Annotated in this window: 105 protein-coding genes, 4 tRNA genes and 1 pseudogene (2 of these 110 cut by a window edge); 40 read left to right on the forward strand and 70 right to left on the reverse strand. The window is 49.0% G+C overall.

Features of this window, described 5'->3' with window-relative positions:
- Positions 1–1,062, forward strand: the 3' portion of a protein-coding gene (locus J3369_RS14025; protein ID WP_349587959.1) for a hypothetical protein. It extends 57 nt beyond the left edge of the window; the window shows 1,062 of its 1,119 coding nt (coding positions 58–1,119); its start codon lies off the left edge, out of view; it ends in the stop codon at positions 1,060–1,062.
- A 14-nt stretch (positions 1,063–1,076) separates the two neighbouring features.
- Positions 1,077–1,595 carry a hypothetical protein gene (locus J3369_RS14030; protein WP_349587962.1) on the forward strand — a complete coding sequence of 173 codons (519 nt, stop codon included), beginning with the start codon at positions 1,077–1,079 and terminating at the stop codon, positions 1,593–1,595.
- Between the two features lie 6 nt (positions 1,596–1,601).
- Here J3369_RS14030 and J3369_RS14035 read toward each other — a convergent pair whose 3' ends face one another.
- The 11 genes from J3369_RS14035 to murJ all read right to left on the reverse strand — a co-directional run bounded on the left by J3369_RS14035 (position 1,602) and on the right by murJ (position 15,727).
- Entirely contained in the window at positions 1,602–2,072 is a 471-nt protein-coding gene (locus J3369_RS14035; protein ID WP_119501960.1) for a type IV pilin protein, read from the reverse strand.
- Positions 2,072–6,139 carry a PilC/PilY family type IV pilus protein gene (locus tag J3369_RS14040; protein WP_349587965.1) on the reverse strand — a complete coding sequence of 1,356 codons (4,068 nt, stop codon included), beginning with the start codon at positions 6,137–6,139 and terminating at the stop codon, positions 2,072–2,074. The genes J3369_RS14035 and J3369_RS14040 overlap by 1 nt, the downstream gene beginning before the upstream one ends.
- An 11-nt stretch (positions 6,140–6,150) precedes the next feature.
- Complete coding sequence (locus J3369_RS14045; protein ID WP_303573084.1) at positions 6,151–6,723, reverse strand: PilX N-terminal domain-containing pilus assembly protein; 573 nt, start codon at positions 6,721–6,723, stop codon at positions 6,151–6,153.
- Positions 6,723–7,562, reverse strand: a complete 840-nt coding sequence (locus J3369_RS14050; protein ID WP_303573083.1) for a PilW family protein — start codon at positions 7,560–7,562, stop codon at positions 6,723–6,725. Before J3369_RS14050 ends, J3369_RS14045 begins: the two co-directional genes overlap by 1 nt.
- Positions 7,559–8,179, reverse strand: a complete 621-nt coding sequence (locus J3369_RS14055; RefSeq protein ID WP_303573082.1) for a type IV pilus modification PilV family protein — start codon at positions 8,177–8,179, stop codon at positions 7,559–7,561. The genes J3369_RS14050 and J3369_RS14055 overlap by 4 nt, the downstream gene beginning before the upstream one ends.
- 156 nt (positions 8,180–8,335) lie before the next feature.
- Complete coding sequence (gene ispH / locus J3369_RS14060) at positions 8,336–9,280, reverse strand: 4-hydroxy-3-methylbut-2-enyl diphosphate reductase (protein ID WP_119501964.1); 945 nt, start codon at positions 9,278–9,280, stop codon at positions 8,336–8,338.
- Positions 9,281–9,298: 18 nt separating this feature from the next.
- The gene (gene fkpB / locus J3369_RS14065; protein ID WP_349587971.1) at positions 9,299–9,745 is read right to left on the reverse strand and encodes an FKBP-type peptidyl-prolyl cis-trans isomerase; all 447 of its coding nucleotides are present in this window, start codon (positions 9,743–9,745) and stop codon (positions 9,299–9,301) included.
- Between the two features lie 14 nt (positions 9,746–9,759).
- The gene (lspA, locus tag J3369_RS14070; protein WP_303573080.1) at positions 9,760–10,278 is read right to left on the reverse strand and encodes a signal peptidase II; all 519 of its coding nucleotides are present in this window, start codon (positions 10,276–10,278) and stop codon (positions 9,760–9,762) included.
- Positions 10,271–13,090 (reverse strand): isoleucine--tRNA ligase, encoded by a 2,820-nt coding sequence (ileS, locus tag J3369_RS14075; protein ID WP_349587973.1) that lies wholly within the window; start codon positions 13,088–13,090, stop codon positions 10,271–10,273. Before ileS ends, lspA begins: the two co-directional genes overlap by 8 nt.
- Positions 13,091–13,144: 54 nt before the next feature.
- Positions 13,145–14,077 (reverse strand): bifunctional riboflavin kinase/FAD synthetase, encoded by a 933-nt coding sequence (gene ribF, locus J3369_RS14080; protein ID WP_349587976.1) that lies wholly within the window; start codon positions 14,075–14,077, stop codon positions 13,145–13,147.
- A 90-nt stretch (positions 14,078–14,167) separates the two neighbouring features.
- Positions 14,168–15,727 carry a murein biosynthesis integral membrane protein MurJ gene (murJ, locus tag J3369_RS14085; RefSeq protein ID WP_349587978.1) on the reverse strand — a complete coding sequence of 520 codons (1,560 nt, stop codon included), beginning with the start codon at positions 15,725–15,727 and terminating at the stop codon, positions 14,168–14,170.
- Between the two features lie 308 nt (positions 15,728–16,035).
- On the opposite strand from murJ, the gene rpsT reads away from it, so the two are divergent.
- On the forward strand, positions 16,036–16,296 hold the full coding sequence (gene rpsT / locus J3369_RS14090; protein ID WP_349587981.1) for a 30S ribosomal protein S20: 261 nt from the start codon (positions 16,036–16,038) through the stop codon (positions 16,294–16,296).
- Positions 16,297–16,387: 91 nt separating this feature from the next.
- Here rpsT and J3369_RS14095 read toward each other — a convergent pair.
- From J3369_RS14095 to J3369_RS14105, 3 genes and pseudogenes are all read right to left on the reverse strand, one after another.
- Positions 16,388–16,603: pseudogene (locus J3369_RS14095) on the reverse strand (antitoxin Xre/MbcA/ParS toxin-binding domain-containing protein); the annotation flags it as partial.
- 18 nt (positions 16,604–16,621) lie between these two features.
- On the reverse strand, positions 16,622–16,813 hold the full coding sequence (locus J3369_RS14100) for a hypothetical protein (protein WP_349587984.1): 192 nt from the start codon (positions 16,811–16,813) through the stop codon (positions 16,622–16,624).
- Positions 16,814–16,948: 135 nt separating this feature from the next.
- Entirely contained in the window at positions 16,949–17,392 is a 444-nt protein-coding gene (locus tag J3369_RS14105; protein WP_349587986.1) for a CPBP family glutamic-type intramembrane protease, read from the reverse strand.
- Positions 17,393–17,801: 409 nt separating this feature from the next.
- Here J3369_RS14105 and J3369_RS14110 point away from each other — a divergent pair, with 409 nt between their 5' ends.
- The 3 genes from J3369_RS14110 (at position 17,802) to olsF (ending at position 20,808) form a co-directional block, all read left to right on the forward strand.
- Positions 17,802–17,993 (forward strand): hypothetical protein, encoded by a 192-nt coding sequence (locus tag J3369_RS14110; protein ID WP_303573075.1) that lies wholly within the window; start codon positions 17,802–17,804, stop codon positions 17,991–17,993.
- A gap of 168 nt (positions 17,994–18,161) precedes the next feature.
- The gene (locus J3369_RS14115; RefSeq protein ID WP_349587990.1) at positions 18,162–18,962 is read left to right on the forward strand and encodes a UDP-2,3-diacylglucosamine diphosphatase; all 801 of its coding nucleotides are present in this window, start codon (positions 18,162–18,164) and stop codon (positions 18,960–18,962) included.
- 127 nt (positions 18,963–19,089) lie between these two features.
- A complete protein-coding gene (gene olsF, locus J3369_RS14120; RefSeq protein ID WP_349587993.1) occupies positions 19,090–20,808 on the forward strand; it encodes a bifunctional ornithine lipid synthase OlsF in 1,719 nt (572 codons plus the stop codon).
- Here the strand turns inward: olsF and J3369_RS14125 are convergent.
- On the reverse strand, positions 20,800–21,804 hold the full coding sequence (locus J3369_RS14125) for a helix-turn-helix domain-containing protein (protein ID WP_349587996.1): 1,005 nt from the start codon (positions 21,802–21,804) through the stop codon (positions 20,800–20,802). The genes olsF and J3369_RS14125 overlap by 9 nt on opposite strands.
- Positions 21,805–21,909: 105 nt before the next feature.
- Here J3369_RS14125 and J3369_RS14130 point away from each other — a divergent pair, with 105 nt between their 5' ends.
- From J3369_RS14130 to J3369_RS14145, 4 genes are read left to right on the forward strand one after another with little or no spacing between them, the layout of a single operon-like run.
- A complete protein-coding gene (locus J3369_RS14130; RefSeq protein WP_349587999.1) occupies positions 21,910–22,308 on the forward strand; it encodes a rhodanese-like domain-containing protein in 399 nt (132 codons plus the stop codon).
- Entirely contained in the window at positions 22,286–22,780 is a 495-nt protein-coding gene (locus J3369_RS14135; protein ID WP_349588002.1) for a GNAT family N-acetyltransferase, read from the forward strand. Before J3369_RS14130 ends, J3369_RS14135 begins: the two co-directional genes overlap by 23 nt.
- 57 nt (positions 22,781–22,837) lie before the next feature.
- Positions 22,838–23,230 (forward strand): BlaI/MecI/CopY family transcriptional regulator, encoded by a 393-nt coding sequence (locus tag J3369_RS14140; protein WP_349588005.1) that lies wholly within the window; start codon positions 22,838–22,840, stop codon positions 23,228–23,230.
- The gene (locus J3369_RS14145) at positions 23,223–24,431 is read left to right on the forward strand and encodes a M56 family metallopeptidase (protein WP_349588008.1); all 1,209 of its coding nucleotides are present in this window, start codon (positions 23,223–23,225) and stop codon (positions 24,429–24,431) included. The genes J3369_RS14140 and J3369_RS14145 overlap by 8 nt, the downstream gene beginning before the upstream one ends.
- 65 nt (positions 24,432–24,496) lie before the next feature.
- On the opposite strand, the gene J3369_RS14150 is transcribed toward J3369_RS14145, so the two are convergent.
- From J3369_RS14150 to J3369_RS14165, 4 genes are all read right to left on the reverse strand, one after another.
- Complete coding sequence (locus J3369_RS14150) at positions 24,497–26,017, reverse strand: DHA2 family efflux MFS transporter permease subunit (protein ID WP_349588011.1); 1,521 nt, start codon at positions 26,015–26,017, stop codon at positions 24,497–24,499.
- Positions 26,018–27,070, reverse strand: coding sequence for an HlyD family secretion protein (locus J3369_RS14155; RefSeq protein WP_349588014.1), 1,053 nt, complete (start codon positions 27,068–27,070; stop codon positions 26,018–26,020).
- A gap of 13 nt (positions 27,071–27,083) precedes the next feature.
- Positions 27,084–27,557 (reverse strand): MarR family winged helix-turn-helix transcriptional regulator, encoded by a 474-nt coding sequence (locus J3369_RS14160; protein WP_349588016.1) that lies wholly within the window; start codon positions 27,555–27,557, stop codon positions 27,084–27,086.
- Positions 27,558–27,676: 119 nt separating this feature from the next.
- The gene (locus J3369_RS14165) at positions 27,677–27,991 is read right to left on the reverse strand and encodes a hypothetical protein (RefSeq protein ID WP_303573067.1); all 315 of its coding nucleotides are present in this window, start codon (positions 27,989–27,991) and stop codon (positions 27,677–27,679) included.
- A 219-nt stretch (positions 27,992–28,210) separates the two neighbouring features.
- Here J3369_RS14165 and J3369_RS14170 point away from each other — a divergent pair, with 219 nt between their 5' ends.
- Positions 28,211–28,387, forward strand: coding sequence for a hypothetical protein (locus tag J3369_RS14170; RefSeq protein WP_181013630.1), 177 nt, complete (start codon positions 28,211–28,213; stop codon positions 28,385–28,387).
- Positions 28,388–28,461: 74 nt separating this feature from the next.
- On the opposite strand, the gene J3369_RS14175 is transcribed toward J3369_RS14170, so the two are convergent.
- From J3369_RS14175 to lon, 4 genes are all read right to left on the reverse strand, one after another.
- Positions 28,462–29,448: a glycosyltransferase family 4 protein gene (locus J3369_RS14175; RefSeq protein ID WP_349588018.1), complete on the reverse strand. Its 987-nt coding sequence runs from the start codon at positions 29,446–29,448 to the stop codon at positions 28,462–28,464.
- An 81-nt stretch (positions 29,449–29,529) separates the two neighbouring features.
- A complete protein-coding gene (gene ppiD / locus J3369_RS14180) occupies positions 29,530–31,422 on the reverse strand; it encodes a peptidylprolyl isomerase (protein WP_349588020.1) in 1,893 nt (630 codons plus the stop codon).
- 235 nt (positions 31,423–31,657) lie between these two features.
- Positions 31,658–31,930: a nucleoid-associated protein HU-beta gene (gene hupB / locus J3369_RS14185; protein ID WP_119501982.1), complete on the reverse strand. Its 273-nt coding sequence runs from the start codon at positions 31,928–31,930 to the stop codon at positions 31,658–31,660.
- A 313-nt stretch (positions 31,931–32,243) separates the two neighbouring features.
- A complete protein-coding gene (lon, locus tag J3369_RS14190) occupies positions 32,244–34,598 on the reverse strand; it encodes an endopeptidase La (RefSeq protein WP_349588022.1) in 2,355 nt (784 codons plus the stop codon).
- 301 nt (positions 34,599–34,899) lie between these two features.
- Between lon and J3369_RS14195 the strand changes: the two genes are divergently transcribed.
- Positions 34,900–35,415, forward strand: a complete 516-nt coding sequence (locus J3369_RS14195; protein WP_349588024.1) for a prepilin-type N-terminal cleavage/methylation domain-containing protein — start codon at positions 34,900–34,902, stop codon at positions 35,413–35,415.
- Positions 35,416–35,520: 105 nt separating this feature from the next.
- On the opposite strand, the gene clpX is transcribed toward J3369_RS14195, so the two are convergent.
- The 7 genes from clpX to J3369_RS14230 form a co-directional block, all read right to left on the reverse strand.
- Entirely contained in the window at positions 35,521–36,795 is a 1,275-nt protein-coding gene (gene clpX / locus J3369_RS14200; RefSeq protein WP_303573064.1) for an ATP-dependent protease ATP-binding subunit ClpX, read from the reverse strand.
- Between the two features lie 74 nt (positions 36,796–36,869).
- Positions 36,870–37,496 carry an ATP-dependent Clp endopeptidase proteolytic subunit ClpP gene (clpP, locus tag J3369_RS14205; RefSeq protein WP_119501986.1) on the reverse strand — a complete coding sequence of 209 codons (627 nt, stop codon included), beginning with the start codon at positions 37,494–37,496 and terminating at the stop codon, positions 36,870–36,872.
- 98 nt (positions 37,497–37,594) lie between these two features.
- Complete coding sequence (tig, locus tag J3369_RS14210) at positions 37,595–38,899, reverse strand: trigger factor (protein WP_303573062.1); 1,305 nt, start codon at positions 38,897–38,899, stop codon at positions 37,595–37,597.
- Positions 38,900–39,175: 276 nt separating this feature from the next.
- Positions 39,176–39,252: transfer RNA gene (locus J3369_RS14215), tRNA-Pro, on the reverse strand.
- Between the two features lie 92 nt (positions 39,253–39,344).
- Positions 39,345–39,420: transfer RNA gene (locus J3369_RS14220), tRNA-His, on the reverse strand.
- A gap of 78 nt (positions 39,421–39,498) precedes the next feature.
- Positions 39,499–39,575, reverse strand: a tRNA-Arg gene (locus J3369_RS14225).
- Positions 39,576–39,599: 24 nt separating this feature from the next.
- A tRNA-Pro gene (locus J3369_RS14230) sits at positions 39,600–39,676 on the reverse strand.
- A 232-nt stretch (positions 39,677–39,908) separates the two neighbouring features.
- On the opposite strand from J3369_RS14230, the gene folD reads away from it, so the two are divergent.
- Together folD and J3369_RS14240 are read left to right on the forward strand one after the other, a co-directional pair.
- On the forward strand, positions 39,909–40,763 hold the full coding sequence (folD, locus tag J3369_RS14235; protein WP_119501988.1) for a bifunctional methylenetetrahydrofolate dehydrogenase/methenyltetrahydrofolate cyclohydrolase FolD: 855 nt from the start codon (positions 39,909–39,911) through the stop codon (positions 40,761–40,763).
- On the forward strand, positions 40,760–41,314 hold the full coding sequence (locus J3369_RS14240) for a DUF1415 domain-containing protein (protein WP_349588029.1): 555 nt from the start codon (positions 40,760–40,762) through the stop codon (positions 41,312–41,314). Before folD ends, J3369_RS14240 begins: the two co-directional genes overlap by 4 nt.
- Before the next feature lie 13 nt (positions 41,315–41,327).
- Here J3369_RS14240 and J3369_RS14245 read toward each other — a convergent pair whose 3' ends face one another.
- The 4 genes from J3369_RS14245 to J3369_RS14260 are packed head-to-tail and all read right to left on the reverse strand — an operon-like array spanning position 41,328 to position 45,836.
- Positions 41,328–42,320: a DUF4340 domain-containing protein gene (locus J3369_RS14245; RefSeq protein WP_349588032.1), complete on the reverse strand. Its 993-nt coding sequence runs from the start codon at positions 42,318–42,320 to the stop codon at positions 41,328–41,330.
- Entirely contained in the window at positions 42,317–44,176 is a 1,860-nt protein-coding gene (locus tag J3369_RS14250) for a GldG family protein (protein ID WP_349588035.1), read from the reverse strand. Before J3369_RS14250 ends, J3369_RS14245 begins: the two co-directional genes overlap by 4 nt.
- Positions 44,177–44,178: 2 nt before the next feature.
- Positions 44,179–44,910: an ABC transporter permease subunit gene (locus J3369_RS14255; protein WP_119501991.1), complete on the reverse strand. Its 732-nt coding sequence runs from the start codon at positions 44,908–44,910 to the stop codon at positions 44,179–44,181.
- Positions 44,910–45,836 carry an ABC transporter ATP-binding protein gene (locus tag J3369_RS14260; RefSeq protein ID WP_349588038.1) on the reverse strand — a complete coding sequence of 309 codons (927 nt, stop codon included), beginning with the start codon at positions 45,834–45,836 and terminating at the stop codon, positions 44,910–44,912. Before J3369_RS14260 ends, J3369_RS14255 begins: the two co-directional genes overlap by 1 nt.
- A gap of 328 nt (positions 45,837–46,164) precedes the next feature.
- On the opposite strand from J3369_RS14260, the gene tsaA reads away from it, so the two are divergent.
- From tsaA to J3369_RS14280, 4 genes are all read left to right on the forward strand, one after another.
- Positions 46,165–46,902, forward strand: a complete 738-nt coding sequence (tsaA, locus tag J3369_RS14265; protein WP_349588041.1) for a tRNA (N6-threonylcarbamoyladenosine(37)-N6)-methyltransferase TrmO — start codon at positions 46,165–46,167, stop codon at positions 46,900–46,902.
- Between the two features lie 82 nt (positions 46,903–46,984).
- Positions 46,985–48,679 carry a proline--tRNA ligase gene (locus tag J3369_RS14270; protein WP_349588044.1) on the forward strand — a complete coding sequence of 565 codons (1,695 nt, stop codon included), beginning with the start codon at positions 46,985–46,987 and terminating at the stop codon, positions 48,677–48,679.
- A 69-nt stretch (positions 48,680–48,748) separates the two neighbouring features.
- Positions 48,749–49,588, forward strand: a complete 840-nt coding sequence (locus J3369_RS14275; protein ID WP_303573055.1) for an MBL fold metallo-hydrolase — start codon at positions 48,749–48,751, stop codon at positions 49,586–49,588.
- Between the two features lie 11 nt (positions 49,589–49,599).
- Positions 49,600–50,523 (forward strand): phospholipase A, encoded by a 924-nt coding sequence (locus J3369_RS14280; protein ID WP_349588047.1) that lies wholly within the window; start codon positions 49,600–49,602, stop codon positions 50,521–50,523.
- A gap of 6 nt (positions 50,524–50,529) precedes the next feature.
- Here the strand turns inward: J3369_RS14280 and J3369_RS14285 are convergent, their stop codons facing one another.
- The 3 genes from J3369_RS14285 to J3369_RS14295 all read right to left on the reverse strand — a co-directional run bounded on the left by J3369_RS14285 (position 50,530) and on the right by J3369_RS14295 (position 54,355).
- On the reverse strand, positions 50,530–51,441 hold the full coding sequence (locus J3369_RS14285; protein ID WP_349588050.1) for a histone deacetylase family protein: 912 nt from the start codon (positions 51,439–51,441) through the stop codon (positions 50,530–50,532).
- A 60-nt stretch (positions 51,442–51,501) separates the two neighbouring features.
- Positions 51,502–53,124 (reverse strand): methyl-accepting chemotaxis protein, encoded by a 1,623-nt coding sequence (locus J3369_RS14290; protein ID WP_349588053.1) that lies wholly within the window; start codon positions 53,122–53,124, stop codon positions 51,502–51,504.
- 208 nt (positions 53,125–53,332) lie between these two features.
- Entirely contained in the window at positions 53,333–54,355 is a 1,023-nt protein-coding gene (locus J3369_RS14295; RefSeq protein ID WP_349588056.1) for a zinc-binding alcohol dehydrogenase family protein, read from the reverse strand.
- Between the two features lie 336 nt (positions 54,356–54,691).
- Here J3369_RS14295 and katG point away from each other — a divergent pair, with 336 nt between their 5' ends.
- Both katG and J3369_RS14305 read left to right on the forward strand, forming a co-directional pair.
- The gene (gene katG, locus J3369_RS14300; protein ID WP_502877470.1) at positions 54,692–56,860 is read left to right on the forward strand and encodes a catalase/peroxidase HPI; all 2,169 of its coding nucleotides are present in this window, start codon (positions 54,692–54,694) and stop codon (positions 56,858–56,860) included.
- Between the two features lie 227 nt (positions 56,861–57,087).
- Positions 57,088–58,134, forward strand: a complete 1,047-nt coding sequence (locus J3369_RS14305; protein WP_303573049.1) for an NAD(P)-dependent alcohol dehydrogenase — start codon at positions 57,088–57,090, stop codon at positions 58,132–58,134.
- 164 nt (positions 58,135–58,298) lie between these two features.
- On the opposite strand, the gene J3369_RS14310 is transcribed toward J3369_RS14305, so the two are convergent.
- The 3 genes from J3369_RS14310 to guaB form a co-directional block, all read right to left on the reverse strand.
- Entirely contained in the window at positions 58,299–58,862 is a 564-nt protein-coding gene (locus J3369_RS14310) for a DVUA0089 family protein (RefSeq protein ID WP_349588062.1), read from the reverse strand.
- A 272-nt stretch (positions 58,863–59,134) separates the two neighbouring features.
- Entirely contained in the window at positions 59,135–60,712 is a 1,578-nt protein-coding gene (gene guaA, locus J3369_RS14315; protein ID WP_349588064.1) for a glutamine-hydrolyzing GMP synthase, read from the reverse strand.
- A gap of 73 nt (positions 60,713–60,785) precedes the next feature.
- Positions 60,786–62,255, reverse strand: coding sequence for an IMP dehydrogenase (gene guaB / locus J3369_RS14320; RefSeq protein WP_349588067.1), 1,470 nt, complete (start codon positions 62,253–62,255; stop codon positions 60,786–60,788).
- A gap of 103 nt (positions 62,256–62,358) precedes the next feature.
- Here guaB and xseA point away from each other — a divergent pair, with 103 nt between their 5' ends.
- A complete protein-coding gene (gene xseA / locus J3369_RS14325) occupies positions 62,359–63,714 on the forward strand; it encodes an exodeoxyribonuclease VII large subunit (RefSeq protein WP_349588069.1) in 1,356 nt (451 codons plus the stop codon).
- Positions 63,715–63,788: 74 nt separating this feature from the next.
- Entirely contained in the window at positions 63,789–64,895 is a 1,107-nt protein-coding gene (locus J3369_RS14330) for a hypothetical protein (protein WP_349588072.1), read from the forward strand.
- A 9-nt stretch (positions 64,896–64,904) separates the two neighbouring features.
- On the opposite strand, the gene der is transcribed toward J3369_RS14330, so the two are convergent.
- The 8 genes from der to rlmN all read right to left on the reverse strand — a co-directional run bounded on the left by der (position 64,905) and on the right by rlmN (position 74,231).
- Complete coding sequence (gene der / locus J3369_RS14335) at positions 64,905–66,350, reverse strand: ribosome biogenesis GTPase Der (protein WP_119502006.1); 1,446 nt, start codon at positions 66,348–66,350, stop codon at positions 64,905–64,907.
- A 147-nt stretch (positions 66,351–66,497) separates the two neighbouring features.
- Positions 66,498–67,754: an outer membrane protein assembly factor BamB gene (gene bamB / locus J3369_RS14340; RefSeq protein WP_119502007.1), complete on the reverse strand. Its 1,257-nt coding sequence runs from the start codon at positions 67,752–67,754 to the stop codon at positions 66,498–66,500.
- Positions 67,755–67,774: 20 nt separating this feature from the next.
- The gene (locus J3369_RS14345; protein ID WP_349588074.1) at positions 67,775–68,395 is read right to left on the reverse strand and encodes a YfgM family protein; all 621 of its coding nucleotides are present in this window, start codon (positions 68,393–68,395) and stop codon (positions 67,775–67,777) included.
- A gap of 51 nt (positions 68,396–68,446) precedes the next feature.
- Complete coding sequence (gene hisS, locus J3369_RS14350; protein ID WP_349588076.1) at positions 68,447–69,718, reverse strand: histidine--tRNA ligase; 1,272 nt, start codon at positions 69,716–69,718, stop codon at positions 68,447–68,449.
- A 133-nt stretch (positions 69,719–69,851) separates the two neighbouring features.
- On the reverse strand, positions 69,852–70,973 hold the full coding sequence (gene ispG, locus J3369_RS14355) for a flavodoxin-dependent (E)-4-hydroxy-3-methylbut-2-enyl-diphosphate synthase (RefSeq protein WP_119502009.1): 1,122 nt from the start codon (positions 70,971–70,973) through the stop codon (positions 69,852–69,854).
- 2 nt (positions 70,974–70,975) lie between these two features.
- Positions 70,976–71,977: a RodZ domain-containing protein gene (locus J3369_RS14360; protein ID WP_349588080.1), complete on the reverse strand. Its 1,002-nt coding sequence runs from the start codon at positions 71,975–71,977 to the stop codon at positions 70,976–70,978.
- A 17-nt stretch (positions 71,978–71,994) separates the two neighbouring features.
- The gene (gene pilW / locus J3369_RS14365) at positions 71,995–73,086 is read right to left on the reverse strand and encodes a type IV pilus biogenesis/stability protein PilW (RefSeq protein WP_349588083.1); all 1,092 of its coding nucleotides are present in this window, start codon (positions 73,084–73,086) and stop codon (positions 71,995–71,997) included.
- A 26-nt stretch (positions 73,087–73,112) separates the two neighbouring features.
- Positions 73,113–74,231 (reverse strand): dual-specificity RNA methyltransferase RlmN, encoded by a 1,119-nt coding sequence (gene rlmN / locus J3369_RS14370; RefSeq protein WP_303573037.1) that lies wholly within the window; start codon positions 74,229–74,231, stop codon positions 73,113–73,115.
- A 443-nt stretch (positions 74,232–74,674) separates the two neighbouring features.
- On the opposite strand from rlmN, the gene J3369_RS14375 reads away from it, so the two are divergent.
- A complete protein-coding gene (locus tag J3369_RS14375; protein WP_349588085.1) occupies positions 74,675–76,810 on the forward strand; it encodes a M3 family metallopeptidase in 2,136 nt (711 codons plus the stop codon).
- 118 nt (positions 76,811–76,928) lie between these two features.
- Here J3369_RS14375 and ndk read toward each other — a convergent pair whose 3' ends face one another.
- The 12 genes from ndk to trmJ all read right to left on the reverse strand — a co-directional run bounded on the left by ndk (position 76,929) and on the right by trmJ (position 87,133).
- Positions 76,929–77,360 carry a nucleoside-diphosphate kinase gene (gene ndk / locus J3369_RS14380; RefSeq protein ID WP_070125710.1) on the reverse strand — a complete coding sequence of 144 codons (432 nt, stop codon included), beginning with the start codon at positions 77,358–77,360 and terminating at the stop codon, positions 76,929–76,931.
- Positions 77,361–77,520: 160 nt separating this feature from the next.
- A complete protein-coding gene (locus J3369_RS14385) occupies positions 77,521–77,934 on the reverse strand; it encodes a SufE family protein (protein WP_119503435.1) in 414 nt (137 codons plus the stop codon).
- A gap of 21 nt (positions 77,935–77,955) precedes the next feature.
- A complete protein-coding gene (gene sufT, locus J3369_RS14390; protein WP_303573035.1) occupies positions 77,956–78,477 on the reverse strand; it encodes a putative Fe-S cluster assembly protein SufT in 522 nt (173 codons plus the stop codon).
- 24 nt (positions 78,478–78,501) lie between these two features.
- The gene (locus J3369_RS14395; RefSeq protein ID WP_303573034.1) at positions 78,502–78,858 is read right to left on the reverse strand and encodes a HesB/IscA family protein; all 357 of its coding nucleotides are present in this window, start codon (positions 78,856–78,858) and stop codon (positions 78,502–78,504) included.
- A gap of 12 nt (positions 78,859–78,870) precedes the next feature.
- The gene (locus tag J3369_RS14400; RefSeq protein WP_349588088.1) at positions 78,871–80,088 is read right to left on the reverse strand and encodes an aminotransferase class V-fold PLP-dependent enzyme; all 1,218 of its coding nucleotides are present in this window, start codon (positions 80,086–80,088) and stop codon (positions 78,871–78,873) included.
- On the reverse strand, positions 80,085–81,344 hold the full coding sequence (gene sufD / locus J3369_RS14405) for a Fe-S cluster assembly protein SufD (protein ID WP_349588091.1): 1,260 nt from the start codon (positions 81,342–81,344) through the stop codon (positions 80,085–80,087). The genes J3369_RS14400 and sufD overlap by 4 nt, the downstream gene beginning before the upstream one ends.
- Positions 81,341–82,102: a Fe-S cluster assembly ATPase SufC gene (gene sufC, locus J3369_RS14410; RefSeq protein WP_070125705.1), complete on the reverse strand. Its 762-nt coding sequence runs from the start codon at positions 82,100–82,102 to the stop codon at positions 81,341–81,343. Before sufC ends, sufD begins: the two co-directional genes overlap by 4 nt.
- Before the next feature lie 2 nt (positions 82,103–82,104).
- Entirely contained in the window at positions 82,105–83,541 is a 1,437-nt protein-coding gene (gene sufB / locus J3369_RS14415) for a Fe-S cluster assembly protein SufB (protein WP_349588093.1), read from the reverse strand.
- Between the two features lie 291 nt (positions 83,542–83,832).
- Entirely contained in the window at positions 83,833–84,999 is a 1,167-nt protein-coding gene (locus tag J3369_RS14420) for an IscS subfamily cysteine desulfurase (RefSeq protein WP_349588096.1), read from the reverse strand.
- A complete protein-coding gene (gene iscR, locus J3369_RS14425) occupies positions 84,996–85,484 on the reverse strand; it encodes a Fe-S cluster assembly transcriptional regulator IscR (protein WP_349588098.1) in 489 nt (162 codons plus the stop codon). The genes J3369_RS14420 and iscR overlap by 4 nt, the downstream gene beginning before the upstream one ends.
- Positions 85,485–85,587: 103 nt before the next feature.
- Positions 85,588–86,409, reverse strand: a complete 822-nt coding sequence (gene cysE / locus J3369_RS14430) for a serine O-acetyltransferase (RefSeq protein ID WP_303573028.1) — start codon at positions 86,407–86,409, stop codon at positions 85,588–85,590.
- Between the two features lie 10 nt (positions 86,410–86,419).
- On the reverse strand, positions 86,420–87,133 hold the full coding sequence (gene trmJ / locus J3369_RS14435) for a tRNA (cytosine(32)/uridine(32)-2'-O)-methyltransferase TrmJ (RefSeq protein ID WP_119502024.1): 714 nt from the start codon (positions 87,131–87,133) through the stop codon (positions 86,420–86,422).
- A gap of 206 nt (positions 87,134–87,339) precedes the next feature.
- Between trmJ and suhB the strand changes: the two genes are divergently transcribed.
- Positions 87,340–88,116: an inositol-1-monophosphatase gene (gene suhB / locus J3369_RS14440; RefSeq protein WP_119502025.1), complete on the forward strand. Its 777-nt coding sequence runs from the start codon at positions 87,340–87,342 to the stop codon at positions 88,114–88,116.
- 224 nt (positions 88,117–88,340) lie between these two features.
- Here suhB and secF read toward each other — a convergent pair whose 3' ends face one another.
- From secF to J3369_RS14470, 6 genes are all read right to left on the reverse strand, one after another.
- Entirely contained in the window at positions 88,341–89,282 is a 942-nt protein-coding gene (gene secF / locus J3369_RS14445) for a protein translocase subunit SecF (protein ID WP_303573026.1), read from the reverse strand.
- 12 nt (positions 89,283–89,294) lie between these two features.
- Positions 89,295–91,139, reverse strand: a complete 1,845-nt coding sequence (gene secD, locus J3369_RS14450) for a protein translocase subunit SecD (protein ID WP_119502027.1) — start codon at positions 91,137–91,139, stop codon at positions 89,295–89,297.
- A 53-nt stretch (positions 91,140–91,192) separates the two neighbouring features.
- On the reverse strand, positions 91,193–91,531 hold the full coding sequence (gene yajC, locus J3369_RS14455) for a preprotein translocase subunit YajC (RefSeq protein ID WP_119502028.1): 339 nt from the start codon (positions 91,529–91,531) through the stop codon (positions 91,193–91,195).
- Between the two features lie 27 nt (positions 91,532–91,558).
- Positions 91,559–92,671, reverse strand: coding sequence for a tRNA guanosine(34) transglycosylase Tgt (gene tgt / locus J3369_RS14460; RefSeq protein ID WP_119502029.1), 1,113 nt, complete (start codon positions 92,669–92,671; stop codon positions 91,559–91,561).
- A 139-nt stretch (positions 92,672–92,810) separates the two neighbouring features.
- Positions 92,811–93,860: a tRNA preQ1(34) S-adenosylmethionine ribosyltransferase-isomerase QueA gene (queA, locus tag J3369_RS14465; RefSeq protein ID WP_349588105.1), complete on the reverse strand. Its 1,050-nt coding sequence runs from the start codon at positions 93,858–93,860 to the stop codon at positions 92,811–92,813.
- A 239-nt stretch (positions 93,861–94,099) separates the two neighbouring features.
- Positions 94,100–94,357, reverse strand: a complete 258-nt coding sequence (locus J3369_RS14470) for a DUF6471 domain-containing protein (protein WP_119502031.1) — start codon at positions 94,355–94,357, stop codon at positions 94,100–94,102.
- A gap of 185 nt (positions 94,358–94,542) precedes the next feature.
- Here J3369_RS14470 and J3369_RS14475 point away from each other — a divergent pair, with 185 nt between their 5' ends.
- From J3369_RS14475 to J3369_RS14515, 9 genes are all read left to right on the forward strand, one after another.
- The gene (locus J3369_RS14475; protein ID WP_119502032.1) at positions 94,543–94,932 is read left to right on the forward strand and encodes a DUF2170 family protein; all 390 of its coding nucleotides are present in this window, start codon (positions 94,543–94,545) and stop codon (positions 94,930–94,932) included.
- A gap of 17 nt (positions 94,933–94,949) precedes the next feature.
- Complete coding sequence (locus J3369_RS14480) at positions 94,950–95,630, forward strand: PspA/IM30 family protein (protein WP_303573023.1); 681 nt, start codon at positions 94,950–94,952, stop codon at positions 95,628–95,630.
- 113 nt (positions 95,631–95,743) lie between these two features.
- Positions 95,744–96,796, forward strand: a complete 1,053-nt coding sequence (locus tag J3369_RS14485) for a potassium channel family protein (protein ID WP_181013631.1) — start codon at positions 95,744–95,746, stop codon at positions 96,794–96,796.
- A 3-nt stretch (positions 96,797–96,799) separates the two neighbouring features.
- The gene (locus J3369_RS14490) at positions 96,800–97,456 is read left to right on the forward strand and encodes a YjfK family protein (RefSeq protein WP_349588108.1); all 657 of its coding nucleotides are present in this window, start codon (positions 96,800–96,802) and stop codon (positions 97,454–97,456) included.
- An 18-nt stretch (positions 97,457–97,474) separates the two neighbouring features.
- The gene (locus J3369_RS14495; RefSeq protein WP_303573020.1) at positions 97,475–97,891 is read left to right on the forward strand and encodes a DUF350 domain-containing protein; all 417 of its coding nucleotides are present in this window, start codon (positions 97,475–97,477) and stop codon (positions 97,889–97,891) included.
- A gap of 13 nt (positions 97,892–97,904) precedes the next feature.
- Positions 97,905–98,516 carry a DUF1190 family protein gene (locus J3369_RS14500; RefSeq protein WP_349588110.1) on the forward strand — a complete coding sequence of 204 codons (612 nt, stop codon included), beginning with the start codon at positions 97,905–97,907 and terminating at the stop codon, positions 98,514–98,516.
- A gap of 4 nt (positions 98,517–98,520) precedes the next feature.
- Complete coding sequence (locus J3369_RS14505; RefSeq protein WP_349588112.1) at positions 98,521–99,684, forward strand: glutathionylspermidine synthase family protein; 1,164 nt, start codon at positions 98,521–98,523, stop codon at positions 99,682–99,684.
- A 4-nt stretch (positions 99,685–99,688) separates the two neighbouring features.
- Entirely contained in the window at positions 99,689–100,228 is a 540-nt protein-coding gene (locus tag J3369_RS14510; RefSeq protein WP_349588115.1) for a rhomboid family intramembrane serine protease, read from the forward strand.
- Between the two features lie 47 nt (positions 100,229–100,275).
- Positions 100,276–100,980, forward strand: coding sequence for a VC0807 family protein (locus tag J3369_RS14515; RefSeq protein WP_119502038.1), 705 nt, complete (start codon positions 100,276–100,278; stop codon positions 100,978–100,980).
- A 137-nt stretch (positions 100,981–101,117) separates the two neighbouring features.
- Here J3369_RS14515 and J3369_RS14520 read toward each other — a convergent pair whose 3' ends face one another.
- Positions 101,118–102,461 carry an alkaline phosphatase gene (locus tag J3369_RS14520; RefSeq protein ID WP_349588117.1) on the reverse strand — a complete coding sequence of 448 codons (1,344 nt, stop codon included), beginning with the start codon at positions 102,459–102,461 and terminating at the stop codon, positions 101,118–101,120.
- A 118-nt stretch (positions 102,462–102,579) separates the two neighbouring features.
- Positions 102,580–103,539, reverse strand: a complete 960-nt coding sequence (locus J3369_RS14525) for a chemotaxis protein CheV (RefSeq protein WP_349588119.1) — start codon at positions 103,537–103,539, stop codon at positions 102,580–102,582.
- A gap of 263 nt (positions 103,540–103,802) precedes the next feature.
- On the opposite strand from J3369_RS14525, the gene J3369_RS14530 reads away from it, so the two are divergent.
- From J3369_RS14530 to J3369_RS14545, 4 genes are all read left to right on the forward strand, one after another.
- Complete coding sequence (locus J3369_RS14530; RefSeq protein WP_349588121.1) at positions 103,803–105,398, forward strand: isocitrate lyase; 1,596 nt, start codon at positions 103,803–103,805, stop codon at positions 105,396–105,398.
- A gap of 252 nt (positions 105,399–105,650) precedes the next feature.
- Positions 105,651–106,598 carry a LysR family transcriptional regulator gene (locus tag J3369_RS14535; RefSeq protein WP_119502042.1) on the forward strand — a complete coding sequence of 316 codons (948 nt, stop codon included), beginning with the start codon at positions 105,651–105,653 and terminating at the stop codon, positions 106,596–106,598.
- A 111-nt stretch (positions 106,599–106,709) separates the two neighbouring features.
- Positions 106,710–108,884, forward strand: coding sequence for a malate synthase G (locus tag J3369_RS14540; RefSeq protein WP_349588123.1), 2,175 nt, complete (start codon positions 106,710–106,712; stop codon positions 108,882–108,884).
- Positions 108,885–109,232: 348 nt separating this feature from the next.
- Positions 109,233–110,099, forward strand: a complete 867-nt coding sequence (locus J3369_RS14545; protein WP_349588125.1) for a PEP-CTERM/exosortase system-associated acyltransferase — start codon at positions 109,233–109,235, stop codon at positions 110,097–110,099.
- A 24-nt stretch (positions 110,100–110,123) separates the two neighbouring features.
- On the opposite strand, the gene J3369_RS14550 is transcribed toward J3369_RS14545, so the two are convergent.
- Together J3369_RS14550 and J3369_RS14555 are read right to left on the reverse strand one after the other, a co-directional pair.
- Positions 110,124–111,140 (reverse strand): NAD-dependent epimerase, encoded by a 1,017-nt coding sequence (locus J3369_RS14550; RefSeq protein WP_349588127.1) that lies wholly within the window; start codon positions 111,138–111,140, stop codon positions 110,124–110,126.
- Positions 111,141–111,274: 134 nt separating this feature from the next.
- Positions 111,275–112,060, reverse strand: a complete 786-nt coding sequence (locus tag J3369_RS14555) for a S1 family peptidase (protein WP_349588129.1) — start codon at positions 112,058–112,060, stop codon at positions 111,275–111,277.
- A 121-nt stretch (positions 112,061–112,181) separates the two neighbouring features.
- On the opposite strand from J3369_RS14555, the gene J3369_RS14560 reads away from it, so the two are divergent.
- The 3 genes from J3369_RS14560 to J3369_RS14570 all read left to right on the forward strand — a co-directional run.
- Positions 112,182–113,042, forward strand: coding sequence for a ThiF family adenylyltransferase (locus J3369_RS14560; RefSeq protein WP_349588132.1), 861 nt, complete (start codon positions 112,182–112,184; stop codon positions 113,040–113,042).
- A 154-nt stretch (positions 113,043–113,196) separates the two neighbouring features.
- Positions 113,197–113,949, forward strand: coding sequence for a flocculation-associated PEP-CTERM protein PepA (gene pepA / locus J3369_RS14565; RefSeq protein WP_349588135.1), 753 nt, complete (start codon positions 113,197–113,199; stop codon positions 113,947–113,949).
- A gap of 151 nt (positions 113,950–114,100) precedes the next feature.
- A protein-coding gene (locus J3369_RS14570; protein ID WP_349588137.1) for a tetratricopeptide repeat protein crosses the window boundary here: on the forward strand, positions 114,101–115,343 show its 5' end (the start). It continues 1,367 nt past the right edge of the window; only the first 1,243 of its 2,610 coding nucleotides appear in the window; the start codon lies at positions 114,101–114,103; its stop codon lies off the right edge, out of view.

A 115,343-nucleotide genomic window follows, 5' to 3' on the forward strand; every position in this document is an offset into this window, starting at 1 on the left:
CGCGGAGCAATATGGACAGGTACAGTGCTGCTGCTATTGCTGATTGTTGTACCGGCAGGTGCCACACTGACTGTTATGCTGTCCGGCTCTGCTACGCGGTTTCTGTTACGAAAAAATGCAGTTGTTACCCGTGCAGATCTTGCCGGTGATGTTATTCAGGCTCAGGCCGAAATAAATTATGCAGCCAGCTGGCCACCTGCCCTGCTTTCCGGCGCGAATATGGTATTAAGTCAGCCGGGCGTTCAGACTGTCCGCCATGCAACAGTTCGCAACATCATCCTGGATGTCAGCCGCGCTGTGGACAATGGTATGCTCAGCTCCCGCGTGGAACTGACAAAGTTTCCTTTTTTGCTCTCCATTCCGGCCGCACCTGTGGTGTACAACGGTTCAACGCCGTTACTGGGCACATTTGCGCTGTATCTCCCGCCGGCAGGGTCTCATCCGGATTTTGTTTATTCATTGTGGTCCGCAGCTTCTGTTGATATGTCAGTCAATGGCAGGATGACCTGTGCAGATTCATTTACCGGTCAGGACTTATGTCCGGTATCACCGCTGAGTAATACGCCGTTTAAAAGTGCTGATATCAAAGATGCAGATAATAAAATCGCTATACCACCGGGAGATTATCTCTTCGGACTGGATTTGGACAACGCTGACTTAACCACCATCGCTCTTCTGAGCCGTAACATTTACACGGACTGTCAGGCTCTGCCCGCCACAGATGTCATCGTATATGTAAAAGGTGACTGTACGCTTTCAGGTAACAAAACCCTGGGCAACAGTGCGTCGCCTGTGTTGCTCATTATAGAAAATGGTCATATCAAAATGGAAGATAATGCGGTGGTGAACGGCGTTGTTGTCAGTTACCGAAGCAACAGCAGTTTTAGCCGGAAAATCCAGATTTCAGACAGCGCCATTATTAATGGCAGTTTGCTACTTAATCATCCCGCCACGACAGACAGTCACCTTCGTGTGGCCTATCACTACACTATTCTGCAGCACCTGCAACACCACCCTTTATTACAACAAACCGGCATAGTGCCCGGGGCAGCACATCCATGACGGAGCAGTTAACGATGAAAGGATTTGTACAGACTGAACTGCTGGTGGCATTTATTCTTTTAACCGGCTCTCTCACTGCCTGCCTGATGACCATGCAATCAAGCATTTCAGCAGCGCTGGCACTTCATGACGCAAGTCAGGGGTTACTGCTCGCGCAGACACTGGGCAAACAATTGTCAGATACCGGAAGAAACGGTACAGGTGAAATGGCTGACTTTTTCAATCAGGGTAATAACCTGTCAGCCAACGTGGTCAGTGGTACGCATACAGTAAACAGCGGACCGGTTGCGCCGGCAATGCAGTTCACAGTCAGTTGGCAAATCCAGCCCCGCTATGTCCATTCAGGAAATGTAACAGGCACTGCGGCAACAGCAGATGTTCCCTGGCCGGTACTGAAATCCGGTACGCTGTCGGTGAATTGGACAAGTCATGACGGCATCCAGGCCAGTAGTCCGGTCACAGTGAGCAGCCCTCACCCGCTCATTTCTGCAGATGTGCGTAAAATCAGCCGGCTGAATGCTTTAACACCATGAGAGGGATCAGCAGGACCAGCAATACTCTGAGCTGTCGATACTGCCGCTGTTATTTTCATCCCAGGCTTTACGCCCGTCGCTGTAATACAAAATGATACCATCCGATGCCTGACTGGTACCGGACACCGGCGTAGCTTTTATCTCGTAGTCAGTTGCAGAGGCAGCCTGAATGGTCAGGGTATAGCGCTTATCTGAGGCACTTTCAGAGGCCGGTGACCAGTTATTAAAAATAGTTGGTGTACCGGTATCACTGCCACCCGATGCAGCGCCCTCATAAGTAAAACCACCGGTATGATGACGCTCCATTGCTGCTGCGAACGCCATCAAATCAGACTGTGCCGTCTTACGGTAGCTTTCCTGAATAACACCCTGATAAGCGGGATATCCTACCGCTACCAGGATGCCCGCAATAGCCACCGCAATCATCAGTTCAATCAGAGTAAAACCACGCATTTCTTTCATTTTATCCTTTTTCATTATTGGCGCTCTTTCTCTGTGGTCCAGCTGTTTTGCTGTACCCGTTCGAAGCGGCCGAAGATATTTTGTGCCAGACAGGCAAAGGCCGATGTGCACTGCTCTTCGTTACCATCCTGGTCGACGCTGATCACCGCAGACACACACTCTGTGCCCAGACAAACTACCGGTTCCACGATTTCCTCAATGAGGATTTTCGTTTCAGGCGCAATACCGGTCTGTTTCAGCTCAGCGTAGCGATCCTTTTCATCAATATCTCCGTCATTATTCAGATCATCCACTGCATTACCCGTCAACATATCTACCAGATACGCACGGCTGTTACCGGTAGGTGGTGCACAGTCACTTTCTGAGCTCGCAGCCGGTACATACGTGGTGAAGAAAATTTTATAATCAATGATCAGAGGTGAAGACAACACTTTTTCCCCTCCGGTAGTCAGTTTTATAAACCAGCCATCTTTGCCTGCAAGCTGGGTTGCCGCCACACTTTGTGTGTTGGCGTCTGAACTGCTCAGTAACGAATTAGTGGCATCGTACAAAGTGGATTCAGTTACGCCTGTGTTGAACACATATTCGCCGTTGCTGTCGTGTTCAAAAACACCTTTGTCTTTAATGAAATAGAAACGGTCATCCACATCTACATCCAGCGGCGATGCGCGCCAGCCAGAGCCGATAGCGACGCCATAGAATAACTCATCGCCCAGCGCGATTTCAGAGACATCTGCACCGTAATAGAAACGGCGGTTATCTGTATTGGTTGCCCCGCCTAAATCAGCGATACGGGCACCTTTAACAAAGTCGCTGCCAGTTTTGCCGTTGTAGATATCCATACGGAACAATTGCCCCCCCATGTCTGACACATACATATGGTCTGCATAACCATCGTTATCACGGTCAATCACTGAAATCCGGCTTGGTATACTGTACTGCATCTCAGCAATATTGAGGTTGGCATCACTGTTACTGGCGTGCCAGAGTAACGCACCGGTATCTGCATCAAACATGTACACAGCATTACCAATACCATCAGGATCACGGGTCAGCTTAGTATCGTGACCGTCTGCGTAACCACCACCCACAATCATGACATTCTTTTCGGTACTGCCCATTTTCACTTTGGTAATGGTAGGACGGGACCAGGTTTGTCCCATTTTCTCAAGTCCGGTTGTGCCGCCACGGATTGCAAATACCAGTTTGGGAGATGTTTTGCTGGTTACATCGAATACATAATAATTACTGCCACCACGACGCATGCCAAGATACAGGTAGGTTTTACTGCCGACTGTGCGCAGAACCATATCACCGTCAAGGCCATAGATGTGTGTATACGAAGAGGCATTCTGGTAAAAGTCGTGCAGATTGGCCATCAGCTCTTTCGGAATAATCGCGAAGTTTTCTTTACCGGTGGCGGCATCAAAGGAATGCAGGAACCCCTGATTGGTTGCAACAAAAATGGCTGAATCATTGGTACCGTAGTTAACAATGACCGGCTGAGAGTGAATAGGATCGCCCATTTGCAGTCGCACATCTGAGGAGTCGCCGTCACCGTCAGAATCTTTAACGTCGACACCCCGTGACCATTTCAGCAACTCACTTCTCAAGGTTACCGGATTAGATGACGTGGTAATTGCCAGATCTGCGGTGGTGATGAGCGCATTGTTCTCATGCACGGCATTCAGACTGGATGCAATAGAACCCGGTGAGTCAAAGAAATACACATTACGGTTGATATTCATCTGGCTGGCCGTTCCGCCTTCCCTCACATCGTTGCCATCGGCCAGCGTGGACCAGTAGCTGTGAGATGAATCTGAGAAGAATCCTGTTACAGAGTCCACTGCTCCTGCGCCATTTTTATCCAGAATCGTGTCACCGCTAATTTTGTATTTTTTCACGTTACCGGGCCAGATAGTGCCCTCTGATGGCTTAAATAAAGCAAAATACAGCTCGTCTTTGTGGGTCAGACGGTTCATCTGGTTAACTGCCACACCCGGTGACACAAAGGTAGCATTTACGTCTTTTACTGAACGCAGGATAGTCTGGAAAGCCGTAAGCAAATCATCACTGTTATCCACCTGATAGAAACCACCGCCGCTTTGCAGCGCTATCTGGTTAAGGAAATTGTTGGCATTGCTGTTGGCAGCAAAACCGATAGTGTGGGTGATAACACGACGGTCTATCACAGACGTTTCCGTTTTACTGATGTTCTTCACCAGGTCCAGACCGCACTTTTCACCACCGGAACCGGTACAGGACTTGCCCAGCATTGACTGAATTTTACTGACACTGTGGTTACTGTTCGCTTCACCGTCAGACAGTAACACGATGTGGTTATTGGTCTGACACTGCAAATCTGTGACCGGAGAAATATAGGTTGCACCGGATGGAATGTATTCGTTAATACAATCCGCATCACTCAAATTGTCATCACTGCATCCGTAAGGACGGACCGGATCTGAGCCGCTGTAAGAATCACGGTGACTGACCCGGGTACTCTTACGCACATCCCCTGATACATTGTTGTTACCGCGGGTCAGGCCATAGTCCACAGACAAGCCGCCATAATAGCGGGTTGCCTCGTACAGGGTATCCACAATGGGGGTGTAACCACTGGCTTTAAGTTCGTCCACTTTGCCGATCAGGTGTTCACGTACGGTGGAAGAAACGCCCGGCGTTGCATTGCCGTTAAACTGAATGTAAAGCTGTGGTGCACGTGACGCACTGCCATTCACCGAATAAGCTCCACGGTCTCCGTAGAAATCACTTAATATCAGCATTAAATCATTACCGGCGCTCCAGCCACCACGATTGACCACTTCCTGAACCACACTGGAAATATCCGGAGAGACATGCTGCCATTTACGATAAAAGGTGGGCAAGTTCCAGGTAATACCACTGGTCTTCGACTTATTTCTGAGCAGGTAGCGGCTATAGTTATCAAAATCAGCCGCATCATTTTCTGCCGATGCAGAAATTTTCATAGATGCACTGCCGCCGTGATAATCATAACCGGTAAAGACCAGATAAGCCTTATTGATGGTAGCGTCCTTTGGCACGTTAATATTGGTAAAACGCATGCCGATGTACGCGTTGTAGTTTGAATTCATGGTCAGCTCAGTACCGGTGGACTGATAGCCGTTGTTCTTTTCCTCTGCATTATCCCTCGTGGAAGACACCTGAAACAGGCTTTCGCCGGAAATACAGCCTGTGGCAGTCGATTCATCATAGGTGACCACCAGCTGCGGAGAGCCTGTGGTGCCGTAATCTGCTGATCTGGCTTTGCGCTCACTGCTGCTGTCAGTACTGCTACCTTCAAGAATAAGACTCAGGTTCTGACCACCACACCAGCCTGCCTGGTCAACGATTTCCTGTATAACCGGTGAAAAATCCGGTGTTGAGATGACGTCATCAGTGACGGGAAATTCATTATCAGTGGTCCAGTCAACCTGACTTGCGGTTGTGGCTCTTGATGAGATGTCAGATGAAGCTGTGGAAAACGGCTGACTGTCGGCCGCCAGTTCACCGCGAATAGTGATCACAGAAGCCGCTGAGTTTAACTGTGAAGACGTCAGACGCATATAAGCGCCGGTAATTGTGGCGCCCTGAGGAATATTTAAACCTGTAAAACGCAAACCGCTTGTTACCGTTGCCGTACCGTAGGTGAAATAAACCGCATTGGTGTTCACATACACTGAACCGTTAATCTCGGAGGCATCGTCAGTACTGCCGCCGGTTGACGTGATCAGCTCAGGATTTATGGCTTCATCAATTCCCTGTAACGGAAAGAGTACCGGACCGCCATAATCAGAGAAACGCATCAGGCCGGCATTAATATTGGTTGCCTGGTCCAGCGCCGCTTTCAGCGCATTTTGTACTCTGAGCATCCTTGTCTGACTGGTGTTGTCATAAGCCGCCATACTGCCCGATGTATCCATAATGAACAGTACATTCGGCAAATAGGTTTTCGATGAGTCTGCTGTCCCAAGATAAATATCCAGATCGTCACCCCATGCCGCGAAGCCGATACACGACCACATAAGAAATGAAATAAACCAGCGTGATACTTTTTTCATTTTCATAATTCCTACTGCGAAGCGGGCGCGATAACAGCGGCAGTCACGGTATTTGCCACCACTGTTGAACGCTCGGCTACCTTGCCACACCCTCTGACAACAAACACGTGACAGTTAACGTTACTGCCACCAATTACATTACTTGAGCCTCTGCAGGCCTGCTCACGTACGAAAGCGGTTTTCGACCAGCTTTCAGTACGCATATCATTCTGATAATTACCGCTGCCGTTGTGTTCAGAGCCGGTATTCAGTACTGAGGTAGTTACCCGACGGTCAGTCCAGTTCTGATCAGAACAACTCAATGTATCGGTGTCGGGATCAAACTGAGTTCCCTGACGGGCTTCTGACAAGGGATCGGTTTTACTGGAATCGGTCAGTAAAATTTCGTCCTCAGCTTCAAAAAACACCCCGGCCAGTGCCGCTTCCGCAGCATCGAAAGCCTGACCGGAACGCTGCATCGACACAGCCATTTTACTCTGCCCAAGACTTGACGACACAGCACTGACACCAAGGATAGTCAGTGATAATAAAATAAGCAGCGCCAGAATAAGCACCATACCTTGCTGAGGCTTTAATCCTTGCATCACAGGCTCCTCACAAAATTCTTCATATTGCGTAACGCCAGTGTTTGCGTGAACACCTGGAAATAGTGCCCGCTGTCAGTAGCTACCGCGCTCTCATTCAGTACGGCAATATTACGGCTGGCGATATTCGATACCTGAGAGGCATCACTTTTTAACAACACCCCGATGCGTACCGATACAACCTGACGGTTAACCGCCCGCAATGCTGACAACTGACTGGCGGTGACATACTGAACAGCTTGTCCCTGAGAACCGGTGGCGGTGGCGGTGACGCCGTACTGCACCTGAAAACTCACGACATTATCCATCAGAACCACCGACTTGCTGGTACCTGTTGCCGTTTTTACACCACGCAATGCCCGGCCATCGTATCCTGAACAATAGAGCTTTTCTCCGGACACGTAGTAACGGTTCACCACGTGAAATTCGTCATTGCCTGTGTAGCCATAACGGTTTCCGGTGCAATCCTCCCGCCCCAGAAAATTCACAACCAGTTCATCAGCAGCGCCGCTTCCGCCCTGGCTTGAGCCGAGGGATGCGCTGGACAGATAATCCCCCGGCAAGCCGACAGGACGGTTCTGAATAAATGCCGCTTCAACAAGGGGGTCTACCGTGGTATCCACTCTGGCTACTACCTGGTCGTAGCGCCCGGCCTCAATAACTTCGCGGTTCAGCCTTGCCATAACAAAACGTCCTGACTCCTGCACCTGGCTGACCGCCTGATTCAGGGAATTTGTCACTCTGGAACTGACCATTGTCTGGATCACTGCACCGCTGATCACCAGACCCAGCACCAGCGCGATCATCATTTCGATTAAGGTAAAGCCCCGCTGATTCATAGTGTGATGTCCTTAACCACGCAGGCATTACTGTCACCGGAGTCAGGGTTACACCGGGTATTTAACGTGTACTGTTGCCTGGAGGAAGACGAAACCGGCCACGTCAGCATAATATGAATGCGGGAGCCTGCTGAGCAGGTGTCCGCATCTCCGCTGTTACTGTCAGTGCAAGACACATCTAATGTAATGGCTTTATTAGTTTGTACTGCTGCACAGGACAATGACCACGCATCGTACTGCGCTATCTGTGCTTCGCTGCATGTGCCGCTTTCACAGTCAGGAATGGAAGAAGGCAGGCTCAGACAGTGACACGCATACGTATCACCGGAACCACAGGACAGTGTGGCAAAATTATAATTGTTACTGGTGAAATAGGCGTTATTCACTACCATACCATCGCCTGCCGTGGCCGGCCGCGTGGCAGCCCGTAACCGCTCTGCTACCTGTTCGGCAACCAGCTCAGACTGTGTGCGGCTTATCGCATCCCTGTTCGCAAAAGAACCCACAAATTGCAGCGATGCAACGCCAAGCAGACCGATAGCAAGCACGAACAACGTTATGAGGACTTCAATGAAGCCCACACCGGTTTGCCGTTTTTGCAACGTATGCTGACGCATAACTAGTCTACCTGTTCAAAAATTAAACTTACCCCGCATTTATCCTACATCAGAGGGGCATTTTAATAAGTATCGGCAGAAATCGTTGGGTATTGAAAAGTATAATTCGCGGAGCAGCAACACTCCGCGATGAAGAAAGGCGTAACGGGGAAGGAGTTAACTGACTTGTTTAATACGTAACTCTTTAGGCACGGCAAATTCTACGTTTTCTTCACGTCCGGGACGTTCAGAAGCACTTTGCGCTCCCCATGCCTTAAGCTGATTGACTACCCGCTGCACCAGCACTTCCGGCGCAGAGGCACCTGCGGTAACACCGATGTGTTCAACACCTTCAAGCCACGCTTTCTGAATACAATTTTCATCGGCAATAAGATGCGCCTGCGCACCCATTTTTTCCGCCAGTTCACGTAGACGGTTGGAGTTTGAACTGTTCGTAGCACCTACAACCAGCAACACTTCGCAATCTGTCGCCAGTTCACGCACGGCATCCTGACGGTTTTGCGTAGCGTAACAAATGTCGTCTTTGCGTGGTCCGCTGATTGCCGGGAATTTGTCTCTGAGTGCATCGATAACATCCGCAGTGTCATCTACCGATAACGTAGTCTGACTGCAGAAATACAAATGCTGCGGATCCTTCACTTCCAGTTTTGCAACATCTTCGCTGGATTCCACCAGATAGATGCCACCTTCCGGATTATTGTACTGCCCCATCGTACCTTCTACTTCAGGGTGTCCGGCGTGACCGATGAGAATACATTCCGTGCCGGTCTTACTGGCTCGTGTCACTTCCATATGCACTTTCGTTACCAGCGGACAGGTTGCGTCAAACACTTTCAGTCCACGGGCTTCTGCTTCCTTTCGCACTGCCTGAGAAACGCCGTGAGCTGAAAAAATAACGATGCTGTCATCCGGCACTTCATCGAGCTCATCGACAAACAGTGCGCCACGCTCTTTCAGACCGTCCACAACAAATTTATTGTGAACCACTTCATGACGTACATAGATAGGCGGGCTGAACATTTCCAGTGCACGTTCAACAATAGTAATGGCACGGTCTACACCCGCACAGAAGCCACGGGGGTTGGCAAGATGTATTTGCATAAAACGCTCCGCTAAACCTTACGCTGCAGAATTAATAACGTCGATTATCTCGACATCGAAAATCACCGTCTGACCTGCCAGCGGATGATTGAAATCTACGGTAACAGAATCACCGGCAAGACTTCTGACAATGCCCGGTACTTCGCTGCCGTCAGGCTGGGAAAACGCCACGATCATACCTTCCTCAAGGTTTAAATCATGGCTGAAACGGGTGCGATCCATATGATGGATGTTATCCGGATTAGGCTGACCGAAAGCGTCTTCAGGGGCCAGCGTAAAGGCCTTTTTATCGCCCTTACTCAAACCCAGCAGGCACGCTTCAAAGTTAGGTGTCAGGCTGCCATCGCCCATCACCAGCTTGGCCGGCTTATTCAGACGGGTACTGTCAGCGGCAGAACCGTCTTCCAGCTTTAAATCGAAGTGCATGATCACTTCAGATTGGGCATTAATCACAAAATCACTCATACTGCGTGCTCCTGTTACGAATTTGAACCGGCGCTGTCAGACGCATTGCTTTCATCTTTACTGGTAAGCATGTCCCAAACCAGTAAGGCAGCACCAATAAAAATGGCGCTGTCTGCAAGGTTAAAAGCCGGCCAGTGTGACTGACCAACATAAAAGTCTAAAAAGTCGATAACGAAACCGTGAACCAGCCGGTCGTAAACGTTACCTATGGCACCGCCCAAAATAAAACAAAACGCTACCGGTAACAGCTTCTGCCCTTTTCCGGCCTGTTTAAGCCACCATAGAATAACGGCACTCACCCCTACTGCAATCGCGGTAAAAAACCATCGTTGCCAGCCTGAGGCATCATGCAAAAAGCTGAACGCGGCACCGTAGTTACGTACATAAGTTAAGTTGAAAAACGGCAATATCTGAATGGACTCAGACAATGCCATTTTGCCGATAACTTCGTACTTACTCCATAAGTCCAGTACCACCACGACAGCACTTATCCATAAAAAGCGCAGGCCGGTATCAGTCAACAGTTTAGGCATATTGACGATTTTCCCCTTCACCGTCGACGTTAGTTACGCAACGTCCGCATAATTCAGGGTGTGCTTCGTGACTGCCCACGTCATCACGGTGATGCCAGCAGCGAACACATTTTTCACCGCTGCTCTTCGTCACTTCAATGAACAGGCCATCCAGCTCTGTGGCTTTCGCGCTGTCTGTTTTTTCGCTTAACGGCAACAGCTCAACACCGGAAGTAATCAGGACGAAACGCAGTTCATCTTCCAGCTTGTCCAGTACAGATTTCAGTGCGTCATCTGCGAACAGTTTAATATTCGCTTCCAGTGAACCACCTAACTGAGCGTCCTTACGCGCCTGCTCCATCGCCTGGTTGGCCGCGTCTTTCACTGTCATCACTTTATGCCAGTAAGCATCGTCGAAGCCGCCTTCTGTCGCAAAGCCACCGAGACCTTCGTACCAGGCTTCAGTGAAAACAAACTCACTACGCTCACCGGGTAACGCATCCCAGATTTCCTGAGCAGTGAAACTGGTGACCGGTGCCATCCAGCGAACCAGCGCTTCGATGATGTGGTACAACGCAGTCTGGCACGAACGACGGGCATTGCTATCCCCTTTCGCCGTGTATTGACGATCTTTAATGATATCCAGATAAAAACTGCCCAGTTCAATTGAACAGAAGTGAGTCAGTTTTTGTGATACCACCAGCATGTCGTAATTGTTATACGCTTCAATGATTTCATTTTGCAGCTTTTCAGTGCGGGCAACGATCCAGCGATCCAGAGCAACCATATTATCCGGCGCAACCGCATCTTTAACCGGGTCGAAACCATTCAGGTTTGCCAGCAGGAAACGGGCGGTGTTACGGATCCGGCGGTACGCATCAGCAGCGCGTTTCAGGATTTCATCGCTCACCGCGATTTCGCCGCGATAATCAGTCGACGCTACCCACAAGCGCAGAATGTCTGCGCCCAGCTTGTTCGTGACCTGCTGCGGCGCAACCACGTTACCGATGGACTTGGACATCTTGCGGCCCTGCGCGTCTACAGTAAAACCGTGCGTCAGCACTTCTTTATAGGGTGCGTGGCCATACATAGCCGTGGAGGTCATTAAGGACGACATGAACCAGCCACGGTGCTGGTCAGAACCTTCAAGGTACAAGTCAGCGCTGGCCGGAATATCGTCACGACGTTCAACAACAAAATAATGCGTTACACCAGAGTCAAACCATACGTCCAGCGTATCGGTCACCTTTTCGTACTGCTCAGCATCAGCACCTAACAGTGCGGCATCGTCGAGATCCCACCAGGCCTGTATCCCTTTTTGCTCAACAGCTTGCGCCACTGTTTCAATGATAGCAGCAGTCTCCGGGTGTAGTTCACCGGAAATACTGTGTACATAAAGTGGGATAGGAACACCCCAGGTACGCTGACGTGAAATACACCAGTCGGGACGACCCTCTACCATTTTCTCGATACGGTTCTGGCCCCACTCAGGGATCCACTCTGTCTTCTCAATTTGTTCCAGAGACGCTTTTCTCAGGCCTTTTTTATCCATGCTGATAAACCACTGAGGCGTAGCACGGAAAATAATTGGCGTTTTATGGCGCCAGCAATGGGGGTAGCTGTGCTCATAATTGATATTCAGCAGCAGGTTACCATTCTCTTCGAGCTTTTCGATGATCGGTTTGTTTGCTTTGAACACGAACTGACCGGCAAACAGCGGCGTTTCGTCATTATAGACACCGTTATTTGCAACAGGGTTGTAAACTTCGATGTCGTATTGCTTACCAACATTGAAGTCGTCTACACCGTGAGCCGGTGCTGTGTGTACAAGGCCGGTACCGGAGTCAGTAGTAACGTGGTCACCTAAAATGAACGGTACAGTGATATCCAGGAACGGGTGATTTACGGTCAGCTTTTCAAGTGACTGGCCCGTGCAGCTTGCCACTGTTTTAAAGTTTTCCACGCTGTAACGTGACATACAGCTTTCAACCAGATCTTCCGCCAGGATTATCCAGTCACCGCCGTCCAGTTCTACCAGTGAATACGTCAGTTCAGGATGCAAACTAATCGCGCGGTTGGCAGGCAATGTCCATGGCGTGGTGGTCCAGATAACCGCTGACGCATTATGCACTTTTAAGTCACCGGCAGACACACCAAATGCAGCAGCAATTGCGTCTGCATCCGCTACCGGGAATTTCACATCGATAGCTGGCGAGACCTTATCTTTATATTCAACTTCTGCTTCTGCCAGCGCTGAACCACAATCTGTACACCAGTGAACCGGTTTGAAACCTTTTTCCAGATGTCCGGAGTCTGCAATTTTGCCCAGCGCACGGATGATGTCGGCCTCAGATTTAAAATCCATGGTCTTATAGGGATTATCCCATTCACCAAACACACCAAGGCGTTTAAAATCTGCCATCTGGCCGTCGATTTGCTTTTGCGCGTAGTCGCGGCACTTCTGACGAAACTCAGCCGCAGAGACTTTTACGCCCGGCTTACCGACTTTCTTTTCAACCATCAATTCGATGGGCAGACCGTGACAATCCCAACCGGGAACGTAAGGCGCATCGAAATCAGATAAGGTTTTGGCCTTAACGATAATGTCTTTCAGAATTTTGTTTACAGCGTGACCAATGTGAATATCACCGTTCGCATAAGGAGGGCCATCGTGCAAAATAAATGGCTTCTTACCTGCTTTTGCTGCGCGAATTTGTTTGTACAGGTCTTTTTCCTGCCAATCGTTAAGCATCGCCGGTTCTCTTTGCGCTAAGTTGCCACGCATAGGAAAAGGCGTTTCCGGTAAATTCAATGTCGGTTTGTAATCGCTCATAAACTCGTTATTTCCGTCCACCTGCCGTTGCGAAAAGTCGCAACAATTTGATAATTAAATGCCGGCAATGCCAAACAGCGCTCTTGCTGCCTGCGCATCGCGCTGAATCTGTTGTTTCAATGCGTCAAATGACGCGAATTTTTCTTCATCCCGTAATTTCTTTACCGGATAGACTTTTATCTGCCCGCCGTACAGCGAACCGCTATAGCCAAATATATGCACTTCAAGTTGCGTGCGTTTACCTGCCACAGTCGGACGGGAACCCACATTGGCCACGCCATAATAGCGGGTGTCATTCACATCCACGGTTACGGCAAATACGCCGTTGATGGCCGGGCGTGAACGTTTCAGTAATACATTGGCAGTCGGGAACCCGATTGTGCGCCCTTTTTTCTCACCGTGTACCACTCGACCATCTATCACGAATGGCCGTCCCAGCATGTTACCGGCTTTTTCAAATTCACCGGCAGCCAGTACTTCACGTACTGCTGTGGAACTGATGCGGCAATCATCGACCATAAAGCTCTGGGTACTTGCGACTTCAAATCCCATGCTCTGCCCTGCCCGCTGCAACATGGAAAAGTCACCGCGGCGACCACGGCCAAAACGGAAGTCGTCGCCCACCACCAGGAATTTTACGCCGAGACGCTCAACCAGCAACTCTTCGATAAAGGTGTCTGCAGACTGACTGGCAAAATACTCGTCAAAGCGGACACACAATAAACGGTCAACATCCTGTGCTTTCAGTAGCCGATATTTTTCCCGTAAGGTACTCAGGCGCGCGGGAGCTGTATCAGGACTGAACAGTTCTTCAGGCTGAGGCTCAAAAACCATAACGGTAGAAGGCAAGCCGAGTTCACGGGTCTTTTCATGTACATTTGCCAGTACTGCCTGATGGCCCCGGTGAACACCGTCAAACTTGCCAATAGTCAGCACGCACCCGCTATGATCGGGGCGCAAATTATGAAGACCGCGAATTAATTCCACTTGCTGCCGGGTTCCTGTAAGCCTGAGACTGAATGACAAAGCTCGCGATTATAAACGACCCGCACCGTAATACCAATCGTTGCGCATAGTTTATCCGCCAAATGCCCGAAAGTGTCGTTTGCGGACACCTGAAACAAGCAAAACGAAGAGGAAAACAGCCACAGCGGAGCCAATAGTGAGAGTCACATGGTAAATTTGTGCAGTTAAATCCAGTGCATAAAATGCGTCACCCCGATCAAAATACACAATGACACCCGCCATCAGAGTGCTGGCAATCACCACCTTAATAAGGAAAAACAGCGTTTCTCTGCTGGCCTTATACACACCGTTTTTATGCAGTGTTGTGTAAAGCAGACCGGCATTCAGTGTGGCTGACAAAGAGGTCGCGATAGCCAGGCCAATATAGCCGTAAGGAATAGCGAAAATCAGGTTAAACACCATATTGGCAATCATGCACCAGATCCCGAATTTCACTGGTGTTTTGGTATCCTGGCGTGAAAAGAACCCCGGCGCGAGCACCTTTACCCACATAAAACTGACCAGTCCGAAGGCATAAGCCACCAGCGAATAGGATGCCATACGGGCGGTTTCAGCAGTGAAGGCTCCACGCTGGAAAATAACTGTCATAATCGGCTCAGCCATAAATGCCAGACCCACAGCAGCAGGAATACCCAGTAACGACACCATACGTACGCCCCAGTCCATGTTGCCACTGAATGCTTCGGGGTCGTTCGCCACATGATTGCGCGACAAAGCCGGCAGAATGACCGTTGCGATGGCAATACCGAACAAACCGAGTGGAAACTCCAGCAACCGGTCTGAATAATAAAGCCAGCTGATTGAGCCTGTAACAAGAAAACTGGCAATGAGAGTGTCGAACAGCAGATTGATCTGCCCTACTGACACACCAAACAGTGCGGGGATCATTAATGTGCGTACTTTCACCACACCGGGATCATGCCAGCCCCATTTTGGCTTCACCAGTAATCCGGCACGGTACAGAAACGGCAGTTGGAACAAAAGCTGAACGATACCGCCAATAAAGACGCCCCATGCAAGCGCAAAAGCCGGCTGGGATAAAGCCGGTGCCACGAACCAGGCGCATACTATGATACAAATATTCAGCAATACCGGCGTAAAAGCGGCCACGGCAAAGCGGTTTAATGTATTTAAAATCGCCCCGGCCAATCCGGTTAATGTGATAAAGGCAAGATAAGGAAAGGTGATTTTAAGCATGACAGAAGCGAGCTCAAATTTTTCACCGGCTTCCTCTCCCTGCCACCAGGCAATAAACCAGCCTGTACCAAAAATGGCTGTTAGTACCGGGGAAGCAAGAACACCCAATATAGCTACCACAAAAACAATCGCACCCAGCGTACCGGAGACCTTCGCAATAAAAGCCCGCAGTTCTGCCTTGTCGTCCTGATGGTGCACTTCGGTCAGCACGGGAATAAACGCCTGGGCAAACGCCCCTTCAGCAAACAGGCGTCGCAGAAAGTTGGGAATTTTGTTTGCGAAGAAGAATACGTCAGCTGCCGCGCCGTCTCCCATGAGTTTCGCTACAACGACATCCCTGATTAACCCAAGTATGCGGGAGATAAATGTCATCACACTGACAATGATCCCCGACTTCAATAACTTTCCTGACACACGCGCCCTGCTAACTGAAAAATTCAGACCGCCACTATAGCGGAAGCGGGGGTTTGACGAAATCTCCGCAGATAAAAATTCTGTACCGTGACAGTGTGTTGAATTAAAGATGAAAAAAACATGACAGACAGATGAATTCCCCATTTTGCCCTGCTATAATCCGCGCATCTCACGGGGGATGCCTTTATTGCGCAATCTCAAAACTATTTTTCCTGAGGTGTCGGGCAAAATAGTTTGACATTTGGTCGCCGGATGAGCATAATCCGCACCCTATTTTTTAGACATGTATTTATTTTGGGAGTTACACCTTGGCTAACATTAAGTCTGCTAAGAAACGTGCAATTCAAGCCGAAAAGCGTCGTCAGCATAATGCCAGCCGTCGCTCCATGACTCGTACAAGCATCAAGAAAGTAGTTGCCGCTATCGCTGCAGGTGATAAAGAAGGTGCACAATCTGCACTGGCCGCTGCTACTCCGGTACTTGACAGAATGGCAACCAAAGGTTTGATTCACAAGAACAAAGCTGCTCGTCATAAGAGCCGTCTGTCTGCGCAAATTAAAGCGCTGTAAGACAAGCTGACGAGAAGTAAAAAAGCGCCTTATGGCGCTTTTTTTATGTCCTGAATTTTACCCGGCTTTGAATTTTCACTGACTACCTCCACTAGGCTGTTAAACCAAATTTCAGCCGGTTAACAGAATCCCGGACCATTTCCATACCTACGCCGCTACTACAGAGATCGACAGGCTTCTTATTTCCCAGACCTGTATTTGCTGATTTCATCCATCTGATTGCATTTTCAGCATTGCCGAAACAAACAATTGCTTCATTCATCAATTTTGCCAACTGTAAGGCCCTGTCAGATTCCCTTAATGGTAATTTACCTTTGTGATCTGACTAACTGCAGGACTGCCATGCCCGCAAAGAAACGCCGGGCATGGCAGCTGCACGCGCTTTGCTGACTTCAAACATCTTTGCTATTTGCTTAACTGCACTCAACGGCAAACCCTCTTCTATGATGTCGATAACGCTATCGAAATCAGGTGCGGCATGCTGAGTGAGTTGTCTGTACTCTTTGGCATATTGCATGAGAATCTCCCGTAACGTTAAAAGTTAGTGAACAACAATCAGACAAAACACGCATATTTTCGTACTAACGAGCGAAAATCAGCGCTTATTTTCCAACAACAGCCCTGATAACACCTCCCATTAATCCACAAACAGTTAAATCAACATGGGCAAAATTGATGATACATTGAGTAATATATGTAATAGCAGCGCTGCAACAAAGCCTTTCCGATGACGGTACCTGAGATACAGTCGTGTCATCAGGGCAAAGCTCAGAAAGGTCGTCACTCCCCACCCGACATAAACGATGCTGTGCAGGCCGCCGGCAACGAAACCACAAATAATGATAACCGGACCATCAGTTGTTATTTTCTTCCTCAACTGATGAATAAGCCCTGTAAGGACACAGTTCTCTAAAAAGGGGCCGGCAAAAACGATGAAGATGATCCCCTGCAAACTTACTGACGGATAGCTCTCTTCAGGTTCCGCGGGAAAAGGGATCCCCGCAAAAGATGCAAAGTACACGATAAAAAAAGTCCAGAGAACGCACCACACATAGCTGAGTAAAAGATCAGCCAGCAATTGGATTTGTGAATACATTAAGTCATTACCAGGCATAATACAGGCAGTACAAATTTTCCTGCTCAAAGCCTATCTTCTGTGCCCTTCCGGTGCCACTGCGCTGAGGCACAGTTAATAATGCAAAGTTGACGGGAGGTAATTCCCGCCGCTGCGAAAAAACTACACAAAAGTGTGTTGCCGGGTAGCAACGTCAACGTCATTTTCTTTTGCTAGCGTCAGGTACAGTGCTGAACCTTACCGCCCGGTTACGTGCATTTCGGGGATTTTTTGGCGAACTTTCGCTGGTGATAACAGCAGTAAGCTGAGCTGGTAGAATTTTTGCTAAGGTTGTTAGTGTTAAGAACTTAATGCTGAGTGTCACAGGCGGGAGTTCCTGCTGAGAACCCGGTGCAGTTAACGCACTTGTACAATCAAAGGTGAGATTACAATGATGAAAATCCAGGTACATGATAACAAAGGAATTGAGACCCACGAATTGTCTGCAGACGAGCTCACACCGCAGGTAGAGCGCAAGCTGAAAGCGCTTTATGCATTCGGCGGATACTGCAAAGTAGGAAACACACGATATCAGAGTGCAGAAGTGCTGCTGGCAGATATTGCCCCCCGTATGGCCGGATAAATCGCAAAACTGGCTGCGTCAGCGAATGCGGCCAGTTCTTTCTCCCCGCATATGGCCGTTGTCACGATACTGTCAGACAACCTTCACTAACCTGTAAACCTGCGGTCACCTGACTGTCAATTAACCATCCTAAGATGTCCTTCCAAAGTTACTGCTTTGGGAACGGCTATGAAACGCACTCACTACCGCACACTGTGGTTATCTGACATTCACCTTGGCAATAAAGATTGCAAAGCTGAATACCTTCTCGACTTTCTCAACAATGTCACCGTCGACACCCTCTATCTGGTTGGCGATATCGTTGATATGTGGGAGATGTCGCGGCAATTTCGCTGGCCTGAGGCGCACAACCAGGTGCTTCATACATTTATGAAAATGAGCCGTGAAGGGACCAAAGTGGTGTATTTGCCCGGCAATCATGACGAGCCGTTGCAGTCTTACTCCGGCATGGATTTTGGCGAAATTGAGATCCGCAGAGAATATGTCCATACTACCCTGCAGGGCAAAAAGTACCTTATCGTTCATGGCGATCAGTTCGATGCTGATGTGACCCTGGGAAAATTCCACGCCTGGATTGGTGACAAAGGCTACGACCTGCTTCTGTTCCTCAACCGCTGGTTTAACCGCTTCCGTCAGTGGCGCAACAACCACTACTGGTCTCTGGCAGGCTATATCAAAAAGCATATAAAAGGGGCTAACGAAGCCATCAGCCGTTACCGCGAAGCCTGCTGCGGCAGGGCGAAAAAGATGGGGCTTGATGGTGTGATTTGCGGCCACATCCACCACCCGGAAAGCACCATGGAGAATGGTATCCATTACATCAATGATGGCGACTGGATAGAAAACTGCTCTGCCCTTGGCGAAGATTTACAGGGAAATCTGACGCTCATCAGCTGGATTGATCATATGCAGGCACGGGCGTCTGTTACCGAGTTCAAGCCACGGTCAAAAGCAACGAAAGCAGCTTAGTAAACAAATAATAATTCACCGGCAACGCTGCCAGCAGGTGAAGCTCTCTGTCACGGAAATGCCATGAAACTGTGTAAAAAGCGTCACACTCAGTTGATATCGTTCGCTCAAAACAATGGGATAAAATATGTTTACTGTTGATGATGTACTGACCCGGCATTATCCGCAGGTTGCGGATAAACCCTGGCTATTTAAATCGCTGTCTTTTGTACTTCGCCACCTGCTGCATGAGCGGGAAATGACCGAGTTCAGTGAAACCTATCCTCACTACGTGGATATAGACTTTGTTGAACAGGTGCTTGAGTACTTTAATATCAGCTACTCTACCCGCGATGTGGAAAAAGAACGTATTCCCACCGAAGGCAAAGTTGTCATTATTGCCAACCACCCGATTGGTACCCTCGACGGTCTTGCATTAATTAAACTGGTCAGTGAAGTACGCCACGACTTAAAAGTAGTCGCCAATCAGATGCTGATGGCCGTTGAACCTTTGCACAACATGCTGCTGCCGGTGAATAACATGCAGGGCGGCACCCCAAAGCAACATCTTGAAGCCATCCATAAACATCTGCACGGCGAAGGCGCAGTGTTAATTTTCCCGGCCGGTGAAGTTTCCAGACTCCGGCCGCAAGGGGTTCGTGACACACGCTGGCATACCGGTTTTCTTCGTATTGCCGGACAGACCAAATCCCCTGTACTTCCGGTTTACATTGATGCTAAAAATTCACCGCTGTTTTACGGTGTATCAATGGTTTATAAACCACTTGCAACTGTTCTTCTGGTGCAAGAAATGTTCAGACAACGCAAGAAGCATCTTCCCATGCGGATTGGCGAACTTATCCCCTTCGAGGCATATAGTCAGCTTACACTCCCGCTGAAAGAGCAGGTAAAACTATTCAAACAACACCTCTACCGCATTGGCAGAAACCGTAAAGGACTGCTGCAAACTCAGGCGCCTATTGCTATGCCTGAAGACCGCAAAGAGCTTACCCGCGCCATAAAGCAATGTGAGCACCTGGGTCATACTGCTGATGGCAAACATATTTACCTGTATCAGCATCAGGGGTATTCACCCATCATGCGGGAAATAGGCCGTCTGCGTGAAATTGCATTTCGTGCTGTGGGTGAAGGTACCAACCGCCGCCGTGATATTGACCAGTACGACTCGCACTACTATCACCTTGTTTTATGGGATGAGAATGATCTTGAGATTGCCGGCGCATACCGTTTCGGTGACGCAGAATTGCTGACGGCTGACGGGCATCCCACCGGCCTGTATTCAGCCACTCTGTTTAACTACGGCAATGATAACCATGCCCTGTTTAAAGAAGGGCTGGAGCTGGGCCGCAGCTTTGTTCAGCCTCAGTACTGGGGAAAACGAAGTCTGGATTACCTGTGGATTGGCATAGGTGCCTTCTTAAGACGTTATCCTAAGTACCGCTACCTGTTTGGTGCGGTATCGATAAGTAATGCCTACCCGCAACCTGCCAAAGATTTGCTGGTGCAATTTTACCGCACGCATTTCCCTGCAAAGTTCGGCAGTGCTTCTTCACGCCTACCCTATCAGGTTTCACCGGAAGTTCAGAACATGTTTCCGGGTGAAGATTACAAAAAAGAATTTACGCTGTTAAAACACCTGCTTGCCAATATGGGTGTCAACGTTCCGACGCTTTATAAGCAGTACTCCGAAATCACTAAAGCTGGTGGCGTCGCATTTCTTGATTTTAATGTCGATCCTGATTTTAACGACTGTATCGATGGCCTGGTGGTAGTAGACACATTCAGTCTCACGGAAAAGAAACGTAAGCGCTACCTTGAGGATATCTCTCTGGCAAAATCAGCCTGACAAGGCTGAGTTCGTATCTACGCTGGCCGCGGCATGCTGTTCCGCGGCCGGATAGCGTCCAAATTGCATGCGGTAGGTGCCTGGTGATACTGATATATGTTTCTTGAAACTGATTCGTAATGAGGCTGCATTTTCGAACCCGGCACGCATTGCAACGGTTTCAACCGGTAGCTGTGTGCTTTCGAGCAATTGCCTGGCCATTTCCAGCTTGCGTTGAGTCAGCCACATGCCGGGTGTCATACGAAAACTGCGCTTGAACTGACGATCAAACGTGCGTCTCGTCATATTGGCTTTGGCTGCGATATCACTTATCGTCAGTGTATGAGACAAGTTCCTGACCGCCCATTCCAGACTTTTTGACAAGCTGGTATTGCCGGCAGACACCGGCTTTGCCACAAACTGGGATTGTCCGCCACTTCGATGAGCCGGTAACACCAGTCTGCGGGCAACATTGTTAGCTGCTTCGTGCCCGAAATCACAACGGATGACTTCGATACCCAGGTCAATACCAGCGGCACTGCCGGCAGAACAACCGACCTGACCATCGTAATGATAAAGAATATCATCACGAAACTGAATATACGGAAACTGCGCTTTAAGTGCACTGGCATACCGCCAGTGTGTTGTTGCAACTCTGTTATCAAGTAAACCGGCTGCAGCGAGCAGAAATGAGCCGGAGCAAAAACTGATTGTTCTCCCCCCGCGGGCATGGTGTTGTTGTAATTCCCTCAGATAAATATCTGGCACATCAACCACTGAAGCGCGGAATGAAGGCACAACCAGTAAATCACATGGCGGAAGTGCTGATACTCTCCGGCACATCAGGCTTTCACCCGATAACCCTGCATAATGTGTGTCTGTCAGAGACACAGTTTCTGTCGTGTACCACACCGGAAATTCATCGCGGGGCAAAGCAAAAAGCTCTGTTGCGCAACCATATTCAAACAGTGACAAACTTTCTGTGAGAAGAATGATGACTTTTACAGATTGCTGCATTTTAAAATTGTCCAAATTTTTACGCTCAATGTCCTTATAGACACTAACCTGAATTTGCATGATCCGCGATAATAGAGATGACCAAAAATTAAACGGAGAACAACCATGCCATCTAATGTAATAAGACCTCTGCCCTCAGGCAGCGAAGAAGCACTCAAACACTTCCAGAATTTACTGAAATTTGAAACAGACTGCTGGGACGTTCACTACGCCATGCACCACAATCTGCAAGACTTTGTTTTACTGGATGTAAGAGGTATAGAAACAGCGAAAAAAGGCTACATTAAAGGCGCAGTTTTTATGCCGCATGCCACTATCAATGAGGAAAGTTTGTCTGCATATCCTGACGACACTGTGTTTATTGTGTATTGCGCAGGCCCGCATTGCAACGCAACAGAAAAGGCAGCCATTCGCCTTGCCAGACTGGGCAGACCGGTTAAGAAAATGATAGGCGGTGTAACCGGCTGGCTGGATGAAGGTTTTGAGCTCAGTAAAGATGTCTGAAATTATTGTCCGGCACGCCACGGAGGCTGATTGTCTCCGTGTACTTGAACTGATGAAAGAGCTCGCAGACTTTGAGGGTTACCTGGATAAATTCCGGGTGACCACGGACTCACTGAAACACCAGTATATCTGTGAAAAACGCTTTCATATTCTGGTTGCAGAACACGAAAAACGGGTGGAAGGTATTCTTGTTTATTACTTTTTACCTTTTACATACGATCTGACCCCCTGGTTATTTATCAAAGAACTCTATGTTTCCGGCCATTGTCGCGGAAACGGAGCCGGAGAACAGCTATTCCGGCATGCCCGGCTGGAATGCCTTGCCCTTGGCGGCACAAAAATGAAATGGGAAGTGCTGGCAGATAACAAGCGTGCACAATCCTTTTATGCAAAACAAGGCGCATTGACAGAACAGGCATGGCAAACAATGAGTCTGCCGGTAAAAGGACATTGGAAAAAACTTGCACAATAGAATTACAAATGTAATCTTAAAGCATCTGACTACATTTGTAATCTATGGAGCAAGACCATGTCTGATGATCCACAAAAGCCGGAAATATCCAACGCCGAGTTTAATGTGCTTGATGCGTTATGGGATGGACACCCGGCATCATCTGCAGAAATCATTGAGCGACTGAATTGCCGCAAACCCTGGCACGAAAAAACCGTAAAAACCCTGCTCGGACGGCTCGTAAAGAAGAACGTTGTTCGTTTTGAGAAAAGCCAACGACGATACTTATACTCACCTTTGATCGCCCGCGAAGATTACACCGAAAAGGAAACAACCAATTTTGTCAGCCGGATGTTCAAAGGCAAAATTGCACCTATGGTTGCCGGCTTTGCAAACCAGAACAGTCTTTCCAGGCAAGATGTGGATGAGTTGAAAGCTCTGATTGAAAAATGGGAGAACCACAATGACTGACTGGTTGCTGCAACAACAAATTGTGCTATCCGTCACACTCATTTTTTTGATTTTGACAGTACGCTATCTTACTCAGGCTATAGGTGCTTACCTGACCTACCGGCTCTGGCTGATGGTTCCCCTGGTGTTAATTGCGCATAACCTGCCAGCATCGGACGTCAGCCTGCCTGCCGGGCCTGTGACCCGCTTTGTTACCGGTACAGGCCAGATAATCGCCACGCCTCAGGGTAACATATACTTGTTCATCTGGGCTGCGGGGGCAATACTGATTGCAGCTTTTGTCATTTCCCGCTACATGGCTCTGGCCAGAGACATTGCAGGCTCACACTGCAAAACCAACAAGTATGCGCAAAATTATGTTGTAAGTTCAGCAGTTACAACCCCTTTACTGTTTGGCCTGATGCGTCCGCGCTTGATCATGCCGGTGTTTTTCCACAGCGCATTTTCAGCACCGCAACAGGCAATGATTATCGAGCACGAGCAAACCCATCTGCGCCGGGGCGACCATCTCTGGAATGCTTCAGCGCTGATATTGCTGAGCCTGTTCTGGTTTAACCCGCTTACGTGGGTGGCACTTTATGCCCTCCGCACCAGCCAGGAAGTGTCGTGTGACGCTGCTGTCCTTCACAACAAATCGCAAACAGACAAAATTCTTTATGCAAAAGCACTTGTGCAGTGTGCCGCGCATACCACCTGCAACAACAACTTGTACCCGGCTTACGGAGAAAAGAAGACTATGCTTACACGACTCACACAAATGCAAAAAAACACTAAGATCAACAAAACAATTACTCTGGCAACCTGCCTTGCTATCAGTATTTTTACAGCAAACACTGCGCTGGCGAAGCTCGCCGGAACGCCTGTGAAAGCAGAACAGGTTAATCTTGCGCAGCCAGTTATGCGAATTGACCCTGTCTACCCCGCTGAAGCCGCCGCAAACAATCAGGAAGGCTCGGTAATATTAAAATTTGATATTTCTGCCACCGGCACTACAGAGAATATTGAAATTGTGGATGCCTTTCCTGATGGCGTTTTTGACGAGAGTGCCAGAGCTGCCCTGTCTCAGTGGGAATATAAGCCACGGGTTCAGGGTGGTAAAGCCATGCGCCAGACAGGTATACTGGTTCAACTGGATTTCCGTCTTGATAACACCCGTTCATCAAACGCAGATGAATTGGAGAAAATCAGCGTAACGCGGTAACGTTTTATGAATGGAATGATCAAAGCCGGGGCAAACCGTTGCCCCGGCTTTGTTATATTGACTGGTTATGCTGCTTTGGCCGGCGCAGTTGCAGGACGCATAAGCAACAAAAGCGGAACCGATGCCAGAGTGATCCACATCATCAGACGAAAATCCTGCAGATATGCCAGCGTGGTCGCCTGAGTAGTTACCAGTGTATTGAGGCTGCTCAACCCTGTACCCGACGTCGCGTAAATTCCGTGAGCCACACTTTCCTTAAAGCCTGCATTATCCAGCGACATAAATTCTGCAAATACTGCATGATTCCGCTGTGCAGACTGAGCCAGATAGGTCATCACCACAGAGATGCCGATGCTGCTGCCAATGTTACGTAACAAACTGAACAATGCTGTTCCTTCATTCCGGTACGAGGCCGCCAGAGTGGCGAAACTGGCGGTTGAGAGGGGAACAAAAACGAAACCCAGGCCCAGCCCCTGAATTACACCGGTACGGATAATTTCATGGGCACTGACATCCGCAGTAAACAGAGTCATCGCCCATAATGAGTAACTCATCAGCATGAGTCCGGTAAATATCATCAACCGCACATCGACTTTACCTGACAAGCGTCCCACCAGAATCATTGAAATCATAGTACCTATTCCTCTCGGAGCAAGCAGGTAACCTACATCCACCACCGGATAGCCCATGAGGTTCTGCATAAACGGTGGCAACAGCGCCATGGTAGCCAGCAGAATAATACCGACGATAAAGATAAACAGCAGTCCCACCGAAAAGTTTCTGTCCCGGAACATGGCCGGTTCGATGAAGGGTTTGCGGTGAGTGAATATATGCACAATAAAGAGATACATACCCAGCGCTGCCATTGCCGCTTCGATAACGATTTCTCTGCTGGCAAACCAGTCCTGAGACTCTCCTCTGTCCAACATCATTTGCAACGCGCCAATGGCCAGCGCCAGCATGGCAAAACCTGTAAGATCAAAACGTCTGTCAGGATCCAGCTCAGTTTCCGGGACAAATCGCATAAGACCAAACCATGCGAGGATACCGAATGGCAGGTTGATGTAAAACACCCAGCGCCAGTCGTAATATTCAGTCAGTAATCCGCCAAGGGTAGGTCCGAGAATAGGACCGAGCATAACGCCCACGCCCCACATGGCCATCGCCTGTCCGTGTTTTTCTTTCGGCCAGGTATCCAGCAGTACAGACTGGGATAACGGCACCAGGCTGGCGCCGAAGATCCCCTGCAACAACCGGAAGATCACTATCTGATTTAAGTTCTGCGCTGCGCCGCAAAGCATGGATGCCACAGTGAATCCGACGACTGACCACATGAACAAGCGGCGGCGGCCGAATCTGGCACTGAGCAAGCCCGTAAGCGGCATGAAAATCGCTGCGGCAACAATGTAGCTGGTCAGCACCCAGCTTATCTGATCCTGTGTGGCACTCATACTTCCCTGCATATGGGGCAAGGCCACGTTAGCGATAGTCGTATCCAGTGCCTGCATGATGGTCGCCAGCATCACCGATAAGGTGATCATGACGCGGTTAGCAGGTGATGATGACTTATCCGGCTGTACAGACATCTACAGTGTCAGCCCTAATACCGAACGCTGATGCTGAGTGTCAATTTCCGTAATCACACTGAGCCCTGCTCTTAGTAACGGTAAATCATGCTCATCATCAATCCGGATGCGCACAGGCAACCGCTGAGCGATCTTTACCCAGTTCCCGGTCCCGTTCTGCGCGGGCAGCACTGAAAATTCCGCGCTCGTTGCCGGACTCAAACTCTCTACCACTCCGTGCCACTGGTGATCCGGATAGGTATCGACATTGATGGTCACATGCTGACCGGGCTTAACCCAGGTCAGATCGGTTTCAGTATAATTTGCCTCAATCCACATTTGCCGGTTCATGACCATCGACAAGGCCTGACTACCGGCAGCAAAATACTGCCCGGTTTTAGGCGGTATACGCACTACCCCGTCCTGCGGTGCCAGTACCTGTGTATGTTTGTAATCAAGCAATGCTTCCGCCAGCGTCGCTTTTGCCGCCAGATAATCAGGGTGCTGCTCTGCCGGCAGTGTATTGCTGCCTCCGAGAGACTCTGCGATTTGTTTTAGATCATCTTTTACCGCCAGTACGTTAAGTCTGGCAATGGCTACATTTTGATGGGCTGCGTCAAAATCTGCATCCGATACATAGCGCTTTTTCAACAGGTTATCCTGACGAACTTCCTCTTTTTGCGCATAGGCCAGCTTACTTTCTGCCAGTTTCAGTTCCGTTTGCTTCTCAACGTAAGAGGCTTTCAGGGCAGACAGTTCTGTTCTGACCTGTGCCATATTCGCAGCGGCCTTCTCCATAGCTACCTGATAAGGTTCAGCGTCAATTTCAAATAGAATATCGCCTTTTTTGACTTGCTGATTTTCACGCACATTGACATGAATAATATTGCCGCTGACCTGAGGACTGATTTGGATTAGATCGGCTTTAACATAAGCATTGTCTGTTTCAACCAGTCGCCCGCCGTGTAACCATGCTGCACCGCCGGCAAGGCATGCCAGTACAGGAACAACGACCATAAACAAAAATCTTTTGCTGCGTGAAGACGGCGCAGCTTTTGTGGATTCTTCTGACATTTAATTCTCCGTATCAGAAAGACATTGACATAAGACGTTCACGAATGAGCGTCAGCACATCGACGAACTGTGTCCGTTGTTGCTCACTGAGGTCCTGCAGCATTTCCTCGCGCAATGCTTCAATTGTCACTTTGATGGTTTTTAACACGGGTTCTGCATCTGCAGTCAGATTAATCAGGTGAGCACGGCGGTCTGCCGGATCTTTGTCCCTGCGGACCAGCCCCCGCAACTCGAGATTGTCCAGCAGCTTCGCAATAGTCATCGGCTGGATTTCGAGCATCTGCGCAAGTGCTTTTTGTTGTACACCGGGATTCATGGCTATCAGTTTCAGTGCTCTTGCCTGGGAAAGGGTGAGATCACTGCCATCTAACCTGTCCTGAAAAGCGCCACGCATGCGCCTTGTGATATCAGCCAGTAAAAAGCCTTCTACCGGACCATGCCGGGTATCGTAGTAACAGGGGGTTTCACGGGATGTGGAATTTTCCATATCAACCTCAATTAGTAAGCAATACTTATTATATGCTTCAATTACTAATCATCAACAGCCGGACACGGAGTTACGGACGAATAACGGGAAAAGCAGGATGGATATCAGGGGAGGTAGAATTAACCGGCTATATCAACAATTTCTCTGGTATCCGGGCGAATACGAACGGTTTGACCGGCAATGGCAATTGATACGGTACCGGTCAGCGGATCTCTGCCGACAACTTTACCTGTCCGGTATACGTCATAACCGAGGATCATGCCGGGTTGCAAAATCTCATCAGCAGCCGGTTCAGCCGGTGTCAGCGCTGACACTTCAGTAACGGGAAAACTGTAATCATCCAGTGTGATATTTTGTGCTCTGTCAGCGGCCAGTACAGGACCTGCAATCAAGGTAACGACGACTCCCGCACACAACGCTTTAAAACTGAACATTAACTGCCTCCATTGCAACTTATTTTCTGTCTGATTACCGGGTCAGACGTTAAGCCGGTTAGTGAACTTATACTTCTGCTTATAAGAGATGTAAGCAATTGGCAGGCCATTACACATTTGTTAATAAAATCAGTAGTTAATGTAGATATAAGAGTAATGACTGGAAAATAGTGACGTTTTTCCGCATCATAATTGCAACACACAAGGAAAAGATTACCCGTGATAAAGATAATTGTACTGATCCCTCTTCTACTCAGCCTGCTCTGGTTTGCCTATCTGAAAGCTAATAAATGGACACTCGCCCAGGGTAAACAGGGATTTATTTATATTCTGGTGCTGTCTGCGGTCATCGCGGCGTTTTATACCCTGATGATGTTTTTGACACACAGGGTTTGATAAGGATGTAGCTGTCCGGAAAAACGGGAATAAGCGGAACATTAAAATTCTGTTCCGCAGGCTGGCAGAGGAGGTTAATCCGTCATTGGGAGAATTTCTGATACATTCCCCGTGGCGTGAGGTTGTGCATCATTCAGCACGTGACCGTTAATCACCTCTTCGTAAAGCTTGTAATAACGCTGTTCCATCACTTCAGCATTAAACACATCTCGGGCATATTCGTGGCAGGCCTGCCGGGAAAAACTGTCTGCCTGAGCAACAGCCTGCTCAAGCTCTTTGTAACTTGACGACAAAAAACCTACATCAGCATTGTTGATAAGTTCAGGCAATGAGCCGTAGGGTGTAGAAAATACCGGTGTTCCCAGGAACAAACTTTCTGTGATCGCCAGCCCGAAAGGCTCATGCCAGCGTACGGGAAAAATAAGTCCTTTTGAGCGCCGGATTAACCTGTGCTTTTCCTCTCCGCCCACCATCCCCTTGAAACGGGTGTGAAGGTGAAAATCGAAATACGGATTTCTGCCGAAGTTAAACCGGTTTCCCCCCAGCACAGCCAGCTTCTCATTGACGTTGCCGGCAATGCGGACAGCACCGTCCAGGTTTTTCAGTGCAGAGCGGGCCTTGCCGAGAAAATGAAAATAATTATCCGGCTTACCGGTATGAGGCTCACCATAATCCCGCCAGTCCAGTCCGTTATAAACGTAACAGTTGGCATGGTGATTAGACGCGTGTTTCTCCGAAAGGAAAACCGTATTCTGCGGATAAGTTCTGGCTTCCCCTGCATTACCATGCTCGGTGCACAGGAACGGTTTATCCAGCTCACCTTCGTAAGGCCAGTGAAAATGCACCACATCAGGCCAGTCTGTGATTTGCTCACTGACCGGCTTATCACGGTCATATTTCAATGTCTGTGAGGCCAGTTCACCGGCATTGCGGGCCAGGAATTTGACTTCATGACCTTGCCTCATCTGAGCCTGAGCCAGTGACCAGATAACCCTTTCCGTGCCACCGTACTTTTTAGCCGGTAACGGAAGTCGCGTTGCATAGGCGTGAAGAATACGCATTAAAAGTCCTTATATACCGGTTCTGCCGGTGGCAAAAAAAAGGTGCGCAAAGCGCACCTTCTGTGATTCAGCAAATGTCGTTTAACGGGCCGTACCCAGGGTAACATCAGCCTCATCACGCAGCGCTTTAACAAAAGCTGCATAGGTAGACTGGCTGTTCGCCTGCGCCAGACGCTGACGGATGGCAGAAACTGTTGCATCATCCGCCGCTTCAGGCGCATGTACTGCAGTCAGTTCAATCAGTGCTACGTCGCCACTGCCTAACAGGGCCACACGGCGGGATTTGCCTTCAGCCGGCGCCAGAGTGAACAGGGTATCAAGCAGATTACGTGGTAATTGCTGATCACCACGATTCACGTTTTCAACGGTTTCCCAGTCCAGTGAACGGGCTGACAGAGAGTCAGCAATATCATTACCACTTTCAAGCTGAGCCAGCTGAGCTTCCGCCCAGTCCTGCGCAGCCTGCTGCGCCTTCTCGCTGCGCAGAGACGCAGTGATAGACTCTTTTACTTCATCCAGTGACTTAGTGCGTTGTGCCTCATGTTCGTTAACACGGACTACCATCACGGTGCTGGCATCCAGTTCGATAAGATCACTGTTCACCTGCTCTTCAATCAGTTCCGGCGAAAATACATCGCTGACAACCTGCGGGTTATCAATTTCGGCTGGTACGTCATTACGGGTAAACAGCGGGGTAGTCTCAACCGATGTATTGGCAATGGCTGCCACTTCATCCAGAGTATCCGGTACTTCGAAGGCGACTTCTGCCATACGGGACTGAAGTTCATAGAACCGGTCAGTGGCTTTTTCAGTGATGAGGTTGTCACGGATTTCCCCGGCAACGTCACTGAAAGGCTTAATGGTTTCAGGCTTCAGATCAGTCAGTTTGATGATATGGAAGCCAAACTCTGTTTTCACGACATCTGTCACATCACCCACATTCTTAAGTGAGAACACCGCTGAGTCGAAAGCGTCGTCCATCATGCCGGGCGTGATGTAATCAAGATCACCACCATTTTCAGCAGAGAAACTGTCTTCAGAATTTTCTTCTGCCACGGTTGCGAAGTCTGTACCACCTTTAATTTCTGCCAGCAATGCTTCTGCTTTCGCTTTTGCAGCCTCTTCATCATCGCCGGTTTCAATCAAAATATGCGAGACACGACGTTGTTCTTCATCTCGGTACTGGTCTTTATTTTCTTCGTACCACGCAGATACATCATCGTCAGATGCCGTCACGTCGCCTTTCAAATCATCGACTGACAATTTGACATAGGCCACGCTGACTTTTTCTTCAGTATCAAACGAAGTGATGTTGGCATCATAATAACCCTGAATGTCAGCATCAGAAATTTCAACTTCGTCAGCAAAAGGCGCTGCGTCCACTACGACATAGCGGGCATCGCGGGTCTGAGCCTGTAAGTCAAATACACGGCGGGCTTCACCGGGCAGGGCGAAATCAGACACGCCAAGAGCGCGTGTCAACTGTTCACGGGTTAACTGTGTACGCAGGAAATTGCGGAAATCTGATGGCTGGTAACCGTTCTGACGTAACAGAGCCAGGTAACGGTCATTGTTAAACTGTCCGCCAAGCTGGAATTCGGGCATGCTGCGAATGGTGTCACGGATTTGATCATCACCCACACGTAAACCTAATTCGCGGGCTTTCTGCTCAACCAGCTTTTCGTCAATCAGGCTGTCCAGTACACCGCGGCGGAATTGCTGCATGTAACCTTCATCAGCAAACAGCGCTGATACGCTCTCACCGTATTGTGATTCCATACGGCTGCGCTGTGACTGATAAGCACGCTCCAGCTCATTAAGACCAATTTCTTCGCCATTTACAGTGGCGGCGACAGTTTCACCGGAACTGTTCAGGTAACTCCCTACACCGGCAAAAACAAAGCTCAGCACGACCAGACCAATGATAATCATTGCCCACGGGCCTTGCGAACCTTCTCGGATTCTCTCTAACATGACTTACTTTCAACTCCGTTGCTTACTGCTTCGCTCCGGCTTTGTTCAACACTCACCGGAAAAATATGGCAGATTATATCGATTCCCCGTGCCAAAGGCGATAATCCCGTCAGTCAATTTGCAGGAAATCCGTTGAATTCCAATAGATAGAGTTGGGTGACATCGGAAAATGCGGGCAGGAGAAATAAAAAAGGCGATGGTACTGACCATCGCCTTTTATCGAATCTTTTTCTGCTTAGTTACAAGCGTCTTTCAGAGCTTTACCAGCTTTGAAAGAAGGAACTTTAGCAGCTGCGATTTGAATAGTCTCACCAGTTTGTGGGTTACGGCCACTACGCGCTGAGCGTTCGCGAACCGCAAACGTACCGAAACCTACCAGTGCAACCTGATCACCTTCTTTAAGCGCTGCGGTAACTGCATCAGTGAATGCATCTAATGCACGGCCTGCAGCAGCTTTAGAGATATCTGCACCAGCAGCGATTTGGTCGATGAGTTGAGACTTGTTCACAATTATGATCCCCTTCGATTGTTATTATACTCTTGTCCGAAAACAGTGATTGTCTTCAGAACGTTATAACAAGCTTGATTTCGACAATCAAGCTAAGTGTTACAATTAATTAACGTTTAATGAATCGCTGCAATCCCTTTAGAGACAAGGCTTCAAGCGAGTACGTAGTAAAGGTAACACAACTTCTGACAGTTGAAAGCCCTAAATTTAAAAAAAAAGGTTAATTTGGGGCTGTAATGGGTGTTTTTTAAGCAAACAGTTCAAAAAAAGGCTACATCCCGCGAATTTACTGGTATGCAGCCAATTTCTACCGTTACTTATTAGCGACAACTTTAAAAGACTCAACAGGCTCCTGCAGAGCAATATCGAGTACTTCATCAATCCATTTAACCGGATGGATAGACAAGTCCGCTTTCACGTTTTCAGGAATTTCTTCCAAATCACGTTCATTCTCGTGTGGAATGACGACAGTTTTAATACCGCCACGGTGTGCAGCCAGCAGCTTCTCTTTTAATCCGCCGATTGCCAGCACTTCTCCGCGAAGGGTAATTTCACCGGTCATGGCAACATCACATTTCACCGGATTACCTGTGAGCGTGGACACCAGTGCGGTGCACATTGCAATACCGGCGCTCGGACCATCTTTTGGCGTGGCACCTTCAGGCACGTGTACGTGGATATCACGCTTTTCATAGAAGTCTTCGTTGATGCGTAGTTTTTCAGCACGGCTTCTTACTACAGTCATCGCCGCCTGAATGGACTCCTGCATCACGTCACCCAGAGAACCGGTGGTGGTCATCTTGCCTTTACCGGGCACCGCAGTGGTTTCGATAGTCAGCAAGTCTCCGCCTACCTGTGTCCATGCAAGGCCGGTCACCTGCCCTATCTGGTTATCTTTATCCGCTTTACCATAATCAAAACGCTGCACGCCCAGATAGTCTTTCAGGTTATCCTGCGTCACAACGACTTTGTCTTTGCTCTTACTCAGCAGAATATCTTTTACTGCTTTACGGCAAACTTTAGAAATTTCTCTTTCCAGGCTTCGTACACCCGCTTCGCGGGTATAGTAGCGAATCATGCCGATGATGGCGGATTCTGTGATATCCAGCTCTTTGGCTTTAAGGCCGTTACGTTCCATCTGTTTGGAAATAAGATGACGTGTCGCAATGTTCAGCTTCTCATCTTCGGTGTAACCCGACAGACGAATCACTTCCATCCGGTCGAGCAATGGCCCGGGAATATTCATGCTGTTTGAGGTCGCCACAAACATAACATCAGACAGGTCGTAGTCGACTTCAAGATAATGGTCGCTGAAGCTGCTGTTTTGTTCAGGATCTAATACCTCAAGCAGCGCCGATGACGGGTCACCACGCATGTCAGAAGACATTTTGTCAATTTCATCAAGCAGGAAGAGTGGGTTCTTCACCCCTACTTTGGCCATTTTCTGAATCAGTTTGCCCGGTAAAGAACCGATGTAAGTACGACGGTGACCACGAATTTCTGCTTCATCCCGCACCCCGCCTAATGCCATACGCACGTACTGACGTCCGGTGGCTTTGGCAATTGACTGACCCAACGAGGTTTTACCCACGCCCGGAGGACCTACTAAGCAAAGGATTGGACCTTTCAACTTTTTAACCCGTTTCTGTACCGCCAGATATTCAACAATGCGCTCTTTTACTTTCTCCAGACCATAGTGATCTGCATCCAGTACTTTCTCAGCCAGTGACAAATCTTTCTTCACTGCACTGCGCTTATGCCAGGGAACATTGGTCAGCCATTCAATATAACTGCGCACCACGGTGGCTTCTGCCGACATGGGAGACATCATTTTCAGTTTCTGCAACTCAGCCCGTGCCTTATCTTCGGCATCTTTAGGCATCTTCGCTTCTTCAATCTTTTTGCTCAGCGCCTCAAACTCGTCCGGAGCATCATCCAGTTCACCCAGTTCTTTCTGAATGGCTTTCATCTGTTCATTCAGATAATACTCGCGCTGGCTTTTTTCCATCTGCTTTTTCACGCGGGTACGAATTTTCTTTTCGACCTGCAGCAAATCAATTTCGCCTTCCATCAGCGCCATCAGGTACTCAAGACGCTCGTTCACGCCTTTCATTTCCAGTACCTTCTGCTTCTCAGCCAGTTTAAGCGGCATATGAGCAGCCATGGTATCGGCGAGACGGGCAGCGTCATCAATGCCATTAAGCGAGGTTAACACTTCCGGCGGGATCTTCTTATTCAGTTTTACGTATCCCTCGAATTGGGATACCGCAGAGCGAATAAGTACTTCCTGCTCATTATCAGGCAGTAGCTCATCTTTAACACGACTGACTAGCGCCACGAAGAATGGCTCAGCCTGCTCGTACTGATGAATTTCACCACGAACATTACCTTCAACCAGCACTTTCACTGTGCCGTCAGGCAGTTTCAATAACTGCAGAATAGTGGCTAATGTGCCCACCTGAAAAATATCATCAGATTCAGGCTCATCAACACTGGCGTCCTTCTGGGCAACTAAAAAGATTTGTTTATCATTTTCCATCGCTGCTTCAAGACAACGGATGGACTTTTCCCTGCCAACAAATAGCGGTATGACCATATGGGGATAAACGACTACGTCCCGTAAGGCAAGTACGGGGATCTCAATGCGATCTTCACGCTCAACTGTCATACGTGTTCTCTGTATTGTTCAAATGTGAATTGATATGGGGATGCACAGGCAAAGTTCAATCAATCCTGTGTTAAACCTTGTTACTTTTACCATTATCGATTTTTAATGATGGTGCAACCTTTTTGTGCCGGAGAGCAGAGCAAAGTCAAACGACTGTACAAATATACGACGAAGGCAGGTTATTGCTTATTACAAATGATAACTATTCCCAATAAAATAAACCTGTTATGCTCAAGAAATTGGAAAAAATACAGTTAAAATCTTATTCTTCAAAGATATCAAGATTGCAGTGAAACTTGTTATGACATCATCTCCATCAAATTCCGGATTCACGCTCATTGAGCTGGTTATTGTTATTGTTATTCTCGGCGTACTGGCAGTCACCGCAGCGCCCCGCTTCATCGATCTTCAGGATGACGCTCAGGCGGCCAGTGTTCAGGGTGTGGGAGCGGCCTTTGCTTCTGCTATTAATCTGGCCCGTTTAAAGTGGCGTGCCGGTGGTCACACGGGGCCAGTGGATAATCTGGATGTGTTCGGCAACGGACAAAACGTCATTGATTTTAATCAGTATGGCTGGCCTGCACAGAGCTATACGCCGTATGAAGCCAGCCCGGTAACGGACAACGCCTGGGATTGCACATCGTTATGGAATGCCTTGCTTGCCAGCGGCAGCCCCACGGTTGCAGAAGATACCTCGGCGGACTACCAGGCCACCTATGCAGACGGTACCTGCACCTTTATTTTGCAGGCACAACCGGCGTTTTCCGTCTATTACAGTTCACTGACCGGTGAAGTCACCATCGATGACACCTTGTAACAGCACTGCCCTTTCACGGTAATTGCGGCTAACCGGATGCCGGACGACCCGGTGACAGATAACAAAAAAGGTCCGAAGGACCTTTTTCTTTATCTTACATGACAATCACTCAGAGACCGCTTTCTTCTCTTCGTTCTTGTACATCAGAATAGGTTTAGATTCGCCTTTAATCACAGACTCGTCGATAACCACTTTGCATACGTTTTCCATTGAAGGCAAATCGTACATGGTATCGAGCAACACTGCTTCAACGATAGAACGCAGACCACGGGCACCTGTTTTACGTTGCATCGCTTTTCTTGCAATTGCATGCAATGCATCGTCACGGAACTCCAGTTCAGTTTCTTCCATAGCAAAGAGCGCACCGTACTGTTTAGTAATGGCGTTCTTCGGCTCACGGAGGATCTGAATCAGGGCTTCTTCGTTCAATTCTTCCAGGCTGGTCACTACCGGCAAACGACCAATGAACTCCGGAATTAATCCGTATTTCACCAAATCTTCAGGCTCTACCCGCTTGAACAGATCGCTGAGTTCCTGCTTGCTTTCTTTAGACTTCACCGACGCACCGAAACCGATTCCGGTATCTTTATTCGCACGCTGCTCAATCACTTTATCCAGACCGGCGAACGCACCACCACAGATAAACAGGATTTTAGACGTGTCTACCTGCAGGAACTCCTGCTGAGGATGCTTACGTCCACCTTGTGGCGGAACGGATGCAACCGTGCCTTCAATCAGTTTCAGCAGCGCCTGCTGAACACCTTCCCCTGACACATCACGTGTAATAGAAGGGTTATCAGACTTACGGGAAATCTTGTCGATTTCATCAATGTAGACAATACCGCGCTGGGCTTTTTCTACATCGTAATCGCACTTCTGCAACAGCTTCTGAATGATGTTTTCAACGTCCTCACCCACGTAACCGGCTTCGGTCAGGGTGGTGGCATCGGCCATGGTAAACGGCACATCCAGTAAACGGGCCAGAGTTTCAGCCAGTAACGTTTTACCGCTACCAGTAGGGCCAATCAACAGGATATTACTCTTACCCAGCTCAACGCCCTCGTGCACATCACCATTTCGCAGGCGCTTGTAGTGGTTATACACCGCTACCGACAGCACTTTCTTTGCGTGTTCCTGACCAATGACATAGTCATCAAGGTGTGCATGAATTTCTTGTGGTTTAGGAAGTGCATCCTGCTTTTGCTTTGGTGCAATTTCCTTAATCTCTTCACGAATAATGTCGTTGCATAATTCAACACACTCATCGCAAATAAAAACGGACGGTCCCGCAATCAGCTTTCTGACTTCATGTTGGCTTTTGCCACAAAAGGAACAGTATAAAAGCTTATTATCACCGTCACCGTTCTGCTTGTCACTCATTACTCTTTGCCTCTGCCTTTCCTGAACAAACGAAAATCGTGCGGGTACACGAGTTCAGGATTACTATAACTATACTACTTAGTGGCGGCTGCGTCAGATCGATTTGTTAAAATCTGATCGATCAGGCCATAATCCCTGGCTTCTGCTGCACTCAGGAAGTTATCCCGGTCTGTATCCCTTGCAACTTTTTCGTAATCCTGGCCAGTATGTTCGGCCATCAGACGATTCATTTTTTCTTTAATGGAAAGAATTTCTTTCGCGTGAATTTCAAAATCCGATGCCTGTCCCTGGAATCCGCCCAGCGGCTGGTGAATCATTACCCGTGAGTTAGGTAAGCAGAAACGCTTCCCTTTGGTACCGCCTGATAACAGGAAAGCGCCCATGCTGGCCGCCTGACCAATACAAACCGTGCTTACGTCAGGCTTAATGAAATTCATGGTGTCGTAAATCGCCATACCTGCCGTCACAGAACCACCCGGAGAGTTTATATAAAGATAAATATCTTTTTCCGGATTCTCAGCTTCAAGGAAAAGCATTTGCGCGACGATGAGGTTCGCCATGTGGTCTTCAACCTGACCCACTAAGAAAATCACATTTTCTTTTAGCAGACGGGAATAAATGTCGTAGGAACGTTCACCTTTAGACGTCTGCTCGACGACCATAGGCACCAATGCATCTTGTGGTTCAAATGGGTTTATCATATCTACCTTGATTTCTTAGCGTTAAAAACAAAAATGCCCGGAAGGTTCCGAGCATTTAAGCAGTTGCTGACAGGTTAAGTCAATCAGAGGGTAATAAATTACGCCTGTTTGTTCATAACCTCGTCAAAAGCTTTGGTCACTTCCTGAGTTTTAGCATTTTCTAATACCCAGTCGATGGCCTGCTCTTCCAGTGCAACATTGCGCATCTGGTTCATCAGTTCTTCGTTAGCTTTATAATAGTCCACAACTTCCTGAGGATCTTCATAAGCTGACGCTGATGTTTCAATTAATTGCATTACTTTTTCATCGTCTGCTTTCAGTTCGTTCTGCTTGATGATTTCACCCAGCAGTAAACCGATGCGTACGCGACGGGTTGCATTGTCAGTGAACAGTTCTGCAGGCAGTTCTGGCATGTTCTGGCCACCAGCTTGCTGACTGAAACGTTGTTTTGCCTGTTCACGCAGTGCATTTACTTCCTGATCGATCAGTGCTTTTGGCACGTCGAATTCATTCTTTTCGATCAGCTTAGAAATAACATCTTCTTTTACGGTTGTTTTCAGCGTTTGAGTCAGTTCGCGTTCCATGTTTTTACGCACTTCCGCTTTCAGCGCGTCAACGCCGCCTTCTTCAACACCGAACAGCTTAGCAAATTCGTCGTCAACGTCCGGCAATTGCTTACCTTCTACTTTCTTAACGGTAACGTCAAATACTGCAGCTTTACCTTTCAGGTTCTCTGCATGGTAGTCTTCAGGGAAAGTCACTTCTACAGTCACTTCCTCGTCTTTCTTAGCACCTACCAGCGGCTCTTCGAAGCCAGGGATCATGCGACCCTGGCCAAGCTCAAGGGTAAAGTCTTCTGCTTTACCGCCTTCAAATTCTTCACCGTCAATTTTACCAACAAAATCGATTACTACACGGTCGTCTTTCTTCGCTTTACGCTTAACTTCTTTCCACGTAGCGTGTTGCTTTTGCAGCGTCTCCATCATGTTATCGAGGTCAGCGTCGGAAATTTCAACCACTGGCTTCTCAATTTCGATGTCTGCAACGCCCTGAACTTCAACTTCAGGATACACTTCAAATGCCGCAACGAACTCTAAATCCTGGCCATTTTCATCTTTAACCAGTTCAAAAGAAGGCATGCCGGCAGGGTTAATTTTTTCCTGAACGATTGCCTGATAGAAATTCTGTTGCATTACGTCACCAGCTACTTCCTGACGCACAGCAGCGCCAAAACGTTTCTGGATTACGCTTACTGGTACTTTACCAGGACGGAAACCGTTAATGCGTTGCGTTTTTGATAATTGTTGAAGACGCGCTTTAACCGCAGAATCAACAGAATCTGCTGGAACGGTAATAGTAAGACGGCGTTCTAAACCCTGGGTCGTCTCGACTGAAACTTGCATTATGTTACCTCAACTGTGCGTCTTAAAGTGACGCTTTGTTTGAATCCCCTTCCCGTCCTTGCCATATATCGGCGCGTTACACCGGGTTTAGAGGGAGTGTTATTCAACAGTGTTAAACCATTGTTTAAACACATTGGTTAAAAAAAGACGCGGTAGTATACAAGCAGGTTTTTACAGAGTCGAGAGGGATTAGCAACAAATAACAGGAAAAACCGGAGATAACGGGACATTTATCATCAGGTGATGACAATTAAGGATATTATTGGGAATAAATAATGGTCGGTGAGACAGGATTTGAACCTGCGACCCCTTGGACCCAAACCAAGTGCGCTACCAAACTGCGCCACTCACCGAACTGAGTATTTCGAAGACGTGAGAAATGCTTCAAAAGACACCGGCATAACCGGCTAAAGATATGTTGCACTCACATTCCCTGAAGGAAAATTGGGGTGGACGATGGGACTTGAACCCACGACAACCGGAATCACAATCCGGGGCTCTACCAACTGAGCTACGCCCACCACAGAGAGTGCAATTACAAACTTCTTAAGTCTACCCGAATACTGACATCTTGTCAGTATTTCCTGCGAACTCACCGATGGCGCGTCCGGCAGGATTCGAACCTGCGACCCACGGCTTAGAAGGCCGTTGCTCTATCCAGCTGAGCTACGGACGCCCGACGAATCGAAGCTTGCAATAGTGGTCGGTGAGACAGGATTTGAACCTGCGACCCCTTGGACCCAAACCAAGTGCGCTACCAAACTGCGCCACTCACCGACTGTGTAAGGCAGTTAATGTTCCCTGCCGTTACGGGGTGCGAATACTATAGCCAACATCCCATCCCGTCAAACACTTTTTTCAATAAAAATTCTAACCGCTCAGATTACGCGCAATCGTCTGTTTTTTTGACCAATCCGCTGATCTTTTAAGCGCATTTTCACTTTGGCAAGGTGTTGTAAGTTGTGAAACAATATAAGGGTTAACGTAATGAAATGAGAAGAACACATTCATGAGTGCCCACCTGATTGATGGCAAAGTCATTGCCAAACAAGTTCGCCAGGACGTAGCAAGCTACGTTGAATCTTTAAAAGAAGCCGGAAAGCGTTGTCCCGGTCTGGCCGTTGTACTGGTAGGCAGTGATGCTGCCTCACAAGTATATGTGTCTAATAAACGTAAAGCCTGTGAAGAAGTCGGGTTTGTTTCCCGTTCTTTTGATTTACCGGCGAGCACCAGTGAAGAAGAATTACTGGCTGTGGTAGATCAACTCAATCAGGATCCTGAAATCGACGGCATTCTTGTGCAATTGCCGCTGCCTGCCGGTCTCAATGCTGAACGTGTACTGGAACGTATTGAGCCGCACAAAGATGTTGACGGCTTCCACCCTTACAATATTGGTCGCCTGGCGCAACGTATCCCTGCTCTGCGTCCTTGTACGCCTAAAGGTATCATGACCATGATTGCTGCCACAAAGCGTCCTGTAAAAGGCCTGGACGCGGTTATTGTGGGTGCCAGTAATATCGTTGGTCGTCCTATGAGTCTGGAATTACTGCTTGCCGGCTGCACTGTGACAACCTGCCACAAGTTTACACAGGATTTAAAAGCCCACGTCAGCCGTGCAGACTTGCTGGTTGTGGCTGTGGGTAAACCCAACTTCATTCCCGGTGACTGGATTAAACCCGGTGCGATTGTGATTGATGTGGGTATCAACCGGGTGAATGACGGTTCTCTGGTTGGCGATGTTGATTTCGAAAACGCGAAGACCCGCGCGGGTTGGATCACGCCGGTACCGGGCGGCGTAGGCCCTATGACTGTTGCCAGCCTGATTGAAAACACGCTGGAAGCGTACGTTAAGTACCATTCATGACAGACAATCAGAGGGTGGCTGCCGCCACCCGCGACTGGGTAGAAAAAGTAGTGATAGGCTACAACTTCTGCCCTTTCGCCAAACCCGTTTTCACACCGGACCTGATCCGCTACGAAGTGGATGATTCCGGTAATCCTGCAGACATCCTTGAAACCGTTTATCAGGCTTGCCAGACGTTGCGTGAGTCACCGGAAATAGCTACGACACTGGTTATTTTCTATCGCTGTGGCAATGATTTCGACGATTATCTCGACATTCTGGGCATGGCGGAGCGCCTGCTGGACGCATCCGGTTTCAGCGGCGAGTTTCAGCTGGCCAGTTTTCATCCTGATTATCTTTTCGAAGGAGAGGACCCGGATGATGCCAGCCATTTTACGAACCGGAGTCCCTGGCCGGTGCTGCACATTATCCGTGAAAAGGATATTGAAGAGGCCATGAAGAACAAGGACGAATCATCCGCAATTTACGAGCGTAATATGCGTAAAGCGGCAAGCCTTGGCAGCCAGCATCTTGCACAGTTGCTGGCATCACTGCGTCAGGGTCAGGGCTGAAGCGTCCGGAATTTCAGATAGCGGATGTCAAATTTTCCAGCCTGGGCAGAAAAGCACGGGCCTGATATTCGGAAAGCTCAAATACCCATTCGGATATCCAGCGTGGTGAGTCCGGGGTATCAATCCACAATTGAAAACGTCCGCGCGGGTCCGGTGCTGAAAGATAAGCCATGACTTCACTGCCATCTTCCAGAGAAAAGATAACCTGACTGATCAGTGATACCTCACTCCACTTATGCTGCAGGAAGGGTTTGACTCCATCAAAGTCGAAGCGCAGCATCTTATCAACTGTCTGACCTACTATGGTTGGATATCTCAGTGCGGCAGTAGCCTCATCATTGCCTGCAATCTGCCAGCCATCAGCGGTCTCTCCTTCACGGTTTAACGTCAGCAGGGGCTGCCCTTCAATTTCAACATCCACAGCACTGATATCTGAACTGTTAAAAGCGAAAATCTCACGGCTTAACCAGTCGCTGCGCTTTTCCGGTAACGGCAAAGTTTTGTTTACCAGCAGGCTGGTAGACGCTTCAGGCTGCCGCACATATGTGCCACGGTTACCACTGGCCGTCCTTCCCACGAGCAACGAAAAGGCTTCCTTTTCGCCGCCAATCTCAATCAGCAAAGAGCGGGCATCACTATCTCTGACACTTTCAACGCCCAGACGGTGATAAAATTCCGGCTGTGATGTTTTAGGCTCCAGCACTTCCAGACTGTTCAGGGCATTAGCAAATTTCGCCAGCTTTTTCATGTCCACCGGAAAGGTCATAATGGTGTCGAGGTGAGTTGCAATCCACCTGTCAGTATCTTTCACGGCAGCAAATACCACCCCTTCGTGGGTTTCAATTTTGATCCGCTGAATATCTTTTGCCGCTGTCGCCAGCTCGCTTTGCAATTGATGTTCTGCGGATGCTTCCCGGGTAGTGCGGTCAGAATGACTTTGTAACCAGCCGGCAACACCGGCACTGGCAGCAACTAACCCCGATAATATAAGAACGCGTAAATTCATGACTGAGTTTCTGTCCGGTATGCTTTTCCTGCTCTGCGTTTGAAGATAAACGCCAGTAACCATAACAAGCCCGTCAGCACAGCAGGTGCCAGGGCTATATTCACTATTTTCAGTTTATCGCCAAGACGGTCTATCTCGCGGTCAAGCTGATAGCGCACTTCGCGAAGTTCACGGCGAATTTCAACTCTGCGGGCAATGTACTTATCTATTGCCTCCTGCTGTTGACCGGTAAAGACAATGGTACCGCCCTGCCCCTGTTGTCCCTGAAGCTCACGTAATTTCTGCTCCGTCTGGATCAGCTCTTCCTGCAACTGTTCTTCCTGCTCGCGGTATTTACCTTCCGCCGCCGTCTCCAGGGCCTTTACCCTTTCAAAGGGGCGCACATAGGTGCCACGGGAGCGGATACTGATAAGCGCATCGCTGCCGGTGAGGTTTTCAATTGCATTGACAATAAAGTCACCGTTATTCGCAAACGGCGTAAATACCGTATCTCCGAAGAACGCCGTTTGTTGCACCCAGTAAAGGTCTGAAAGCATATCTGCGTCTGCCACCAGCACCAGATTCAGATTGTCAGTCTGCCCTTCATAGGTCGCCGCTTTAGCCGGATCTTTCGGTGCACTGAAATATGAGCGGGCTTTACCACGGTAACGGGCGGCAACGGTGTAGGTTTCGGTGTTTCCGCCGAATCCACGGTGCAACGCTACCGGGTTAAGGGTCTGGGCATAGTTATCTGCATTGGTCAGCCCTGAGTTAACGGAAGAACGTATGAGCGTATGCATAGACAAGCCGGCTTTTTTCACCGTTTCCAGGGCACCGAAGGACGCGCCGTTTACTGAGTCCAGATTGGCAGTGATCACATCATTACGATCGAGCTGAGCTGCGGTGAGCCCGAGAATGCCAAAATGCTTCACTATCGCACCGTTTTCATTTCGCAAATCAAAAGCCAGTTGAGCATCAAGGACGATATTGGTTAAATCCGCCTTAATTCCCCAGGCCTTCAGCAACGGAAACGAAGACGCGTTGGCACCCACTTGTTGCAACGAAGAAAGCGCATTTCCTTCATAATGAGGGTCAATAAAGGCCAGGATCCGGCCATTGTGCATGGCAAACTGATCAATGGCATACAGCAGGCCGTCTGACAGCGCTTGCGGATGCGCCAGCAACACCACATCGGTATCTTCCGGAAATCCATCAGCAGTACTGTTCACAATTCGAATGTTATACAACTGCGCCAGTTGCTGATAAAACACCATGGGACCGGTGTATCGCCCGGTCAGAGGATCTTGTCCGCCGGCAACCGGTAAATCAGTGACCAGCGCCAGCGTCAGCGTATCCGGATTACTCAGGCGATAAATCAGTTTACTGATTTCATATTCAAGAAACTGCTCGTTCTTAGGATCAAAGAACGGGATGGTGAACTGATCATCCAGTAAATTCGTGCCGGCAAGACCAAAGTAAATCTGTTCTCCCACATTACCCAGTGCCGCTCCTGTGAGACCGAACTGATTGGCTTTATCTTCGTTTTCCGAAAAAGGTACAGTGTCAACGATTTGCAGTTGAACTTTACCGCCGGACGCCTGTGCATATTCACGCAACAAACTTTCTACTCTGGCGGCATAGTTACGCATTTTTGTCATACCCGTCGTCGCCGAATCGGAGTAGAAGAAGTACAACGTGACCGGCTCATCCAGACTGGTGAGCACATTACGGGTTCCCCCTGACAACGAGAACACCTTGTCTTCTGTCAAATCAATGCGATATTTGCTTAACAATTGATTGTTAATGAAAACCAGCAATACAAACAGCACTGCCAGCAGGCCAAGACTTAATACAGACAACCATTTTTTCTTCATCATGATCACCCTGCCTTGTTCTGTTCAGTGATCACGGCGTTTGCGGTCAGCCACACAAAGATGACCAGCAGAAAATACACCACATCATTCGCAGCCAGCACACCTTTTGACATAGCTTCAAAATGCGTGAGGAAACTGAAAGAAGCAACGGTATCCACCACGAAATTAGGTGCCCAGTTTTTAAAAACATCGACCACGATTTCCGAACCGCTGACCAGAAAGAGAAAACACACCAGCACAGACATAACAAAGGCAATAACCTGATTATGTGTTAACGCAGACATACACTGACTGATGGCAAGAAAAGCGCCGGCCATCAACCAGCTGCCGGTATAAGCGGCAACGATGATTCCGTTATCCGGTGAGCCGAGATAATTAACGGTTAACCACAAGGGCGTGGTCATCAACAGAGCCAGTCCGAGAATTCCCCAGCATGCCAGAAACTTGCCGGCTACAGCCTGCGTTTCTGACACCGGCAATGTCATTAGTAATTCAATGGTGCCGGATTTTCTTTCTTCAGCCCAGCTACGCATGGCAATGGCTGGTACCAGAAACAAATAGAGCCAGGGATGAAAATTAAAAAATGGCAGTAAATCAGCCTGTCCTCTGGCGTAAAAATCTCCCATAAAGAAGGTGAACACGCTGCTCAGCACCAGGAACATTACCAGATAAACATACGCCACCGGTGTAGCAAAAAAGCTGCCGAACTCCCGTCGTGCAATGGTTAAACTTCTCATTACTGCACACGCTCCCCGGTAGTAATTTCACGGAATACATCATCCAGGCGGCCGGTTTCAATGGTAAATTTGTCCACCGGCAGCCGGTAATGACTGACATGTTCGGTCACCGGCGTCATCAGCAACTTACCATCTTCAGGGAACAGCGTGACATCGCCGGTTTCGCGGTTAACCACCATTTCATCTACACCATCAATTTCCGCCAGCCCGGAAATATCGGCTGCATAACTGAAATGCAGTGTGATGGCCTGGTGATAGCGGGAACGGTATTGCAATTCCGGCGGTGTTCCGTCGAACAGCAGTTTGCCCTGAGAAATGATCATGGCGCGGTTACACACTGCGCTGACTTCTTCCAGAATGTGGGTGGAAATGATAACGATTTTGTCTTTCGACAACGCCTTGATAAGTTCCCTTACCTGATGTTTCTGATTCGGATCCAGTCCGTCTGTGGGTTCATCCAGAATAAGAATGTCCGGATCATGCATGATAGCCTGAGCCAGGCCAATGCGATGGCGGAATCCTTTTGACAATTTATCAATCTGCCTGTTCAGCACGTCTCCCAGCTCCACCTGCTGTATGACATGCTTGAGACGCTTCTGAAGATGCTTACCTTTCAGCCCGCGTACACCGGCCACAAAATGTAAAAACTGAAACACTGTCATCTCACCATAAAGCGGTGCGCCTTCAGGCAGATAGCCAATACGCTCCTGCAATGCTTTCGCTTTTCCGGGCATATCCGCGCCGTCTATTTTGATTTTACCTGATGAAGGGTCCAGAAAACCGGTAAGCATTTTCATGGTAGTGGACTTACCGGCGCCATTTGGCCCCAGAAATCCCACAATCTCTCCGGCTTTTATGGTGAAGGACAGGTTATCGACAGCGACAAGCTGATTGAACCGTCGGGTCAGATTTTCTACAACTATCATAGCGTTCCGTCTGCTACTGCTGGTAATAAAGGAAAAAGCGGTGGTAAATCGTATCCGGCACCCGCGAAGGGAAACACTTTGCTGTGTCCTCATCTCAGGTCACCGTTCCGGTGCCGTAGTTTGACATATTCAGCAACACCATTCACTGCCTGATTGCTAAACCCGGGAAAAAAGAAACCCCGTTGCACGCAACGGGGTTAAAGGAACTGGGATCCAGGGAGACCGCAAGCTGCCCAGTCAGGCTTGTGGTGGTAAACAACGGAGCATACCTTAGCGGTATTTTATGAGATAATTATGACAATCAACCATTTATTTCAGGTAACAGGTCGTGAGCTTTCCTGAATCTGCCACTATTGAACCTGTTGGCATTATTCACACACCGTTCAGGCAGAAATTTGCTATTCCCCGCCAGCCAAACCTTGCCGGAGCTAAAGGTCAGATTGTCATGCAGACTGACTATGCCAACCCGCAGGCCTTTAAAGGCATAGAGGCGTTCAGTCATGTCTGGTTATTGTTCTATTTCCATGAAACCGCTGCCAGAGGCTGGAAACCCGCCGTCAAAGCGCCACGGCTGGGCGGTAATGCCACACTGGGCGTATTTGCCAGTCGCAGTACGCACCGGCCAAACAGCATTGGTATGTCAGTGGTTAAAAATGAAGGTCTGTCAGTGGATGGCGACCGTGTTGTGCTGAATGTGTCCGGCGTTGATTTACTTGATGGCACACCGGTCATTGATATTAAGCCGTATATTCCTTACGCCGACGCCGTGAATGAGGCTGACGATACGCTCACCTCAAGCTCCCCCATTCCCCGCCGCAATGTCATTTTTACCGCAGAGGCAGACAAACAATGCCACGCACTTTCTGCCAGATGGCCGGATATCATCCCGCTGACGCAGGATATACTCAGCCAGGATCCCCGCCCCGCTTACCGGCATAAACTGGATGATGATGACAAAGTCTATAAAGTGAGTCTGTACGACGTGGATATCAGCTGGCAAATTATCAATGGTGACGTGGTGGTTCTATCACTCACGCCACTACCTGCCGGACAACAGAAAACTTAACCGGAAAAACGACTTTTGCGGCCTTTTCTATACTGCTAGAATGGCGCCGTTTTTATTTTTCTCTATAGGATGAACCACCGTAATGCGCACGAGCCAATATTTGTTGTCCACGCAAAAAGAAACACCTGCCGATGCTGAGGTTATCAGTCATCAGCTCATGCTGCGGGCAGGCATGATCCGCAAACTGGCTGCCGGTTTGTATACCTGGTTGCCGAGTGGTCTGCGTGTGCTGAACAAAATCGCAGATGTGGTGCGTGATGAAATGAATAAGGCCGGTGCAGTGGAAGTGTTGATGCCGGTGGTTCAGCCTGCTGACTTGTGGGAAGAATCCGGTCGCTGGGAAGAATATGGTCCAGAGCTGTTGCGCATCAAAGATCGCCATCAGCGCGACTTTGTTTTAGGCCCGACTCACGAAGAAGTGATTACCGCACTGGTGCGTAACGAAATCAGCAGTTACAAACAATTACCGCTGAACTTGTATCAAATCCAGACAAAATTCCGGGACGAAGTTCGTCCCCGTTTCGGCATTATGCGCGGCCGTGAATTCACCATGAAGGATGCATACAGCTTCCATATGGATGAAGCGTCGCTGCAGGAAACTTACGATAAAATGTATCAGGCTTACAGCAATATCTTTACCCGCCTGGGTCTGGATTTCCGTGCTGTTATTGCCGACTCAGGTTCAATTGGTGGCGCGGTCTCTCACGAGTTCCACGTGCTGGCAGCGTCCGGTGAAGATGACATCGCGTTTTCGACAGAATCTGATTATGCAGCCAATGTGGAAATGGCTCAGGCTGTTGCACCTGCAACGAAAGCCTTGCCGTCTGGTGCTGAGGCAGAAGTTATCGACAAGCCAAAAGGGATCAGTGCAGAAAACTTCCTGAAAGAACAAAATACCGCATTAAAAGTTGTGCTGGTTAAAGGTCAGACTGAAGAAGATGCACCGGAAAAGTGGGTGGCGCTGGTCATACGTGACGAACACACTTTAAACGATATCAAAGCAGAGAAACTGCCACAGATTGCATCACCACTGGTCGTTGCCACTGAAGAACAGGCTAAAGACATTTTTGGTTGCTTCCCGTTGTACGCGAATCCGCTGGCATCAGGTTTAGACGTTATTGTTGACCACAGCGCAGCGGCAGCAGCAGACTTTGTTTGCGGCGCAGGTGAAAATGGTAAATTCATCATTAATGCAAACTGGACCGGTGATATCGAAAGCGCTGATATCCGCGATGTGGTTGCCGGCGATCCTTCACCCTGCGGAAAAGGCACAATCGAAATCAAACGGGGTATCGAAGTAGGTCACATTTTCCAGTTAGGCGATAAATATTCTAAAGCCATGAACTGTGGTGTGCTCGGTGAAACCGGTAAGCATCAAATTCTGACTATGGGTTGCTATGGCATTGGTGTCTCACGCATTGTGGCAGCAGCCATTGAGCAGAACCATGACGAAAACGGTATCATCTGGCCTGACCCGGTTGCACCGTTTAAAGTGGCGCTTATCCCGATGAATATGCATAAGTCTCAGCGCATCAAAGACGTTGCAGAGTCGTTGTACGAAACATTGACTGCCGCCGGCATTGAGGTGTTATTTGACGACCGCAAAGAACGCCCGGGCGTCATGTTTAACGACATGGAACTGGTCGGTATTCCCCACAGCATCGTTGTGGGCGAGCGCAATCTGGATAACCGGCAGGTAGAATATAAAAATCGCCGCACCGGCGAAAAAACCTTACTCTCTATAGATAACGCCGGTGAATTTATTGCCGGTCTGTAAAACAGACAGAGACTAACACGGAAATTGCCGGGCTGCTGACGGCCCGGCGGCAATGCTGCAGGAGAAGGCATGCGAGTTACCTTTTATGGTGTCAGAGGGTCTATTCCCACGCCGGGCGCTGATTTCGTGCGTTATGGTGGTAATACGGCCTGTGTTCATGTTCAGTTGTCAGACGGCACAGATATCATTCTGGATGCCGGCACAGGAATCAGGGCGCTGGGCAACGAGCTTATAAAGAAAACAACGCCTGTTCATATCCTGCTCACTCATAATCACTGGGACCACATTCAGGGCTTTCCCTTCTTCGCCCCGATTTACCAGAAAGATCGCGAAATTAAAATCATTCCCGGCATGACTACCCTGCCCGAGCACGACCGGATCCTTACCCAGATGCAAGGTTCCGTCTTTCCCGTACCGGCCAGTGCGCTGGCTTCTGATGTGACGGTAACCCCCATTCCGGAAGAGATTGACAGCTGGCGTTTAGGCAATGCGACAATTTCCAGGCTGCCTATGAACCACCCGGGAAAAGGCAGTGCTTATACGATTACTGAAAACGGTAAAAAGTTAACCTATCTCACTGATAACGAGCTCTACCCTCCCTATAAAAAAGAAACGGATTTTCTCAGTTTCGTGGACTTTGCCCGCGATGCTGACCTGGTTATCCACGACGCGCAGTATATGCTGTCAGATATGCCGGCTAAATCTGGCTGGGGACACTCTGTGGCTGAGGAAGCGGTGAAACTGGCGATGGCATCTAATGTTAAACAACTGGCATTGTACAGCCACGACCCGGACCGTACTGACGATGACATTGACAAGGTGGTTGCTCACTGTCAGGAATACATTGAAATAGCGGAGTCGCCATTAGGTTTATTTGCGGCGGCAGAAGGCCAGACTCTCGATCTGTAAAGGATTATACGATGAAAATTTGCCGTTACTCAACTCTGCCCGCTCTGTTACTGACAGCAGTATTATGCAAAGGTGCGTATGCGCAGGAGGAAGCGGATAAATCATCCACCGATGCGCAGAAAGATGCTCCGGGTATGCTCAGTTCACGTTTCGAAGCCGACCACCGGGCACTGGATAATTACTTTGCCATCACACAGTACCAGACCAACTACCTTTTACCTGTTACCTATGTGACCAACCCGAACTCCGCCGGTAATCAGGATCTCACTCCTGAAAATGTTGATAACAGCGAAGCCAAGTTTCAGTTAAGTGTAAAACTGCCCCTGTATCTGCGGGGCGACACGGCCGATGGTATGTATTTCGGTTTCACTCTGACCTCGTTCTGGCAACTGTATAACAGCGAAGTATCGAAACCCTTTCGGGAAACCAATTATCAGCCTGAAGTGTTTTATCAGCAGGAAGCCGACATTACCCTGCTGGGATACGACTTTAACGCCTTCCAGGTAGGTTTTAATCATATGTCGAACGGACAGAGTGGCGAGCGCTCCCGCAGCTGGAACAGAATTTTTGCCTCGGTATTGTTCAGTGATTTTGATGACGTGTATTACCTGAAAGCCTGGTATCGCATACCCGAAGAAACCAAAGTGGACGAAAACGATCCTGCCGGCGACGATAATCCGGATATCAATGATTATTACGGCCGCATGGAATTGGGTTACGGCACCCGTCTTGGCAACTTCAAGGTGCTGGCCCTGTTACGCAATAACCTGAATTTCGGACACAACAGAGGCAGTATTCAGCTGAACCTGACCTATCCCCTTTCAAACCGGTACGAATTGCTGCTGCAATACTTTAACGGTTACGGCGACTCACTGATTGACTACAACCGCAGCCAGGAACGCATAGGTCTGGGCTTCCAGTTAACCTTCCTGTAGGTGATTTTACCGGATGACACCTGCCGCTCTGAACAGTTGCAGGTGTACATCTACCAGCGCAGCGATATCGCGCTGATAGCCACCGCCGATCACACAAGCTACCGGCAGCCCTTTTTGCTTACACATATCCAGCACCATTTTGTCTCTGGCCAGAACACCCGGTGTGGTGATATGCAGGTGCCCTAAATCATCATTGATGTGTACGTCGACGCCGGCATCGTAAATAACGAAATCAGGTGAACACTGTCGAAACGCTAAGTGCAGCGTTTCATCAAGCGTCGTCAGGTACTCATCGTCCCCGGTGCCTTTCGCCAGCCCGATATCAATGTCTGAAGTTTGTTTGCGGTGAGGAAAGTTCTTCTCACCGTGCACTGATACGGTAAACACCGAGTCGTCATGCTCAGCCAGTTTGGCTGTACCGTCCCCCTGATGCACATCAAGATCGATGATCATCACCGTATCGCAATCATCACGGGCCTGTGCCCTCTTCGCTGCCAGATACAAATCGTTAAATAAGCAAAATCCCGAACCGGAATCAGCAAAAGCGTGGTGATAACCACCGGTAAGATTAAGTGCCAGTCCGTATTCCTGTGCCAGTGCGGCTGTCAGACAGGTCCCGCTGACAGCGGTGAGGGAACGGCGGATTAATTGCTCTGACCAGGGGAAACCTATTCTGCGCATGGCCTTGTGATCAAGGGTGCCGCCGCAAAGTGCGCTGACATAGTCTTGCTGGTAAGTTGCCGTCAGATCAGCGGTTGTCAGCGCTTCAGGGGTAGTGAAATGGCCGGGTGGCACGCCGCGGGCTACCAGCGCATCATGGATCCCCTGATATTTTTCGATGGGAAAGCGGTGTCTGACCGGCAGGTCAAGCTGACTGTAAACAGGATGAAAAACTAACGGAGGATAGGGCAAATTCATAAGCGGCTGACTGCGTTTTCTTATACGTTAACATGAGCCGGCCGCTTTGTTGTAGTCCGGTTAATGTGTCAGTGACATCACCACCTGCTTCACATTTCCTTCCATTTCTCTCACGGCATCTGAAATATCGTTTCTGCGTGACAGGGCATGATACTTTTCTGACGATGTCACAGAATTATTGATAACCTGTTCAACCTGTTTAAGCACCGCTTCCTGTTCGTCAGCAGCTTCATTCAGTACAACGACAACGCTGGCAGTTTCCTGTATATCTTTCACCACCAGATTCAGTGTTTCCAGTGCCGCGGCCGCTTCTCTGGCATTCACATCTGCCAGCGATTTACCGGATTGCATGGCCACTACCGCACCCTGCGCTTCAGACTCAAAGCTTGAAAGAATGCCGTTGATTTCCCGCGTTGACTGCTGGGTTTTGGCTGCCAGTGCCCGCACTTCGTCGGCAACCACTGCAAACCCCCTGCCATGCTCCCCTGCTCTGGCTGCTTCAATAGCCGCATTCAGAGCCAGCAAGTTGGTCTGGTCGGCAATTTCATTGATGACATTAACGACTTTGAGGATGTTATTGCTGCGTGATTGCAGGGCATCAACAATGTCACTGGACTGATTTACTGTCTCTGCAAGTTGCCTGAAGCCGTCATTAGCTTTTGAAAAGGTGGCGTAACAGGCAGCAACATTGGTTTCAGAGCTGTTAGTGGCGACGGCCACCTGGTCGGTGATGGCAACCAGACTCTGTACAATTTCTTTCAGTTTATCGGTACTGCTGTCCAGCGACTGACTGGTCTGGTGCTGTTCTTCTGCGCCGGCCAGAATAGCCTGACTCACATCACTCAGCGTAATAACAGCGTGGGCAACCTGAGACTCAGCTTGTTTGAGTTGTTCAACTGAACCCCGCAACTTGTCCTGTAACGAGCGTGCAGAATCCGCCAGCGAACCCAGTTCGTGCCCGCTGCGGTAATCAAGCTTGTAGTCATACCGGCTTTTTGCCAGAGCCGCAATGCAGGCTGCGATTTGCTTAACCGGTTTAATGACCTGTTTACGTAAACGTTGTACCACATACCAGGTAGTCAGTGCCGATAACACCAGTGCAGCGATCAGGATCATCCATAATGTGCGGCGGGTATCCGTTCTCAGGCTTTCAAAAGCATTGAAAGACTGCTCAGCGATGTTTGCTGCCACCGCTTCAAGTAATTCAGCAGGTTTGCGGTCAATGCCTTTCACGTAGGCGTCTGCCACTTTAGCATCGTAACCCGCTGCCACGAACGCGTCGAAGCCTTCACGGTACTTTTCTGCCATATGATTATGGGCATCCAGAAATTCACGAATGGTGCTTCTGGCTTCCGTACTTATCGCCTGATTCGTTAATAACTTGCGAAACCCCTCCTGCACGTCAGCTTCCCGTTGCTGAAACCGCTGCCAGTACTTTTCCCTGTTGTCATCGTCATAACCACGCAGCAAGGTGTTTTTCCATTCCTGTACCTGCGTTTTAAAGGTATTCAGAATAGCTGTTACATCACGCTCTGACTGAACCAGGCTGTTTTCCAGTTCATCAAAATGGTTGAGTAAGGCAAAAGATTTATACAGTGATGCAGAGTTAAGCATCACTAAGATAATAAGTGCTGCCATCACGGGTGTCATGACAAGCCGGCTGATACTGGAATATTTCAACATGGGAACCTGGTAAAACGCTTTTCGGGTAAATGTAATACTGAATCATTTAGACGAAAGTATTAGATGGTGTTTTTATGACAGCAACATGACAGCAGGTTGCGAATGTCAGTTGAGGGAGTATGAAAAAGGGAAAGTCAGTATGTGCATTTATACGGAAGGTAGCGGCGAACCGGAACAATTCGCCGCCGGAAGTGATTGAATCTCAGGGTTATTCGGTTTCGAACGGTGCCAGTACCAGTTTGCCGATGGCTGAACCACTTTCAAGGATTTGATGGGCTCTGAACAGATTAGCGGCATTGAGCGGGCCCAAATGCTGGCCGAGTGTGGTTTGAAGCTCCCCCGCATTAAGCATTTTGCTCACATCGCTGAGGATTTCATGTTGTTTAAGCATGTCACTGGTATTGAACAGAGAGCGGGTGTACATAAACTCCCAGTGAAGCGAAATACTCTTGCGCTTTAACAGACCGATATCCAGCGGACCCGGATCGTCAATCAAACCGAACTTGCTTTGCGGCTTCATCAAATCAGCCAGCGCAGCAATATGCGACTGCGTATGCGTGAGGCTGGCAACATAGTCAACACCCTCTATTGACAATGCTTCGTACTGCGGAGCCAGAGGTTGTGAATGGTCGAGTACATGATGTGCGCCCATTTTACTCACCCATTCCTTCGTTTCCGGTCTGGATGCCGTGGCAACAACAGTCAGACCGGTAAGCTTACGGGCAAGCTGAATAAGAATGGAACCCACACCACCGGCAGCACCGGTGACAAGCAGCACTTTATCTTTACTTTCTTCACCCGGGGCAACTTCAAGACGATCGAACAACAGCTCCCACGCCGTCAGTGAAGTCAGTGGCATGGCCGCAGATTCAACATCAGACAGCCCTTCGGGTGCCAGCGCAACAATACGCTCATCCACCAGCTGATATTCCGCATTGGTACCGCTACGGGAAATATCTCCGGCATAAAATACCTTATCGCCTTTTTTGAACAACGACGCATCGCTGCCTGTGGATTCAACGATACCCACCGCGTCCCATCCGAGGATTTTTACCTCATCAGCCGGAGGAGACACACTACGACGAATTTTGGTATCTACCGGATTCACTGAAACGGCAAGCACTCTCACCAGCAGATCTCTTCCTGCCGGCACAGGAGTTGCCATATTGATTGCCTGAATTGCGTTTTCAGTCAGCGTTTCAGACGCCTGCTTGTAACCATATGCGCGCATGTTTTATCCCTTTGTTCAGCAAACTGCTCTACATGAATGTGCTACACGATAACGCTTCCTGACACGCAGACGCCAGAGGAAAATCGTCGCAGTTGCTCAATAACGGGATAACATGACTCTTAATTAAAGTTAATAAATTGTTAATTCACAAATGATAAAAACAGATTGAAGTAATCGGTTTATCCAATTTTCTCTTATCACGAATCTGAATCATATTCTTATGGCCTGAAGTGTGACCAGAAACTATTCAATAAGGATAAACACATGAAAATGAAACTCTTACCCGTTGTTGCAGCTATCGCCATGGCATTATCGCCAAATGTGTACTCTGCCACTATGGATCAAAATGCGAAAGTAGTGGGCGAAGCCCCGAAAGGCAACAAATTCTGGTGGCCGGAACAACTGGACCTGTCCCAGTTACGTGCCCACGGTGTTGCATCGAACCCTTACGGCGAAAACTTTAATTACGCAAAAGCGTTTGAATCACTGGATTTAAATGCCGTTAAAGCCGATATCCGCGAAGTGCTTACCTCTTCACAACCCTGGTGGCCAGCAGACTATGGTCATTACGGTCCGTTCTTTATCCGAATGGCGTGGCACGCAGCCGGTACTTACCGGACTGTTGACGGACGCGGCGGTGCCGGTGGCGGTCAGCAACGTTTCGACCCGCTGAACAGCTGGCCGGATAACGCTAATCTGGATAAAGCACGTCGTCTATTATGGCCAATCAAACAAAAATATGGCCGTAACATTTCCTGGGGTGATTTAATGGCCCTTACCGGTAACGTGGCACTGGAAGACATGGGCTTTAAAACCTATGGTTTCGCCGGCGGCCGTGTGGACGACTGGGAACCGGATCATGTTTACTGGGGCCCGGAAGAAGAAATGCTTACCGATCAGCGCCGGGACGAGAAAGGTAACCTGAAAGGTCCTCTGGCTGCGGTAGAAATGGGTCTGATTTACGTCAATCCGGTTGGACCTCACGGCAAGCCTGATCCGATTGCTGCTGCCCGTGACATCCGTATGTCTTTCGGCCGCATGGCTATGAATGATGAAGAAATCGTAGCGCTTATCGCGGGTGGTCACACTTTTGGTAAAGCTCACGGAGCCAAAAAAGCAGACTGTCTGGGTAAAGAACCTGCTGCCGGTGATCTGGAAGACCAGGGCTTTGGCTGGAAAAACAGCTGTGGCAAAGGTAATGCAGAAGACACGATGACCAGCGGACTGGAAGGTGCCTGGACGGTTACGCCGACGCAGTGGACAACAAATTATCTGGATAACCTGTTTGGTTTCGAATGGAAACAAACAAAGAGCCCTGCCGGCGCTATTCAGTGGATCCCTACTGCAGAATCCGCGGCGAACATGGTTCCTGACGCCCACGTTCAGGGTAAACGTCACGCTCCTATCATGTTTACCACTGACCTTGCGCTGAAAGAAGATCCTGAATTCCGTAAGATTGCTAAACGCTTCCAGCAGAATCCGGAAGACTTTGAACTGGCCTTCGGCAAAGCCTGGTTCAAACTGAACCACCGTGATCTCGGACCGAAAGCCCGTTATCTGGGTGCTGAAATCCCGGCTGACGACCTTATCTGGCAGGATCCAATTCCTCAAGTTGACCACAAGCTGGTTTCAGACAAACAAGCTAAACAACTGAAGAAGGACATTCTGAAGTCAGATCTGTCTGTACAGGAATTAGTGCGTGTCGCCTGGGCGTCTGCAGCCAGCTACCGTGATACAGATATGCGCGGTGGTGTAAACGGTGCCCGTATTGCTCTTGCTCCGCAAAAGGACTGGGCAATTAATAATCCGGCAGAAGTACAAAAAGTGCTGGGCAAGCTGAAAGACATTCAGGCCGGTTTCAATAAGAAATCGAAGAAGGTCAAAATTTCTCTGGCCGATATGATTGTGCTGGCAGGTGCAGCGGGTGTTGAACAGGCAGCGAAAGACGCCGGTGTTGACGTGACCGTTCCGTTCATTCCGGGTCGTATGGATGCCACACAGGAAATGACAGATGTTGAGTCGTTCGCGGTACTGGAACCGACTGCTGATGCTTTCCGTAACTACTGGGCTGAAAGCAACTACCGCTCACCGGCTGTAATGATGGTCGATAAGGCAGATATGCTGTCACTGAGTGTGCCTGAAATGACAGTCCTGCTGGGCGGAATGCGTGCCATGAACGCAAACGCTGACGGTTCAGCCCATGGTGTACTGACAGGCAACCCCGGTCAGCTGACAAACGATTTCTTCGTTAATCTGCTGGATATGTCTACAGAATGGAAAAAGTCAGAAGATGATGCAGCCATTTATGTAGGTACAGACCGTACTTCAGGCGAACAGAAATGGACTGCCACACCGGTTGACCTGATTTTCGGTTCTAACACTGAGTTACGGGCCATTGCTGAAGTGTACGGCTCTGAAGATGCGAAAGAGAAGTTTGTTACCGACTTCGTAGATGCCTGGGTAAAAGTAATGCGCAACGATCGCTTTGATCTGAAACGCAGCTAATTCCCGCCCTTTATATACCTCGTTAAACCATGCCCCCGCTAAGGGGGCATTTTTATTTCCCCGCTTATGAATGAACCTGTCAGCAGGTCTTTCCGTAAAACCTCCGGCAATTTGCACAATCAGGCAATCATTAAAGAGCATCAGGCATGCACAGCCCGGGTGTTTTTATTTAAAATTTCCGTTATCAGGATATGCCTGAAAATGTAACGACAAATGAGGCTATAGTTATGAAAACAATTGGATATGCGGCTCACTCGTCAGACGCCCACATGGTTCCTTATCATTTCGAAAGACGGAATCTGCGCGACAATGACGTGGCCATCGAAATTCTTTATAGCGGCGTTTGCCACTCTGATCTTCACACCGTAAACGGCGACTGGGGCGACCAGCCTTATCCGTTAGTACCGGGACACGAAATCGTCGGTAAAGTCATAGAAGTTGGCGCAGACGTTAAAAACTACAAAGTGGGCCAGCACGTAGCTGTAGGCTGTATGGTCGACAGCTGTCAGTCCTGCGACCAGTGTGACCACGGTGAAGAGCAATTTTGTCGCAATGGTATGACGCCCACTTACGGCGCACCGGACCGTATCAGCGGTGAAATTACTCAGGGCGGGTACTCAAAGCACATTGTTGTGCGCGAAGAATTCGTTCTGAATGTACCTGAATCATTAGATCTGGCCCGTACTGCACCTATTCTTTGTGCTGGTATCACCACTTTTTCTCCTCTGCGTACCTGGGGCGTTAAAGAAGGCAGCCGCGTAGGCGTAATTGGCCTGGGTGGTCTGGGTCATATGGCGGTTAAACTGGCAGTGGCCATGGGCGCAGAAGTAACCGTTCTCAGCCGTTCAAATTCTAAGGAAGAGCAGGCAAAAGCGCTGGGCGCGAGTGGAATTCTGGCTTCTACTGACGAGAGCGCAATGCAGGAAGCTGGTTCATCATTTGATTTAATCATCGACACGGTGCCGGTTAAGCATGATGTAGATGTTTACATGCCACTTCTCGACATTGACGGTACGCTGGCTATTGTTGGTCAGGTTGGCCCCATGGAAGATTTTATGACCATGCCGTTAGTAATGGGCCGCCGCCGCGTAGCAGGCTCTCTGATTGGCGGTATCAGGGAAACTCAGGAAGTACTGGATTTCTGTGCTGAGCACAACATTCACCCTGAATGTGTGATGATTAAAGCTGATGAAGTGAATGATGCATTCGCAAGTCTGGCAAAAGGTGACGTAGCCCACCGTTATGTGATTGATATGTCGAGTCTGGAAGTGTAGTCGACTGATACACCGGCCCTACAAATGAAACAGGCCAGTCAGTACATTGCTGACTGGCCTTTTTTCATAATCCAACCGGAAATATTTCTGTCTACGTGAAGGACGGGGCAAGCAAAATAAAAAAGCCCGCGTTAGCGGGCTTCGGTAAATAATGCGGGCTGTACTTATTTGAACTTACGTTTAAACGCTAATCCCATCAGACTCAGGCTTAAAATCGCCAGAGATGACGGCTCAGGTACACCAACAGGTGTTGCCGGGCTTGCTGTCAGAATGGCATTAGCACCATAAGTATCTGTGTCACCAACAGCAACTACAATTGATGCTAACCCGGTCATACTATTTGTATTCAGACCAGAGATTGCTTCTGACATACTTAAACTAAAATCAGAAATTGCCAGCACATAAGAACCAGCAGAGAGGAAGAGCTCGTCGATCAGCGCGTTATCAAAGGAGCCGGCCGCACCACAAAATGAATCAGGGCAAGAGTCATCGTCATCAGCCAGATAATCTGAAGCATCCAGTGAGCCGTCATCTACGAACAAATACAGTTCCGGATCGATTGTCGGACCCATTGTATATAAGTCAAAGATACCTTCACTGGTAACAGTGAAATACATGTAACCCACTGAGCCTTCACCAGATGCAGTAATGTTGAAATCCTGAGAAATCAATGCTGCATTGCCTGAACCCGCGAACAAAAGTGCAAACCATAAAACCATTCTTTTCATAATACTTCCTCAACTTCTGTAATTTATGAATATCTATAATAACCAACTCAACCTTGACAAAGCATTAAAGATGCCAAAATTAAACAATTGATAATTATAGGTTTTTATAAACTCAATTCTGAGATTGTAAAAATTACAGACAATTTTAAGCCGTGAATACGGACTATCATTCATTTCTCGTTGTGCGCTTTTCATTTCACAAATACAAAAAAGCCCTGCATTTGCAGGGCTATACATTATTTGAACGCTGTCATTAAGACTAATGAGAGAACTTATTCCCACTCAATCGTAGCAGGCGGCTTACCGGAGATATCGTAAACCACGCGGGAAATGCCGTCGATTTCGTTGATGATGCGGTTAGACACTTTACCTAAGAAATCATATGGCAGGTGCGCCCAGTGTGCGGTCATGAAGTCGATGGTTTCAACCGCACGCAGGGAAACTACCCAGTCGTATTTACGGGCATCGCCCATTACGCCAACAGAGCGCACTGGCAGGAACACGGTGAATGCCTGACTGACTTTGTGGTAAAGGTCAGCGTTGTGCAATTCTTCAATGAAGATCGCATCGGCACGACGCAGCAGATCACAGTATTCTTTCTTAATTTCACCCAGTACACGTACGCCCAGGCCAGGACCAGGAAACGGGTGACGATAAAGCATGTCGTACGGCAGACCGAGCTCAAGACCAATCTTACGCACTTCGTCTTTAAACAGTTCGCGCAGCGGCTCTACCAGACCCATTTTCATGTCTTCCGGCAAACCACCAACGTTGTGGTGGGATTTGATAACGTGGGCTTTACCGGTAGCAGAGCCGGCTGATTCAATCACGTCAGGATAGATAGTGCCCTGTGCCAGCCACTTGGCATTCTTAAGCCTGGAGGCTTCTTCATCGAATACTGCAACGAATTCGTTGCCGATGATTTTACGTTTTTTCTCTGGATCCGCTTCACCGCCAAGACGAGCCAGGAAGCGCTCTTCCGCATCTACTTTGATGATGTTCAGGCCGAAGTGGTCACCAAACATATCCATCACCTGCTGGCCTTCGTTTAAGCGCAGCAGACCGTTATCCACAAATACGCAGGTCAGTTTGTCACCGATGGCGCGATGGATAAGCATGGCAACCACAGAGGAATCCACACCGCCAGACAAGCCAAGAATGACTTCATCGTCGCCGACTTTTTCTTTGATGCGTTCAATGGCATCTTCGATGATGGCGCCAGGCGTCCACAATTTCTCACAGCCACAAATATCCATCACGAACTGTTTCAGCAAGCGCAGTCCCTGACGGGTGTGGGTGACTTCCGGGTGAAACTGTACGCCGTAGAAACGTTTTGCTTCGTTGTACATGGCCGCATGAGGGCAGGACGGCGTATGTGCGATGGTTTCGAATCCTTCCGGAATCGTCGCCACTTTATCGCCGTGACTCATCCACACGTCCAGCAGCGCGTTGCCGTTTTCACCGATGTGGTCTTCAATCTGTGCCAGCAGATCAGTAGCTTTTAATACCTCAACCTGCGCGTAACCAAATTCACGCTTGTTAGAGCCCTGAACACTGCCGCCCAGCTGCTCTGCCATAGTCTGCATGCCGTAACATACGCCGAGAACCGGTACACCAGCTTCAAACACATATTCGGGTGCGCGTGGAGAGTTCAGTTCAGTGACTGACTCAGGGCCGCCCGACAGAATAATGCCGTCAGGCTTGAATCCGCGAATTTGTTCTTCGGTCACATCCCAGGCCCACAGCTCACAGTAAACACCGATCTCACGTACGCGACGTGCAATCAGTTGCGTGTACTGGGAACCGAAATCAAGAATGAGTATGCGCTGGCTATGAATGTTGGTAGTCATGTTTTTACCCGTTAAATAAAACAGAAAGGCTGGTAAGAAATACCAGCCTGACAAAATACTAGTTTAGCGGCGATTAGCCCAAACGGTAGTTTGGTGCTTCTTTGGTGATGCTCACATCGTGTACGTGAGACTCGCCCATACCGGCAGAAGTCACGCGCACAAACTGTGCTTTGGTGTTCATCGTCGGGATGTCTTCACAACCGGTCAGACCCATCGCAGAACGCAGGCCGCCCATTTGCTGATGGATGATGGTGGCGATTGGTCCTTTATAAGCAACACGGCCTTCGATACCTTCCGGTACCAGTTTCTCGGCGTTATCAGAAGCCTGGAAGTAACGGTCAGAAGAACCGTGACGCTGATTCATCGCGCCCAGTGAGCCCATACCACGGTAAGACTTGTAGTAACGGCCCTGATACAGTTCAACTTCACCCGGTGCTTCTTCGGTACCGGCCAGCATGCTACCAACCATTACGCAGCTTGCGCCGGCTGCCAGTGCTTTGGCGATGTCGCCGGAGAAACGGATACCGCCATCGGCGATAACCGGAATGCCGGTGCCGGCCAGCGCGTCTACGGCATCTGAAATCGCCGTAATCTGCGGTACACCACAACCGGTAACAATACGGGTGGTACAGATAGAACCCGGGCCAATACCGACTTTAACGCCATCAACTCCCGCATCAGCCAGCGCTTTGGCGCCTGCGGCTGTAGCAACGTTACCGGCAATGATTTGTAAATCCGGATAGGCGTCACGAATACGCTTCACCTGGCTGATTACGCCTTCAGAATGACCGTGTGAGGTATCGATAAGCAGAACGTCAACACCGGCTTCCACCAGCCCTTCGATGCGCTCATCAGTACCCGCGCCCACGCCAACCGCCGCGCCAACACGCAGACGACCACGGGAATCTTTACAGGCGTTTGGTTTGCTTTCCGCTTTCTGGAAATCTTTTACCGTGATAAGGCCGGTCAGCTTGAACGCATCGTCTACCACAAGGATTTTTTCGATGCGGTTAGCATGCATCAAATCAAGCACTTCTGCAGAATCAGCGCCTTCTTTCACGGTAACCAGTTTTTCTTTCGGCGTCATCACCTGACTGACAGGTAAATCCAGACGGTTCTGGAAGCGCATGTCGCGGCCAGTCACGATACCAATAAGATTATTTTCTGTATCGGTTACCGGAAAGCCGGAATAACCCAGCTTCTGGCTCATCGACAATACTTCGCCGATAGGGGTTGTCTGATCAACAGTCACCGGATCTGATACCACGCCGCTTTCGTATTTTTTCACTTCACGAACGTGATTGGCTTGCTCAGCCGGCTCCATGTTTTTGTGAATAAAGCCAATGCCGCCTTCCTGGGCAAGGGCTATCGCCAGACGTGCTTCCGTTACGGTATCCATTGAGGCAGACACCATAGGGATATTCAGCGAGACGCCGCGAGTCAGTTTGGTCTGGAGGTTTGCTGTGTGAGGCAGGACAGTAGAATGTCCCGGAACCAGCAATACATCATCAAAGGTAAGAGCTTCTTGAATGATTCTGAGCATGCAATAACACCTGAATAAGTGGATAGTTAATTGCGGCGCAATTGTAGTGTTTTTTCTAAATCAGGTAAACTCTATTTGTCCTAAACCTGATGATTTTTTAACTATGCTGTTTAATTCCCCGTCTACATCGCGCCAAATTCTTACTGTGACCAAGCTGAACCGGCTGGCAAGGACCGTACTGGAAGGCGAAATCGGCCTTGTCTGGTTGTCTGCGGAAATCTCTAATTTCGTCGCGGCCTCCTCGGGACACTGGTATTTCACCCTCAAGGATAACAAAGCCCAGGTACGGGCGGCCATGTTCAAGGGGTCGAACCGCTATGTAAAACAGCGCCCGAAGGAGGGCGACAAAGTGTTAGTTCGCGCTTCTGTGGGCTTGTATGAGCCACGGGGCGACTATCAACTTGTTATTGAACATCTTGAAGCTGACGGTGACGGCGCGCTGAAACAGGCCTTTGAGGCCCTGAAACTGAAATTACAGCGCGACGGCTTGTTTGACGCCGATGCGAAGCGCCCAGTCCCCCAGGTGATTAACAAAATCGGTGTGGTCACCTCCTCCGCCGGAGCTGCCTTGCACGATGTACTCACCGTGCTGAAACGACGCAGCCCGGCAACAGAAGTCATCGTGTATCCAACGCTGGTGCAGGGCGAACAGGCCCCTGCGCAAATTATCCATGCGCTGGAAACCGCGTACCATCGCGATGAGGTCGATGTCATACTGCTCACCCGGGGTGGCGGATCGCTGGAAGACTTATGGTGCTTTAATGATGAGGCGCTGGCCCATTGTATTTCTGCATCACCGGTGCCGGTGGTGAGTGCTGTGGGTCACGAAGTGGATGTAACCATTGCCGACTTTGTGGCAGACGTGCGCGCCCCTACTCCGTCTGCAGGTGCTGAGCTGTTGAGCCGGGATCAGAGCGAACGTCTGGCATTTGTGCAACAAAAAGCATCTGCACTTAGCCGTGCATGGCAGCAACAGTTCAGACAACAGCAACACCAGCTCGCCGTATTACAGCAGCGCCTGAAAGCGGTGCATCCGGAGCGACGTTTGCAAAGTCAGTCACAGTCTCTGGATCGCGCAGCACTGGCCCTGAGCCATGCTATGGAGTCACGAATTGCAGGTTATGCCACCAGGCTGAATAACTTGTTGCGCAGGCTGGACAGACAAAACCCCGCAAACCGGGTGGTCCGCCTGCAAGACCGTTGCAGCCAACTCGACAGCGCACTGAAAAAATCGGTGCAGCGCCTGCTTGAAAGTAAAAACAGGCAGTTGCAGGGTCAGGCACAATTACTGAATTCAGTGAGCCCGCTGCAAACACTAACACGTGGTTACAGCATCACTTTTGCTGACGAAAAGCCGGTGTTGTCAGCAGCGGAGGTCAGTGCGGGGGATGAAATCACCACCCGCCTTGCCAGTGGTGAAATTATCAGTAAGGTGACCACCGTGAAGAAAAGTCTGTGAAAAGACACTTGAGCACGGGCCGGGGTTAGGTCACACTAGCCCTCCCCTAATCCTTCCCGATATCAGGAATCTTTGTGAATAAGGTTTGCAGTCTGTTGCCACTGGTTTTGATAACCGGTTGTCAGCAAGTGCCAGAAAAACCCGCGCCCGCGCCTTCGTTTTTACCCAAATATCATGTTGCGGCTCCCGTAGCACTGTTTTCCACCTGGCCGGGCGAAACCATGAGTGCCCGCTGCCAACAGGTCAATACCACTGACCGTTGTATTGAAGATGCTATTGCCGGGAATGAATTTGCCGCTATTCTCAAAGAAAAGAACTGGTTTGATGATGTACTGACAGAGTCAAATGCCGCTGACTATGAAATCCTCATAGCATCGTTATCAGCACAGGTTGCTGATAACGATAGTGATGGCGTCTCACTTCACTCAGCTACAGCAGGCTTATGGCCGGCAAACACCACGCCGCATTATTTTACTGAATTCACCGTGCAATGGCGTGGTGTGGAAATAGACTCTCAACGATTTGAAACTTACTCGAAAACGGAAAAGCCTGTTATTGAACTTGCATCAGAAATACTGGACACCTGGTGGCTGGCGTCGCTGCGAAAATCTATTTTCTCTGCTGAATACCTTTTCACCGCGCTGGGTGCCAGCGACTACAATTCAGAGCTGGTCCTGCCTCAATCCATCGGCGAATTTATCCTTCAGGATACCCAGCATTATCCTGATCCGTTTAAAGGTATTATCAGCCGTTACAGCCACCCTGAATTTGATGACGCACTGATAGATATTACTGTCGGACCGGTGCTGATGAACTTATCCATGCCTGAATCCCAAAGGCTGCAGGCAGCACTGGAAGAAAATCTGAAAGAAGCGACACAGATGTCGGCCGCACAGGGACTTACGCTGATCACAGACAGCCCGGTATTAGCTTTCACGGTTAATTCGGCTTCACAACGCTTTAATGGTTACCGTATGGCCGTGCATGCAGAAAATGAACCCGGTGAGCCATTATTCGCGACGACTTATGTTTTTGAAATGAAAGATAAGCTGGTGACATTGTCCACCACATTTCCCCCCAGAATAGCTGATAATCTGGTGTCAGCGGCGCTGCCGGTCATTGAAGTACCGGGTGAATCCGCGCTGATGAAAACCATCAGAGGTATGTCATCAGCGCAATAGAGACGGGGCTTACTTCTTGCTTTTGTGGAACGCCATCATACGCTTACGTTTGCGCTGCTGCGCCAGCGTAAGCTGATTCTTCTTACCTTCAAACGGGTTCGCCCCTTCACGGAACTCTATTTTAATAGGCGTTCCCATCACTTTCAGTGACTTACGGTAATAGTTCATCAGATAACGTTTATAAGACCCCGGCAGATCGTCGACCTGATTGCCGTGGATCACGATAACCGGCGGGTTATAACCACCGGCGTGGGCGTATTTCATTTTCACACGGCGACCACGAACCATTGGAGGCTGGTGCTCTGCCTGAGCCATTTCCATGATTTGGGTAAGCATAGCCGTACCCACACGCTGGGTAGCACTGTCATACGCCTCAATCACTGACTCAAACAAATTACCCACACCGGAGCCGTGCAGAGCCGATATAAAATGCAAACGGGCAAAATCAATAAACCCGAGACGGCGATCAAGCTCCCGCTTGATATCATCTTTAATGTCTGTACTCAGACCGTCCCATTTATTCACTGCGACCACCAGAGAACGGCCGGAATTCAGAATGTAACCCAGTAAGCTGAGATCCTGATCCGCAATCCCTTCGCGGGCATCAATCACCATTAATACAACGTTGGCTTCTTCAATAGCCTGCAGTGTTTTAACAATAGAGAATTTTTCTACTGCATCAGCAACGCGCTTGCGGCGGCGCACACCGGCTGTATCAATAAGGATATACTCCCGCCCGTCACGCTCAAGAGGAATGTAAACACTGTCACGGGTAGTACCCGGCATATCGAACACAACCACACGGTCTTCACCCAGAATACGGTTGGTCAGCGTGGATTTACCCACATTGGGTTTGCCTACAATAGCCAGTTTAATCGGGAGGTTCTTCAGCCTTTCTAACTGCTGCTCAGCGTCCAGTTCTTCATGAACCTCTTTTGGCTGCACCTGCATGTCCGGAAACTCTTCCGCCAGAGGTGTCAGAGCCTGCTCCAGTAACAGAGAAACGCCACGGCCGTGAGCGGCAGCAATCTGGTGGATGGTGCCAAGACCCAGAGTATAGAAGTCAGCACTTTCACTGTCGCCGTCGATGCCGTCAACTTTGTTGGCAACGACAAACAGCTTCTTGTTCACTTTACGTAAGTGTTCTGCAATGCCGATATCCGCAGGTAACAAGCCAGCACGGGCATCAACGAGGAACAGAACCACATCTGCTTCATCAATAGCACGCAGCGACTGATGCGCCATTTCTGCATCAATCCCTTCTTCATCGCCGGTGATACCGCCGGTATCTACAACAATGAATTGCTTTTGCTCCCAGGTCGCCTGCCCGTATTTCCGGTCCCGGGTCAAACCGGGAAAGTCTGCAACCAGTGCATCACGGGTGTTGGTTAATCGGTTAAACAATGTAGATTTACCCACATTCGGGCGACCCACGAGGGCAACAACAGGCAACATGCTTGAAGTCCTAAAATAAACTGGTTTAAAAATGCAGTAGCCGCGGAACTCGCGGCTACTGAATGAATCGGGCGATTATACCCTATATTAGCAGGCGCCGTCAGCTAAACCGGAACGGCGCAAAAAAGAGATAGGATAGCGTAATACTTAAGGGACTGAAAACGAAGCAACATCACCTTCACGGGTAACGGCAATGACCGCGTTACCGGTATAAACAGGCGCTGCGAATACTGATTCATCTTCATCGTCGCCGCCCAGGTCGTACCGGGCGACAATTTTTCCGTCTTCTTTGTTGATCCAGTGCAGCAAGCCCCACTTATCACCCACAACCAGATAGTCGCCGGCTGGTTCGGCTGCCGTCAGTACACGCTTTTTCAAGCCGCTCTGCGACCACAGTTCAACACCGTTACGGCGGTCCAGTGCATACACGTGAGAGTTGTTATCGACTACGTACAGGGTATTACCGTCCATCGTCACATTACGGTAGGAGGCATATTCACGCTTCCAGATAACCCGCCCTGAACGTAACTCAACCGCGGCCAGCGTACCGTTATATGAAATAGCGTAAATAGTGCCGCCGTACATTAAGGGCGCAGAGTCCACATCAACGATACGTTCAAGTTCAGTCGCACCGCTGGGCGCAGTGATCGGTGTTTCCCAGGCAATCAGTCCGGAATCCAGAATGTTCACCTGAATCTTACCTGTAGGCGTACCCAGAATCACACCACCGTTACTGACAGCAGGCGTAGAAATACCGCGAAGGGTCAATGGCGGTACATCGCCAACCTGTTCCCAGACCTGCTCACCGGTTTCAACGTCCAGTGCATAAAGAATACCTGAGCCTGTGTTAACGATAACCAGATTGTCGCCGGTAACCGGTGAAGCAAGAATTTCACCATTAACGGTTTGCGTCCAGTTTACCTCACCGGTTTCAGCATTCAGTGACATCAGTACGCCATCTTCAGTTCCAACAAAAACACGGCTTCCGTCAACAGACAACCCGCCGATTTTGGCAGATGCACCACTTTTCCAAAGATTGCTAACAGAGGAGAACATGCCCTCATCTTTGAAGATAGCGAAGTTCTGTTCCCACAGTGTTTCACCACTTTCAGGATCCAGTGCCGCTACCGTGCCATGACGGTCGGCAACATATAATTTTTCATTGGCATACACAGGGCGCAGGTGTGAGAAATAGCTGTCGATTCCCTCACCCACTTCTGCTTCCCAGTTCACAGTGGGTACAAACTGTGCGTCCAGTGGCGCGAGTCTGCGGATTTCTAACTCTTCGTCATCGACAAACCAGTCTGAAATAGTTGTACATCCTGACAGCGATACTGACAGCGCCAGCGCCAGTCCCGCAGCCCGTGTAATCCGGCCTGTACGGCCACACGTTTTCGTTAACAAATCCGATACCTCTGTTATAGTTATTCGCTTGCCAGAACTGGCAGATTGTCCAGCTTCATTTCCAGCAGAACATTACCGCTGGCGGCTTCTAACGCTTCAGTGTAAGCCATGCGTGCCGCGTCATATTTTTCCTGCGCCACATAGACATCGCCTTCGATTTCTTTCACGTTGCCATCAAACGCACTGTCATTAACCGCTTTAAGCGTAGACAGCGCGGCGTCGCCATTACCCTGTTCCAGTTGAATACGGGCAAGACGCAGTGAAGCAATGGTTGCCAGGTGCGCATCTGCTGCCTGGTCTTTTACTGCTGTGAGTGCTTTCACAGCCGCATCGTAATCGTTGTTGCTTACGGCTTGCTGCGCAGCAACCAGACCACCGATAGTGGCATAACCACTACTATCTGTTTTGCCCAGAAAACTGTCCAGTTTGCCGGCGTTGCCATCAGCTTCAATAGATTCTACTGCCACCTGATAGTCCGCAGAGGCCTGCTCTTTTGCTGTACGCTGGGCATCAGAATAATAACGCCAGCCCCACAGGCCACCCAGACCTAATACAGCACCAATCACAATGGCCGCGCCATTGTCTTTCCAAAACTTTTTAATCGCTTCGACTTGTTGTTCTTCTGTGGCGAAATGTTCCATGTACTTAACCTCTAAATCGACTTTTTCCTGCCGGCTACCCGCCGGCAGCACTTAATCCACTAACTCTGACAACATACCGGCCAGTTCAGCCAGTGCTACCGTCTTTTGTTCACCGTCAGAACGCAGCGGTTTCACTGTCGCTACTTTATTCTCAGCTTCTTCGCTGCCAAGTAACACAGCATAACCTGCGCCGGTCTTATCAGCACGCTTCAACTGCTTCTTAAAGTTGCCGCCGCCGCAATGCATCATAACCCGCATGGAAGGACAACTGTCCCGCAGCAGCTCAGCCACTTCAAGGGCATAGGCATCAGCCCCCATTGAGGTAACATAAACATCGGCAGCAATATTATCCTGTTCAGTGGCCTGCAGAGTAGTTAACAGCAATACCAGCCGCTCCATACCCATAGCAAAACCCACTGCAGGCGTGGCTTTGCCACCCAACTGCTCAACCAGACCATCGTAACGGCCACCGGCACACACTGTGCCCTGAGCGCCCAGACTGTCTGTTACCCATTCAAAAACAGTGCGGTTGTAGTAGTCGAGCCCGCGTACCAGTCGTGGATTAACCTCGTATTGGATGCCCGCCTGCGTTAATCGTTCACATAAATTTGAAAAATGTGTTTTGGATTCTTCGTCCAGGTGATCAAGCAGTGATGGCGCATCCTGAATCGCCGCCTGCACATCGGGATTTTTACTGTCCAGTACACGCAGAGGATTGGTTTCAAGACGGCGGAGAGAGTCTTCATCGAGCTGGTCAGCACGTGCCCGCAGATATTCAGTCAACGCTTCACGGTACAAGCGACGGGCCTCATTAGAGCCCAGTGAGTTAATTTGCAGGGTCACCTGATCACTGATGCCAAATGCTTTCCAAATGCGGGCACTCAGCAGGATCACTTCAACATCGATATCCGGTCCGTCGAGACCATAGGTCTCTACACCAAACTGGTGAAACTGACGGTAACGGCCCTTTTGCGGACGCTCGTGACGGAACATGGGTCCCATGTACCACAGACGTTGCTGCTGGTTATATAACAAACCATGTTCATTACCGGCGCGAACCGTGCTCGCCGTACCTTCGGGACGCAGTGTCAGGCTGTCGCCGTTTCTGTCTTCGAAGGTATACATTTCTTTTTCAACAATATCAGTCACTTCACCGATAGAGCGTTTAAATAAGTCAGTACTCTCTACAATAGGAGTACGGATTTCCTGATAACCGTAACTGGCTACCACCTGACGCAGGGTGGACTCCACTCGCTGCCACGTACCGGATACTTCCGGCAGGCAGTCGTTCATTCCACGGATTGCCTGAATTATCTTAGCCACCTGAAATTCTCATTTACCTGAAACTTAAAAGCCCCGCATTATAGGGGCTTTAGTATTAAACAACAATGTTACTTCCCTGACAGCGGAGCGGCGCATTTGTTATCTCATTGTGCCGCACTTCGCCCTACAGGTTTTACGATTCTTTTACCGAGACCGGGATCTTGTTTGCTTCATCCAGACGGGACGCTTTTGCACGGATACGACGCTCGAGTTGATCCACCAGGTCATCGTTAGCCAGACGCTCACGCTGACGTTTACCGTCTTCGTAGAAACCGCTCATATTGCGCGCGCCGGTCAGACCTAAATCAGACACCTCAGCCTCGCCGGGTCCGTTAACAACGCAGCCGATTATGGACACATCCATGGGCGTTAAAATATCTTCCACACGCTGTTCCAGTGCGTTCACCGTACCGATGACATCAAATTCCTGACGGGAGCAACTCGGACAGGCAATAAAATTGATACCTCTTGAGCGTATGCGCAGCGACTTAAGGATATCAAAACCGACTTTGATTTCTTCAACCGGGTCAGCGGCCAGAGAAACACGCAGGGTATCTCCGATCCCTTCAGCAAGTAACATACCCAAACCTACTGCACTTTTTACGGCACCGGCACGTTGTCCGCCGGCTTCTGTAATACCCAGATGCAGCGGCTGATCAATTTGCTGAGCCAGCAAGCGGTATGCACCGACAGCCAGGAATACATCGGAGGCTTTCACACTGACCTTAAACTGGTCGAAGTTAAGCTTGTCCAGAATATCAACGTGGCGCATGGCAGACTCAACCAGCGCTTCAGGAGTAGGCTCGCCGTACTTTTCCTGCAGGTCCCGCTCCAGTGAACCACCGTTCACACCGATACGGATAGGAATATTTTTGTCTCTGGCGCAGTCCACCACAGATTTAACCCGTTCCATGTTGCCAATGTTGCCGGGATTAATACGCAGGCAATCTACACCATATTCCGCCACTTTCAGGGCAATGCGGTAATCAAAATGGATATCTGCCACCAAAGGCACTGAGACTTGTGCACGGATAGCTTTAAACGCTTCTGCCGCTTCCATCGTAGGTACAGAGACCCGCACGATTTCACCGCCCACCGCGACAATACGTTTGATTTGAGCCACAGTAGCATCGACATCCGTTGTCGGCGTATTTGTCATAGACTGTACAGCAATGGGTGCACCATCACCGACGGGTACGCTTCCCACATTAATGCGCGTAGATTTACGACGTTTGACGGGGCTTTCAGTAAACATGATTAGTCCTGCATTGGTAACGTGAAGCGGGCGATTCTGCCAACCTGAAACGCGGAAATATCAACGGCATCATCGTCATAGGTAATACTCACACCATCAGGTGCACCTAAAGTTACTTTAAACGGCGGCTGGCCACTCACAGGCATCACCCGTCCGGAGGCTTTCACACCATAAGCGATAGCTTCGCCAGTGGCATCTTCGATATTAATCCAGCAATCTTCGTCGAAGGTAAATACCAGTTCCACAGTGGCCGCGCCGGTAATATCAGTGGTTTCTGTACTGTCACCGGCCGGGGAGGCATCATCAACGCCGGTCATGTCGCCGCTGCTTTGCTCCGGTGTGCTTTCTGCGACATCTGATACGTCAGCTTCGGGTTGGTCACCTTCAGGCTGAATGTCAGTCTGCAAAGGCGCTGTATCCTCAGGGTTCGTCTCTGCAGTTGCAGATTCTATTGCGGTGTCTGAAGCTTCCTCAGGGGCTGAAAGTGACGGCTGTGCAGATTCGCCCACAGCAGGGTCTGCTGCTTGCGGCGATGCTGAGCGGGTTACTACAGCTTCTTTTTCAGCGGAGGGGTCAGAGAACGTCAAACCGTCAGACTGCTGATACCACCAGGCAACCAGTGCCACCACCAGTAACAGCAGCATGATCCAGGTAACCATCATCCAGCGATCGTCATGGGCCTGCTTTGCTACGCGCTTTGAAAAACTCTGTAAACGTGCCGGCGGTCTGGTGACAGTGTGCAGCCGGTTAAAACTGTCGATGACCGGCGCTTCCTGAATGCCCAGTTGTCTGGCATACATGCGGACATAGCCTTTCTGGAACGTTGCCGACATTGCCTCGTCCAGATGATCATTTTCGATATCCACGACATTTTTCAGTTTCAGAAACAGTTTATCAGCCATTTGTTGCTGACTTAATCCGGCTTTCTCCCGCGCATCCCGCAACATTTCGCCGGGAGTGGGAGCCGTTTTCTGTTCATCAACCGGGTTTTCGTTTGTGCTCATTGAATACCTTGTGAGTGTTATTTTTCGGGCGAAAGACGTAAACGCATACCGACCTCGATATCACCGGGATCGGCGAGTTTGTTCCAGGCCTGTAAGCGCGACATTTTAATGTTGTATTTCAGCGAAATGCGATACAAATTTTCGCCCGGTTTCACTTCATGATAGCGGGTTTGAGGATCTTCCTGTACCGGTAAGTCAGATTGCGGTTCATTCTGTACAGCAGCTGTATTTTGTACCGGAGCAGGCTCTTTGCTGACCGGAGCGCTATCAGGGCTGACCACCTTTTGCGCTTTAGCCTGAACCTCTGCCTTCGGTTTGACCCGGCGCACTATTTGCGCAGAGGCATTGGCTTTGCGGATAATACTTTCCCGGTAGGCTTTTGCTTCCTCACTCTGAGGATACATAGTGACCAGCATTTCACCGTATCCCTGCGCGGTCTCAGCATCCCCTTTCCCTTCAGCAATTGCGATAGCCAGTGTCACAGATTCGGGGCTGACACGGGAAACGCGCTCGTACCGGCGCATAACAGATTCAGCCTCGTCCCATTGTCCGGTTTCAACGTAAAGCTGAGTCAGCATGAAGAGGCTTTTGGAACGGCCGGGCTGATGGTTCAGCGCATTTGTAAGATAGCCGATGGCTTCTTCACGCTTGCCCTGGTCAGCAGCACAGATAGCCATATTTTCGTAGGTTTGCGCTGAATTTGCATATTGCAGGTTATTCAGTGCTTTGCTGTAAAAGTCATTAGCTTTGTCATATTTTTTCTGCTGACAAAGAAAAGCACCGTAGCTATTGGCAATTTCGGCATTGCGGGGCGCCAGATCCAAAGCATTCTCGTAAGACTGTTCAGCTCTGCCCCACTCTTCCACGGTCTGGTAATAGTATGCCAGCGAATAATGCGCGTCAGCATACCTGGGAGCGAATTCCAGCGCTTTGTCCAGATTCACTTTGGCTTGCTGGTAATTGCCGTTTTTAAGGTAAGTCAGGCCCAGAGAAATTCGGGTCTTTGCGGCCTGTTCCATATCAAAATCATCGCCAGAATACCCGTTTTGCTGGTTCTGGCTTACACATCCTGTCAGTGCAATAACGAGAGCAAGTACGCCTAATCGCATGAAGCTCCTACCTCTTAATTAATTCCTTACTGTGCCATTTTTACTGAAATCGCTTCACCTTTCATCTGTTTCTTTAACATTCGTTTCGTACGGTCGACCACATCGCCTACTAACTGACCACATGCAGCATCAATATCGTCGCCACGGGTTTTCCTCACAACCACTGTCAGGCCATAGCTCATCAGTACTTTGGCAAAACGGTCAATACGGGAATTGCTTGAGCACAGGTAAGGTGAACCCGGATACGGATTAAACGGGATAAGGTTAATTTTACACGGTGTTTCTTTCAGCACTTTTGCCAGCTGGTGTGCCTGGTCGGTACTGTCATTTATGTTCGACAACATAACGTATTCTACGGTTACCTTGCCCTGATTCGCGCGGGACTTACTGAGATAACGGCGTACACCGGCAAGAAACGTCTCAATATTGTATTTCTTATTGATAGGAACGATTTCATTGCGAAGTTCATCTGTCGGAGCGTGCAGAGAAATAGCCAGCGCAACGTCAATCTGATCGCCCAGCATATCCAGCGCAGGAACAACACCTGAAGTACTCAGCGTGACACGGCGTTTTGACAGACCAAAACCAAAGTCATCCAGCATTAAATCCATAGCAGGTACAACATTCTTAAGATTGAGCAATGGCTCACCCATGCCCATCATTACCACATTGGTAATGGGTCGCTTAGATGTATCTTTCGACAGGCCCAGGAAGGTTGCCACACGCCATACCTGACCGATAATTTCGCTGACAGACAGATTACGGTTGAAGCCTTGCTGCGCCGTGGAACAGAACGTACATTCCAGCGCACAGCCAACCTGCGAGGATACGCAAAGGGTGGCCCGTTCTGCTTCAGGGATCCACACAGACTCTACTTCCTGTCCGCCTTCCAGCGCCAGAGCGAACTTAATTGTACCGTCGCTGGCTTCCTGGTAGTAAGCAATTTCAGGCGCAACAACTTCTGCATTTTCCAGCAATTTAGCCCGCAGGTTTTTATTAAGATTACTCATCTCATTAAAATCGCTGACACCTTGCTGATAAATCCATTTCATCACCTGGTCAGCACGGAAAGGCTTCTCGCCAATGTCAGCGAAAAATTCCCGCAAAGCTGCGCGGTTCAGATTTAAAAGGTTTGTCTTTGCCATAAGTCGTCGATGACCCCGAATTCTGTCTTAATCATATTCATAACGTGCAGCAGTCCGGCCCCGTAAAATACACAGATACATGCCGTGCGGGGTGCGAATAAATGTCTTCCGTGAGAGCTTGCCGGTGACGGCGGAAGAAACCGCCTGAAAGGGCCCGCAGGAACGGGCGATAACAGTGAAAATTCGCTTTACCGGCATTGCATTGACTGCACAAATTTTAGCCGCGCATTCTATCATAGGGAAACCGGCTTAGAAAGCGGTGAAATCTGAGTTTTCACGATAAACATGCAGTTCAGCGGGACTGCTAATATTGTCCGCTCACGCCGGTGTTGCTAGAGTAGGAATGAAGCCGGATTTCAAAGGAACCTGTGTTCCTCTATGAAGCCTCTCACCGGTTACAACAATAACCCGGAAAACAAACCGGGACATCAATGGAGAACCTAATGCGAAAGTCACTAATGGCAACAGCGATAGCTGCCGCACTGGCACTGACCGCCTGCAGCCCTGCCAAAGAAGAATCCCACTCTGCCACAGCATCTGCTGAGGAGAAAACTGTGCAAGCTGAAAACGTGCTGTTAAAACCCAGTACGCTGGACTATCAGGCGCCGGATTTCGATAAAATCGAGACTGCGAATTATGAACCCGCTTTTGAACTTGGCATGGAAGAGCATACTGCTGAGATAGATGCCATTGCAGGTAATGAAGCTCCGGCCACGTTTGAAAATACCATTCTGACAATGGAAAAAAGCGGTGAGTTGCTGACCCGCGTTGCTACCATTTTCTTTAACTTATCCAGTATCATTTCTGATAAAGAAATTCAGCGTATTGAAGCTGAAATGTCACCGCGCCTCACTGCGCACAGTGACAGCATTCATCTGAACAGCAAGTTGTTTGAACGGGTAAAAACCGTTTATGAAAATAAAGACAGCCTGAATAAAGAAGACAAGCGTCTGACGGAAAAAACCTACGAGCAGTTTGTCCGCGCCGGTGCCAACCTGACTGAAGAGCAGAAAGCGAAGGTACGTGGCATAAATGAGCAGATCACAAAGCTGCAAACTCAGTTCTCGCAGAATATTCTGGCATCATTTAAAAACGACACCATCATCGTTACTGATGAATCTGAACTGGCCGGTCTTTCTGACAGCGACAAAGCGAGCCTGAAGTCAGCGGCAGAAGGTGCGGATAAAGAAGGCTATATGATCAGCCTGGTTAACACCACCCGCCAACCCATTCTGACCAGCCTGGAAAACCGTGAGCTGCGCAAGAAAATCTGGGAAAAATCAGCGAACCGTGCGATGGATGTCAACGGCCCGATTATTCTGGAACTGACACACCTGCGTGCTGAGAAAGCAGCATTACTGGGTTACCCTAACTGGGCCTCCTATGCCATTGAAAACCAGATGGCGAAGAAACCTGAAAATGTCTTTAAGATCCTGGACGACCTGGCACCGCAGGCAGTGGAAAAAGCCAAAGAAGAAGCGGCTGCCATTGAAGAAGTCATGCACGCTGATGGCGTAACAGGTGATGTACAGCCATGGGACTGGGCGTATTATGCTGAGAAAGTCCGTAAGGCAAAATACGATCTGGACGACAGTGAAGTTAAACCTTACTTCGAGTTGAACTCTGTGCTGGAAAACGGCCTGTTCTTTGCGATGGAAAAGCTGTACGGCATTACCTTTAAAGAGCGTACTGATTTACCTGTGTATGTTGAAGACGCCCGTCTGTTTGAAGTCTTCAACGAAGATGGATCTAACATTGGCTTATTCTATTTCGACCCTTACGCCCGTGAAGGCAAGAGCGGTGGTGCATGGATGAGTGAATTCGTTACCCAGTCGTTCATGAATGGTACTAAGCCTGTTGTCTACAACGAGCTTAATATTGTTAAGCCGGCGCCGGGTGAACCCACTCTACTGTCTTTCGACGAAACCACTACCCTGTTCCATGAATTCGGTCACGCAGATCATGGTCTGTTCTCGCTGGTAAAATATCCCAGCCTGGCCGGCACGAACACGGCCCGTGACTTCGTTGAATTCCCGTCTCAGTTTAATGAAGACTGGGCTATCGATCCTGCAGTACTGGCAAACTACGCCAAACATTACAAAACCGGGGAACCCATTCCTCAGGCTCTGCTGGATAAAGTGATGAAAGCTGTCAGCTTCAATCAGGGCTTCAACACGGTGGAATATCTGGCAGCCGCTCTGCTGGATATGGAATGGCACATGATTGGCGCGGATGAAGAAGTCAGAGATGTGGCTGCTTTTGAAAAAGCGGCTCTGGAGAAGCACGGCATTGATTATGCACCGGTGCCTCCCCGCTACAAATCCGCCTATTTCAGTCACACCTTCGCCGGTGGCTATTCAGCCGGTTACTATGCATACCTGTGGACAGAAGTGCTTGCAGCTGATGCCTTTGCCCATATGGCAGAAAATGGTGGCCTGACCCGTGAAAACGGCGATCTGTTCCGCAAGGAAATTCTGTCTAAAGGTAACAGTGAAGATTTGATGGAGAACTACGTTGAGTTCCGTGGCCAGGAACCTACAGTAGATGCGCTGATGAAACGTCGCGGTTTAACCGACTAAGCAACGGCATGAAACAGGCACAGCGATAAACTTCGTTGTGCCTGCTTTTCAAACACTGCGTTGCAGACACAAAAAAGGAGAGCCTGGGCTCTCCTTTTTCTTACGCGATCGTTAAACATTAACGGGTACGCGGGCAGATTTCTTCGTCAGAGAAGAAGTATGCGATTTCACGTGCAGCAGATTCCGGTGCATCAGAACCGTGTACCGCATTTTCGTCGATAGACGCTGCGTAATCAGAACGCAGAGTACCCGCAGCTGCATCAGCCGGGTTAGTCGCGCCCATGATTTCACGGTTTTTAACAACCGCATTTTCGCCTTCAAGTACCTGAACCATTACCGGACCAGAAGTCATGAAGTCTACCAGCGCGCCGAAGAAAGGACGCTCTTTGTGTTCTGCGTAGAAACCTTCAGCCTGTTCTTTGCTCAGGTGCAGCATTTTAGATGCTACGATGCGCAGACCAGCAGTTTCAAAACGGTTGTAAATTGCACCGATTACGTTTTTAGCTACCGCATCAGGCTTGATAATAGAAAATGTACGCTCAAGAGCCATTCTTCTGTCTCCAATGAATCATTAAAATTTTGGCCGCGAATTATAGGCAATTCCAGACCAGTTGACCAGAGGGAATCGTCAATCACTTCCCTGCCATTTGACGCAGCCGGAAAGTGTAGTCATACGGTGATGACGATTTTATGACAATACGCTCAGAAAATCAGTTAACTGAACGTTTGGCCAGTGCCTGAATTTTCGCAACAATAGCTCTTAAGCCGTTACCCCGTGTGGGGGTAATATGACGTTCAAGATCGAGTTCTGCGAAGTACGCATCAACATCAAAATCCAGGATCTGACGGGGCGTTTTGTTATTGTACGCCGCCATAACCAGGGCCAGTAATCCCTGAACAATGACTGCATCGCTGTCTACAGAAAATTTAACCAGACCATTTTCAACCCGTGACTCAAGCCACACGCTGCTTTGACAGCCTTTAACCAGTTTATCCGGCGTTTTCTCATCGTCCGGCAACCCGGGGATAGATTTACCCAGGTCGATAATGTACTGATAACGTTGTTCCCAGTCATCAAAAAAGGCCAGATCATCAATAATTTCCTGGCTACCGGGGAGTGACATTGTCATGTTGAAAACCTTTTCTTAGAAAAACAAACCGGCTTCGAGCTGTGCTTCTTCGCTCATTTTATCGCGGGACCAGGGAGGATCAAACACCAGTTCAACGTGCACTGAGTCAACGTGGGGCACCATACCGATGCGATATTCCACGTCGCCTACCAGTACCGGTCCCATGCCGCAGCCCGGGGCAGTCAGAGTCATGTCTACAGCAACAGATTTTTTATCCTGGTCCACAGACACTTTATATATCAGCCCAAGAGACACCAGATTAATCGGAATTTCCGGATCATAAATCGTTTCCAGTGCATCCCAAACCTGTTGCTCATCGATATTGCCGTCTGCCGGTGCATCAAAATTCAGTACCATCGGTTTACGGCCAATGGCATCAGCATCAGTCCCGTCGATACGATACATATTACCACGCCAGGTGATGGTGTAGTTGCCACCCAGTTCCTGAGTGATAGAGACGAACTCCCCGCCGGGAATGGTAGAAATTTGCCCGGCCGGAACAAGGCGTGCTTTGCAGTCACGTTCCGTGACTACCATTTTTTGTGCTTTAGCCAAAACGTATTAACCGATATTGAAGCTTTCGCCGCAGCCACATTCGTCCACGACATTAGGATTGTTATACTTGATTACGCCATTGATCCCTTCCTGAACGTAATCAATTTCGGTATTTCTGACAAACTTCACCGCATCTTTCGCTACCGCCACCGTGAGGGCATTGCTGGCAGAAACCAGTTCGTCATCTGCTTCAGGGGCATCGGCCAGATCCAGCACATAAGCGTAACCGGTACAGCCGCTGACCTTAGTAGACAGGCGGATAACGCTGCCTGGTCTGGATGCGACTTTTTTCTCAAAGTGCTTTACCGCACTGTCGGTCAGAGAAATAACGGTAGTAGAGGGTATAAACGTTTCTACGGACATGTTGCCTCCTTATCAAGCAAGCATCATATGAGCCTTGCGAAGCGCACTGAACAGAACGTCCACTTCATCAAGGCTGTTATAAATAGAAAATGATGCGCGGGCCGTGCCGGGAATATTAAACTTCTTCATCAGCGGCTGCGCACAGTTATCACCGGTACGGATAGCAACGCCCTGCTGATCAAGAATGTAACCCACATCAGCCGGATGAATGCCGTCAAGAATAAAGCTCATTACACCCATTTTAGCCGGTGCAGTACCAACAATTCGCATGCCATCAAAGGCGTCAGCCTGTTCATGAGCACTGGCCAGCAATGCCTTTTCATGGGCCTGTACTGCATGGGTATCCAACGCTGAGAACCAGTTAACCGCAGCGGCAAGACCAACAGCACCGGCAATATTCGGCGTTCCGGCTTCAAGACGGTTAGGCAGTTCGCCCCAGGTCGCATCCTGATAGGTCACATCGGCGATCATTTCACCGCCGGTCAGCCATACCGGCCAGTCCTGCAATACGTTTGCCCGTCCCCACAGCACACCGGTGCCGGTAGGGCCAAATAACTTGTGGCCGGAAAACGCATAGAAGTCGCAGCCAATATCCTGCACATCCACGCCGCCATGAGCAATACCCTGAGCGCCGTCGACTAACACCAGCGCCCCGTGCTTTTTCGCTTTCGCCGTGAGCAGTTTCACCGGATTCAGCGTACCCAAAGCATTAGAGACATGGGGAAAAGCTACCAGCCGGGTATTGGTGTTCAGCAGCGCAGTAAAGGCGTCTGTGTCCAGCTCACCGGAATCAAAGATGGGCGCAACTTTTAATGTTGCACCGGACACTTTACAGGCTTGCTGCCAGGTCACGAGGTTCGCGTGGTGTTCCATTTCAGTCACCACAACTTCATCACCGGCTTTCAGCAACTGACCCAGGCCTTTCGCAACCAGATTAATGGCTTCGGTAGTACCGGCTGTCCAGATCACTTCCTTACGGTCATTCGCGTTTATAAACGCGGCCACATCGTCACGGGCTTTTTCAAAGCGTCGCGTGGCTTCATCAGATAGCGCATGAGCACCACGGTGCACATTGGCATTCGTGGTGGTGTAGAAATCCATAATGGCATCCAGCACTGCCTGCGGCTTCTGTGTGGTTGCTGCATTATCCAGATAAACCAGCGGTTTGTCGTTCACCTTGCGGCTGAGGATCGGAAATTGCGCCCTCAGGGCCTGCACGTCCAGACTCATTTTACCTCCATAGAGGCAAAACGTTTGCTGAGTTTTGGCAGCAGCCAGTCAGCAATGGCTTCTTTCGGAATTTGGGTAACCAGTTCCTGAATAAAGCCGAAATTCAGCATGACCAGCGCCTTACTGCGGGGAATACCGCGGCTCAGCATGTAATACAGTGCCGTATCATCGATTTCTGCAACCGTAGCGCCGTGAGCACATTTCACATCATCCGCATAAATTTCAAGCTCAGGCTTGGTGTTAATCAGCGAACGGCGCGAAAGTAACAGGTTACGGTTATTAAGCTCTGCCAGTGTTTTCTGGGCATCGCGGTGAATATGGATACGACCGTTAAATACGGCGCGGGCACCGTCACCTACGATACCGCGGGCATTTTCTTCTGATGTACCGTTAGGAACAGCGTGCTCCAGAGTGGTATGCAGGTCGAACAGTTCACCTTCTGCCAGCAGATAAATGGCATTCATTTTCGCATTAGCGTGCTCACCGGCATGCCAAACATCGATATCAAGACGGCTTAATTCGCTGCCATAGCCAACCAGTGTGCTGTTCAGGCTGGCCTCTTCACCGAGCTTAAAGTGACTGCCACCGATTTGTTTCGCTTTACCGGTAAACAGGGCAAAACGATAATGTTCCAGCTGCGCATGATCTGCAATGCTGTATTCAGCAAATGCCGTCGTCAGGCTGTCAGCCGTGCCTTCACCGTGTTCAATAACAGTCAACTTGGCCGCTTCACCCAAACGCACCAGTACGCGGGTATGGGCATCGCCTGCCTGAGTGCTGAGGTTCAAAACCCGCACAACCGGTTTGATTTTTGCCCCTGCAGCGACATCGATGAACACGCCTTGTTTAGACACGGCGTCATTTACCAGTCCGAAGGTGTGACGGGCAGGTTTAATCTTCGCAAAAATACTTTTTATAGCCGCCTGTTCGTCGTCACCGGCTTTTTTCAGTGACTTGATTTTCAGGCCTTTAGGCAATGACAGTTCACTGATGTCAGTCACCAGCTTGCCATCAGCGAATACCAGATCGATAGTATCCAGTTTATCAATCTGCGGCACAGCAGGTTCTTCTGTCACCTTCGCTTTGATTGCTTTACGTTTCTCAACGCTGGTCAGCGGGGTAAAACGCCATTGCTCGGCACGCTTACCCGGCCAGCCCTGCTCCTGCAGAGCTGCCAGTGATTTTTTGCGCTGAGAAGAAAGGAAGTCAGAAACATCCTGAGCGTTGTCAATGACTTGTTCCAGCCATTGGCTCATGCTTCACTCTCCTCGTATTTCTTACCTAAGAAAGCGTAACCGTTTTTCTCAACTTCCAGCGCCAGCGACGCATCGCCGCTCTTGACGATTTTGCCGTCGGCCAGAATGTGTACGAAGTCCGGTTTGATGTAGTCAAGCAGGCGCTGATAGTGGGTTACCACGATAAAGCTCCGCTTGTCGTTGCGCTGGCTGTTTACGCCGTCAGCGACAACCTGCAACGCGTCAACGTCCAGACCGGAGTCTGATTCGTCAAGAATACACAGCGACGGTTCAAGCAGAATCATTTGCATGATTTCGTTACGCTTTTTCTCACCCCCGGAGAAGCCTTCGTTTACGCCACGCTTAAGGAAATCCAGCGGCAGTTGAACCTGCTTGCAGGCTTCTTTGGCTTTTTTAAGGAATTCTGCGGCAGTCAGTGGCTCTTCACCACGTTGTTCGCGCATGGCATTTACCGATTCCTTCATGAATTCCATGTTAGAAACACCCGGGATTTCTACCGGATACTGGAATGCCAGGAACAGACCTTCACGGGCACGCTCTTCTACGTCTAAATCCAGTAAGTCTTTACCGTTCAGTTCTACCGTACCGTCAGACACTTCGTAGCCGTCACGGCCAGACAATACGTAGCCCAGCGTGGATTTACCCGCACCGTTAGGGCCCATGATAGCGTGTACTTCACCCGGACCAATTTCCAGATCCAGACCTTTTATGATGGTCTTTTCTTCGACGCTGGCATGTAGATTAGAAATTTTTAGCATTATTACCCCACTGAACCTTCAAGACTAATTTCGAGCAGCTTGCCAGCTTCAACGGCAAATTCCATTGGTAGCTCTTTGAATACTTCTTTACAGAAACCGTTAACGATCATCGACACGGCTTTTTCCGCGTCCAGACCACGTTGCTGGCATAAGAATAACTGCTCATCGCTCACTTTCGACGTTGTCGCTTCGTGCTCTACGATGGCGGTAGGGTTTCTGCTTTCAATATACGGGAATGTGTGTGCACCGCACTGATCGCCGATTAACAGCGAGTCACATTCGGTAAAGTTACGGGCACCGTCTGCACGGGGGCCCATCTGCACCAGTCCACGGTACGCATTATTGCTCTTACCTGCGGAGATCCCTTTCGAGATAATGGTGGAGCGGGTATTCTTACCCAGGTGAATCATTTTCGTACCGGTATCGGCCTGCTGGCGTCCACGGGTCAGCGCTACGGAGTAGAATTCGCCCACGCTGTTATCACCTTTAAGTACACAGGAAGGATACTTCCAGGTAACTGAAGAACCGGTTTCAACCTGAGTCCAGGAAATCTTGGCATTGGTGTGACAAATACCACGCTTTGTCACGAAGTTATAAATACCTCCTTTACCGTCTTCGTCGCCAGGGTACCAGTTCTGCACCGTTGAGTACTTAATTTGTGCGTCATCCATGGCGACCAGTTCAACCACTGCGGCGTGCAGTTGGTTCTCGTCGCGCTGAGGTGCAGTACAGCCTTCCAGATACGATACGTAACTGCCTTCTTCGGCAACTATCAGCGTACGCTCGAACTGACCGGTATTTTGTTCATTAATACGGAAATAGGTAGACAGTTCCATCGGGCAACGAATGCCTTTTGGAATAAATACGAAAGAACCATCGGTGAATACCGCACCATTCAGTGCAGCATAGAAGTTATCTGTACGCGGTACCACAGAGCCAAGATACTTCTTAATGAGCTCTGGATACTTGTGAACAGCCTCAGAAATCGGACAGAAAATAACACCGGCTTCTTCCAGCTTTTCGCGGAATGTGGTCACAACGGAAACGGAGTCGAAAACCGCATCAACCGCAACACCCGCCAGCATTTCCTGCTCGTGCAGAGGAATACCCAGTTTTTCGTAGGTACGCAGCAGTTCAGGGTCAACCTCGTCTAACGACTTAGGTTTGTCCTTCATACTCTTCGGTGCGGAATAGTAAGAAATAGCCTGGAAGTCCACTTTAGGATACTCCACATGGGCCCACTCCGGTTCTTCCATTTGCAGCCATGCGTTGTAGGCTTTTAAACGCCATTCAAGCATCCACTCCGGCTCACCTTTCATTTCTGAAATGCGTCGGATAACGGATTCGTCCAGTCCACTTTCGAAGGTTTCCGATTCGATTTCAGAATAGAAACCGGCATCGTACTTACGCGATAGTGCCTGATCGATCTGTTCACTCATTATTGGATCTCACCTGTTTGCCTGAAATTGCGGGTCCATTTCATTACAAAGCCATGTCGGTCTTGCTTTGCATCACTGAAAACAAAACATTGTTTGTCAGCCGGACCAGCGCGATAAATCGGTTAAATTGTATAATACCTGAGTAATCCACTCAAGAATTGCTCCGGGCGCTATACGCTGACAGACCGCTGATGCCGCGCCGGAAAAGCGTGCGCATCATGCCCGAAACAGGCCGTCAGTTCAATGTTTACGCGGTTGTGATATGGTCAACCGCCCGGTCGTTTGTGCTTGCTACTGTGCGCTGCGAAGTGTGGTAACCACACTGCTTACCTTGCTGATCACGTATTCAATGTCAGCCTGTGTGGTATAACGTCCAACCGTAAAGCGGATCCCGCTGTGTGCCAGTTCCGCACTCATGCCCAGTGCAGCCAGTACATAAGACGGCTCAAGGCTGGCAGATGTACATGCAGAACCTGATGATACGGCAATATCATTCAGTGCCATCATTAAGCTTTCGCCATCTACACCACCAAAGCTGACATTCAGATTTCCCGGCAAACGCTGTTCTGCATGACCATTAAGATAGACGTTGTCTAACTGGCTGATGCCCTGCCAGAGCTGGTCACGTAAACCACGAATCCGCTGACTTTCTTCAGCCATTCCGGCCTCAGCCAGGGCAAAGGCTTCACCCATTCCGACTATCTGGTGAACAGGCAGTGTGCCGGAACGCATGCCCCGCTCATGGCCTCCGCCATGAATTTGTGCGGAGATTTTAGCTTTAGGGCGACGACGCACATACAACGCGCCAATACCTTTCGGACCATAAATTTTGTGTGCTGACACTGACAATAAATCAATATCGAGTTCACTGAGATCCAGCGGCAGCTTTCCGGCAGATTGTGCAGCATCCACATGAAACAGAATGTCTCTCTCGCGACATAACTTACCAATGGCTGCAATATCCTGAATCACACCGATTTCGTTGTTCGCATGCATCACGCTCACCAGAACGGTATCGTCCCGCATAGCGCCGGCAATCTGTTCTGGGGTAATAAGACCATCGCTGTCCACAGCCAGTACCGTAACCTCAAAGCCTCTTTCAGCCAGTGCATCGCAGGTATCCAGCACGGCTTTATGTTCGGTGTTAACAGTAATGATATGCTTACCCTTGCTAAGGTTAGCTTCCGCAGCACCTTTTATCGCCAGGTTGTTGGATTCAGTGGCTCCAGAGGTAAAAACAATTTCTCTGGGATCGCAATTGAACACATCGGCAATCTGATTACGGGCGATATCTACCGCCTCTTCAGCAATCCAGCCATAGCGATACGTACGGGAGGCCGGATTTCCAAAGTTTCCGTCCATGGTTAAGCACGCCATCATTTTCTCTGCCACACGGGGATCGACCGGTGTGGTGGCGGCATAATCTAAATAAACGGGTTGTGTACGGGCTTGAGTCATGACAACTGAATGCTAACCTTGATGTCTTCCAAAGGTTTAATGATGGATGTTTGCTTATCCTGGCGCCCGGCCACTTCCTGCACTTCACGCTGAGACATCAGTTCACCCAACGTAATGGAATCCAGAAACACGCTGATACGGTCGCTCAGATCCTGCCAGAGGCTGTGCGTCAGGCAACGTTCGCCGCCCTGACAATCAGCCAGTCCCTGACAGCGGGTAGCATCAACGGATTCATCTACGGCGCGGATGACTTCACCTACAGCAATTCGCATGGCATCGCGGCCCAGCAGATAACCGCCGCCCGGACCACGTACACTGTCTACCAACTTCTCTTTACGAAGTCTGGAGAACAGTTGCTCTAAATATGATAATGAAATTTCCTGACGCTCGGAAATGTCAGCCAGCGGCACGGGACCGCGGGTTGAATGCAACGCAACATCCAGCATAGCTGTAACGGCGTAGCGCCCTTTTGACGTTAATTTCATGACTTTCTCCCAGCCTTTTTCAGGCTGGGAATTGTTACATTCCCGACTAAAATGGTCAAGTATTTAACCTGGTAAATTAGTCAGGTATTATCTATCAGCTTAATCAGATTTTCGGGTCAAAATCGTCCTGCACTTCACCCTGTTGAGGCACCACAGGATCAATCCCCGTATCAGCGAAGTCTTCAGCTTTAATGGCATGCAGATTGTCTGTACATACATCACCGCCCATTGCGCGGATAACGCCGCAAAGTTCTTCCACCTTATTGTCCATCTGGTGAATATGCTCAAGCATAACGCCCATCGCATTAGCAACCGGGTCGGGATTGTCAGTAGAAACGGCGTAGGCATCGAAACCGTATTTCTCCGCAATCTGGTGGCGACGGGTAACCAGGGGATCATCTGATGCAGTTTTTTGGGTTTTAACGATGCGTCCGGGAATGCCCACCACCGTTGCTCCGGCCGGTGTATCCTTGACAACAACCGAGTTAGAACCGATTTTTGCCCCTTCAGCAATCACGATGGGGCCAAGCACTTTCGCACCGGCACCGACGACCACGTTTTTCTCCAGGGTAGGATGACGTTTGCCGGCCTTCCAGCTTGTACCACCCAGCGTCACACCATGATACAAGGTGACGTCATCGCCGATAACCGCCGTTTCACCAATGACAACACCCATGCCATGGTCGATGAAAACTCGTCTGCCAAGTGTGGCGCCCGGGTGAATTTCGATACCCGTTAACCAGCGGCTGAACGTAGACAACGTGCGCGCCAGCCATTTTAAGTCGTGTTTCCACAGTTTATGACTGATCCTGTGCAACCAGATAGCATGCAGGCCCGGGTAATTGGTCAGTACTTCAAAGGTATTCCTTGCCGCAGGGTCACGGTGAAAGACCCCTTTAATGTCTTCTTTTATTCGCGGAAACACAGTACCCCCCTCACTTTACGGCTTTGTCGATGGACGACAAAATGCCGCGCAGAATATTCAGTTCCTGACTTTCCGGACGGGCACGGTTGAACAGACGGCGTAATTTGGTCATCACCATGCCCGGATGGTTCTTAACAATAAAGTTTGTACCGGTAAGGGTTTGTTCGAGGTGCTGGTAAAAACGTTCCAGATCTTCGTTTAATGGGTAGTCATTTTCAGTGGGCGGGAACGCATCTTTCTCCAGCCACGCCATGCGCACTTCATAGCATAATGTCTGTACTGCGGCGGCAAGATTCAGGGAGCTGTATTCCGGATTAGCGGGAATGCACACATGGAAATGGCATTGCTGCAATTCTTCATTCGTCAGGCCATTATTCTCACGGCCAAAAACCAGTGCTACCGGATAATCCGGCACTTCTTCAATCAGTTTACGACCGCAGCTGCGGGGTTCCAGCATCGGCCAGGAGTGAGTTCTTGAACGTGCTGAGGTCCCCACGACCAGTCCGCAGTCAGCAACCGCTTCCTGAAGCGTGGCAACAGTTTTCGCATTTGCCAGCACATCACCGGCGCCGGCCGCTAACGCACTGGCGTGGCCATCCGGCGCACTCACAGGATCAACCAGATACAGGTTACTCAGGCCCATGGTTTTCATCGCCCTTGCGGTTGAACCAATATTGCCTGTGTGGGATGTATTAACCAGTACTATCCGGATGTTGTCGAGCATGCGTGTTACCTTCACCTGTTTTGCGGGTGGCGGATAATAGCACAATAGCTTTCTGGATGGCTATTTACCCCGCCCTGCAGAAGCCGTTTTTTCGCCGCCGGCCATTGCATATTTTAGCGGCTCTGTTAAACTTCGCGCGCTTTCAACGTGTATGGTCAATTTCCGTACAACGTTTACTATGATCTTTTACAATTGGTGGTTTACTTATGCATCCTATGCTGAATATTGCGGTGCGCGCTGCGCGTGTTGCCGGAACAATCATTGTGCGCGGTTTTGAGAATCGTGCTGACCTGACGAAAGAAGTGAAAGGCGCCAATGACTACGTAACGCAAATCGACAAAGAAGCCGAAAAGGCGATTATCAACAAAATTCAGCAGTCTTACCCGGATCACAGCTTTCTGGGTGAAGAAAGTGGCGAAACCCACGGTAAGGATTCAGATTTTCAGTGGGTTATTGATCCACTGGACGGAACCACCAACTTTGTAAAAGGTATCCCCCATTTCTGTGTTTCCATTGCTCTTCTGCACAAAGGTCGTCTTGACCAGGCTGTTGTTTTTGATCCTATCCGCAGTGAAATTTTCACCGCCAGCCGTGGTCAGGGTGCCCAGTTGAACGGCTACCGTATCCGTGTAACCAAACCCCGCGACCTGACTGAAACTGTACTGGCTACTGCACTGCCGTTTAAAAACAAAGCTCAATTTGGTGAGTATGCCCTCGGCCTGAACAAAATCTTCCACGAATGTGGCGATATCCGCCGCGCTGGTAGTGCTGCGCTGGATCTGGCTTACGTTGCAGCAGGACGTGTAGACGGTTACTGGGAACGTGGAATTAAAGCATGGGACATCGCAGCAGGTGAACTGCTGGTGCGTGAAGCAGGCGGCCTGGTAACTGATTTTAAAGGTAACAACGACCCGCTTTACAAAGGTGAAATCGTAGCCGGCAGCCCGAAAGTGGTTCAGGGCCTGGTAAAGCATTTGAAATAAGAAGCACCAGAATCAAGAAGCACACTTCCACGGAAGTTAAAACGCATTCAAAGGCCAGCGCAAACCCGCTGGCCTTTTTGTAATTGCTGCCCTGAAAAGGTGCTGTAAATTTCAACGACTGTTCAAACTACACCCTATACAAACCATCATTTAATACCGGCAAACGGGTCAAAAAAAGGCCGCTTAAAAAGCGACCTTCTTCAATATCGTACTCCCGTATTTATTTACGGAAGCGGGTCCATATCGGCACCTTCTTTCTCTACCTGCGGCGGCATCAGGTCTTCTTTACTGATCCCCAGTGCCAGAGCAACAGAACTGGCGATGTAGATTGAAGAATATGTACCGACAGCAATACCGAACAGCAGTGCAGTCGCAAATCCGTGGATTAGCGCACCACCTTTATAGAAGAGCGCAATCAGTACCAGCACGGTAGTTAAAGAGGTGATGATGGTGCGGTTTAAGGTTTGTGACAGAGAAATATTCACAATCTCAACCGGCTCGCCCTTACGGATTTTGCGGAAGTTTTCACGGATACGGTCGCACACAACAATGGTATCGTTCAGCGAGTAACCGATAACCGCCAGCACAGCGGCCAGTACTGTCAAATCAAATTCGATTTGCAGTACAGAAAACAAACCCAGTGTAAGAATAACGTCGTGTACCAGCGCAGCCACTGAACCCAGTGCAAAGCGCCATTCGAACCGCATAGCAACGTACACAAGAATACACAGCAGTGCCACCAGCATGGCTAGACCGCCCTGCTCTGTCAGTTCATCACCCACCTGCGGACCTACGAACTCAATACGACGCATGTCTACGGTTTCACCGTCGGCACGCAGTGCAGTAAGTACCTGGTCGCCAATAGCAGAGGCTTTTACACCATCCCGGGGCGCGATACGGATAAGCACATCCTGACTGCTACCAAAGTTTTGCACCACGGCATCAGCAAAATCTGCTCCGGCCAGCTCAGATCGAATTTTCTCAAGGTCAGCGGATTCTTCATAACCCACTTCAATGAGTGTTCCGCCTGTGAAGTCCAGCCCCCAGTTCAGACTGTTCATGCCCAGCGACACCAGTGAGCCGAGGATAAGCACAGTTGACAGGATCATGGTTGCCATACGCAACCGCATAAAGTTAACCGTATGGTTCAAAGATAAAAATTGCATAGTAACGGTTCCTTATATCGGCAGCGAAGTGACGCGGCGGCCGCCCCAGATTGCATTGGTGATCACACGGGTTACCAGAATAGCGGTGAACATGGATGTCGCAATACCAATCATCAGCGTGATGGAGAAGCCTTTAATCGGACCGGTTCCCACAGCAAACAGGATCATACCGGCTATAAAGGTAGTCACGTTTGCATCGAGGATGGTAGAAAACGCGCTGTCATAGCCCATATGAATGGCTTGCTGTGGACTGCGTCCGTCACGCAGTTCTTCACGAATACGCTCGAAAATCAGTACGTTGGCGTCTACCGCCATACCAACGGTCAATACAATACCTGCCATGCCCGGTAAGGTCAGGGTTGCGCCGGGGATCATAGACATCACACCGATGATGATCACCAGGTTGCTCACCAGAGCCACATTGGCAATCAGGCCGAACGCTTTGTAGTAAACAATCATGAAGATCAGAACCGCTGCCAGACCCCAAACGATGGCCTGCATACCCATTGCGATATTTTCTGCACCCAGGCTTGGGCCAACGGTACGTTCTTCAACAATTTGAATGGGGGCAATCAGTGCTCCGGCACGAAGCAGTAAAGACAGGTCACGGGCTTCTTTCGGAGAGTCCAGACCGGTAATACGGAAGCTGCTGCCCAACTGCGCACGAATCGTTGCGATACTGATCACTTCTTCATGCTTTTCGAAAATCAGTTTACCGGCGTCATTACGTTCACCGGTCGACTTGTACTCGATGAAAACCGTCGCCATAGGCTTGCCGATATTGCTGCGGGTAGAACGGGACATCTTGTTACCACCCTCGGAATCCAGCGAGATGTTTACCTGCGGGATACCGTATTCATCAACACCGCTGTTTGCGTCAGTGATGTGGTTACCGGTAAGCATGATGCGTTTTTCAAGCAACTGAGGACGGCCGCTCTGGTCGTTAATCAGTTGAGACCCGGCCGGCACACGGCCATTGACAGCATCAGCAACGTCGTGGTCTAAGTCCACCATGCGGAATTCCAGCGTTGCAGTGGCATTCAAAATTTCTTTTGCCCTTGCGGTATCCTGAATACCCGGCAACTGCACCACAATACGGTCTGCGCCCTGTTTCTGTACAACAGGCTCAGCAACACCTAACTGGTTTACACGGTTACGGATGATGGTGATGTTTTGTTTTACTGCGTTGTCACGTATTTCAGATAATTTGGCCTCAGAGAAAGCGGCGCGTAATTTCATGCCCTCCACTTCTTCAAAGCTCAGGTCACGGTTCTGGTTGCGCAGGAAGAACTCTGCTTTTTCCAGCGTCTCCTGATCACGGAACGTGATATCCAGATAATCATCATGCTGGGACACGGTACGATAGCGCAGACCTTCTTCACGCAGAGAGGTTCTGAAACCGTTTTCTGCATCTTCCAGAGATTTCTTGATTGCCTCGCTCATATCCACTTCCATCAGAAAGTGAACACCGCCACGCAAATCCAGACCCAGCTTCATGGGAGAACCACCCAGGTTTTCCAGCCATTCCGGCGTGTCCGGTGCCAGGTTCATAGCGACGTAATAATCCGTACCCAGTTCTTTTTCCAGTAATTCACGGGCGCGAAGCTGTGCATCACTGCTGTTCAGGCGAACCAGGATTTGCTCGTTTTCGAATTCGGTTTTCTTAACACTGATATTGTTGGCTTTCAGTGCGTCCTGAACGCGGGTAACCAGTTGTTCATCAACTTTTGCATCGCGTCCGGCAGAAATCTGCACGGCGTTATCTTCACCGTAAATGTTGGGAAGTGCATATAATGCACAGAGGCCAATAATAAAAATGACCACCAGCACTTTCCAGATCGAGTTTTTATTTAACACAGGAACTTCCTTTTACCAGAGAGCCGGGAAAATCCCGGCTCTGGCAGCATAGCTTAAATCGATTTCATCGTGCCTTTTGGCAGCACTGCAGAAACAGAGGTTTTCTGGATGACGATATTGGTTTCATCGTTTAACGCAATTTCAATAAAGTCTTTTTCTTCAGATACCTTAGTGATGCGTCCTACCAGGCCACCCTGGGTGAGAATTTCATCCCCTTTGCCCAGTGAAGAGACCAGATTTTTGTGCTCTTTAACACGCTTGGCTTGCGGGCGGTAAAGCAGGAAGTAGAAGATAAGACCGAATACACCCAGCATAATGAGCATTTCGAAACCGCCACCCTGTGGTTGACCACCGGCGGATTGCGCGTAAGCGTTAGAAATAAACAAGCTCATAATTTCCTCATTTTTTAAATGTTGTTGCTATAGTGCCGGAACCGGCAAACCTTTTTGTGCGTAAAATTCTTTTACGAATCCGTCTAAATCATCTGCGTCAATGGCATCACGCAAACCTTGCATGACACGCTGGTAATACCGCAGGTTGTGAATCGTATTCAGACGGGCGCCCAGGATCTCATTACATTTGTCCAGATGATGGAGATATGAGCGTGAATAGTTTTTACAAGTGTAACAATCGCAGTTTTCGTCCAGTGGTGACGTATCGTTGCGATGTTTGGCGTTGCGGATTTTTACCACACCTTCAGTGACAAACAGATGACCGTTGCGGGCGTTCCTTGTTGGCATTACGCAGTCAAACATATCAATGCCGCGACGAACGGATTCCACTAAATCTTCCGGCTTGCCCACCCCCATCAGATAACGGGGCTTGTCCTGCGGAATTTTAGGTGCCGTGTGTTCGATAATGCGGATCATGTCCTCTTTGGGCTCCCCCACAGACAAACCGCCAATGGCGTAACCATCGAAGCCAATCTCTTCAAGGCCGGCCAGCGATACGTCGCGAAGACCTTCATACATACCGCCCTGCACAATACCAAACAATGCTGACGGATTATCGCCGTGGGCTTCTTTACTGCGTTTGGCCCAACGTAAGGAAAGCTCCATTGAGATCCGCGCTTCCTGTTCCGTTGCCGGATAAGGAGTACATTCATCAAAGATCATGACGATATCAGAGCCGAGATCCCGCTGCACTTCCATGGATTTTTCAGGTGTCAGCAAGATTTTTTCACCATTGATCGGTGAACGGAAGGTCACGCCTTCTTCGGTGATCTTGCGCAGGTCGCCAAGACTGAACACCTGAAAACCACCGGAGTCGGTAAGGATTGGCTTATCCCAGTGCATAAAATCGTGAAGATCACCGTGTTGCTTTATGATACCGGTGCCCGGACGCAACATCAGGTGGAAAGTATTGCCCAGGCAAATGTGCGCGCCGCTGTCCTTCAGCTCTTCAGGGGTCATCCCTTTTACAGTGCCGTAGGTGCCTACAGGCATAAAAGCCGGTGTTTCTACCACGCCTCTGTCGAATACCAGACGGCCGCGTCTGGCTTTGCCATCGGTTTTAAGTAGTTCAAATTGCATTAAAAACTGTATCCCGAAATCACCAGCGGGCGATGCGCAGCTGGCGTAAATAAAAAATTTGGCGGCGATTATACCAGTTTCAGCGTACAGATCATGCTCTGCAGCGCGGTAACTCTGAAATTAAACGCAACCCTGCTGTTTATGCCGGCTGGCTTTGCGCTTTTTCAATGAACATGCTGTCGCCGTAACTGAAGAAACGGTATTCATTTGCAATGGCATCCTGATAGGCTTTCATGACATTTTCTCTGCCGGCAAATGCACTGATCAACATCATCAGTGTGGACTCCGGCAAGTGAAAGTTCGTAAACATGGCATCCACGACTTTAAAATTGAAACCCGGATAGATGAAAATATCAGTATCATCAAAGAAAGGCCGGATCAGATCATCACCCGCGGCTTTTGCAGCCGACTCCAGCGAACGTACCGAAGTGGTACCCACGGCAATAACCCGTTTCCCTGCAGCTTTGGTGGCCACTACGGCGTCTGTCACATTCTGCGGTACTTCGGCATACTCCGAGTGCATGACGTGTTCCTGAATATTATCAACACGTACCGGCTGAAATGTGCCGGCCCCGACGTGCAAGGTGACGAACGCCAGATTCACACCTTTAGCCCGCAGGGCGGTCAGCATGTCGTCGTCAAAATGTAATCCGGCTGTCGGTGCAGCCACTGCGCCGGGCTTCTGATTATAAACTGTCTGGTAACGCTCTTTATCACTGCTTTCATCAGCACGGTCAATGTAAGGAGGCAGCGGCATATGGCCATATTGCTCAAGTTGAGAAAGTACTGAAGCCGCATCATCAAAATGAATGAGAAATAGCGCGCCTTCCCTGCCGGTCACGGTGACGTGCACATTTTCTTCCAGCAACAACTGGGTACCGGGTTTGGGCGCCTTACTGGCACGCACGTGGGCCAGTACCTGATTATTATCTAAGATCCGCTCTACCAGCACTTCCACCTGGCCGCCGGAGGCTTTTCTACCTCTCAGCCGCGCAGGAATTACCCGGGTATTATTGAATACCAGCAAGTCACCTTCATCTACCAGAGACAGCATCTCAGCGAACTGCTGATGTCTAACTGAACCGGTATTCCCATCCAGGCACAGAAGACGGCTGGCACGACGTTTTTCTGTAGGATATTTGGCAATCAAATGCTCTGGCAGCTCGAAACTAAAATCAGATAACTTCATTTTTCACTTCAAAATCAGCAAATTAAAAATCGTAAATATACGCACGTATATTTTTTGATAACTGTATATATACCGAAATACGCATAAACATTATACAGCGCGGACTTAAACGCTTAAGATATGTACAGATAGTGATGATGTTCTCCCAAACAGATCCTATTCTGACCCGGTAGCCTTACCGGGTTTTTTTTATCTGTTTCACAGGATTACCTTAATCCCCGGTTACCCTGATGGACGTCTCAGTCATCATCCATATCGTTAAGAATGTCACCGACGGCCTGCATAGCAAGCGGCCGGGCGTTTAACACCATCATGATCTGCAAAAACAAATCCGCTCCCATGATACCTTTATTCACTTTGTTTCGCAGGTTATCTGCACTCTGCTCCACACCAATTTCGGCTAACCGGTCACTAAGTGCCTGATATTTAACACCTCTCACCGACATTTCTGACTTTACCAGCCTTGCCACCGCTTGCCGCCAATTATTTTTCGCCATCAGAAAACCACCATTTGTGAGTTATTTTTTACAAAAACACACTTTTTTACACATAAGAGAGGTATTGATTATTGACTACTTTGCCCCAACCTGTCTACACTGAGCCCCGTGAATGTTGTCGTGCACTTTAAAAGTCGTTTACAGTGTTGTCGACATTTTCGCTTCAATCGTAAAGGAGAGACGTTATGACGTGGGATCTGGAAAAGCTTGAATCCCTCTTGCAAGAACACGACGACTTTGTCATCACCCGTGAAGAAGGCTGTCTTCTTATTGCTAATCAGGATGGCATTGACGCCTGGCTGGCACTGAGTGGCGAGCAAATCCTGGTGGAAAGTCTGTTATTCCCGGCTTCCGATGTAAAAGACAAGCCGGCTTTGGATCATGAGATTCTGTCAACGCACATGGTATTTCCGCTGACGACAGTAGGTATTTCCACCATTGGTGGTGATGAATACTACACAGCTTTTGGCGCACTGAGTGCCCAGTCAAAGCCTGAAAGTATCGTGATCGAAGTTGAAACCTTGTTTCAAAACGTAGCGTCTTTCTTAGATGCCTACGAAACGCATTTAAAATAACCTGACAGGAGAAGCGAATGTCTGTTTGGAAAAAATTAGTAACAGCTGTGAAAGGTGGTGCCACTGAAGCTGCGCAAGCCGTAGCCGACAGTCAGGCAATCAGAATTCTTGAGCAGGAGATCCGTGAAGCGAAAGAAGAGTTACGTAAATCTGACCACGCCCGCACGCAAATTCTGGCGAAATGCAAATTATCGCAACAGAAAGTAGACAGCTTCAGCGCGTCTATTGCTGAGTATGAAGCCCATGCCCGCAAAGCGGTTGAAACAGACCGTCAACTGGCTCTGGATTGTGCACAGAAAGTGTCTGATTTGAAAGCTGAGCAGGAACAGGAACAGCAATACCTTGACCAGTTCAAACAATCCGGGAAGCAACTGGCTCAAAATATTCAGCAGGCCAAAGCAAACCTGCGCCGCCTGGAACAACAGGTAGATATGGTAAAGGCGACTGAAAGTGTGCAAAAAGCGCAGGTAGCTGTATCTTCACGCCACATGGGTGCGAACAGTAAAATGAAGACTGCAACAGAATCTTTATCGCGGATTCAGGAAAAGCAAAAACTTCGCACCGCTGAGTTGCAGGCTGCCGAAGAGCTGGCGGCTGAAGAGTCCACCAGCGATCTGGAAAAACGTCTTTCTGAGGCGGGTATCAAAGGCGGAAAATCATCTGCAGATGATGAGCTGAGCCGGATTCTCGGTAAGTAATTAATGTTAAGGGGGCTGACATGCCCCCTTACTTTTTGTGACTTGCACCGGAAATTGCTTTTACGTCATACTGCTTAGCTCAGAAATAATCATCAGGGACGCATCCATACACCATGGCTTCATGGACCCACATTCGTAAACTCATGCTGCGGTATTTTTCCGAATCACGCTGGTACACCATTGTCACCATCACTTTTATTTACGGCTTACTTGCATGGTTGATGCTGTCTGCGGCCGGAGAAGAAGCGCTGACCAGCCATGCAGACTTTTTTTACTGGATGGCTGTTACCGCCTCAACTGTCGGTTATGGCGATCTGTCACCGGTCACACCGGCAGGTAAAATTATCGTATCACTGTATGTGATTCCGGTGGGATTGAGTATTTTCGCGATGGTAGTGGGCCGGATTGCGGCATGGGTGAGCCATCACTGGCAAAGAGGACTGTTAGGAATGAAACCATTACATGTTGAAAATCACATTCTGGTTATCGGCTGGAATGAAAACAAAACTCTGCTGTTGCTGGATTTACTGCTTAAAGAGCGGGAAGCCCTGCCGGATAAGCCGGAAATCGTATTATGTGTAAAAGCAGATATTCACAACCCCATGCCGGACAAAATTGAATTTGTGAAAGTTGATTCATTTAACCGAGATGAAGATATGGACAAGGCCTGCGTCGCCACCGCAAGAACCATTCTCATGGACAATCCGCAGGATGACGTGACGTTAACCACAGCCCTTTATTGCACTAACCGCAATCCGGATGCCCACAAAGTCGCGTACTTTACTGACGATACGCTGGTTCCCCTGCTGCAGATGCATTGTCCAAAAGTTGAGTGTACACCGTCAGTGGCCGTTGAAATGCTGGCGAAAGCAGCTTTTGATCCCGGTTCCAGTATGCTGCATCACGATTTAATCAGCGTTGACGACGGACAGGCGCAGTTTTCGACTCAGGTGCCGGCGGATATCCAGTCTCTTGCCGTAGAGCATGTGTTTAATAATTTTAAGCGTGAATATAACGCCATTCTTATTGGCTACGCCCCCGGCGGCGTGTATAAAAATATGGTTCTCAACCCTGATTTCTCACATACCATTTGTGGCGGTGACAAAGTGTTTTATATCGCCGGCAGCCGGTTGAACGATATTAACTGGCAGACATTAGGAGCGTAATCAATGTTTGGCAAATTGTTTGGCAGAAGTAAGAAAAACACAGAGAAAGCAAAACCCAAATCTCCGGAAATCATGGGATTATATCTGGGCGGTTCATTTGAACTGGATGATCTGAAACTTAAGCTGCTGGAACCGCAACTTACCATCGAAGGCGCGGCCCGTTCCCAACTGATTCAGGCGGTGGGAGAAGCCCCGCTGGACAGTGGTGGTACTTTGCTGCGTTATTACACTGACGATGACGGCTTCCTGCAAATTGTCACTGATGGTGGTCTCACAGAAAACCATATTACCGACGTTAAGCTGTGGTACTTTTACGAAACTAAAACCATCGGCAATGAAGCCCAGTGGAAAGAAGCATTAAGTTCTGTGATTTCAAAGCCCGTTTACACACTGAACGGACACGATTATCACCGTGTATGGGACGCTGTCGGTGAAATATCACCGCCAGTTGCTGTTACTGAAACCACCTATGAGGAAGATGGTGATGTCAGTACAACTGACCAGTTTATGATGCTGTATGAACGTCCCCTTGATAACGGACGCACAGAGTCGCTGCTGGTAGCCGGTGAAGAAAAAATTGTAGGTCACAATGCAGACCGCTGTCTGGTGATAAGCACAGGGTTCGATATTGAGCCCGCCGACATTACTATTAACGGTTAATAAAAGGATACGTACGTCATGGACACTATCATTCAATCATTAGCAGGGCTGGATAATTTCGCCTTGTACTTTGCTATCTCTGTTGCCTTTTTGTTTGTATTTAAAATCGTGTACGCCATGGTCACCCCGCATGATGAATGGAAACTGGTTAAAGAGGAACAGAATGTAGCTGCGGCCACCGGTTTTGGCGGCGCGTTGATTGGCTTCGCTATAGCCCTTTCAGGTGCAGCTTCTAATGCAGTATCCATTGTGGATTTCGCGCTGTGGGGCATGATTGCCATCGTCGCCCAGTCATTTGCTTTTGCACTGCTACGCTTTACTTTTATGCCGAAAATCGCAGAACGCATTAACAACAATGAAGTTTCCGCAGGGATCATGCTTGCTGCCATGTCAGTGGCAGTGGGTCTGCTGAACGCTGCTTGTATGACATACTGATTCGGAGACAGATATGACCCGGAAAAGAAGTCGTTACATAGATTTGCGCAAAATGCGCAAAGGGTTTGCATTAAAGCCTCTGGCCGTAGGGATTGCCGGTATTATGGCAACCGGTTGTGCAGACGACCGTCAGGATGCACAGATTTATACCTCGCTGGAAGATTGTAAAACTGATTATCCTGACGCAGCAGAACGCTGTGATGCAGCTTACCAGACTGCCCTCGATGAAGCGTCCCGAACCAGTCCCCGTTTTAATTCCGAATTTGACTGCGAGTATGAATTCGGTCCGAATCAGTGCCGTGAAGTTAATAATTCAGGTGGCAGTTTCTTCATGCCGTTCATGGCAGGGTATATGGTCAGCCAGTTGCTCTCCCCCCGCCCTTACTATTCACAGCCCATTTATACCTCTTATTCCCCGTATTCGCCGTTCCGCTCAAAATGGGTGACTGCAGATGGCTATGTGTTTGACGGTGACATCCGCAAACGCAACTACAAAGTCAGTCCGTCTGTTTATAAACCCAAGCCCACCGTTACCCGCACTGTCAGCCGCGGTGGTTTCGGCAGCTCCGTGAGAGCCAAATCAAGCTGGGGTAGCAGTAGCCGTTCCGGAAGCTGGGGCAGCTGATCCCGTGCTTCGTATTCCGCTCAGAGAGCGGCCTGACTGGAAACAGCAGGCCGCTGAGTACGGCTTTAATTTCCACACCATGTACGGCGAGCCGTATTGGGATGAATCTGCTTATTATCAGTTTTCACTGAAACAAATTGAGCAGGATATAGAAGACCCTACCGCTGAATTGCATCAGATGTGTCTGGCAGCAGTAGATAAGGTCATCCGTGACGAAGAGTGGCTGGACCGCTTTCAGATCCCCGCCCTTCACCGTGAATTCATTCTCCGGTCCTGGCAGGACAACGCCCCCTCACTCTATTCCCGGCTGGATTTAGTCTATGACGGTAAAAGTCCGGCTAAGCTGCTGGAAAACAATGCAGATACACCCACGTCTTTGTATGAATCCGGCTTCTGGCAATGGTTATGGCTTGAACAGCAGGTAGACCGGGGAAATTTACCCCGTCACGCCGATCAGTTTAATTCCTTACAGGAAAAGTTAGTTCACCGGTTTGAAGAAATCGCGGCTTACTACCGCATCCGTAACATGCATTTCGCCTGTTGCAGGGATACGGAAGAAGACAGAGGTACCGTACAATATTTGCAGGATTGTGCTCAGGCAGCAGGTCTGCAATCAGAGTTTATATACATTGAAGACATAGGCCTTGCCGATACCGGCGCGTTTACTGATTTACAGGACAACCCTGTTACTGAGTGCTTTAAGCTTTACCCCTGGGAATTCATGCTACGGGAGAGTTTCGGTGACGCCTTGTCAGGTGCCGGTACAAACTGGATAGAACCGCCATGGAAAGCCATTTTGTCCAATAAGGCTTTGCTACCTCTTTTATGGGAAATGTTTCCGGGCCATCCCAATCTGTTGCCTGCTTATTTCCCGGATAATGCGCCGGGCCTGGAAACCGGCAAATGGATTCAAAAACCGCTGTTTTCAAGAGAAGGGGCAAATATCAGTCTGATTGAAAATGGTAAGCAAACCAAACTCTCCGACGGTCCGTATGGAGAGGAAGGCGTTGTGATCCAGGCATTTACTGCCCTGCCCCGGTTTGCTGAAAATTACATACTGATCGGTAGCTGGCTGGTAGACGATATGCCTGCCGGTTTGTCTGTGCGGGAAGACAGCAGTGAGATCACGCAGGACTTATCCCGTTATCTGCCACACATTATTGCGTAAACCTATGCCACAACTTAAAAAGCAGCTTCGCTTTCTTGCCATTATTGCCGGCGTACTCATTTTCACTGAAGCGCTGAACCTCCTCACCGGAAACAGCCTGAATCAATTTGGTGTTATTCCAAGAGCACTGCCTTACCTGCCCTATATTTTTACCGCGCCGTTTCTACACGGTTCTGCCAGCCACCTGATCACCAATCTTGTGCCACTGATGCTGTTTATGTGGTTAACAATGCAGTGGGGAAACCGCACATTCTGGCTGACTACCCTGACCATTCTTCTGACCGGCGGTCTCGGCGTATGGATATTCGGCCGCTCAGCAATCCATATTGGTGCCAGTGGCATGGTGTATGGTTACTTTGGCTTTTTACTGCTGGCAGGGTTCATGAGCAGAAAAGTCCCTTACCTGGTGATTTCTGTGCTGGTTGCCATTATGTATGGCGGTATGTTGTTTGGCATTCTGCCAACAAAGGCATTTATTTCTTTCGAGTATCATTTATTCGGATTTATTGGCGGTCTCATCGCAGCACGGGCTTGGGTGAAGTAATTGATTCCCGTATACTGGCCTTCAATCCGTAGTACAACGAAATAAATATGTCCGGCACCACAGAAACCAAAAATCAGCAAAACCAGGGCTTCTTCGGCAACCTTGCGTTCAACATTGTTATCCCTGTTTTAATCATGTCTTACGGCAGCGGAGACGAATACCTGGGGCCGGCCTGGAGCATCGTTGCTGCCCTCGCCTTTCCAATTGTTTACGGCATCTGGGATTTAAAACAGTCCGGTAAAGTGAATGGTTTTTCCGTTCTCGGAATTGTCAGCGTTATCCTCACCGGCGGGATCAGTTTATTGAAACTGCCCGCCGAATATATTGCAATTAAAGAAGCCACCATTCCGGCGCTTATCGGTATTGCAGTTCTGGTGACTCAGTTTGGTAAAAAGCCACTGGTTAAAATGCTCATCCTGAACGACCAGATCATTAACTGGGAAAATTTAAACCGCGCGCTGGATGAGAAAGGAAAACAGGCAGAATTCAAACGTAAAATTGCTATCAGCTCTTACATTGTTGCCAGCTCCTTTTTTCTTTCCTCAGTATTAAATTATGTGCTGGCGAAAATGATTCTGGTCAGTGAACCCGGCACCACTGCCTACACCGAAGAACTGGGCCGGATGACGATGCTGAGCTATCCGGTTATCGTTATCCCGAGCATGATTTTGCTGGTGACTGCATTGTGGTATCTGTTTTCTCAGATTGGCAAAATTACCGGTGAAGACCTGGACAACTTTCTGAATCAGTAGATTTAAACAATGATAAAAAATAGCCGCAATTTGCGGCTATTTTTTTGCCTTGCCGGGGTGGCAGGCGTGTTTCGCATAAGCCGATAAATGAATCAAAGCGTACTGTGAAAATTATCACAGTACGCCTGTCATTCAGCTCAGCGGTTGTTCAGGAAGCGGAAGAATTGCTTTGCAATGTCAGTGTTATCTAACTGACCGGCAAAAGCGTCTGCTCCGGCACCGAATGCAAAAACTTCCACATCGACACCAGTATGGCCACCAGTGGTCCAGCCGGTATTCGTCTTCTTATCAAGGAATGCTTTCAACGCTGTTTCACGGGCCTCAAAGTCAGGCAGTGCCGCGATACTGTCTACCAGTGCACTGTCATCGTCTTCAAAAGTGAATCCCAGTTGCGCTTCAGCATACGCAGCCGGAGAGGCTTCACTGACCATGTTGACAGCAATGGATGAAACCGAAGCCTTCATGTTACGCAGGTACTCAGGATGCCACTCGTAAATACCGTCTGCGCCAATTGTCAAACCGCCGGTACTGTGATCAGCGGTAAGCACAACCAGTGTATCAGGGTGTGTTTCTACATAATTTTGCAGGTATTCCATGGTAACAGCCAGATCATCCATTTCCGCCATCGCAGAACCGATGTCATTGGCATGCCCTGCCCAGTCAACCTGACTCGCTTCTACCAGAAGGAAAAATCCCTCCGGATCCTCAAGATGCTTAATCGCATTTTTAGTCAGAAAAGACAGGCGGTGCGGGTTACTGTCATCCAGCGCAGCCGGCAATCCCACCGGTGCAAATAGTCCCAGCACGTCAGTGCCGGCAGGCAATGTAGCTAACTGGTCATAGTCATCAACATATTGATAGCCGTTATCTGCAAATAAAGCGGTGAGATCTCTGTCATCACGGGCGAAATAAGAGGTACCGCCCCCCAGCATGACATCGGCGACAAATCCGTCATTAATACGGTCGTCAAAAAAGCTGTCAGCGATGGCGTTGTAATTCTTACGACTTTCATTGTGCGCCAGATACGAAGCGGGCGTTGCATGATTGATTTGCGATGTAACCGCAACACCGGTGCGCAGACCCAGTTGCTTTGCTCTTTGCAGAACCGACTCAACAGATTGCTTGTTGGCATCCACCCCAATGGCACCATTATACGATTTTATGCCTGTCGCCAGCGCTGTAGCCGCAGCCGCAGAGTCGGTAACGTAACCGGAAACCGGCGCAGGATGCGTAGAGGCATTACCGGTAAGCATGTGATCAAACACGACATCTTCGATGTCAGGTGTTTCAGGATTATCAGCAAAATTGCGGTACGCCGTGGTGTAAGCCGGCCCCATGCCGTCGGCCACTACCATGATGATATTTCGGGGCTGTTGCTGTGCTGATGAATTTTGTGCCGCATGACCGGCACTATCGAGTTGCGCGCAGCCTTGCGCGAGGGTGAGCCCTACCAGAGAGCACACGCTTATTTTTTTTAGCATCGTCGTATCCACAGGAAAAAAACTGTGGCTAAGTGTAAATCACATCAGGACAAGCGCCAAACCCAAAGCCGTGAGTCATCAAAAATTCACGAAAGACTGTAATTTCATCGATTTAACGCTATGCCTTTGACTGACTGGTCAGGAGTTCGCGCATGCGTTGCTGCGCCACGTCAACTAACATATCCGGCTGAAATTTAGAGATAAACCGGTTGCAACCCACCTTTTCCACCATGGCCTCATTAAAGCTGCCACTTAAGGACGTATTCAGGGCAACAAATAAATCACTCATTCTCTCATCACCGCGCACTTCTGCTGTTAAGCGGTAGCCGTCCATTTCCGGCATCTCAGCATCAGTAAACATTAATAAGATAAGGTCGGACGGCCGCTTCCCTTCTTCAGCCCATGATTTGAGTAACGCCAGGGCTTCTGCGCCATTGTGGCATTGAAGGCAGGACAATCCTATCTGGGCAAGCGTATCTTTGATTTGTTTACGTGCAGTAGCGGAATCATCCACAATCAGCACCTGACGGCCGTGCATAGCACTGACAACCTGCTCATCAAGCACGCCGTCAGAGATAGAAATGTCGTAATCGATGATCTCAGCCAGCACTTTTTCTACATCAATGATTTCTACCAGTTCGTTCTTGCCGTCAATTTCAATCTGACTGATGGCAGTTAGGTAATTTGATTTACCGATAGTCAGCGGCGGCGGCTGAATATTTTGCCAGGATGTATTAACGATGCTTAATACATCACCAATCAGAAATCCCTGAACGGAGCGGTTATACTCTGTGATGATGACGTTATTAGCGTAATTCGTATCGCCACTATTTTTCATACGAATGGCGCTGCGCAGATCAATGACAGGAATCGAATTCCCTCTGTAAAGTGTCACACCACACAAATTGCCGTGAGATCCCGGCATCGTATTCATCTTCGGAACACCGATGACTTCTTTAACCTTAAACACGTTAATGGCAAACGCATGACGGGTCCCCAACCTGAACATCAGTAGTTCGAGGCGGTTCTCCCCCACCAGATTAGTCCGTTGATCGACGGTACTAAGAATACTGCTCATACTCCCCCCGAATTATGTTAATTACAGTAATGATAGGGGGAAAATAAAAATAATGCTTTAAGCAATTAGACTCAAAAAATGAAAACAATGCCGTAACCTTTCTGAAAGCCCAACAACAATCATTCACAGATATTATGACGAGAATGACAATTATATATTTACGTTATTCGAATTGCGGCACTAGGATGAATGTGAGCTAGCGAGAGCGCAGTGCAGCGTAATCGCCTAAACAACATATTTGAGTTAATTCGGGAGAGACCTCTATGTCGCAATATCAGCAAGATATCGATACTATTGCTACGCTTAAAGCCGCGCAGAAAGGAAGCTGGGAAGGTATTAACCCAGAGTACGCCGCACGCATGAAAGCACAGAACCGTTTCAAAACTGGTCTGGACATTGCGAAGTACACTGCCGCTATCATGCGCAAAGATATGGAAGAGTATGATGCCGACAGTGCAAGCTATACCCAATCTTTAGGTTGCTGGCACGGCTTCGTAGGTCAACAAAAAATGTTGGCTGTTAAGAAACACCACGGCACGACTAACAAACGTTATCTGTACCTCTCCGGCTGGATGGTTGCAGCCCTGCGTTCTGAGTTCGGCCCACTGCCTGACCAGTCTATGCACGAAAAAACCACCGTTCCTATGCTGATTGAAGAGCTTTACACTTTCCTGCGTCAGGCTGATGCCCGCGAACTGGGTGATTTATTCAAGCAGTTGGACGCAGCGAAAGCAAACGGTGGTGATGTTGCAGCAATCCAGGCGCAAATCGACAACTTTGAAACCCACGTAGTCCCCATCATTGCTGACATCGATGCCGGTTTCGGTAATGAAGAAGCCACTTACTTGTTAGCGAAGAAAATGATTGAAGCGGGTGCTTGCTGTATCCAGATTGAAAACCAGGTATCTGATGCTAAGCAGTGTGGTCACCAGGACGGTAAAGTTACTGTTCCTCATGAAGACTTCCTGGCGAAAATCAACGCTGTTCGTTATGCATTCTTAGAACTGGGTGTAGACGACGGTGTAATTGTTGCCCGTACCGACTCATTAGGCGCTGGTCTGACGCAGAAAATCCCTGTATCTGCCACACCCGGCGACCTGGCTTCTCAGTACAATGCATTCCTGGACACTACTGAAGTATCCGGTGCAGATGACCTGTCTGACGGCGACCTGGTAATTAAGCAAGACGGCAAACTGGTTAAGCCCGTTCGTCTGCCTAATGGACTGTTCAAGTTCAAAGCGAATACCGGTTTCGACCGTGTTGTTCTTGACTGTATCACTTCTCTGCAACACGGTGCTGACCTGCTGTGGATTGAAACTGAGAAGCCTCACGTACGTCAGATTGGTGACATGGTTGACGCGATTCGTGAAGTTATCCCGAATGCGAAACTGGTTTACAACAACTCACCGTCTTTCAACTGGACACTTAACTTCCGCCAGCAGGTATTCGATGCATGGCAGGAAGAAGGCAAAGACGTGTCTGCTTACGACCGTGCGAAACTGATGTCTGCAGAATATGACGACAGCGAACTGGCTGCAGATGCTGATGCGAAGATCCAGACCTTCCAGCGTGATGCGTCACGTGAAGCGGGTATCTTCCACCACCTGATCACACTGCCTACTTACCACACTGCGGCACTGTCTACTGACAACCTGGCGCAAGGTTACTTCGGCGACGAGGGTATGCTGGCATACGTTAAAGGTGTTCAGCGTAAAGAAATTCGTCAGGGTCTGGCGTGCGTTAAGCACCAGGCAATGGCCGGTTCTGACCTGGGTGACACCCATAAAGAGTACTTCTCTGGTGAAGGCGCACTGAAAGCTTCAGGCGACGACAACACCATGAACCAGTTTGATGTATAAACACACAGGTTCCTAACCTCTGGCTCCTTCGGGAGCCTTTTTTATATTCACCTGTTTTATTCATTTCACAGCCACAAAAATAAAACACCCGTTTGAAATCCGGGGTGCACTGGCAGCCAAACCAGGTCGAAAGTATCAGTACAACAGGCGAATAAAGCAGTAACAATCTGCGACTAATAGTCTATCTTACTTATCAGGACCAGACGCTTATAATAGCAACAGAAAATAATCCTAATTTGGAGCATTGAGAGCATGAATATAGCCAAAGTAGATTTGAATCTTCTGGTTTATCTGGATGTTTTGCTCAGAGAAGGCAGTGTTACCCGCGCCGCTAATCAGCTCAGCATCACCCAGCCGGCCATGAGTAACGGTTTAAAGCGGTTAAGAGATTTATTTAAAGATCCGTTGCTGGTGAGAACCAGCGAAGGTATGACACCGACTAAACGTGCCCTTGAGCTCCAGCCGGTCATCCGCGATGTACTCAGTAAACTGGAAAGCTCCATTCAGCCGGAAACCGATTTTGATCCGGCCACCAGCAACCGTACATTCCGGATCATGACCAGCGATTACGCGGAAAGCACTTTACTGCTTGAACTGGTCGGTCGATTGGGCAAGATTGCCCCGAACATCACCCTCGATTTAATCACGCCGAGTGACGTGACATTTCACGATGTGGAACAGGGTAAAGTCGACATGGCGATAAACCGCTTCGACGAACTGCCTCTTTCCTTTCACCAGAAAGTCATCTGGTATGACAGTTTCAGCTGTGTGCTCAGCGCATCCCATCCGCTGGTAAACCAGAAATGGGATCTGGACAGTTACTTAAGCGCCCAGCATATATGGGTAAGTAAAACCGGCTTCGGTGTGGGCGTTGGTATTGATCCCAATGAAGTGCAAAAACTTGGTTGGGTCGATGCTGAATTAACTAAACTGGGAAAACAGCGGGCGATCAGAGTCTTTACCCGCCACTATCACGCAGCACTGCAAATAGCTAAAACACAAAATCTGGTGGCCACATTACCGGGCAAAGCCGCGCGTCTGTTTAAGGACGATCCGGAAGTGGTAGTGAAAGATCCTCCTTTCGATATTCCGCCAATTGCGTTGAAAATGGCGTGGAGTGCCTTGCTGCATCATGATGCGGGCCATATCTGGCTGCGCCGTTTAATTGGTGAACTGGCATCTGAGATGAGTAACCTGTAAGTCATCTGCCAGCGAACATTCACCAATATTATGACAGCAATACAAACCATAAATTAAAAATAGTGTCCGCAAACCTCTACACTAACAACTCATTAAAGAGTAGAGGTCATTATGAAAGGGTATATTCAACACGGACGACTTCAGGTTGCTGAGGTTCTGGACACATTCATCAATGAACAGGCAATGCCCGGCGCTAATGTCGATAAAGACACTTTCTGGGCGAATTTCGAATCCCTGCTTGCAGACCTCACACCGCTTAATCAGGCTCTGCTGGATAAGCGGGATCATTTCCAAACCTTAATTGACGCTTATCACAAAAGCGGCAAGCCCGCTTCCGGCGACGACTATCTGAACTTTCTGCGGGAAATCGGATATCTGGAGAATGAGCCGGACAATGTCACTGCCACGACGTCCAATGTAGATGCTGAGATTGCCACCATGGCAGGCCCGCAACTGGTTGTGCCTATCAATAATGCCCGCTACGCGCTGAATGCGGCGAATGCCCGCTGGGGAAGTCTGTATGACGCGCTGTACGGCACCGACGTGATCAGCGATGAAGGCGGTGCAGAAGCCGGAACAACGTATAATCCGGCACGGGGCGCTAAAGTCATCACAGAAGCGAAACGATTACTGGACACCATGCTGCCGCTTGCTGATGCATCTCACAACGATGTAACCGGCTATGGCATCACAGACGGCACCCTTACCGTTTCCCTGAAAAGCGGCAATACCACACTGCAAACCAGCGAACAGTTCCTTGGCTTCAGAGGCAATTCAGATACGCCGGATGTACTACTGTTTGTTCACAACGGTTTGCATTTTGAAATTCAGATTGATGCCGCAAGCCCGGTGGGTAAAGCCGATCCAGCCGGGGTGAAAGATGTACTGGTTGAAGCAGCGCTGACAACGATCATGGACTGCGAAGATTCTGTAGCAGCTGTAGACGCTGAAGATAAAACACTGGTGTATTCAAACTGGTTAGGTCTTATGAAAGGCGATCTGTCGCTGACCATGGAAAAAGTCGGCAAAAAGATTGTCCGTGCTATGCAGTCTGACCGTGAATACACCACAGCAGATGGCGCAGGCACACTTTCACTTGCCGGCCGCAGCCTCATGTTTGTACGCAATGTCGGCCACCTCATGCGAAATGACGCGATTTTACTGGACGGTGAACCGGTCTTTGAAGGATTGATGGACGGTGTGATCACATCCCTCATTGCTAAACATGATTTACTGGGCAATGGTAAATTCCGTAACTCCCGTGAAGGCAGCATTTATATTGTTAAACCTAAAATGCATGGTCCTGAAGAAGTTGCCTTCGCTGACAGCCTGTTCAGCCGTGTTGAAGCCATGCTGGGCCTCGACCAGGATACGCTGAAAATGGGTATTATGGATGAAGAGCGCCGCACCAGTATCAATCTGAAAGCCTGTATCGGCGCAGCCTCATCACGTGTCGCTTTCATCAATACCGGTTTCCTCGACCGTACGGGTGATGAAATTCATACCTCTATGCAGGCAGGGCCATTCGCAGCAAAAGGCGCATTGAAAACCATGTCCTGGATTGCAGCCTATGAAAAAGCCAATGTACAAACGGGCCTGGCCTGTCAGCTTTCCGGCCGCGCACAGATTGGTAAAGGCATGTGGCCCATTCCGGATCAGATGGCAAATATGATGGAAGCGAAAATAGGCCATCCGAAGGCCGGTGCCAATACCGCCTGGGTCCCCTCTCCCACGGCTGCCACGTTGCACAGTCTGCATTACCATGAGGTCGATGTCTTCGGCCTGCAGTCCGGTATGCAAGAACAGCAATATAACGGTATTGCGGATATTCTTACGATCCCTTTAATGCCAGAAGATTCGTCTTTATCTGCAGAAGCTATTCAGCGTGAAGTGGATAACAATGTACAGGGCATTCTGGGATACGTGGTACGCTGGGTACATCAGGGAATTGGTTGTTCAAAAGTACCTGACATCAATAACGTCGGTCTGATGGAGGACCGCGCGACCTTGAGGATTTCTTCCCAGCACCTGGCCAACTGGCTGGTACATAACATTATTACGCCGGAACAGGTTAACGAATCCCTTGCCCGCATGGCAAAGCTGGTTGATGAACAAAATGCCGGCGACAGTGATTACATTCCGATGTCGCCGGTTCCCGACAACGCCATTGGTTTCAAAGCTGCGAAAGAATTGATTTTCGATGGTGTAAATCAGCCGAACGGCTACACAGAGCCCTTGCTTCATCAGCGCAGAAAAGATATGAAAGCCGCGCTGGCGGCAAAGTAAATTTTTACTTTCATTCCTGAACAGAAAAAGCCACGGCCGTGGCTTTTTCTTTGTGCGTCCGGCAGAAAACATTGAACCTGCGAAACGGACTCAGGAAGCAACTTACGGCGCGGCACGTATACAGTCAGATATCTGTTTGCCGGTGTCATACAGCTATCCGGCAACAACTTATTCCTCTCTATCCCCTGCCTCTGCTGGCTGTTAAGGATTTTCTTATGATAAACGCTCAACTATCAAAATTTGTTCTATAGTATCAATAGCGATATCTAACACAGCACTTTTAAGCTGTCACGTTGCACTATCATTGGTGTATTGTGACGTCAGCAGCAGTGAGAAGTTAAAACCATTATGGCTAAGCGTTCGATATTTGACACAATCAATAAAAAGTTCCGCCGTACCAGCGTAGGAAAGATGTTTTCCGGCTATCAGCAGCTCAGGGAAGCTAACTATATTTCCTCACACTTCAGTACGTATCTGGAACCCGTTCTGGCAGTGGATGATGCTCTGAGAGAGTCTGTCTACAAAATCAGGCATAACGTCTATTGTGACGAGCTTGCGTTTGAGCCGGTGAAAGAGTCAGGTCTGGAAACTGACGAATTTGATGCTTACTCAAGACACTGCATGATTCGCCATATCGGCACTCAGCAAATGGCCGGCACTGTGCGTGCAGTCAGACCATTACAGAATGATCAGCTATTACCCATTGAAAAGTATTGCCGCTCCTCTATCACCCGGAACGATTTGAGTCCGGATAATTTTAAACGCCACGAGGTGTGCGAAATATCCAGACTTGCCGTGCCCAAATACTTCCGACGACGTCGTTCAGATGACTTCGACGGTTCAGCAACCGGTGCTATCAACCCGGTCACCTACTCGGAAACGGAATTACGCTGTTTTCCTTTTATTGCTGTAGGTTTATATTTTGCTGCCGCCGCCTCGGCGCTGGAGTTCGGCGTGAAGCACGCCTATGTCATGATGGAGCCCCGTCTTGCAAGAAGTATGGGTTATGTAGGCATTAAATTTCAGCAGATAGGACCGGTAGTGGATTATCACGGGAAACGGGCCCCTTATTACATTAACCGCCCGTTACTTGAGGGGAGTCTGAAGCCGGGTTTTGCATCTATGCTTAATGAGATCCGGCTCAGTTTACGGGAACAAATTCCGGGGATGCCGGAAGAACGAGAAGAATATTTGCGGCAGTTCATCAAAGACTGATTCCCCTGCCGCTCCGCTTACGGGTTATACGTTGTAGAACCCTCTGTACCATCCCACAAATTTTGCAATACCGGTATCAATGTCGGTAGACGGACGATAACCGGTATCTTTGACCAGTGCTTCTACATCAGCGTAAGTATCAGGCACATCACCTTTTTGCATTGGCAGCATTTCTTTTTCTGCTTCCTTTCCTAACGCCTTTTCGAGAGTTTCGATATAAGTCAGCAGGTGTACCGGCGTCTGAGCGCCAATATTATAAACTTTCCACGGTGCTTTACTTGAGCCCGGATTTGGTGACTTACCGGACCAGGAATCATCCGTTTTTGCGTCGTTGTCCAGCGTGGCGATGACACCTTCCACAATATCATCGATATACGTAAAGTCACGGCGGTGGTTGCCGTAGTTAAACACCTTAATAGGTTTGTCTTCCAGGATCGCTTTGGTAAACAGGAACAGTGCCATATCAGGACGTCCCCAGGGACCGTAAACGGTAAAGAACCGCAGCCCTGTGGTCGGCAACCCGTACAAATGACTGTAGGTGTGGGCCATGAGCTCATTGGCTTTCTTACTGGCTGCATACAGAGATACCGGATGATCCACGTTATCTTCAACGGCGAAAGGCATGCTTTCATTGGCACCATAAACAGAGCTGGATGAAGCGTAAACCAGGTGCTTGACCTGATTGTGTCTGCAACCTTCGAGCACATTCATAAAGCCGACAATATTCGCATCAATATAAGCGTGAGGATTTTCCAGCGAATAACGCACCCCTGCCTGGGCAGCTAAATGAACCACCTTATCAAATTTGTGTTCAGCGAAGAGCGCCTCCATCGCAGCACGATCTTCAACGCCCATTTTAATAAACGTAAAAAGATGGCCGGAAGGTAAAGACGATACCCTTTCAAGCCGGGCTTCCTTTAATGACACATCATAATAATCATTCAGATTATCGATACCTACGACTTCATCGCCACGCTCCGTTAATTGCGCGGCAACAAATGATCCGATAAAGCCAGCGGCTCCCGTTACTAACACTTTCATATCGTGCTCCCTGAAATAAATGCTGCATGTTGAGCAAGATACTCAATCAAACTTCTAAAGCGACTACTTGTCACCATGACCACTAGCAAGAATGACTCCGCTTTTTACTTCTTAATAAAAATAAGCGCCTTTGCTTACAACGTTATCCCGTGCTTCTCAGCCAGTGCGTAAACATGCTTCACCGGAATGGCATAAGTGATACCGCTGGGCGAAGTAATTGCCGACTCTTTTGTTTTCTTAACGAACACTTTATTGATTACCCCTAACACCTCGCCCGTGGCCGCTTTGTATACGGGGCTGCCGCTGTTGCCGGGGTAAGCGGTAATATCAAGTTGATACACCATGAAAGGGTTGCGTAAGCTGTCCAGATAAGCTTGCGACAGTTGCGCACTGTTCGAAGCCGAGATCACATTAGGCGTATACGCGGCAACAATGCCTCTGTGTGTGGCCGGATACAATCCTAGTACGGCGCCAATGGGAAAACCGGTCATTGCGATTCCAGTACCATCTTCAACCACATCTGTTGCCGATAGCAGACTGACAGGTGGTAACTCATGGGCCATTTCCAGAATGGCCAGATCATGCTCTTCATCTTTATGAACGTGTTTTACCCGCGCAATTCCCATCTTACGGCCTTCGGGTACGAACACGACCTGGTTAAATTTTACATTTTCTTCTGTAGGAAATGCTGTGATCACATGATGGTTGGTCACTACATATTTTCCATTTCCGACAACGAAACCAGTCCCTTTTAATTGATGGCTAACGGTGGCCAGCGGCGCATAAAAGCCCACACCCACCACGGAAGGCTTCACCTTTTTTACAACCTCAGGTAATGCTTCTGCAAAAGCAGTATGACAAACAGGAAGTGAAGTCAGCACAATTGTCATGCTGACGAACAGCACTCTTATTATATTCATTCTAATGTCCCTATCAGGTAATCCGGCTTTTTTCTGATGATAGCATTTTACATGTCATGATATTAGCTTACCCTATAAAGGTTCATGACAAACTGCTTCGCGCAGGATAACCGGATAGCGTATGGATTTTAACTATGATGTGGCGTTTTCCAGAAATATTGGCTGGGTAACGCATGATGAACAAGCTTCACTGCGCACAAAACGGGTGGCAATTGCAGGTTGTGGCGGTGTTGGCGGACTGCATAGTCTGACACTTGCCAGACTGGGTGTCGGAAAAATTAACATCTCTGATTTTGACCAGTTCGATATACACAATATTAACCGCCAGTCCGGCGCTTTTGTGTCGACAAAAGATCAGGACAAGATTGAAGTCATGTCTGCTATGTTGAAGGATATTAATCCGGGAATAGAGATTGGCAGCTTTCCTGCCGGAATCGATGAAACGAATGTTGATCGATTTCTTGATGGCGTCGACCTTTATATAGACAGTCTCGATTTCTTCGCCCTGGCTGCGAGGAAACTGGTTTTCAGCCGTTGCTATGAGAAAGGTATACCCGTTGTGACAGCGGCACCGCTTGGCATGGGCGCAGCCCTGCTTTGTTTTATGCCCGGCAAAATGACCTATGAAGAATATTTCCGCTTTAAGGACAAGCAAACAGAAGAAGGACAATTAATCCAGTTTCTGATTGGCTTATCACCGGCGATGCTCCAGCGTAACTATCTTGTTGATCAGGATGCTGTAGATTTCCACGAGCAGCGCGGCCCCTCAACAGCCATGGCGGTAAACTTATGTGCAGGTATTGCTGAGACCTATGCGCTGAAGATTCTGCTGGGAAGAGGCAAAGTATTGTGTGCACCTTATGGCCTGCATTTCGATGCTTACAAGAATAAGCTCAGTAAGACCTGGTGTCCGTTTGGTAACCGTGGCTGGCTACAAAGATTGAAGTTCAAAATCGCTGAGAAAGTAGTTAGCGGAAAATAACAAAATTTGTGTCAGGGATTTTTACACGCAATTTTTACAAGCAGGCAATAAAAATAAAAAAACCAACAAATTCATACAGATAAAAAGTTGGCACACCACATGCTTTATTATCAGCGAGGCCTAACAGCCGAACGAATTTAATATGGAGATGGTTATGAAATTTAATAAAGTTGTAAAATCTTTCGCATTGACTGCTGGTTTGTTAGCTTCTTTCACAAGCTCAGCTGAGTTCATGGATTTCCAGGTTGACGAAACCCCTTACGGTGGTTCAGTACTGACTGCTGACAAATTCAACGGTGGTTACGTTGAAGAGCTGGTATTCAACGGTTCTGGCTTCACTACTGGTGCTTTCGCAACTATGTCTGCACTGTACGCTAACGAAGGTACTGACGTATACAAAGGTTCTTCATCTTACCTGAACTTTGGTTACAGTGTATATGCAATTCTGACTGCTGCTGGTAACAGCACATCAGGTACTTCTTTCAGTGCAACTACTGCTAGCCTGAAACTGTACATCGACGTAAACAGCGACACAACTTCAGACGACCTGTTAGCAGGTACGACTCTGAACGATGGCGACGATATTCTTATCGCTACTGCTGACGACGTTACTAATGCATACGGTAACTACGACTTTGCAGCTGGTACCGGTAACTATAACTTCGACTTCACAGATTTTACTCTGACTACTGAAGGTATGGATTACTTCGTGAGCCCTGTTCCGTTTTACTCTTACCTGACAGTAAACGGCGACTACGACAGTCTGTCTGACTTAGAGAACATCACTGGTGACGTTTCTGCTGTATTCCAGGCAGTTCCAGTATCTGTTCCAGAGCCTTCAACTGTTGCAGTTCTGGCGCTTGGTCTGATGGGTCTGGGTGTATCTGCTCGTCGTAAAAACAAATAAGATTGTTTTTACACTCTGAAAAAAGGCGACGATTGTCGCCTTTTTTTGTGTCTTCAATTTAAAAACCCCTGATACGTTTGCATACTTTTCTTTTCAGACGATACCCCGTAAAGTATTCACTCATTTTTAAATCCCGGATGTGCTGTATAGTATGGATATATTGAAACGAACCCGAATTGCCGCTTTTGTCACCGCAACGCTGCTCACCACCGCCTGTTCTCAAATGACTGTAGAAGAACGCTTAAATAAAGCAGAAGATGCACTTAGTGAAGACAATTACAAGCAAGCTATTGTTCATTTAAAAGCCGCCGTACAGCAATCCCCCACTGATGTTCGCCCCCGTATTGAATTAGCGAAAGTCTATTTTGATATTGGTGATATGGTCAGCGCCATTACGACCTTCGATAAGGTACTCACCCAACGCGGTGATATTAACGATTTTGCGGATGAGTATTTTTTATCCCTGTATTCCATGGCTGATCTGGATATTTTCGAAGTTACCTTTGAAGAGTTTAAGGGGCAACTCAACAACGGGCAGCGAATTTCTGCCGAACTGATTGCTGCCGTAATATCGGGTCGTTCAAGGTCGCAGGAACAGGTTGAAGAGCACCTGAAAGTCGCCAGAGAGTTGGCTAAAGAAAACGCAAGTCCAACAGTAAAAAGTAAAATTGATGACTATGCCTTAATTATCAACGGGTACTTGCTTTCGGATAACCCCGGCGACGTAACTGTTTTATCGGCATTGTCAGAAAAATACCCGGATGACTGGATGATCCGCTCACTGACTGCGGAAATTCTCCAGGCATCAGGTCAGTTTAAAGAAGCAGCTGAGAACTACGAAGCTTTGCTGGCACTTAAACCTTTCTTTGCCCAGCTTAATCTGAATATTGCAGAGGCTTACATAAAAGCGAAAGATTTCAAAAAAGCACAAACTTATGTAGAGAAAGTGCTTTCATTGTCTGCTGAACAACCGCTGGCGAATCAGCAAATGGCAATTATTGCTCTATCTGAGCACGATTTTGAAAGTGCCGCCAGACACATTGATATATCACTGAACCAGAATATGGTGAATATGACATCCGTGTATATTGCAGGGATCTCACATTTCCAGATCGGGAACTACGAGCAGGCACTTTCCTACCTGGAAAAGGTCGTCGACAAATTTCCTCCCAATCATCCGGGCCTGCAAATGTATATTGCAGCAAAATTATCTGCCGGTGACACGCTGGACAGTTACTCTTTATACAAGAAGTATCCGTCACTAGTTACCAGCAATACCCGTCTGGCGACAAAAGCGGCTTCAGCGCTGATCTTCTCCGGAGAAAGAAATAAAGCCGCCGAAATCCTTTCCAACGTCAAAAATGATGCTTTTCAAAATCCGGTGCAGCAACAGC

This window comes from Alteromonas sp. NFXS44 (assembly GCF_040148705.1).
In the GTDB taxonomy this organism is placed as follows: Bacteria; Pseudomonadota; Gammaproteobacteria; order Enterobacterales; family Alteromonadaceae; genus Alteromonas.

Excerpts from the sequence above, each read along its gene's own strand:
- J3369_RS14195 (WP_349588024.1), top strand. The coding sequence starts at position 34,900 with ATGACATCATCTCCATCAAATTCCGGATTCACGCTCATTGAGCTGGTT.
- sufT (WP_303573035.1), bottom strand. The coding sequence starts at position 78,477 with ATGGTAGTCACGGAACGTGACTGCAAAGCACGCCTTGTTCCGGCCGGG.
- J3369_RS14540 (WP_349588123.1), top strand. The coding sequence starts at position 106,710 with ATGAAAGGGTATATTCAACACGGACGACTTCAGGTTGCTGAGGTTCTG.
- J3369_RS14375 (WP_349588085.1), top strand. The coding sequence starts at position 74,675 with ATGCGAAAGTCACTAATGGCAACAGCGATAGCTGCCGCACTGGCACTG.
- J3369_RS14285 (WP_349588050.1), bottom strand. The coding sequence starts at position 51,441 with ATGAATTTGCCCTATCCTCCGTTAGTTTTTCATCCTGTTTACAGTCAG.
- der (WP_119502006.1), bottom strand. The coding sequence starts at position 66,350 with ATGTTGCCTGTTGTTGCCCTCGTGGGTCGCCCGAATGTGGGTAAATCT.
- J3369_RS14305 (WP_303573049.1), top strand. The coding sequence starts at position 57,088 with ATGAAAACAATTGGATATGCGGCTCACTCGTCAGACGCCCACATGGTT.
- J3369_RS14055 (WP_303573082.1), bottom strand. The coding sequence starts at position 8,179 with ATGCGTCAGCATACGTTGCAAAAACGGCAAACCGGTGTGGGCTTCATT.
- guaA (WP_349588064.1), bottom strand. The coding sequence starts at position 60,712 with ATGACTACCAACATTCATAGCCAGCGCATACTCATTCTTGATTTCGGT.
- J3369_RS14045 (WP_303573084.1), bottom strand. The coding sequence starts at position 6,723 with ATGCAAGGATTAAAGCCTCAGCAAGGTATGGTGCTTATTCTGGCGCTG.
- J3369_RS14050 (WP_303573083.1), bottom strand. The coding sequence starts at position 7,562 with ATGAATCAGCGGGGCTTTACCTTAATCGAAATGATGATCGCGCTGGTG.
- ndk (WP_070125710.1), bottom strand. The coding sequence starts at position 77,360 with ATGGCTCTTGAGCGTACATTTTCTATTATCAAGCCTGATGCGGTAGCT.
- sufD (WP_349588091.1), bottom strand. The coding sequence starts at position 81,344 with ATGAGCCAATGGCTGGAACAAGTCATTGACAACGCTCAGGATGTTTCT.
- yajC (WP_119502028.1), bottom strand. The coding sequence starts at position 91,531 with ATGAGCTTGTTTATTTCTAACGCTTACGCGCAATCCGCCGGTGGTCAA.
- olsF (WP_349587993.1), top strand. The coding sequence starts at position 19,090 with ATGTTTACTGTTGATGATGTACTGACCCGGCATTATCCGCAGGTTGCG.
- fkpB (WP_349587971.1), bottom strand. The coding sequence starts at position 9,745 with ATGAGTGATTTTGTGATTAATGCCCAATCTGAAGTGATCATGCACTTC.
- J3369_RS14515 (WP_119502038.1), top strand. The coding sequence starts at position 100,276 with ATGTCCGGCACCACAGAAACCAAAAATCAGCAAAACCAGGGCTTCTTC.
- J3369_RS14165 (WP_303573067.1), bottom strand. The coding sequence starts at position 27,991 with ATGTTCAGTTTTAAAGCGTTGTGTGCGGGAGTCGTCGTTACCTTGATT.
- J3369_RS14490 (WP_349588108.1), top strand. The coding sequence starts at position 96,800 with ATGTTTGGCAAATTGTTTGGCAGAAGTAAGAAAAACACAGAGAAAGCA.
- secF (WP_303573026.1), bottom strand. The coding sequence starts at position 89,282 with ATGCAATTTTTATCTTTGAACCATACGGTTAACTTTATGCGGTTGCGT.
- J3369_RS14560 (WP_349588132.1), top strand. The coding sequence starts at position 112,182 with ATGGATTTTAACTATGATGTGGCGTTTTCCAGAAATATTGGCTGGGTA.
- J3369_RS14150 (WP_349588011.1), bottom strand. The coding sequence starts at position 26,017 with ATGTCTGTACAGCCGGATAAGTCATCATCACCTGCTAACCGCGTCATG.
- lon (WP_349588022.1), bottom strand. The coding sequence starts at position 34,598 with ATGACAGTTGAGCGTGAAGATCGCATTGAGATCCCCGTACTTGCCTTA.
- J3369_RS14155 (WP_349588014.1), bottom strand. The coding sequence starts at position 27,070 with ATGTCAGAAGAATCCACAAAAGCTGCGCCGTCTTCACGCAGCAAAAGA.
- J3369_RS14535 (WP_119502042.1), top strand. The coding sequence starts at position 105,651 with ATGAATATAGCCAAAGTAGATTTGAATCTTCTGGTTTATCTGGATGTT.
- J3369_RS14280 (WP_349588047.1), top strand. The coding sequence starts at position 49,600 with ATGAAAATTTGCCGTTACTCAACTCTGCCCGCTCTGTTACTGACAGCA.
- J3369_RS14260 (WP_349588038.1), bottom strand. The coding sequence starts at position 45,836 with ATGATAGTTGTAGAAAATCTGACCCGACGGTTCAATCAGCTTGTCGCT.
- J3369_RS14175 (WP_349588018.1), bottom strand. The coding sequence starts at position 29,448 with ATGCGTATTCTTCACGCCTATGCAACGCGACTTCCGTTACCGGCTAAA.
- J3369_RS14255 (WP_119501991.1), bottom strand. The coding sequence starts at position 44,910 with ATGAGAAGTTTAACCATTGCACGACGGGAGTTCGGCAGCTTTTTTGCT.
- J3369_RS14275 (WP_303573055.1), top strand. The coding sequence starts at position 48,749 with ATGCGAGTTACCTTTTATGGTGTCAGAGGGTCTATTCCCACGCCGGGC.
- J3369_RS14145 (WP_349588008.1), top strand. The coding sequence starts at position 23,223 with ATGACTGACTGGTTGCTGCAACAACAAATTGTGCTATCCGTCACACTC.
- pilW (WP_349588083.1), bottom strand. The coding sequence starts at position 73,086 with ATGCGATTAGGCGTACTTGCTCTCGTTATTGCACTGACAGGATGTGTA.
- J3369_RS14105 (WP_349587986.1), bottom strand. The coding sequence starts at position 17,392 with ATGTATTCACAAATCCAATTGCTGGCTGATCTTTTACTCAGCTATGTG.
- ileS (WP_349587973.1), bottom strand. The coding sequence starts at position 13,090 with ATGAGCGATTACAAACCGACATTGAATTTACCGGAAACGCCTTTTCCT.
- clpX (WP_303573064.1), bottom strand. The coding sequence starts at position 36,795 with ATGAGTGACAAGCAGAACGGTGACGGTGATAATAAGCTTTTATACTGT.
- tig (WP_303573062.1), bottom strand. The coding sequence starts at position 38,899 with ATGCAAGTTTCAGTCGAGACGACCCAGGGTTTAGAACGCCGTCTTACT.
- folD (WP_119501988.1), top strand. The coding sequence starts at position 39,909 with ATGAGTGCCCACCTGATTGATGGCAAAGTCATTGCCAAACAAGTTCGC.
- J3369_RS14295 (WP_349588056.1), bottom strand. The coding sequence starts at position 54,355 with ATGCGCGCATATGGTTACAAGCAGGCGTCTGAAACGCTGACTGAAAAC.
- J3369_RS14395 (WP_303573034.1), bottom strand. The coding sequence starts at position 78,858 with ATGTCCGTAGAAACGTTTATACCCTCTACTACCGTTATTTCTCTGACC.
- J3369_RS14550 (WP_349588127.1), bottom strand. The coding sequence starts at position 111,140 with ATGAAAGTGTTAGTAACGGGAGCCGCTGGCTTTATCGGATCATTTGTT.
- J3369_RS14270 (WP_349588044.1), top strand. The coding sequence starts at position 46,985 with ATGCGCACGAGCCAATATTTGTTGTCCACGCAAAAAGAAACACCTGCC.
- J3369_RS14420 (WP_349588096.1), bottom strand. The coding sequence starts at position 84,999 with ATGACTCAAGCCCGTACACAACCCGTTTATTTAGATTATGCCGCCACC.
- ispH (WP_119501964.1), bottom strand. The coding sequence starts at position 9,280 with ATGCAAATACATCTTGCCAACCCCCGTGGCTTCTGTGCGGGTGTAGAC.
- J3369_RS14500 (WP_349588110.1), top strand. The coding sequence starts at position 97,905 with ATGACCCGGAAAAGAAGTCGTTACATAGATTTGCGCAAAATGCGCAAA.
- J3369_RS14345 (WP_349588074.1), bottom strand. The coding sequence starts at position 68,395 with ATGGAACATTTCGCCACAGAAGAACAACAAGTCGAAGCGATTAAAAAG.
- suhB (WP_119502025.1), top strand. The coding sequence starts at position 87,340 with ATGCATCCTATGCTGAATATTGCGGTGCGCGCTGCGCGTGTTGCCGGA.
- sufB (WP_349588093.1), bottom strand. The coding sequence starts at position 83,541 with ATGAGTGAACAGATCGATCAGGCACTATCGCGTAAGTACGATGCCGGT.
- katG (WP_502877470.1), top strand. The coding sequence starts at position 54,692 with ATGGATCAAAATGCGAAAGTAGTGGGCGAAGCCCCGAAAGGCAACAAA.
- J3369_RS14385 (WP_119503435.1), bottom strand. The coding sequence starts at position 77,934 with ATGTCACTCCCCGGTAGCCAGGAAATTATTGATGATCTGGCCTTTTTT.
- rlmN (WP_303573037.1), bottom strand. The coding sequence starts at position 74,231 with ATGGCAAAGACAAACCTTTTAAATCTGAACCGCGCAGCTTTGCGGGAA.
- J3369_RS14510 (WP_349588115.1), top strand. The coding sequence starts at position 99,689 with ATGCCACAACTTAAAAAGCAGCTTCGCTTTCTTGCCATTATTGCCGGC.
- queA (WP_349588105.1), bottom strand. The coding sequence starts at position 93,860 with ATGAAGTTATCTGATTTTAGTTTCGAGCTGCCAGAGCATTTGATTGCC.
- J3369_RS14555 (WP_349588129.1), bottom strand. The coding sequence starts at position 112,060 with ATGAATATAATAAGAGTGCTGTTCGTCAGCATGACAATTGTGCTGACT.
- J3369_RS14240 (WP_349588029.1), top strand. The coding sequence starts at position 40,760 with ATGACAGACAATCAGAGGGTGGCTGCCGCCACCCGCGACTGGGTAGAA.
- J3369_RS14400 (WP_349588088.1), bottom strand. The coding sequence starts at position 80,088 with ATGAGTCTGGACGTGCAGGCCCTGAGGGCGCAATTTCCGATCCTCAGC.
- J3369_RS14545 (WP_349588125.1), top strand. The coding sequence starts at position 109,233 with ATGGCTAAGCGTTCGATATTTGACACAATCAATAAAAAGTTCCGCCGT.
- lspA (WP_303573080.1), bottom strand. The coding sequence starts at position 10,278 with ATGCCTAAACTGTTGACTGATACCGGCCTGCGCTTTTTATGGATAAGT.
- ispG (WP_119502009.1), bottom strand. The coding sequence starts at position 70,973 with ATGTTTACTGAAAGCCCCGTCAAACGTCGTAAATCTACGCGCATTAAT.
- J3369_RS14040 (WP_349587965.1), bottom strand. The coding sequence starts at position 6,139 with ATGAAAAAAGTATCACGCTGGTTTATTTCATTTCTTATGTGGTCGTGT.
- J3369_RS14110 (WP_303573075.1), top strand. The coding sequence starts at position 17,802 with ATGATGAAAATCCAGGTACATGATAACAAAGGAATTGAGACCCACGAA.
- J3369_RS14035 (WP_119501960.1), bottom strand. The coding sequence starts at position 2,072 with ATGAAAAAGGATAAAATGAAAGAAATGCGTGGTTTTACTCTGATTGAA.
- trmJ (WP_119502024.1), bottom strand. The coding sequence starts at position 87,133 with ATGCTCGACAACATCCGGATAGTACTGGTTAATACATCCCACACAGGC.
- J3369_RS14495 (WP_303573020.1), top strand. The coding sequence starts at position 97,475 with ATGGACACTATCATTCAATCATTAGCAGGGCTGGATAATTTCGCCTTG.
- J3369_RS14525 (WP_349588119.1), bottom strand. The coding sequence starts at position 103,539 with ATGAGCAGTATTCTTAGTACCGTCGATCAACGGACTAATCTGGTGGGG.
- J3369_RS14475 (WP_119502032.1), top strand. The coding sequence starts at position 94,543 with ATGACGTGGGATCTGGAAAAGCTTGAATCCCTCTTGCAAGAACACGAC.
- tgt (WP_119502029.1), bottom strand. The coding sequence starts at position 92,671 with ATGCAATTTGAACTACTTAAAACCGATGGCAAAGCCAGACGCGGCCGT.
- J3369_RS14250 (WP_349588035.1), bottom strand. The coding sequence starts at position 44,176 with ATGATGAAGAAAAAATGGTTGTCTGTATTAAGTCTTGGCCTGCTGGCA.
- ppiD (WP_349588020.1), bottom strand. The coding sequence starts at position 31,422 with ATGTTAGAGAGAATCCGAGAAGGTTCGCAAGGCCCGTGGGCAATGATT.
- J3369_RS14480 (WP_303573023.1), top strand. The coding sequence starts at position 94,950 with ATGTCTGTTTGGAAAAAATTAGTAACAGCTGTGAAAGGTGGTGCCACT.
- J3369_RS14115 (WP_349587990.1), top strand. The coding sequence starts at position 18,162 with ATGAAACGCACTCACTACCGCACACTGTGGTTATCTGACATTCACCTT.
- iscR (WP_349588098.1), bottom strand. The coding sequence starts at position 85,484 with ATGAAATTAACGTCAAAAGGGCGCTACGCCGTTACAGCTATGCTGGAT.
- J3369_RS14310 (WP_349588062.1), bottom strand. The coding sequence starts at position 58,862 with ATGAAAAGAATGGTTTTATGGTTTGCACTTTTGTTCGCGGGTTCAGGC.
- J3369_RS14130 (WP_349587999.1), top strand. The coding sequence starts at position 21,910 with ATGCCATCTAATGTAATAAGACCTCTGCCCTCAGGCAGCGAAGAAGCA.
- guaB (WP_349588067.1), bottom strand. The coding sequence starts at position 62,255 with ATGCTCAGAATCATTCAAGAAGCTCTTACCTTTGATGATGTATTGCTG.
- J3369_RS14470 (WP_119502031.1), bottom strand. The coding sequence starts at position 94,357 with ATGGCGAAAAATAATTGGCGGCAAGCGGTGGCAAGGCTGGTAAAGTCA.
- xseA (WP_349588069.1), top strand. The coding sequence starts at position 62,359 with ATGCTGTTTAATTCCCCGTCTACATCGCGCCAAATTCTTACTGTGACC.
- clpP (WP_119501986.1), bottom strand. The coding sequence starts at position 37,496 with ATGATAAACCCATTTGAACCACAAGATGCATTGGTGCCTATGGTCGTC.
- J3369_RS14520 (WP_349588117.1), bottom strand. The coding sequence starts at position 102,461 with ATGCTAAAAAAAATAAGCGTGTGCTCTCTGGTAGGGCTCACCCTCGCG.
- J3369_RS14030 (WP_349587962.1), top strand. The coding sequence starts at position 1,077 with ATGAAAGGATTTGTACAGACTGAACTGCTGGTGGCATTTATTCTTTTA.
- J3369_RS14160 (WP_349588016.1), bottom strand. The coding sequence starts at position 27,557 with ATGGAAAATTCCACATCCCGTGAAACCCCCTGTTACTACGATACCCGG.
- J3369_RS14140 (WP_349588005.1), top strand. The coding sequence starts at position 22,838 with ATGTCTGATGATCCACAAAAGCCGGAAATATCCAACGCCGAGTTTAAT.
- sufC (WP_070125705.1), bottom strand. The coding sequence starts at position 82,102 with ATGCTAAAAATTTCTAATCTACATGCCAGCGTCGAAGAAAAGACCATC.
- J3369_RS14245 (WP_349588032.1), bottom strand. The coding sequence starts at position 42,320 with ATGAATTTACGCGTTCTTATATTATCGGGGTTAGTTGCTGCCAGTGCC.
- J3369_RS14100 (WP_349587984.1), bottom strand. The coding sequence starts at position 16,813 with ATGCAATATGCCAAAGAGTACAGACAACTCACTCAGCATGCCGCACCT.
- J3369_RS14290 (WP_349588053.1), bottom strand. The coding sequence starts at position 53,124 with ATGTTGAAATATTCCAGTATCAGCCGGCTTGTCATGACACCCGTGATG.
- J3369_RS14530 (WP_349588121.1), top strand. The coding sequence starts at position 103,803 with ATGTCGCAATATCAGCAAGATATCGATACTATTGCTACGCTTAAAGCC.
- pepA (WP_349588135.1), top strand. The coding sequence starts at position 113,197 with ATGAAATTTAATAAAGTTGTAAAATCTTTCGCATTGACTGCTGGTTTG.
- J3369_RS14360 (WP_349588080.1), bottom strand. The coding sequence starts at position 71,977 with ATGAGCACAAACGAAAACCCGGTTGATGAACAGAAAACGGCTCCCACT.
- J3369_RS14125 (WP_349587996.1), bottom strand. The coding sequence starts at position 21,804 with ATGCAGCAATCTGTAAAAGTCATCATTCTTCTCACAGAAAGTTTGTCA.
- J3369_RS14485 (WP_181013631.1), top strand. The coding sequence starts at position 95,744 with ATGGCTTCATGGACCCACATTCGTAAACTCATGCTGCGGTATTTTTCC.